Source organism: Kitasatospora xanthocidica (assembly GCF_014656195.1).
In the GTDB taxonomy this organism is placed as follows: domain Bacteria; phylum Actinomycetota; class Actinomycetes; order Streptomycetales; family Streptomycetaceae; genus Kitasatospora; species Kitasatospora xanthocidica.
In genome coordinates this window covers 1-106,122 of the sequence record NZ_BNBY01000026.1, presented here as the reverse complement: position 1 = coordinate 106,122, position 106,122 = coordinate 1, and the positions used below count along the sequence as shown (strand labels likewise).

General features: G+C 74.0%; 103 protein-coding genes, 4 tRNA genes and 2 pseudogenes. 39 read left to right on the top strand and 70 right to left on the bottom strand.

Translation table 11 applies throughout. From position 1 onward, the window contains the following. A partial coding sequence (locus tag IE332_RS32320; protein WP_189914641.1) for a dihydrofolate reductase family protein occupies positions 1-282 on the top strand: 282 nt, incomplete at its 5' end. 19 nt (positions 283-301) lie between these two features. Here IE332_RS32320 and IE332_RS32315 read toward each other — a convergent pair. Together IE332_RS32315 and IE332_RS32310 are read right to left on the bottom strand one after the other, a co-directional pair. Continuing rightward, the gene (locus IE332_RS32315; protein ID WP_189923426.1) at positions 302-946 is read right to left on the bottom strand and encodes an NADPH-dependent F420 reductase; all 645 of its coding nucleotides are present in this window, start codon (positions 944-946) and stop codon (positions 302-304) included. Between the two features lie 48 nt (positions 947-994). Beyond that, the gene (locus IE332_RS32310) at positions 995-1,807 is read right to left on the bottom strand and encodes an inositol monophosphatase family protein (RefSeq protein WP_189923423.1); all 813 of its coding nucleotides are present in this window, start codon (positions 1,805-1,807) and stop codon (positions 995-997) included. A gap of 115 nt (positions 1,808-1,922) precedes the next feature. Here IE332_RS32310 and IE332_RS32305 point away from each other — a divergent pair, with 115 nt between their 5' ends. Next, positions 1,923-2,867: a LysR family transcriptional regulator gene (locus IE332_RS32305; RefSeq protein ID WP_189923422.1), complete on the top strand. Its 945-nt coding sequence runs from the start codon at positions 1,923-1,925 to the stop codon at positions 2,865-2,867. A gap of 228 nt (positions 2,868-3,095) precedes the next feature. On the opposite strand, the gene IE332_RS32300 is transcribed toward IE332_RS32305, so the two are convergent. Continuing rightward, positions 3,096-3,878, bottom strand: a complete 783-nt coding sequence (locus IE332_RS32300; protein ID WP_189923421.1) for a hypothetical protein — start codon at positions 3,876-3,878, stop codon at positions 3,096-3,098. 117 nt (positions 3,879-3,995) lie between these two features. Then, on the bottom strand, positions 3,996-4,400 hold the full coding sequence (locus IE332_RS32295; protein WP_189923418.1) for a hypothetical protein: 405 nt from the start codon (positions 4,398-4,400) through the stop codon (positions 3,996-3,998). 211 nt (positions 4,401-4,611) lie between these two features. On the opposite strand from IE332_RS32295, the gene IE332_RS32290 reads away from it, so the two are divergent. Next, on the top strand, positions 4,612-4,857 hold the full coding sequence (locus IE332_RS32290) for a hypothetical protein (RefSeq protein WP_189923416.1): 246 nt from the start codon (positions 4,612-4,614) through the stop codon (positions 4,855-4,857). Positions 4,858-4,981: 124 nt separating this feature from the next. Here the strand turns inward: IE332_RS32290 and IE332_RS32285 are convergent, their stop codons facing one another. The 3 genes from IE332_RS32285 to IE332_RS32275 all read right to left on the bottom strand — a co-directional run bounded on the left by IE332_RS32285 (position 4,982) and on the right by IE332_RS32275 (position 10,217). Next, positions 4,982-5,704, bottom strand: a complete 723-nt coding sequence (locus IE332_RS32285) for an LURP-one-related/scramblase family protein (protein WP_189923414.1) — start codon at positions 5,702-5,704, stop codon at positions 4,982-4,984. A gap of 227 nt (positions 5,705-5,931) precedes the next feature. After that, a complete protein-coding gene (locus IE332_RS32280; protein ID WP_189923412.1) occupies positions 5,932-9,408 on the bottom strand; it encodes a hypothetical protein in 3,477 nt (1,158 codons plus the stop codon). Between the two features lie 131 nt (positions 9,409-9,539). Continuing rightward, the gene (locus IE332_RS32275) at positions 9,540-10,217 is read right to left on the bottom strand and encodes an HD domain-containing protein (protein WP_229929088.1); all 678 of its coding nucleotides are present in this window, start codon (positions 10,215-10,217) and stop codon (positions 9,540-9,542) included. Positions 10,218-10,288: 71 nt separating this feature from the next. Here IE332_RS32275 and IE332_RS32270 point away from each other — a divergent pair, with 71 nt between their 5' ends. Then, on the top strand, positions 10,289-11,266 hold the full coding sequence (locus IE332_RS32270; RefSeq protein WP_189923410.1) for a GlxA family transcriptional regulator: 978 nt from the start codon (positions 10,289-10,291) through the stop codon (positions 11,264-11,266). A gap of 63 nt (positions 11,267-11,329) precedes the next feature. Here the strand turns inward: IE332_RS32270 and IE332_RS32265 are convergent, their stop codons facing one another. Further along, positions 11,330-11,578 (bottom strand): hypothetical protein, encoded by a 249-nt coding sequence (locus tag IE332_RS32265; protein ID WP_189923408.1) that lies wholly within the window; start codon positions 11,576-11,578, stop codon positions 11,330-11,332. After that, entirely contained in the window at positions 11,575-12,894 is a 1,320-nt protein-coding gene (locus IE332_RS32260) for an RNA-guided endonuclease InsQ/TnpB family protein (RefSeq protein ID WP_229929087.1), read from the bottom strand. Before IE332_RS32260 ends, IE332_RS32265 begins: the two co-directional genes overlap by 4 nt. A gap of 441 nt (positions 12,895-13,335) precedes the next feature. On the opposite strand from IE332_RS32260, the gene IE332_RS32255 reads away from it, so the two are divergent. After that, positions 13,336-14,253 carry a WD40 repeat domain-containing protein gene (locus IE332_RS32255; protein WP_189923406.1) on the top strand — a complete coding sequence of 306 codons (918 nt, stop codon included), beginning with the start codon at positions 13,336-13,338 and terminating at the stop codon, positions 14,251-14,253. A gap of 34 nt (positions 14,254-14,287) precedes the next feature. Here IE332_RS32255 and IE332_RS32250 read toward each other — a convergent pair whose 3' ends face one another. From IE332_RS32250 to IE332_RS32225, 6 genes are all read right to left on the bottom strand, one after another. Beyond that, on the bottom strand, positions 14,288-16,642 hold the full coding sequence (locus tag IE332_RS32250; protein ID WP_189923404.1) for a DEAD/DEAH box helicase: 2,355 nt from the start codon (positions 16,640-16,642) through the stop codon (positions 14,288-14,290). A gap of 99 nt (positions 16,643-16,741) precedes the next feature. Next, a complete protein-coding gene (locus IE332_RS32245; protein WP_229929086.1) occupies positions 16,742-17,296 on the bottom strand; it encodes a hypothetical protein in 555 nt (184 codons plus the stop codon). Between the two features lie 105 nt (positions 17,297-17,401). Continuing rightward, entirely contained in the window at positions 17,402-18,097 is a 696-nt protein-coding gene (locus IE332_RS32240) for a helix-turn-helix domain containing protein (protein WP_189923400.1), read from the bottom strand. Beyond that, on the bottom strand, positions 18,094-20,295 hold the full coding sequence (locus IE332_RS32235; protein WP_189923398.1) for a hypothetical protein: 2,202 nt from the start codon (positions 20,293-20,295) through the stop codon (positions 18,094-18,096). The genes IE332_RS32240 and IE332_RS32235 overlap by 4 nt, the downstream gene beginning before the upstream one ends. Beyond that, positions 20,295-20,936, bottom strand: a complete 642-nt coding sequence (locus IE332_RS32230) for a MerR family transcriptional regulator (RefSeq protein ID WP_189923397.1) — start codon at positions 20,934-20,936, stop codon at positions 20,295-20,297. The genes IE332_RS32235 and IE332_RS32230 overlap by 1 nt, the downstream gene beginning before the upstream one ends. A gap of 138 nt (positions 20,937-21,074) precedes the next feature. Beyond that, a complete protein-coding gene (locus IE332_RS32225) occupies positions 21,075-22,001 on the bottom strand; it encodes an NADP-dependent oxidoreductase (RefSeq protein ID WP_189923395.1) in 927 nt (308 codons plus the stop codon). 97 nt (positions 22,002-22,098) lie between these two features. On the opposite strand from IE332_RS32225, the gene IE332_RS32220 reads away from it, so the two are divergent. After that, a complete protein-coding gene (locus tag IE332_RS32220) occupies positions 22,099-22,482 on the top strand; it encodes a winged helix-turn-helix transcriptional regulator (RefSeq protein WP_189923393.1) in 384 nt (127 codons plus the stop codon). A gap of 223 nt (positions 22,483-22,705) precedes the next feature. Beyond that, positions 22,706-23,116 carry a hypothetical protein gene (locus IE332_RS32215; RefSeq protein WP_189923391.1) on the top strand — a complete coding sequence of 137 codons (411 nt, stop codon included), beginning with the start codon at positions 22,706-22,708 and terminating at the stop codon, positions 23,114-23,116. A gap of 93 nt (positions 23,117-23,209) precedes the next feature. On the opposite strand, the gene IE332_RS32210 is transcribed toward IE332_RS32215, so the two are convergent. The 3 genes from IE332_RS32210 to IE332_RS32200 form a co-directional block, all read right to left on the bottom strand. Then, complete coding sequence (locus IE332_RS32210) at positions 23,210-23,647, bottom strand: hypothetical protein (RefSeq protein ID WP_189923390.1); 438 nt, start codon at positions 23,645-23,647, stop codon at positions 23,210-23,212. Between the two features lie 81 nt (positions 23,648-23,728). Further along, complete coding sequence (locus IE332_RS32205; protein ID WP_189923388.1) at positions 23,729-23,953, bottom strand: hypothetical protein; 225 nt, start codon at positions 23,951-23,953, stop codon at positions 23,729-23,731. 252 nt (positions 23,954-24,205) lie between these two features. Beyond that, positions 24,206-25,195 carry a DUF2278 family protein gene (locus IE332_RS32200; RefSeq protein ID WP_189923386.1) on the bottom strand — a complete coding sequence of 330 codons (990 nt, stop codon included), beginning with the start codon at positions 25,193-25,195 and terminating at the stop codon, positions 24,206-24,208. A 490-nt stretch (positions 25,196-25,685) separates the two neighbouring features. Here IE332_RS32200 and IE332_RS32195 point away from each other — a divergent pair, with 490 nt between their 5' ends. Together IE332_RS32195 and IE332_RS42280 are read left to right on the top strand one after the other, a co-directional pair. Beyond that, positions 25,686-26,294: a hypothetical protein gene (locus IE332_RS32195; RefSeq protein WP_189923384.1), complete on the top strand. Its 609-nt coding sequence runs from the start codon at positions 25,686-25,688 to the stop codon at positions 26,292-26,294. Positions 26,295-26,430: 136 nt separating this feature from the next. Next, positions 26,431-26,892 carry an alpha/beta hydrolase family protein gene (locus IE332_RS42280; protein ID WP_308437637.1) on the top strand — a complete coding sequence of 154 codons (462 nt, stop codon included), beginning with the start codon at positions 26,431-26,433 and terminating at the stop codon, positions 26,890-26,892. A 40-nt stretch (positions 26,893-26,932) separates the two neighbouring features. Here the strand turns inward: IE332_RS42280 and IE332_RS32185 are convergent, their stop codons facing one another. The 4 genes from IE332_RS32185 to IE332_RS32170 all read right to left on the bottom strand — a co-directional run bounded on the left by IE332_RS32185 (position 26,933) and on the right by IE332_RS32170 (position 30,526). Further along, complete coding sequence (locus IE332_RS32185) at positions 26,933-27,526, bottom strand: DUF6461 domain-containing protein (protein ID WP_189923380.1); 594 nt, start codon at positions 27,524-27,526, stop codon at positions 26,933-26,935. 417 nt (positions 27,527-27,943) lie between these two features. After that, positions 27,944-28,294, bottom strand: a complete 351-nt coding sequence (locus IE332_RS32180; protein ID WP_189923378.1) for a hypothetical protein — start codon at positions 28,292-28,294, stop codon at positions 27,944-27,946. 50 nt (positions 28,295-28,344) lie between these two features. After that, positions 28,345-29,346: an alpha/beta hydrolase gene (locus IE332_RS32175; protein ID WP_189923376.1), complete on the bottom strand. Its 1,002-nt coding sequence runs from the start codon at positions 29,344-29,346 to the stop codon at positions 28,345-28,347. A gap of 112 nt (positions 29,347-29,458) precedes the next feature. Further along, positions 29,459-30,526, bottom strand: a complete 1,068-nt coding sequence (locus IE332_RS32170) for an alcohol dehydrogenase catalytic domain-containing protein (RefSeq protein WP_189923374.1) — start codon at positions 30,524-30,526, stop codon at positions 29,459-29,461. Positions 30,527-30,660: 134 nt separating this feature from the next. Between IE332_RS32170 and IE332_RS32165 the strand changes: the two genes are divergently transcribed. Together IE332_RS32165 and IE332_RS32160 are read left to right on the top strand one after the other, a co-directional pair. Further along, positions 30,661-31,293 carry a CGNR zinc finger domain-containing protein gene (locus tag IE332_RS32165; protein WP_189923372.1) on the top strand — a complete coding sequence of 211 codons (633 nt, stop codon included), beginning with the start codon at positions 30,661-30,663 and terminating at the stop codon, positions 31,291-31,293. 439 nt (positions 31,294-31,732) lie between these two features. Then, a complete protein-coding gene (locus IE332_RS32160; RefSeq protein ID WP_189923361.1) occupies positions 31,733-32,881 on the top strand; it encodes a nucleotide disphospho-sugar-binding domain-containing protein in 1,149 nt (382 codons plus the stop codon). A gap of 121 nt (positions 32,882-33,002) precedes the next feature. Here the strand turns inward: IE332_RS32160 and IE332_RS32155 are convergent, their stop codons facing one another. The 5 genes from IE332_RS32155 to IE332_RS32135 all read right to left on the bottom strand — a co-directional run bounded on the left by IE332_RS32155 (position 33,003) and on the right by IE332_RS32135 (position 41,305). Next, on the bottom strand, positions 33,003-34,670 hold the full coding sequence (locus IE332_RS32155) for an immunity 49 family protein (RefSeq protein ID WP_229929085.1): 1,668 nt from the start codon (positions 34,668-34,670) through the stop codon (positions 33,003-33,005). Between the two features lie 142 nt (positions 34,671-34,812). Then, positions 34,813-36,561, bottom strand: coding sequence for a serine/threonine-protein kinase (locus tag IE332_RS32150; RefSeq protein WP_189923359.1), 1,749 nt, complete (start codon positions 36,559-36,561; stop codon positions 34,813-34,815). Positions 36,562-36,725: 164 nt separating this feature from the next. Then, complete coding sequence (locus tag IE332_RS32145; RefSeq protein ID WP_189923357.1) at positions 36,726-37,004, bottom strand: hypothetical protein; 279 nt, start codon at positions 37,002-37,004, stop codon at positions 36,726-36,728. 216 nt (positions 37,005-37,220) lie between these two features. After that, entirely contained in the window at positions 37,221-40,562 is a 3,342-nt protein-coding gene (locus tag IE332_RS32140; protein WP_189923355.1) for a hypothetical protein, read from the bottom strand. 101 nt (positions 40,563-40,663) lie between these two features. After that, on the bottom strand, positions 40,664-41,305 hold the full coding sequence (locus IE332_RS32135) for a DedA family protein (RefSeq protein WP_189923353.1): 642 nt from the start codon (positions 41,303-41,305) through the stop codon (positions 40,664-40,666). 143 nt (positions 41,306-41,448) lie between these two features. Here IE332_RS32135 and IE332_RS32130 point away from each other — a divergent pair, with 143 nt between their 5' ends. The 3 genes from IE332_RS32130 (at position 41,449) to IE332_RS32120 (ending at position 43,412) form a co-directional block, all read left to right on the top strand. Continuing rightward, complete coding sequence (locus IE332_RS32130) at positions 41,449-41,772, top strand: hypothetical protein (RefSeq protein ID WP_189923351.1); 324 nt, start codon at positions 41,449-41,451, stop codon at positions 41,770-41,772. A 150-nt stretch (positions 41,773-41,922) separates the two neighbouring features. Then, positions 41,923-42,564 carry a dihydrofolate reductase family protein gene (locus IE332_RS32125; RefSeq protein WP_189923349.1) on the top strand — a complete coding sequence of 214 codons (642 nt, stop codon included), beginning with the start codon at positions 41,923-41,925 and terminating at the stop codon, positions 42,562-42,564. A gap of 5 nt (positions 42,565-42,569) precedes the next feature. Next, positions 42,570-43,412: an alpha/beta fold hydrolase gene (locus IE332_RS32120; protein ID WP_189923347.1), complete on the top strand. Its 843-nt coding sequence runs from the start codon at positions 42,570-42,572 to the stop codon at positions 43,410-43,412. A 75-nt stretch (positions 43,413-43,487) separates the two neighbouring features. Here the strand turns inward: IE332_RS32120 and IE332_RS32115 are convergent, their stop codons facing one another. Further along, positions 43,488-43,853 (bottom strand): hypothetical protein, encoded by a 366-nt coding sequence (locus IE332_RS32115; protein WP_189923345.1) that lies wholly within the window; start codon positions 43,851-43,853, stop codon positions 43,488-43,490. Positions 43,854-44,155: 302 nt separating this feature from the next. On the opposite strand from IE332_RS32115, the gene IE332_RS32110 reads away from it, so the two are divergent. Continuing rightward, complete coding sequence (locus IE332_RS32110) at positions 44,156-44,587, top strand: hypothetical protein (RefSeq protein WP_189923343.1); 432 nt, start codon at positions 44,156-44,158, stop codon at positions 44,585-44,587. A 76-nt stretch (positions 44,588-44,663) separates the two neighbouring features. Here IE332_RS32110 and IE332_RS32105 read toward each other — a convergent pair whose 3' ends face one another. From IE332_RS32105 to IE332_RS42060, 3 genes are all read right to left on the bottom strand, one after another. Further along, positions 44,664-45,494 carry a DUF4328 domain-containing protein gene (locus IE332_RS32105; RefSeq protein WP_189923341.1) on the bottom strand — a complete coding sequence of 277 codons (831 nt, stop codon included), beginning with the start codon at positions 45,492-45,494 and terminating at the stop codon, positions 44,664-44,666. Positions 45,495-46,069: 575 nt separating this feature from the next. After that, positions 46,070-46,762, bottom strand: coding sequence for a response regulator (locus IE332_RS32100; protein ID WP_189923339.1), 693 nt, complete (start codon positions 46,760-46,762; stop codon positions 46,070-46,072). Continuing rightward, a complete protein-coding gene (locus IE332_RS42060; RefSeq protein ID WP_189923337.1) occupies positions 46,759-48,000 on the bottom strand; it encodes a sensor histidine kinase in 1,242 nt (413 codons plus the stop codon). Before IE332_RS42060 ends, IE332_RS32100 begins: the two co-directional genes overlap by 4 nt. Before the next feature lie 200 nt (positions 48,001-48,200). On the opposite strand from IE332_RS42060, the gene IE332_RS32090 reads away from it, so the two are divergent. Both IE332_RS32090 and IE332_RS32085 read left to right on the top strand, forming a co-directional pair. Continuing rightward, positions 48,201-49,094: an ABC transporter ATP-binding protein gene (locus IE332_RS32090; protein WP_189923335.1), complete on the top strand. Its 894-nt coding sequence runs from the start codon at positions 48,201-48,203 to the stop codon at positions 49,092-49,094. Further along, positions 49,091-50,086, top strand: a complete 996-nt coding sequence (locus IE332_RS32085; protein WP_189923333.1) for an ABC-2 membrane transporter-related protein — start codon at positions 49,091-49,093, stop codon at positions 50,084-50,086. The genes IE332_RS32090 and IE332_RS32085 overlap by 4 nt, the downstream gene beginning before the upstream one ends. 194 nt (positions 50,087-50,280) lie before the next feature. Here IE332_RS32085 and IE332_RS32080 read toward each other — a convergent pair whose 3' ends face one another. From IE332_RS32080 to IE332_RS32070, 4 genes and pseudogenes are all read right to left on the bottom strand, one after another. Continuing rightward, positions 50,281-51,648, bottom strand: coding sequence for a hypothetical protein (locus IE332_RS32080; protein WP_229929084.1), 1,368 nt, complete (start codon positions 51,646-51,648; stop codon positions 50,281-50,283). Positions 51,649-51,684: 36 nt separating this feature from the next. Then, positions 51,685-51,765: pseudogene (locus tag IE332_RS42590) on the bottom strand (hypothetical protein); the annotation flags it as partial. A gap of 357 nt (positions 51,766-52,122) precedes the next feature. Next, on the bottom strand, positions 52,123-53,961 hold the full coding sequence (locus tag IE332_RS32075) for a flagellar biosynthesis protein FlhF (protein ID WP_189923331.1): 1,839 nt from the start codon (positions 53,959-53,961) through the stop codon (positions 52,123-52,125). Between the two features lie 29 nt (positions 53,962-53,990). Then, on the bottom strand, positions 53,991-54,863 hold the full coding sequence (locus IE332_RS32070) for a TnsA-like heteromeric transposase endonuclease subunit (protein WP_229929083.1): 873 nt from the start codon (positions 54,861-54,863) through the stop codon (positions 53,991-53,993). Positions 54,864-55,120: 257 nt separating this feature from the next. Here IE332_RS32070 and IE332_RS42275 point away from each other — a divergent pair, with 257 nt between their 5' ends. Further along, positions 55,121-56,647: a dihydrofolate reductase family protein gene (locus IE332_RS42275; protein WP_308437636.1), complete on the top strand. Its 1,527-nt coding sequence runs from the start codon at positions 55,121-55,123 to the stop codon at positions 56,645-56,647. Positions 56,648-56,700: 53 nt separating this feature from the next. On the opposite strand, the gene IE332_RS32055 is transcribed toward IE332_RS42275, so the two are convergent. Beyond that, positions 56,701-59,463 carry an AAA family ATPase gene (locus tag IE332_RS32055; RefSeq protein WP_229929082.1) on the bottom strand — a complete coding sequence of 921 codons (2,763 nt, stop codon included), beginning with the start codon at positions 59,461-59,463 and terminating at the stop codon, positions 56,701-56,703. 242 nt (positions 59,464-59,705) lie between these two features. On the opposite strand from IE332_RS32055, the gene IE332_RS32050 reads away from it, so the two are divergent. Further along, positions 59,706-60,068 (top strand): hypothetical protein, encoded by a 363-nt coding sequence (locus tag IE332_RS32050; RefSeq protein WP_189923325.1) that lies wholly within the window; start codon positions 59,706-59,708, stop codon positions 60,066-60,068. A gap of 115 nt (positions 60,069-60,183) precedes the next feature. Here IE332_RS32050 and IE332_RS32045 read toward each other — a convergent pair whose 3' ends face one another. Then, complete coding sequence (locus tag IE332_RS32045) at positions 60,184-60,348, bottom strand: hypothetical protein (RefSeq protein ID WP_189923323.1); 165 nt, start codon at positions 60,346-60,348, stop codon at positions 60,184-60,186. A gap of 470 nt (positions 60,349-60,818) precedes the next feature. On the opposite strand from IE332_RS32045, the gene IE332_RS32040 reads away from it, so the two are divergent. The 4 genes from IE332_RS32040 (at position 60,819) to IE332_RS32025 (ending at position 64,362) form a co-directional block, all read left to right on the top strand. After that, the gene (locus tag IE332_RS32040; RefSeq protein ID WP_308437635.1) at positions 60,819-61,925 is read left to right on the top strand and encodes an ice-binding family protein; all 1,107 of its coding nucleotides are present in this window, start codon (positions 60,819-60,821) and stop codon (positions 61,923-61,925) included. Between the two features lie 201 nt (positions 61,926-62,126). Next, positions 62,127-62,831: a DUF5819 family protein gene (locus tag IE332_RS32035; protein ID WP_308437634.1), complete on the top strand. Its 705-nt coding sequence runs from the start codon at positions 62,127-62,129 to the stop codon at positions 62,829-62,831. Then, positions 62,821-63,957 (top strand): HTTM domain-containing protein, encoded by a 1,137-nt coding sequence (locus tag IE332_RS32030; RefSeq protein ID WP_189923321.1) that lies wholly within the window; start codon positions 62,821-62,823, stop codon positions 63,955-63,957. The genes IE332_RS32035 and IE332_RS32030 overlap by 11 nt, the downstream gene beginning before the upstream one ends. Positions 63,958-63,990: 33 nt before the next feature. Then, positions 63,991-64,362 carry a thiol-disulfide oxidoreductase DCC family protein gene (locus IE332_RS32025; protein WP_189923318.1) on the top strand — a complete coding sequence of 124 codons (372 nt, stop codon included), beginning with the start codon at positions 63,991-63,993 and terminating at the stop codon, positions 64,360-64,362. Between the two features lie 84 nt (positions 64,363-64,446). Here IE332_RS32025 and IE332_RS32020 read toward each other — a convergent pair whose 3' ends face one another. The 3 genes from IE332_RS32020 to IE332_RS32010 form a co-directional block, all read right to left on the bottom strand. Then, positions 64,447-64,698, bottom strand: coding sequence for a hypothetical protein (locus IE332_RS32020; RefSeq protein WP_189923316.1), 252 nt, complete (start codon positions 64,696-64,698; stop codon positions 64,447-64,449). 180 nt (positions 64,699-64,878) lie between these two features. After that, positions 64,879-65,370: a DUF5994 family protein gene (locus IE332_RS32015; RefSeq protein WP_189923314.1), complete on the bottom strand. Its 492-nt coding sequence runs from the start codon at positions 65,368-65,370 to the stop codon at positions 64,879-64,881. A 396-nt stretch (positions 65,371-65,766) separates the two neighbouring features. Next, the gene (locus IE332_RS32010) at positions 65,767-66,924 is read right to left on the bottom strand and encodes a toll/interleukin-1 receptor domain-containing protein (RefSeq protein WP_189923312.1); all 1,158 of its coding nucleotides are present in this window, start codon (positions 66,922-66,924) and stop codon (positions 65,767-65,769) included. A 208-nt stretch (positions 66,925-67,132) separates the two neighbouring features. On the opposite strand from IE332_RS32010, the gene IE332_RS32005 reads away from it, so the two are divergent. Then, on the top strand, positions 67,133-67,594 hold the full coding sequence (locus IE332_RS32005) for an SRPBCC family protein (protein ID WP_189923309.1): 462 nt from the start codon (positions 67,133-67,135) through the stop codon (positions 67,592-67,594). After that, positions 67,591-67,968 (top strand): ArsR/SmtB family transcription factor, encoded by a 378-nt coding sequence (locus IE332_RS32000; RefSeq protein ID WP_268256652.1) that lies wholly within the window; start codon positions 67,591-67,593, stop codon positions 67,966-67,968. The genes IE332_RS32005 and IE332_RS32000 overlap by 4 nt, the downstream gene beginning before the upstream one ends. A 148-nt stretch (positions 67,969-68,116) precedes the next feature. On the opposite strand, the gene IE332_RS31995 is transcribed toward IE332_RS32000, so the two are convergent. Further along, positions 68,117-68,968 carry an SDR family oxidoreductase gene (locus tag IE332_RS31995; protein WP_189923307.1) on the bottom strand — a complete coding sequence of 284 codons (852 nt, stop codon included), beginning with the start codon at positions 68,966-68,968 and terminating at the stop codon, positions 68,117-68,119. Positions 68,969-69,075: 107 nt separating this feature from the next. Continuing rightward, the gene (locus IE332_RS31990) at positions 69,076-69,957 is read right to left on the bottom strand and encodes an SDR family oxidoreductase (protein WP_189923305.1); all 882 of its coding nucleotides are present in this window, start codon (positions 69,955-69,957) and stop codon (positions 69,076-69,078) included. Positions 69,958-70,042: 85 nt separating this feature from the next. Between IE332_RS31990 and IE332_RS31985 the strand changes: the two genes are divergently transcribed. After that, the gene (locus IE332_RS31985) at positions 70,043-70,621 is read left to right on the top strand and encodes a TetR/AcrR family transcriptional regulator (protein WP_189923303.1); all 579 of its coding nucleotides are present in this window, start codon (positions 70,043-70,045) and stop codon (positions 70,619-70,621) included. 75 nt (positions 70,622-70,696) lie between these two features. On the opposite strand, the gene IE332_RS31980 is transcribed toward IE332_RS31985, so the two are convergent. Further along, complete coding sequence (locus IE332_RS31980; RefSeq protein WP_189923444.1) at positions 70,697-71,293, bottom strand: helix-turn-helix domain-containing protein; 597 nt, start codon at positions 71,291-71,293, stop codon at positions 70,697-70,699. 185 nt (positions 71,294-71,478) lie between these two features. On the opposite strand from IE332_RS31980, the gene IE332_RS31975 reads away from it, so the two are divergent. Next, a complete protein-coding gene (locus IE332_RS31975; RefSeq protein ID WP_189923301.1) occupies positions 71,479-72,468 on the top strand; it encodes an alpha/beta fold hydrolase in 990 nt (329 codons plus the stop codon). A 111-nt stretch (positions 72,469-72,579) separates the two neighbouring features. Here the strand turns inward: IE332_RS31975 and IE332_RS31970 are convergent, their stop codons facing one another. From IE332_RS31970 to IE332_RS31945, 6 genes are all read right to left on the bottom strand, one after another. Beyond that, positions 72,580-73,752, bottom strand: a complete 1,173-nt coding sequence (locus IE332_RS31970; protein WP_189923299.1) for a DUF6183 family protein — start codon at positions 73,750-73,752, stop codon at positions 72,580-72,582. A 102-nt stretch (positions 73,753-73,854) separates the two neighbouring features. Beyond that, a complete protein-coding gene (locus IE332_RS31965) occupies positions 73,855-74,427 on the bottom strand; it encodes a MepB family protein (protein ID WP_189923297.1) in 573 nt (190 codons plus the stop codon). 65 nt (positions 74,428-74,492) lie between these two features. After that, entirely contained in the window at positions 74,493-75,251 is a 759-nt protein-coding gene (locus tag IE332_RS31960; protein WP_189923295.1) for a S1 family peptidase, read from the bottom strand. 338 nt (positions 75,252-75,589) lie between these two features. Beyond that, positions 75,590-75,793, bottom strand: a complete 204-nt coding sequence (locus IE332_RS31955) for a cold-shock protein (protein WP_189923292.1) — start codon at positions 75,791-75,793, stop codon at positions 75,590-75,592. Between the two features lie 284 nt (positions 75,794-76,077). Beyond that, complete coding sequence (locus IE332_RS31950) at positions 76,078-76,563, bottom strand: rhodanese-like domain-containing protein (RefSeq protein WP_189923290.1); 486 nt, start codon at positions 76,561-76,563, stop codon at positions 76,078-76,080. A 238-nt stretch (positions 76,564-76,801) separates the two neighbouring features. Next, complete coding sequence (locus IE332_RS31945; RefSeq protein WP_189923288.1) at positions 76,802-77,611, bottom strand: LysR family transcriptional regulator; 810 nt, start codon at positions 77,609-77,611, stop codon at positions 76,802-76,804. Between the two features lie 68 nt (positions 77,612-77,679). Between IE332_RS31945 and IE332_RS31940 the strand changes: the two genes are divergently transcribed. Beyond that, on the top strand, positions 77,680-78,582 hold the full coding sequence (locus IE332_RS31940) for an NAD(P)H-binding protein (RefSeq protein WP_189923286.1): 903 nt from the start codon (positions 77,680-77,682) through the stop codon (positions 78,580-78,582). Between the two features lie 586 nt (positions 78,583-79,168). On the opposite strand, the gene IE332_RS31935 is transcribed toward IE332_RS31940, so the two are convergent. The 3 genes from IE332_RS31935 to IE332_RS31925 all read right to left on the bottom strand — a co-directional run bounded on the left by IE332_RS31935 (position 79,169) and on the right by IE332_RS31925 (position 81,334). Continuing rightward, positions 79,169-80,137: an SDR family NAD(P)-dependent oxidoreductase gene (locus IE332_RS31935; protein WP_189923283.1), complete on the bottom strand. Its 969-nt coding sequence runs from the start codon at positions 80,135-80,137 to the stop codon at positions 79,169-79,171. 212 nt (positions 80,138-80,349) lie between these two features. Beyond that, a complete protein-coding gene (locus IE332_RS31930) occupies positions 80,350-80,649 on the bottom strand; it encodes a DUF4193 domain-containing protein (RefSeq protein ID WP_189923281.1) in 300 nt (99 codons plus the stop codon). A 229-nt stretch (positions 80,650-80,878) separates the two neighbouring features. Next, positions 80,879-81,334, bottom strand: coding sequence for a MarR family winged helix-turn-helix transcriptional regulator (locus IE332_RS31925; protein ID WP_189923279.1), 456 nt, complete (start codon positions 81,332-81,334; stop codon positions 80,879-80,881). A 137-nt stretch (positions 81,335-81,471) separates the two neighbouring features. Between IE332_RS31925 and IE332_RS31920 the strand changes: the two genes are divergently transcribed. After that, positions 81,472-81,864: a nuclear transport factor 2 family protein gene (locus IE332_RS31920; RefSeq protein ID WP_189923277.1), complete on the top strand. Its 393-nt coding sequence runs from the start codon at positions 81,472-81,474 to the stop codon at positions 81,862-81,864. Positions 81,865-82,120: 256 nt separating this feature from the next. Next, on the top strand, positions 82,121-84,307 hold the full coding sequence (locus IE332_RS31915; RefSeq protein WP_189923275.1) for a sensor histidine kinase: 2,187 nt from the start codon (positions 82,121-82,123) through the stop codon (positions 84,305-84,307). Between the two features lie 34 nt (positions 84,308-84,341). Here IE332_RS31915 and IE332_RS31910 read toward each other — a convergent pair whose 3' ends face one another. Then, positions 84,342-84,956 (bottom strand): response regulator transcription factor, encoded by a 615-nt coding sequence (locus IE332_RS31910; RefSeq protein WP_189923273.1) that lies wholly within the window; start codon positions 84,954-84,956, stop codon positions 84,342-84,344. 86 nt (positions 84,957-85,042) lie between these two features. Here IE332_RS31910 and IE332_RS31905 point away from each other — a divergent pair, with 86 nt between their 5' ends. The 3 genes from IE332_RS31905 to IE332_RS31895 all read left to right on the top strand — a co-directional run bounded on the left by IE332_RS31905 (position 85,043) and on the right by IE332_RS31895 (position 89,224). Continuing rightward, positions 85,043-85,777: an ABC transporter ATP-binding protein gene (locus tag IE332_RS31905; protein ID WP_189923271.1), complete on the top strand. Its 735-nt coding sequence runs from the start codon at positions 85,043-85,045 to the stop codon at positions 85,775-85,777. After that, positions 85,774-88,302, top strand: coding sequence for an FtsX-like permease family protein (locus IE332_RS31900; RefSeq protein ID WP_229929081.1), 2,529 nt, complete (start codon positions 85,774-85,776; stop codon positions 88,300-88,302). Before IE332_RS31905 ends, IE332_RS31900 begins: the two co-directional genes overlap by 4 nt. A gap of 220 nt (positions 88,303-88,522) precedes the next feature. After that, positions 88,523-89,224, top strand: coding sequence for a sensor domain-containing protein (locus IE332_RS31895; RefSeq protein ID WP_189923269.1), 702 nt, complete (start codon positions 88,523-88,525; stop codon positions 89,222-89,224). Between the two features lie 4 nt (positions 89,225-89,228). On the opposite strand, the pseudogene IE332_RS31890 reads toward IE332_RS31895, so the two are convergent. After that, positions 89,229-89,677, bottom strand: a pseudogene (locus tag IE332_RS31890) (glycosyltransferase family 2 protein); the annotation flags it as partial. Positions 89,678-89,903: 226 nt separating this feature from the next. On the opposite strand from IE332_RS31890, the gene IE332_RS31885 reads away from it, so the two are divergent. Continuing rightward, entirely contained in the window at positions 89,904-90,269 is a 366-nt protein-coding gene (locus tag IE332_RS31885; protein WP_189923267.1) for a hypothetical protein, read from the top strand. 68 nt (positions 90,270-90,337) lie between these two features. Here IE332_RS31885 and IE332_RS42055 read toward each other — a convergent pair whose 3' ends face one another. The 8 genes from IE332_RS42055 to IE332_RS31845 form a co-directional block, all read right to left on the bottom strand. Further along, positions 90,338-91,102: a class I SAM-dependent methyltransferase gene (locus tag IE332_RS42055; RefSeq protein ID WP_268256651.1), complete on the bottom strand. Its 765-nt coding sequence runs from the start codon at positions 91,100-91,102 to the stop codon at positions 90,338-90,340. After that, positions 91,099-91,878, bottom strand: a complete 780-nt coding sequence (locus IE332_RS31875) for a DUF2071 domain-containing protein (protein ID WP_229929080.1) — start codon at positions 91,876-91,878, stop codon at positions 91,099-91,101. The genes IE332_RS42055 and IE332_RS31875 overlap by 4 nt, the downstream gene beginning before the upstream one ends. 116 nt (positions 91,879-91,994) lie before the next feature. Then, complete coding sequence (locus IE332_RS31870) at positions 91,995-92,912, bottom strand: DUF3419 family protein (RefSeq protein WP_229929079.1); 918 nt, start codon at positions 92,910-92,912, stop codon at positions 91,995-91,997. Then, on the bottom strand, positions 92,909-93,310 hold the full coding sequence (locus IE332_RS31865; protein ID WP_229929078.1) for a DoxX-like family protein: 402 nt from the start codon (positions 93,308-93,310) through the stop codon (positions 92,909-92,911). The genes IE332_RS31870 and IE332_RS31865 overlap by 4 nt, the downstream gene beginning before the upstream one ends. 384 nt (positions 93,311-93,694) lie before the next feature. After that, positions 93,695-93,777: transfer RNA gene (locus tag IE332_RS31860), tRNA-Tyr, on the bottom strand. A gap of 1 nt (position 93,778) precedes the next feature. Beyond that, positions 93,779-93,873, bottom strand: a tRNA-Ser gene (locus tag IE332_RS31855). A 21-nt stretch (positions 93,874-93,894) separates the two neighbouring features. Next, positions 93,895-93,979: transfer RNA gene (locus IE332_RS31850), tRNA-Ser, on the bottom strand. A gap of 10 nt (positions 93,980-93,989) precedes the next feature. After that, positions 93,990-94,061, bottom strand: a tRNA-Gln gene (locus IE332_RS31845). A 384-nt stretch (positions 94,062-94,445) separates the two neighbouring features. Between IE332_RS31845 and IE332_RS31840 the strand changes: the two genes are divergently transcribed. The 3 genes from IE332_RS31840 (at position 94,446) to IE332_RS31830 (ending at position 97,030) form a co-directional block, all read left to right on the top strand. Further along, on the top strand, positions 94,446-95,153 hold the full coding sequence (locus IE332_RS31840; protein ID WP_189923432.1) for an SDR family oxidoreductase: 708 nt from the start codon (positions 94,446-94,448) through the stop codon (positions 95,151-95,153). 380 nt (positions 95,154-95,533) lie between these two features. Next, positions 95,534-96,712, top strand: a complete 1,179-nt coding sequence (locus tag IE332_RS31835; RefSeq protein WP_189923265.1) for an ATP-binding protein — start codon at positions 95,534-95,536, stop codon at positions 96,710-96,712. 108 nt (positions 96,713-96,820) lie between these two features. Then, the gene (locus tag IE332_RS31830) at positions 96,821-97,030 is read left to right on the top strand and encodes a hypothetical protein (RefSeq protein WP_189923263.1); all 210 of its coding nucleotides are present in this window, start codon (positions 96,821-96,823) and stop codon (positions 97,028-97,030) included. Between the two features lie 83 nt (positions 97,031-97,113). Here IE332_RS31830 and IE332_RS31825 read toward each other — a convergent pair whose 3' ends face one another. Continuing rightward, complete coding sequence (locus IE332_RS31825; protein WP_189923261.1) at positions 97,114-97,995, bottom strand: TIGR03620 family F420-dependent LLM class oxidoreductase; 882 nt, start codon at positions 97,993-97,995, stop codon at positions 97,114-97,116. Continuing rightward, entirely contained in the window at positions 97,992-98,954 is a 963-nt protein-coding gene (locus IE332_RS31820; protein ID WP_189923259.1) for an NmrA/HSCARG family protein, read from the bottom strand. The genes IE332_RS31825 and IE332_RS31820 overlap by 4 nt, the downstream gene beginning before the upstream one ends. Positions 98,955-99,073: 119 nt before the next feature. Here IE332_RS31820 and IE332_RS31815 point away from each other — a divergent pair, with 119 nt between their 5' ends. Beyond that, a complete protein-coding gene (locus tag IE332_RS31815; protein ID WP_308437632.1) occupies positions 99,074-99,661 on the top strand; it encodes a TetR/AcrR family transcriptional regulator in 588 nt (195 codons plus the stop codon). 103 nt (positions 99,662-99,764) lie between these two features. Here IE332_RS31815 and IE332_RS31810 read toward each other — a convergent pair whose 3' ends face one another. The 6 genes from IE332_RS31810 to IE332_RS31785 all read right to left on the bottom strand — a co-directional run bounded on the left by IE332_RS31810 (position 99,765) and on the right by IE332_RS31785 (position 105,043). Beyond that, positions 99,765-100,274 carry a transglycosylase SLT domain-containing protein gene (locus tag IE332_RS31810; protein ID WP_189923257.1) on the bottom strand — a complete coding sequence of 170 codons (510 nt, stop codon included), beginning with the start codon at positions 100,272-100,274 and terminating at the stop codon, positions 99,765-99,767. A gap of 199 nt (positions 100,275-100,473) precedes the next feature. Continuing rightward, the gene (locus tag IE332_RS31805; RefSeq protein ID WP_189923255.1) at positions 100,474-101,010 is read right to left on the bottom strand and encodes a hypothetical protein; all 537 of its coding nucleotides are present in this window, start codon (positions 101,008-101,010) and stop codon (positions 100,474-100,476) included. 188 nt (positions 101,011-101,198) lie between these two features. Then, the gene (locus tag IE332_RS31800) at positions 101,199-101,945 is read right to left on the bottom strand and encodes a DUF4232 domain-containing protein (RefSeq protein WP_189923253.1); all 747 of its coding nucleotides are present in this window, start codon (positions 101,943-101,945) and stop codon (positions 101,199-101,201) included. Positions 101,946-102,216: 271 nt separating this feature from the next. Then, complete coding sequence (locus tag IE332_RS31795) at positions 102,217-103,230, bottom strand: hypothetical protein (RefSeq protein WP_189923251.1); 1,014 nt, start codon at positions 103,228-103,230, stop codon at positions 102,217-102,219. A gap of 64 nt (positions 103,231-103,294) precedes the next feature. Further along, complete coding sequence (locus IE332_RS31790; protein WP_189923249.1) at positions 103,295-104,062, bottom strand: protein kinase domain-containing protein; 768 nt, start codon at positions 104,060-104,062, stop codon at positions 103,295-103,297. 108 nt (positions 104,063-104,170) lie between these two features. Next, complete coding sequence (locus IE332_RS31785; protein WP_189923247.1) at positions 104,171-105,043, bottom strand: NAD(P)H-binding protein; 873 nt, start codon at positions 105,041-105,043, stop codon at positions 104,171-104,173. Positions 105,044-105,140: 97 nt separating this feature from the next. On the opposite strand from IE332_RS31785, the gene IE332_RS31780 reads away from it, so the two are divergent. Next, on the top strand, positions 105,141-106,067 hold the full coding sequence (locus IE332_RS31780) for an AraC family transcriptional regulator (RefSeq protein WP_189923428.1): 927 nt from the start codon (positions 105,141-105,143) through the stop codon (positions 106,065-106,067). Positions 106,068-106,122: the final 55 nt, after the last annotated feature.

Sequence of the window (106,122 nt, the reverse complement as noted above, 5' to 3'; positions counted from 1 at the left end):
AACTGGGGCGAGACCACCATCCTGCGCTCGCTCGACGAGGTCGCCGCACTGAAGGAGACCGAGGGCGGCCCGATCATCGTCCACGGCAGCGCCGCCCTCAACCAGGCCCTCTCCGACGCCGGCCTGGTCGACCGCTACCACCTGCTCGTCTTCCCCCTGCTCCTCGGCGCCGGCAAGCGACTCTTCAGCACCACGGACAAGGACGCCCAGAAGCTGAAGCTGGTCGAGCACGAGGTCTACAGCAACGGCCTGCAGAAGCAGGTCCTCGACGTCCTCCGCTGACAAGGTCCCCGCTGACGGGTCAGGAGGCGAGGGAGACGGCGAAGGGCCTGAAGCCGTGTCGGCGCAGGACGTGGGGGACCACGAGGACCATGGCCTCGGTGGCGCGGGCCGTGGTGATGCCGCCGAGGTCCTCGATCCATCCGGGCTGCCAGCCCAGGTCGCCGAGCAGGCGGGTGACGGTCTCCTTCGCGTTCCGGTCGTCGCCCGAGAGGTAGGCGGTCGGTGGGACGGCCAGGGTTTCGGGAGCGGTCATGACCATGAACAGCATGGTGTTGAGGGTCTTGACCACCCGGGTGTCGGGGAGTGCGGCCTGGAGCTTCTCGGCGAGGCTGCTGCCGGGATAGCAGAGGTCGCCGGGCAGACCGTCATCGGTGTCGCGGGTGGCGTTGGAGACGTCGACGAGGAGTTTTCCGGAGAGCTCGGTGCGCAGGCCGACCAGGCGGTCCAGGGAGCTGTCGCCGGGCGTCGCGTTGATCACGATGTCCGCGGTGCGGGCGGTGGTGCGCTGGTCGGCGAAGGCGATCTGCGGGGCGATGCCGGCGGCGGGCGCTGCGGTGTCCTCCGGGTTCCGGACACCGAGGGTGACACGGTGTCCGGCCACGGAGAGCTTGCCGGCGAGGTTGGCGCCGACGCGGCCGGCGCCCAGGATGCCGATGCTGGTCATGAGGTGATGCTCCTTGCGGTATCGGGTGGGTGGCGCGGAGGGGCCCGGTCAGGCGATGGTCGACAGGACCTTGCGGGCTGCGGTGTGGATGCCGGGGGCGGCGGCCAGGAAGTCGCGGCTGCCGGTGTGCCAGGGCTCGCCCGCCAGGTCGGTGACGGTGCCTCCGGCCTCGGAGACCAGCAGGGCGCCGGCGACCAGGCCGGAGCGGACGTCGGAGAACTGCCAGAAGGCGTCCATGCGTCCGGCGGCGACGTGGATGAGCTGCATCGTGGCGGGAACGGACACGCGCACGACCAGGCCGTTGACGAGCATGGCGGTGACCGAGTCGCCGATCCGCCGGAAGGTGCGCTCGTCCTCACCGGGCCTGGCCTGGCCGGTGCCGATGAGCGCGGCACCCAGGTCGGTCTTGGCGGACACCTTCAGGGGCCGGTCGTTGAGGCGGGCACCGCCGCCGGCGACGGCGGTGTAGGTGTCGCCGGTCAGCGGCAGGTGGACGACGGTGAGCACCGGCAGGTTGTCGCGGACCAGGGTGGCGGTGACGGCCCAGTCCTCCATGCCGTGGACGTGGTTGATGTTGCCCTCGGCGGGGTCGACGACCCACCACTCCCCCGACGGGAGCGCACCGCCGGCCAACTCGTCCTCGGCCCACCGCGATCCGGGCCGCGCCCGCAGCAGCGGCCCCCGCAGCACGTCCAGCACCGCGTCGTCGTTGGCGTGGATCTCGGCGACGACCTCGTCCAGACTCACGCCCCGGGCGTGCGAGGTGTGGCGGTCGCGCAGCGTGAGGCCAGCGGTCCTCACCGCGGCGGTCACCTCGGACAGGAGCGTCGTGTCGGCGGCGAAAGGCATGGCTGTGCTCATGGCGGGCTCCCTGGGTTCGATGGGTGCGGGCGGCTTGTCTCTCGCCCGCACTTCGAAGGTAGGGGCCCCGATCATTAACAACAAGTGCATGCTATGCACTTGTAGAGTTACCGACATGCAACTGGATCTGAACCTGCTCACGGCCCTGGACGCACTGCTGGAAGAGGGCAGCGTCGCCGGCGCCGCGGCACGCCTCCACGTCACCGCACCGGCGATGAGCCGCTCCCTGGGCCGCATCCGCAAGGCCACCGGAGACCAGATCCTGGTCCGCACCGGCCGCAGCATGGTCCCCACCACCCGCGCACTCGCCATGCGCGCCCGGGTCCACGCCCTCGTACAGCAGGCCCACCAACTCCTGTCCGCGCAGCAGGAACTCGACCTCGCGGCTCTGGACCGGGTGTTCACCGTGCGCTGGCACGACGCCCTGACCGCCGCCTGCGGCACCACCCTGATCACCGCCGTCCACCAGCGGGCCCCCGGCGTCCGGCTGCGCCTGTCCGCCGAACCCGGGACGGACGACGCCGAGTTGCGCCGGGGCGAGGTCGACCTCGAATCGGCCTCCAGCGCTCCGGCGCTCCCCGACATCCGCCACCGCCTCGTCGGCAGGGACCGGCTGGTCGTCGCCGTCCGGCCGGGCCACCCCCTCACCGAGGGTCCGCCGAGCACCGAGCGCTACGCGGCCGCCGAACACCTCACCGTCTCGCGCCGCGGAAGCCTGCGCGACCCGATCGACGACGCCCTGACCACCCGCGGCCTCGAACGACGCGTCGTCGCCGCGGGGCCCACCGCCGCCTTCGCACTGCAACTCGCCCTCGACACCGACCTGGTCGTCACCCTCCCCGACGCGGTCACCCGCGCGGCCCGGGAACACCTCGGCCTGGCCACCCTGCCACCACCACTCCCGCTGCCCGACGTCCCCCTGTACCTGCTGTGGCACCAGCGCTACGACGACGACCGCGCCCACACCTGGCTGCGAGACCTGGCCACCGAAACCGTCCAGGCCCTGTTCGCCCCACCGACCGGACCTCAACAGCCCCCCAGCGACCGGACCGGGCAGTGACGGATGCACCCGGGGAAAGGCCTACGGCAGCCGACTCCCGTTCCCGTGAACATCACGTGTCCACTGATCGTCCTGCGGCGCCCGGTATTCGAGGAAGCCGCTGATGTCTGTACCCATGCCGGGCATTCTTCCGACCCCGTCAACCGGTTTCGTCTGCACCGGGTCGACGGTCCCGTGTCCGCCGTGGTTGACGGGAGGGGTCCCGGGTCGGCTCCTCTTGAGTCGGGGTCAGCACACCCGGAGGTCGGTCACCGGCTGGTTGGCCACCTCGTAGCGGCACAGGCGGCCGTTGGCCCACAGGGCGACGTCGATCTGTTCGCCGGGCCTGGCCAGTTCGGCGGCGAGCCGGTCGGAGAAGGCGTCGAGCTCCTCGGGCGTGACGTGGTGGCCGGTGAAACGGGCCGTGTGCCGGACGGGCAGTTCGCCGGCGCGGTGGGCGATGTCCCACAGGATGCCGGAGGCCTCGGCGAGTACGGGGATGAGGACGGTGGTCCGGGCGGGGTCGGCCGGGGCCGGGTGCAGGTTCGGGGTGAGGGCGGCCGGGAGGGTGGAGGTGGTGGGGGTCTCGGCGGCCCACCAGAGGTCCAGCTCGACGGCCGGGAGGGGCTCGGGGCCGAGGGCTGACCGGGTGTCGGTCCAGTAGCTGGTCAGACTGTCGGCGTCGACGTAGAAGGCGCTCTCCACCAGCCCGGTGCGGCGCAGCCGGGTGACGGTCTGCCGGCACTGGGCGCGGAGCACGGCGAACGTGTCCTCGGGGTACGGGGCGCTCTTGGAGGGGGAAAGGCTGAGCCAGTGGTCGTAGGCGTGCTCGAAGGTCCGGGAGGGGTCGACGAGGTCCCTCGGGTCGGTGGAGACGGTGATCCACATCCTGCTGTGACCGTCGGCCGAGACGATCTTGCCGACGATGCCCGACCCGTTCCGGGAGGTGATGCCGAACTGTTCGGCCAACTCCTCGGCGGACGGAGCTTGGCCGTGGGGCCAGCGCAGGTACAGGCCGGCGTCCACAGACATGGGCGTGCTCCCTTCGGGGTGACGGACGGGACCGGGGCTCGGATGCTACGGGCGGGAAAGGCCTTCCTGCCAGCGCGTTTCGCCGCTCCGAAGGGTGGCAGGCGGAGCCCGGCCGGGTCAGTAGCCCTCGCGTACCTCGAAGACGCCGCTGCTCCAGTACACGGACGGCTCGTCGGCCGAGCTCGGCCAGTCGCTCTGCAGATGGCGGCGGCCGTGCCCCAGGGCCCCGGCCCGGTGCGGGCTCAGCCGGCCCGCCGTCAGGTCGTCCGCCTCGGTGTCCGTGATCGGCAGCACGGTCCGGTACTGCGCGTCCCGCGAGCCGGCCCAGTCGACGTACTCGGTGAAGACGCTCACGAAGGCCTGCGAACAGAGGCCGCAGCGCTGGACGGAGACGATGAAGTGCGAGTCGTCCTGGATCATCGTCTCCAGCCGGACCCCGGTGTAGCTCTGATGGTGCGCCCGTGCCGCCGAGGCGTCCTCGGCACAGCACGCCTCACACCCGAAACGCTCTGACTCCGTCACGCCGCCCCCCATCCCCCGTGGCCGCACCCCTGCTCCGGCCGTGGCGCCACATGCTACCCGGGCCCGTGCCGGCCGCGGGGCGCACCGCGTCGGACGCGGGCACCCGCTCGGCAGCGGCCGGATCCGGGCCGGCCGGCCGGCCGATGCCCAATTGCCTTGGTGGCACTATGCTCCGGCTGCATTCGAGCCCAACTCACCTACGGAGAGACCGATGAGCGACGACACCACGTCTCAGAGCCCGCTTGCCGAGCCGGCCGGGTCCGCCGTCGAGGACGCCCGGCATGTCCCCGGGCGACGGCGGGGCATGAGCCTGCGCCGGACGTACCTGGCCCGGCTCGCCGCCCTGGCGCTCGCCGGCGCCGCCGTGACCGCGGGCTACGCCGCCTACGGGGCCGACTCGCGGCCCACCACCACGAACGCCGACGTGACGGCGGGCGCCGCGTACGCCTACTACTGATCGGGCGCCACGGGGACCGCGGCCGGCCCGCGGCGGTGGCCACCCCGTCGCCGGGAGCCCCACCCCCCGGAAGCCGCCTGAGCGGGGGCGGGGGGCGGGGCTCCCGGCGACGTACGGTTCGCGGCTAGCCGAGGCCGCGGGCGTCCTGCTTCAGCGCGGTGTCCACGGTCAGCGCGGTCGCGACGACGAGGCTGAGCAGCGGGTCGGCGAGCGGGCGGTGGATCTGGAGCACGTAGTTGTCGGCCGTGGTGAACATCGTCTTCGCCAGGCCTTCCCAGGTCTTGGTGATCCGGGCGACCTCGGTGTCCGTCTGGTCGACGATGGAGAAGTTCCAGGCCCGCCAGTTCTCCGCCTTGATGGCGCCGACCTTCTGGCCGCCGACCTCCAGCGCGAAATTGATCTTCCCGATGGCGTTCTGCTGGATGATCTGGCCGACCTCCTGGCCGTCCGGACGCTGCACGATCACCCGCGACTTGATGAGCTTCGCCGGACGGGTCAGCAGCAGCACCGGGGTGCCGTGCGCGTCACGGATCTCCAGCTTGTGGGTGAGGTACTGGTCGAGGGAGGTGAGCAGCCGCAGGACCTTGCGCAGCGCGCCCTGGCCGACCTGGACCACCGATCCCAGCGTGGCGCCCTGCTGGTCGAAGACCGCGTACTCGTTGGTCAGCTCGATCAGCTTGGCCTTCTGATTCACCACCAGGACGGGCTCGGAGAAGAGGGTGCCGCCGCCACCGGAGACCGGTCCGACGCCCGCCTGCTGCTGTACCTGGCGCTGCACCTTGGCGGAGTCGCCGGCCGGAGCGGCCGGCTGCCCGGGGAAACCGGGGGTGTTCGTGTTCTGGGACATGGCGGGCAGGCTAGGCCCAATCCGCTTGGGGAGCCAGGTCGTTTCGAGCGGCCCCCGGGTTCGTCCGGGACGTCGATTTGTGAATTTGACGTGCAGGTCCGGGGTTTGTGATCGACACCCGGCCGGTGCTCGGCGGAGCGGATGTGGCTGATGTCACATCCGCTCCGCCGTGCATCCGATGCGTCCTCAGGTCGTGGCGCGCGGCGGGGGCGGAGCCGGCGATCGGGTCACTCCCGGTGCACGACGGCCGCGAGGGCGCGCTCGCGGACGTCCGCCGAGGGGTGGCGGCGCAGTTCGCGCAGGAGGGCCCGCCACTCCTGGGGCCAGCCGAGGCGGTCGCCGAACACCTCGGTCAGCGCCGTGGCGAACAGTCCGGCGGCCGCGCCGGTGTCCCCGTCCCGGCGGGCGGTGCGCGCCAGCGCGTCGGGGGTCCCGGGCGGCGGCAGCGGGCCCGAGGTGTGCTCGCGCAGCAGCGCCGCCGCGGTGAGCGCGGCCGCCGCCGGCCGGCCCTGGTGGGCGTCGGCGAGCGTGCCGAGCGCGGCCGCCAGCGCCTGCGGCCCGGCCGCGGGGTCCACCAGCCGGCGCAGCGCGGCCGTCCTGATGCCCGTCAGGTCGGGTTCGGCCGCGAGCAGGTCGGCGGCGCCGGCGAGCAGCGGCCGGTGGCGGTCGTCCGCGGGGAGGTCGGCGAGGTGGGCCAGCCTCCGGCGGGCCGGCAGGTCCCGGTCGACCCCGGCGTCGTGGTCGTCCCCGGCGTCGGGGTCGCTCCCGGCGTCGTGGTCGTCCGTCCGTGTGGCGGCGGCGAGTTCGGCGAGGGTGCGGTGCAGCAGGCTGCCGGGGGCGGCGCCGCCGAGCGGGTGCGGCAGCCCGGAGGCGGCGAGTGCGCGGACGGCGCCCGCAGCCTCCAGCCAACTGCCCCGGTTCGCAAGGTCGGTGACGGTTCGTCGGGCAACGTCCGCGGTCTCCGGCGCCCAGGCGGCCCACCGCGGCAGCTCGGCGAGGGCGGGCGTGGCGACTTCCGAGTCCGGCGAGGCGGCGACGGAGGCCACCAGGCGGGCGTAGCGGGCCCGGTGGACCTCCGGGAGGTGCGCCGGGTGGGCCCGCAGTACGGCGCGGCGCACGGGTGGCGGGGCCTGCCCGGCGGCCTCGGCGAGCAGGTCCCAGACGGGTTCGGCGTCCAGCAGGCCGGTCGCGAAGGCGACCACCGCGGCGCGGACGTCGCGGTGCTGGCCTTCGACGCGGTACGCGGTGACCAGCAGGTCGGCGGCGGTCCGCGGCGGGAGGTGCTCGGCGGCCAGCCGTACGGCCTCCTTGCGGCTGGTCACCTTGCTGCCCTGCGTCCTGGACAGCAACTCGCCGAGCCGCTGGGCGAGTTCGCCGGGCGGGGCGAACCGGGCGGCCCGGGTGGCCGCGTACACCGCGACCCGGGCGCGGTCGCCGCCCGCGTGGGCGAGCAGGTCGCCCAGCGCGTCGGCGGGCCGGTCCGTCCGGGCCAGGGCGGCGAGCGCCGCCTCGACGAGCACGGTCTCGCTGGGCGCGGTCTCGGTGGGCGCGGTGTCGGTGAGCACCGCCTCGCTGAGCGCCGCCTCGCTGAGCGCCGCCTCGGTGGAGTGCAGGTGGGCGCGGACGACCGCCTCGCCGTACTCGGGGATCGCGGCGGCGGCGTGGACGGCCGCGGCACGCCCGTGCAGTGGCAGGGAGGGGTCGTTCGCCGCCGCGGCGGCGAGGCGGGCGGCGGCCCGCCACTGGCGCGGCGTCCAGCGCCTCGCCGACCCGGTCGGCGGCAGGGGCGCCCGCTGCGGCCGCTTGAGGAACCGCCCGTACGGCGGCACGGGGGCGAGCAGCGGGTCGAGCAGGTCGGTGCGCCGCTCGGCCAGCACGTCCCGCACCGGCCGCAGGAGGGCGGCGGAGGGCTCGAGTCCGAGGATCTCGGCGACCCGGGTGTCGCGGGTGCGCGGGTCGTCCAGCCACAGGGCGGCGGCCGTGACGAAGGCGCCGTCCGACCCGAACTGAAGGGCGTGCAGGAGGAGTTCCTGCAGTTCCGGGACGCCGCGGGCCCGTCGGCCGAGTGAACGGGCCAGGGTGAACAGCAGCCAGTACTCCGCGGTGTCGGCCATGGCGTCCAGCCACGGCCGCAGGGTCTCGAACACGGCGTGCTCCTGGCCGCGCCGCAACCGGTGCTCCAGCCGGCCGAGTTCGACCGTGCCGGTCTGCCCGGCGATGCGGCGCAGGCTCCGCAGTGCCCACTCGACCAGCTCGGCGCCGCCGGTGACGGCGTGCTCCCGCAGGACCTCGGCGACCAGTCGCTGCAGGGCGGTGCGGGTGGCGTACGAGCAGTCACGGGCGTCGACGGCGTCCTGGACGGCGGCGTCGAGGACGGGCACCGCCTCCCGGGTCAGCAGCCGGGCGGGCACCTGGGCGAGCGCGGTCAGCGCCGCGCAGCGGACCGGGTCCTGCTCGTTGCGCAGCCGCGGCAGCAGGCCGAGCGCGTCCTGGACGGCGGCCCGGTCGCCGGAGGCGGCCGCGCCCGCGAACAGGGCCGTCCAGGCGGCGCAGCGGTCGTCGGCGTCCGGGCGGGCGAGGGCGGCTCGCAGCTCCGGCCGGGCCTCCTCGGTGGGCAGGTGGGCCAGGGCGGGGGCGATCCGGGCCCAAGGGCGGCCCTTCGCGCGGCGTGCGGCGACCTGCCGCCGGGCCTCGGCGTGGCGGCGCGCGTGCGGGAACAGCGGTAGGAGGAGGGAGAGTTCGCCCTCTCGTGGGAGGGCGCCGGCGTACACGAGGTCGAGGAACGCGTCGCGCCGGCCCGGGGGAAGGGCGCGCAGCAGGGCGGCGAGGCAGCGGGGCGCGGCCAGCCAGTGCCGGCCCAGGGCGGGGAGCGAGGGCGGGTCGGCGCGCACCAGCCGGCGCAGCGTGCCGCCGGTGGGCGGCGTGGTGTACGGCCCGACCGCGCCGCGCCGCGGATCGGCGAGGAGCCGGACGGTGCGTTCGGCGTCGGTGGCGGCCAGCGGCGGCAGGTGCTCCCGGCGCAGCGGGAGGTCCGGGCCGAACCGCTCCAGCAGGTCGAGGACCCGTGCGGGGCGGGCCCGCACGACGGCGCCGAGGACGTCGGCGAGGGCGGGCCAGTGCCCGAGCCGCAGCGTCTCGGGGTGCTTGGCGAGGACCCGCTCCAGGTGGTCCAGGACCTCGTCCGGGAAGCGTGCGGCGAGGGGTGCGAGCGGTGCGGCGTGCGCGAGTTCGGGCAGGGTCCGGCCGACGAAGGCGGGGCCGCAGGCGGAGAGCAGCCGGGCGGCCTCGGCATCGCCCCACTCGGCGCGCAGGCGGCCCACCAGCCGCTCGGCGAGCCGGTGCCGGCGGCCGTGCCGGACGACCCGGGTCAGCTGTCGGCGCAGGGTGCAGGAGGCGCCGGTGAAGGCCGCCTCGATCGCCTCGTCCGGGATGCCCTGGGTGCGGGCGGCGCGCAGGGCGTACCCGCGGACCACCGGGTCGGGGTCGGTCAGCCGCTCAGCGAGGTAGCCGGTGGCCCGGCCGGCCGACGCGGCGAGCGCGGCCAGCCGTCGGCCGTACACACCGGAGCGCTCCAGGCCGAGCAGGAGCCCAGGGAGCCCGCCGTCGGCGGCGAACTCCCTGGCCCTGCGGGCGGCGAGCCGTTGACGCTCCGGGTGGGAGAGCGGGTCGAGGTCGGCGAGCAGCTGATCGGCTTCGTGCGGCATGCGGTCATTCTGGCCGGGCACGGCGGGCACCCCCACCGGTTTTTGTGCGAGGCCTCGGGGGCGGGTGCCGCTGGGGCGGGGTGCCTCTCGGACGGGTGCCGCTGGGGCGGGAGGCCTCCCGCCGGGGCGGCTCACTCCCCCCAGGGCGTGCCGGTGGTGGCGAGTTCCATACCGGTCACGCCGTCGGCCCGGCGTTCGCGGAGGAGTTCGCCGCCGAGCGAGTAGCGGGGAGCCGCGGCGTCCGACCGGGCGGCCCGCTCCACGATCGCGTCGACGAGCGAGCGGACCATGGCCAGGCGGGGGTGGGCGGCGTGGATCCGCTTCTCCCACGGGGCGACGATCTCCGCGCCGCGCCCGAAGTCGGCGCCCACGCCCTCGCGGGTGAGGTGGCACAGCAGGCCGCGGCGCTCGGCGATGCCGGGTGAGGTGTGCAGGGCGATGGCCTCCCACACGCGGTCGACGTCCGCCTCGGGGACGTCGTGCCGGCGCAGCAGATCCGCCGCCAGGTCCGCGCCCTCCACCTCGAACCGGGCCTCGCCCTTGGCCAGGCTGCCGGTGCCCAGGTCGTGCAGGACGGTGGCGGCGAACAGCAGGTCGCGGTCGTAGGCGGCGTCGTCCAGGCATCCGTCGTGGGCGGCCAGGAGCTGGGCGAAGAGGAAGCTGCGCACGCTGTGGTTGAGGATCGGCGCGGTCTCCGAGGCTCGCGCGGCGGCGAGGACGGCCTCGGCCAGGGGGCCGGTCGGCAGGTCGAGCGAGAGTTCCGTGGGCGAGCGTTCCATGGGCGAGCGTTCCATCGGTGAGAGTTCCATGGGCGCAGGCTACGAATCGCGGCCGGGCCGCCGACAGTGGCACGGGGGCCGTTCACCGCTAGGATCGTGCCATGTCGGCCGTCGATGGGCACCGGGTCGCGGTGCTGGCGCTTCCCGGGGTCCTTCCGCTCGACCTCGGCATCCCGGCGCAGGCCTTCGGGTCGGACCCGCACTACCGGATCACCGTCTGCACCGACCCGTCCGCCGGGCCGGTTCTCAGCGGCGGGTTCACGGTGGGCACCTCCGCCGGGCTGGAGGCGCTGCGCGACGCCGACACCGTGGTCGTCCCCGGCTACGAGGATCCGGACAGCCCGCTTCCCGCCACGGCGCTGTCGGCGATCCGCTCGGCGCACGAGCGCGGAGCGCGGCTGGTGTCGATCTGCACGGGGGCGTTCGCCCTGGCGGCCGCCGGGCTGCTGGACGGGCGCCCCGCCACGACCCACTGGCGGGACGCCGCCGAGCTGCAACGCCGGTACCCCCGGATCGACGTCCGGCCGAACCTGCTCTACGTCGACGACGGCGACGTCCTCACCTCCGCGGGGGTGACCGCGGGCGTCGACCTGTGCCTGCACATCATCCGCGGGGACTACGGCGCCGCGGCCGCCAACGCCCGCGCCCGGCTGCTCGTCGCCCCGCCCCGACGTTCGGGCGGCCAGGCGCAGTTCGTCGATCGCTTCCGGCCGGCCGCCCGCGGCGAGGACCTCGCCCCGGTCCGCGCCTGGATGCTCGACAACCTCGCCCACCGCCAGAGCGTGGACGAGCTGGCCCACCGCGCGCACATGTCCCGCCGGACGTTCATCCGCCGTTTCCAGCAGGAGACGGGCACCTCGCCGATGGCCTGGCTGACCGACGCCCGCATCGACTGGGCCCGCGAACTCCTGGAGACGACCGCCGGCCCCGTCGAACAGATCGCCCGCCTCAGCGGTTTGGGCAGCCCGGCCGCCTTCCGGGCCGCCTTCCACCGCCGCGTCGGCACGTCCCCCGCGGACTACCGGGCCACCTTCCGCGTCACCGCGCCAGGCGACGCCCTCCGGCCCCCCGCCGGGTAGGGCCTCGCGTGGGGCACCTCGTGGTGGCAGGGGTGGCAGGGGCAGCCGGCGCCGTCCCGCTCGTCAGAGGGTGTCGGTCGCCGCGAACTCCCCCGTCAGGCCCGCGCGGGCCAGTGCCCGGACGATGGCCGGCGGGTCCAGCGGGTCGTCGTCGCGGTTGGTCTCGCCCAGCCGTTCCAGCAGTTCGCGCGGCTGCAGCCGGTACGCTTCCGCGTCGGCCAGGAGGCTGTCCGCGCTCGGCCCGTCGGCCGTGTCGTCCAGGTGGTCCGTCAGTTCGCCCAGGACCTCGCCGCGGTCGATGAAGGAGCTCATGCCGCAGTCCAGGCCGTCGTCGGCGAGGCCGTCCGGGTACGGCGCCCGGGCCCAGACACCGTTCGCGTACCATTGACATCCTCTCCGCCCTGAAGGACGGAGATTCCCGCCTGCCCGCTGGTGGTGACCGGCTGGGGCTTCGGGTGGGTTCCTGTTTCTTCGCGCTGCGCCGGGACGATTCCCGGTCTTACCCGCGCTCCGCAGGCTGATGCCGCCAGTCCAGCGGCCTTGGCGACGTTGACCGCCGCGTTGATGTCCCGATCGAGCACTGCCCCGCACGCCCCGCAGGTCCACTCACGGACCGAAAGGGGCTTGGGTCCGTCCTTGACGCCGCACACCGAGCAGACCTGAGAGGTCGGCTCGAACCGTCCGATGCGATGGAAGACCCGGCCGAACTTGGCGGCCTTGTACTCCAGCATCGTCACGAACGCCGACCATCCGGCGTCGTGTACGGACTTGGCCATGCGCGTACGGGCGAGTCCCTTGACCGCCAGGTCTTCCACGGCAACCGCTTGATTCTCACGGATGATCTTGGTGGAGAGCTGGTGGTGGAAATCGCGTCGCGCATCGGCTGTCCGTGCGTGGCAACGCGCGACCTTGATGCGGGCCTTGGCCCGGTTGCTGCTGCCCTCGGCCTTGCGGGACAGGTCCCGCTGGGCCTTCTTCAGCTTCTTCTCGGCCCGGCGCAGGAAGCGGGGGCTGTCGATCTTCGTGCCGTCGGAGAGGATCGCGAAGTGGGTCAGCCCCAGATCGATGCCGACCGTGCTGCCCGTCTCCGGCAGCGCTTCGGTCTCCGTCTCCACGACGAAGGAGGCGAAGTACCTCCCGGCAGCGTCCTTGACGATCGTCACCGTCGACGGCACGGAAGGCAGGGAGCGGGACCACTTCACCCGCACGTCGCCGACCTTGGGAAGCCGTAGCCTACCACCGGGCGTGATCTTCCACCCGGCGTTCGCCGTGAACCGGATCGACTGCCGGCTGTCCTTGCGGGACTTGAACCGAGGCGCGCCCATGCGCGGGCGTTTGCCCTTGAGGCCGTCGAAGAAGTTCTTGTAGGCCGTGTCCAGATCTCGGAGGGACTGTTGCAACACGACCGATGACACCTCGGTGAGCCATGCCCGCTCGGGGGTCTTCTTCGCGGCGGTGAGTTGCTTGGACAGTTCGCCCGAGGAAACGAACGGCAGCCCGGCGGCTCGGGCGGTCTCACGGACGCGAAGCGCGTCGTTGAAGACCACCCGCACACACCCGAACGCCCTTGCCAGCGCCATGCACTGACCGGTGCCCGGATACACGCGGAAGCTGTACCGAAGCTGCATTTCGATCACTATACATTTTGGTTTATGTCACCACGCTGGAATCCGAATCCCGATATTCGTAGCGGCCGTCACGTCGTCCAGCAACGGCCATAAGGTCATGCCTCGGTATTCTCGCCCGACGACGCACAGCGGGACAGGTGGCACAGCTCACCCGACCGGTCGTCAAACCACCGCACGAGCGGCCGTGATCGCCCCGGGCACGACGACGCGGACGCGACCGCTGCCGGCCGGTCCCCGGCTGGTAGCATCGCCGGCTCGGGAGCGGCCCGCGAAGGGTGACGGCCTCTCCCTTGAGGACAGTGAGGTTCGGCGGGAATGCGTACGGCGGCCCCTTTCACGGCCTGGGACGGCCCGTCCGCCGGCCTGGGGAGCCGCCTGCTCGGTGTCGAGCTCGACGGGCGACCGGCGGTCATCCGGGCGGGCTCGACCCAGGGTCGGGGCTTGACGGCATTCGATGCCGAAGACGGTTCCCTGGTACGGGAGTTCGCGCTCGACGAACGCTTCATCAGCGGCCAGCTCCGCCAGGCTCACGTCCACGGCGACGGCGGCGACGGCGAACGGCCGGTGCTGGTGGTCCTGGATCAGTTCCGGGGACTGCGCGGGACGGTGTTCCAGTTCGACCTGACGACGGGCGAGCGGGTCTGTCCCGACACCTGGGGCAAGCGGCGCAAGCCGTGGGGCCGGACGTGGCCGCGGATGTCGGCGGCGTTTCCCCACCGCGGCGCCGACGGGCGGCGGAACCTGCTGCTCGGGTGGAACGACGGCCGTGTGGAGCGGGTCGACGCGGTGACCGGGGAGGCGGCGGGGCCGCGGATGCGCGGCACCGGTCGCAGGGAGGTGTGGTCGCTGACCGCGTTCACCACGGCGGACGGCACGGCCCTGCTGGCCGGCGGGGACGCCGACGGGCTGCTGCGGGCCTGGGACCCGGCGACCGGCCGGCCGGCGGGCGGTCCGGTCAAGGCGCACAACGGGCCGATCAACCACCTCGTCCCGTACGCGGCGGACGGCCGGATCCTGCTGGCCACCGGCGCCACGGACCACTCGGTGCGGATCTGGGACCCCGAGACCTGGACACCGCTCGGCGCGATGATGGTGCACCCCGAGAACACACTGGGCCTGTGCGCCTACCAGGCGGGCGGCCGGACGGTGCTGGCGGTGGCCTCGGACCGCCTCCACCGGTACGACGCGCTCACCGGACAGCCCGTGGGCGAGCCGGTCGACGGCTGGGAGGAGGACGCCTGTCTGGCGGTGGGCGCCGTCCGGGTGGGCGGCCGGGTCGCCCTGTTCGGTGCGGACGAGAACGGAGTACGCCGCCTCGACGGCGCCACCGGCGAGGAATGGCCCGCCGGGCCCGCGTGAGCACACCCCGGGCGGGGCCACCGCCTGACGTCGGTCAGTGGGTGACGGTCTCGGCGTGCCGGTGGAGCGTGTCCAGGAGTGCGGTCTGGTGGTCGGTCAGCTTGCCGTCGGTGCGGGCCTTGGCCTGTTTGCGCAGCCAGGTGCCGGGGCGGAAGGTGGGGTCGCCCGTGAGGCCGGTGCGGTTGGCGGGGCCGTCGAGGGTGCCGCCGGCGGCGAGGTAGGCGAGCAGGCGGCGGTAGGAGCGGTTCCAGTCCGGTTCCAGGCGCCAGAGTTCGTCCAGGGCGTCGAGCTCGGCCGCCTGGTCGGGGGTGAGGTGGTCGGCCTTGCGCTGGCGGCGCATCCAGGCACCCACCGCGTAGTCGTCGAGCTTCGCGGTGGCGGGGATCGCCAGGTGGCCGTGCCGGCGGTGGAACGCGGCGGCGTACGCGGCCCCGCGTTCCCAGGCGTTGGCGTTCTTCGACCAGATCATGCCGAGCGCCTCCAGCTCGCTGACCCGGGCGGGGTCGAGCAGGCCCTGGCCGTTGAGGTGGCGCTGGCGGGCGAGCCAGGAGATCAGCTCCCCGTGCTGCTCGCGCTCGGTGGGGTCGAGGTGGCCGTGCTCGAGGTGGAACCCGGCGGCGACGGCGTGCATCCGCTGCCACTCCACGGCCCGCGGGTTGAACGCCCGCAGCTTCACCGTCTGCAGGATCCGCGCCGCGTGGTGGCGGGCGTCGATCCGCAGCCACTCGGCCGGCGACTCGACCGGCGCCGACGGCCGCTCGGCCTCGGAGGCCTCGCCCTCGCCGGCCGCGGTCGTGGTGGTGTGCGCGGTGCCCTGGGACCGCGCACCGCGCAGCTCGGTGATCCGGCCGGCCACCCTGGCGTCGTGCGCCGCCAGCGCGCGCAGGACCCGCCAGATCGTACGGAAGGAGCTGGCCTCGATCTCGGCGTCGGCCTCCGCCTTCACGGCCTCGCCCGCGTCGTGGACCTCGGCCGGGTCGGCGGACGCCGTGTCGTCGCCGACCTCCGGCGTCGGCAGGTACACCGGGATGACGACCCAGGACACCTTGCCCTGCCGGTAGGACTGGCGCAGCGCGCGGCCGACGGCCTGGACGATGTCGATGACCGACGACTTCGGGTCGGCGAAGCAGACGGCGTCGACGGCGGCCACGTCGATGCCCTCCGACAGGAGGCGCGAGTTGCAGATGACGCAGCACTCCTCGCCGTCGTCACCGGTGGAGGCCTTGAACGTGGCGAACGCGGCGCGGCGGTCCTTGAGGCGGTCGGTACCGGCCACGGCGAGCGCCGTCAACCGCTCCGGCCTGTCCTTGTCCTCCAGCAGCTCCGACGCGTCCAGCAGGGTGTTCGCGAACTCGCGTGCCGCCGACACCCGGGAGTGGAAGGTGATGACGCGGCGCAGGCCGAGGTCGGCGATCGCGCGCAGCACCGCGATCTGCAGGGCCAGGCACAGCAGTTCCTCGTTGCCGCGCTGGGAGCGCAGGTCGGCGACGGCGGGGAGGCGCAGCAGTTCGCGCAGGTCCTCGTCGGTGACGACAGGGACCAGGACGCGGTAGTCGGCGAGGTAGCCGTGCTCGATGCCCTGGCCGAGGGTCCAGGTGAACACGGTGGGGCCGTAGACCGTCTCGTCGTCCATGGAGCACAGCGCCGGCAGCTTCTCGGCGCCATCGGCGTCGGCGAGGTCGGCCAGGCCGTCCTTCGCGCGCCGGTCGTCGGCGATCCGCGGGGTGGCGGTGACGTACAGGCGCCTGTGGGCGGGGACTTGGGCGTCGTCGTGGACGGCCGCCCACGCCTTCCCCTCCGAACCGGCGGTGCGGTGGGCCTCATCGACGACGACCAGGTCCCAGACCGGGAGGCCGCACAGCCGGTGGGCCTCGACGATGCGCTCCAGCGAGGCGTAGGTCGCGTACACGGTGACCGGCTCGCCCGGCTTCTCGGCGGCGACCAGGTCGGCGATCCGCGGGGCCTGCGTCGACACCTCGGCCCGTACCCGGCCCCCGGCCTCCGCGCTCTCCAACGCCTCCTCCCGCGAACATGCCGCCACCGCCAGCCCGCGGCGCCCGCCCCGCAGCGACCACGCCTCCGCCGTCTGCTCCAGCAGCTCGATCGTCGGCACCAGCACCAGCACCCGCCCCCGGGCGGCGAGACGACGGGCGCAGCCCGCGGCGATCAGGGTCTTGCCGGAGCCGGTGGCCGCGACGACCGTCGCCCGGCCGCCGTCCTTCACCTCGCGCACCGCGGCCGCCACCGCGTCCTTCTGGAACCAGTGCAGCGGCAGCGGGTTCACCGCGGCGGTGCCGGACGGCTGCACCGGGAGCGGCGGTACGGCCTGGGCGCGCGGCCCGGTCGGCACGTCCTGCTCGGCGGTGGCGGTGGCGGTGGTGCTCTCCACGGCGGTGCTTCTCCTTCGGATGCCGGGACGGCGGAGCGGGGCGGGCGGGGCTGCGGAAGGGGCGGCGCGAGCGGGTCGGTGTTCACATGCGCCGTGCCGTCAGGTTCGGCGCCCGCTGCCTCCGGTGCGGCTCAGCACCGCGCGGAATCGCTCCCGCCCGGCCGCGACGCTCGCCTCCCACAGGCCTGCGGCGGTACCGGACACCGAGAGGGACTGGAGTCGCAGTTCCTCGGCGGTGAAGGGGGCGCCGGTCGCGTTCTGGTCGAGCATGCCCATGGCGGTGAGTGTCGCGTGGCCGCAGGACACCGCGTGGTCGGCGTTCCCGGTGTCGTGGACCGACAAGGCGTGCCGCAGGGCCAGGGTCGCGAGGAACGTGTAGGTGTCGGCGACGCCGGTGTTCCCGTCCTCGACCGGCTGCAGCTCGGGGAACCGCTCCAGCAGGCGGGCACGGTCGGCGGCGTCGGGAAGCGGACGGTCGACGTTCCAGAGGTGGCCCACCGACTCCCGGTAGAACTCCACGTCGGCCTCCCGTCCCGTCTCGCCCGCCCGCAGACCGATGAACAGCGGGGCCATCCGCTCGGCGCAGGCTGCGACGTACAGGCGAACCGCCTCGTCTCCCCCGGTGCGGAGCTCGGCCACAACGGTCTCTTCCACCAGCGTCTTCATACGCCGCCCTCTCTCCACGTCACGTGTTGCTCGACTGGTCGACTCGACCGCTCACCGGCCGACTGAAGCGCCCGGTCGCAGGGCCCCCGGGCTCTACTGCCTCTCGGGGATCCAGCCGCGGACTTCCAGGTAGGCGATGTCGGCGTCCTCGACGGCGCGGCCGGTCTCCACCAGCCAGGCCCGCATCGCCTCGGTGACGTCGCCGTGGTGGTCGGCGACCCGCTGGGACCACTCGGCGGCGTCGAACCCGCCCGTGGACGCGGAGCCGTAGGTGCGCTCCTCGGTGCCGTCGGCGCGGACGATGTAGCCGCGCCGGATGCCGCCGGAGTCCTGCTCCGACCCGGGAGAGTAGGTGTACTGGTCCGCGCGCATCCGGACGGTGAAGGCGAGGCGGCCGCCGGCCTGGCCGGTCTCGTGCACGACCGGGGCGAGGTGGCTCGCACCGGACTTGATGGCCTGCTTCCCGGCGCGGCCGGCCATCGACCCACCCGCCTCGCCGACGGTGTCCTTGCCGCGGACCCGGGCCTTCTGCCCGGTCTTCGTACGGCGGCGGCTGGTGTTCGCCTCGGCGATCCCGGACAGCGCCTCCTCGTCCCGCTCACCGCCGCGCACCGCGCGGACCAGCTGGCGCAGCGCGTTGACCATGCTCGCGCCCTTGCCCTTGGTGAAGAACTGGCTCACCAGCGAGGCGTCGCGGCCGAGCATCCTGGCGACCTGGCGCTTGGTGAAGCCCTGGTCGATCAGCTGCTGGGTGAGGCGGGCGGCCTCGTTCGGGTCGGCCGGGCTCACTGCTTCTCAGCTCCGTTCGCGGCGAGTTCGGCGCGGCCCAGGGCGCGCAGCTTCAGGTACTGCTCCTGGCTGGCCGGGTGCTCCACCGGCCCGCTCAGGTGGCCCTTGAGCAGGTAGTCGCCCGGCTCGCCCCGGTACGGCCAGGGCTGGCGCTCGGTCAGGGCGATGCCGTCGGTGCCGAAGTAGACGACCGTGCCGGGCCTGGCGTGCAGGGCACCGGCGTGGCCGATGACCTCCTTGCCCTGGCGGTACTTCATGTCCAGCAGCGCCGCCCGGGCTCCCGACCACACGTACGCGGCCCACTCCGGGTGCGCGTACGGGTCGCGGGAGAAGCCGGCCTGCCGCTGCCAGGTGACCACCTCGCCGTCCTGGCCGAGGATCTCCACCCCGGCCGGGAGGGTCTCGCCGACCGGGGTGGTGCCGGAGACCAGGCGCGGGCGCTGCGCGAACCCGCCCAGGCCGAACAGCAGCACCGACCGGACCGCGCGGGAGGCGAGGTAGGCGGCGGTGCGCTGGCGCTCGTCGCCGTGGACGCGGGAGAGGTTGGTCAGGTCCGCCCAGGCGGCCTTGAGGCGCTTGCCCCACTCGTCGAGCGGCTTGCCGTCCTCCCACAGCAGGCCGCCCAGGATCTCGACCTTCCACGGCATCAGGTGGTTGGACAGCACGAGGTGGACCTCCGCGCCACCCGCCCACGTCACGAAGGTGGCGCCCGGTGTGGCCGGGTAGACCCAGGCCCGGTCCCCGGTCACCGGCGCCGGCAGCAGGCCGACGTGCTGCCACCCGGCCGGGACGGTGACGCGCACGTTCCAGTGCGAGCAGGACATCAGCGCCTTCGTCTGCTCCTGCTCGCTCATCGCCGCGAACGCCTGCGCGGTGATCCGCCGGGGCGTGCCGACCGGCGACTTCCACAGGTGCTTCGCGTACGCGAAGGTGCGGTCGTACTCCACCAGGGCGGGCAGCTGCTCCGGCACCCGGGGCGGCAGGACCAGCTCGGTCCGTCCCTGGCCGCCGGTCGCGTGCAGCAGCCCGCGCAGCTCCTCCGACAGGACCGGGTAGCCCCCGGCCCACTTGCCGCTGGTCGGGATGGTGCGCGACCACAGGTCCCGCCCCGTCTGCGACGGCGAACCCATCAGCACCGCGTCGTCCCAGTGCCGGCGCAGCGCCTGCCACAGCAGCGTGAACGCCTGACGGCAGGTCACGACGTCGGCGCCGTCCGGATCGAACCACTCCCCCATCGAGCGGATCTCGGTGCTGCCGCCGTCCGGGGAGGCGGCGGGGGCGTAGCGGCCGACGGGCTGGCGCTGGTGGACGAAGTGCCCGGCGAGCTTGTCCCGGCCCGAGCCGACGGCGGTGGTCCACCGCTCGGACGGGGTGTTCAGCCAGGCCGCGACGGCGTCCTTGAGCGTGGAGTAGCGCTCGGCGCCGTCGTGCCAGGGGGCACCGGCGGTGATGTAGATCCGCTCGGTGCCGGGCGCGGTCGCCAGGACGGCGTCCAGGATCTCCCCGGGGGTGCGGGCGCCGAGGTCGACCCGGACGACCTGGTCGCGGACCGCGAGCGTCCCGGCCGTCGCGTCCAGGAACACCGTCGAGCGGGCCTGCTGCGTGAAGTTGGGGCGCTTGGAGACCAGACCGGTCGTCACGGCCTCGAACCGCGCGCCCGCCGACCCCTCGGGGAGGGCGGGCAGCTCCCGCGGACCGACCTCGACCACCGGACGCACCGGGGCAGCGACCGCAGCGACTGGAGCGACCGGAGCGACCGAAGCCGAGGACTCCACGGACGGAGCAGCGGCGACGGGAGCGGCCGGGGCGGGCCGCTCGACGACAGCGACGGCGACGGCGGGGCGGGTCAGTGCCGGGGCCACCGCGGCGGCGGGCTCGGCGACCGGCTCGGCCACGGGCGCCGGGACGGACGCGCCGGCGGCCTGGTCGTCGGCCTTCGCGGCGCGGACGGCGGCCGGGGTCGGGTCCAGCAGCGGCGCGATCCGCACCACGTCACCCACCGACAGCCCGGAGGCCTTCGCGACCGCCGCCGCCTGCGCGCCCTCGTACCCCGCGAGCCCGGCCACCCGGCGCGCACGCTGGCCGGTGAGCTTGTCCAGCTCCTTCTGCGCGGCCGCGACCGCCTTCTCCGCGGCCGTGATCCCGGTGCGCAGCTCGCGCAGACCGGCGAGCTCGGCGGTGTACGTCTTGCGGTCCATCAGCGGGTCACTCCCCCGTCGGCGGCGGGCTGGTCGGCGGTGGTCGGACGGGTGGTGACGTAGGCGATCGGGCCGCCGGACACCGACGCCAGGCGGGTGCCGAGCAGCAGGCCCGCCAGGCGCGCGTCCTCCGGGTCGGCCGGGCCGGCGGCGTTCGCCGGGACGGTGAGGTCGGTCAGGTAGCCGGCCAGCCGGGCCCTCGGGAAGCGGTAGCGCCCCGCGGTGCCGACAGTGCCGTCGGCCTCCCACTCATCCAGGCCGGTCAGCACCGCGACGACGAACCCGGCCACCGTCACCGGCAGCACCCCGCCGGCCGCGACCCGCGCCGGGTCGCACCGCCACCAGCCGGACAGCGCGGCCAGAAGCTGCGCCCGGCCCAGCGCGGTGCCGAAGCCGATCCACTCCCGGTCCGGCTCGTCCACCTTCGCGGGGGCGTCCGAGCGCAGCACCGCCACCTCGGCCGTGCCGAGCACGGTCAGGTCGACGGCGGGACGGGCCTGCAACCGCTGGAGAGCGGCCAGCGGGAACACCTGACGCCCGGTCTCGCGCACGCCGGGGACCACGCCGGTGGCCATCAGCTTCTTCACCGTCGGGATCGAGCACCCCAGAGCCGTCCCGGCCTGCCCGGTCGTCACGAACACACCCAGACCTCCACGCCTATTCAGCTGACTGGAAACGCTAGGGCGACTCTACGCCTCCCGACGACACATCCGTCACATCCGTCGTCATGACGCGCGGGTCCCGCCGGGGCCCCGCTCGCGCGAGGCCCCACGACGGGATCAGACGGTGAGGACGAGCTTGCCCTGGAGGTGACCGCCGTCGAGCAGCCGGTGCGCGTCGGCGACGCGCTCGAACGGGAACGTCTCCTGCACGTGGACCCGGAGCCTGCCCTGTTCGACGAGTTCGACGAGACCTCGCAGGGCGACCGGATCGGGGTCGACCCCGATGCCGCTGAAGCGCATGCCGGCCGCCTCGTACCTGGCGATGAGCTCCGTGTCCTCCTCCGCGACCGCCGTCACCAGGTGACCGCCGGGGCGGAGCACGTCGAGCGACCGCTCGACGGTGTCGCCGCCGATCGTGTCGAGCACGACGTCGATGTCGCGGACCGCCTCGGTGAAGTCGACCGCCGTGTAGTCGATCACCTCGTCGGCGCCGAGCCCCTCGACGAACGTCCGCTTGCCCCCGCTGGCGGTCGCGATCACGTGCGCGCCGAGCGCCTTCGCGATCTGGATCGCGACGTGGCCGACCCCGCCGCCACCGCCGTGGACCAGGACGCGGTCGCCCTCGGTCACGCCGCCGAGGTCGACCAGGCCCTGCCACGCCGTCAGCCCGACGACCGGCAGCGCCGACGCCTCGACGTGCGACAGCGACGCCGGCTTGCGGACCAGGTGCAACGCGGGCGCCGACACGAGCTCGGCGTACGCGCTCGCCGCCCGCGGGAACAGCGGCATCCCGAACACCTCGTCACCGGGCCTGAACCGCCACGTCTGCGCCTGCTCGACCACTCCGCTGACGTCCCAGCCGAGGACGAACGGCGGCCGGCCGAGCAGCGGGAACTCGCCGGCGCGCAGACGCGCTTCCAGCGGGTTCAGCCCGATCGCCTTGACACGGACGAGGACCTCGCTCGGCAGGGGCCGGGGCTCGGGCGCGTCCACGACGGTGAGCACCTCGGGACCGCCGAGCGACTGCTGGGTGATGACTCGCATGACTCTCCTGACTCGGGAAGGGATCGGAAGGGATCGGAAGGGAAGGAGAGAATCCACGCTAGGTTCCCGACAGGAACCGGCAGGTACCGTAGGCGCCATGAGCGGATTCGGTCCCGGCGATCCCTTTCTCTCCGACTGCCCGGCGCGTCTGACGGTCGAGCTGATCTCCGACAAGTGGACGGCGGTCGTGCTCTACGGCCTCAGCAAGGGCCCGGTGCGCCACGGCGAGCTGGTCGAGCTGATCGGCGGCATCTCCCGCAAGGTGCTCACCCAGACCCTCCGACGGCTCGAGGCCCACGGACTCGTCCGCCGCCACGCCTACCCCGAGGTGCCGCCCCGCGTCGAGTACGAACTCACCCCGCTCGGGGCGACGCTGATCGATCCGATCCACATGCTGACCGAGTGGGCGCGGGCGAACGGCGACGCGGTCCTCGACGCGCTCGACGCGCTCGACGCCGCTCCCGAACCGGGTCGGCCGTAGCGGCCACAGCGGCTGGGGCCCTCAACGGCCGATGCGGGCGGAAGGTTCACCCGGGAACCGGACAACTCCCTTGTGGGCGAGGAGAGATGACTCTCACCGGACCAGATTGATCATGAGTCGGCAGCTGCGCGAGGATGGGGCCGAAGCCCTGGCGTGAACGACCGCCGGCCTTCCGCCACGGCCCGGCCGTCCCCTGCCCGCCCCGCCCCCCCCCGAGGTATCCATGAACAAGCCCGCAGCCGCACTCGCCACCCTCACCCTGCTCGCCACCGCTGTCCTGACCGCCACCCCCGCGCAGGCCGGCGACCTCCCCCGGGTCTGCACCAGCACGCACGGCTTCGACAACGGCAGCTTCTACTGCGGCGGCGCCTACGGCGACGGCGAGAGCCTCTGGCCGCTGAACAGCGGCGACTGGGTGGACTTCGTGATCGGCACCGACCACGCCGTCTGGTTCCGCACCACCAACAGCGGCTGGAACTCCCTGGGCGGCTACTTCACCGGCAAGGTGACGTTCACCAAGAAGCTCAACGACCTCAACTTCACCATCAACGCCCTCGGCTCCGACGGCGTGACGACCTGGTCCCGCGACCGCACCCACAAGGGGTTCGTCACCCCGTGGTACGTCAAGAGCTGAGGCCCTCCGGCGGACGATCCGCCCCCGGTCCCGGACCCGCCGGACCTGCCGGACCTGGAGGACCCGCCGGAGCAGGAGTGCCGCGCAGGATGGTCACTGCGCCGGCAGGTCCTCCAGGTCGCTGATCACGAGGGTGCCCAGGTCCACCGAGTGCCAGACGTCCTGCGACTGTCCGCCGCCCCAGCGCTCCGTGAGGACGATCGTGGTGTGGCCGGCGCCGCTGCCCTCGTAGCGGGTGGACCAGTCACGCGGCACGTTCTGGGCGCGGAACACCGGGTCGGCGTCGTTCGCCTGGGCCCAGGCGTCGAGCCGCTTGTTCAGGTCCGGTGTCAGGTAGTGGGCGCGGACCTCGGCGGGCGACCGGTCCTTCGTGTCGAGGACGGCCCGGCGGTACTCCCGGAAGAAGGTGTTCACCTGGGCCTCGGGCGTGGTCGCGGCCGCACGGGCGGGAACGGCGGGCACCACGACGGCGGGCACCACGACGGCGGCGCTGAGGAGCGCGGCGGCGAGGGCGGTGGGCAACTTCGGCACGGATCCTCCATCAGGACGGGAACGCCTTCCCCGGAGGAACGATCGGCCGCGCCTTCCGCTACTACGGGGCGGCGGCGGGCCCTACTTGCGGTACCTCTCCAGGTCGTCGACGGTCAGGCCGTGGGTGCTGTGCATGGCGATCGAGCTGTAGGAGGAGCGGGCGGCCTGCAGTCGGGCCCTCAGCTCCTGCTCGGCCCGCAACCCCTCGACGGTCTCGGTCCGGCTGCCGGACCGCCGGTGCAGGTGGACCGCGAGGCCGGTCACCAAGACGGCGAGGCCCGCGAGCAGAACGATCACAGTGGCCATGTCCGCCCCCTCGGGTAGCTGTCGAATCAATCGGTATGTACCCGCATGATTCGAGGGTCGAACCTCCGGGATCTCACTCCGTAGGCTTTCGACCACAGTCCGCATCGTGCTCGCGCAGCCCGAGCCTGGGGCCTCGGGCTGCGAACCGGCTGTCGTACGCGCGGAGGGCCCGACCGCGCCGCCGAACTGCCGCACGGCGGTCAGCGGCCCGGAACCGCTGCCCGCGCGCTCACCGGGCGCCTCCGCGCGCCCTCAGAACGTGAGGGTCTGGCCCGGGGCGGACGCCTGCCTCCCGGTGTAGGCGACGCCGTGCACCTTGAGGCCGGCCGGGTCGAGGAGGGTGATCACGCCGCCGTCCTCGCCCAGTCGGAAGCCGTTCGCGACCGGGAGGGTGGCGGAGGCGCCCGGCTGGAGCTCGGTGTCGGGCAGCGGGAGCAGGTTCTGCTGGTCGGTGAGGTGCCAGCCCTGGAGGTTGATCGGCGCGGCCGAGGTGTTGACCACGGTCACCGTCCCGGTCGCCGGGGCGAGCGGGTTGACCAGCGCGGCCGAGATCCGTACCGGCTCCTGGTGCGGGGTGGTGGGCCGGGTGGGGGCGAGGGCGTGGCCGGTGGTGTCGTCGGTGTGCCAGGCCTGGGACTGGAAGGCCAGGAAGATCGCGACCCAGCGGTTCTCCGGGGCCACGTGCAGCAGCAGGCCGCCGTCCTGCCAGACCCCGTCGTCGCCGGCGTGCCCCGCGTCGTTGCCCTGGTTCATGTGGATGTCGTGGACGCCGTTTCCGGGGTGGAAGCCGAACACCTTGTCACTGGCGTCGGTGGGCCAGCGCTGGCCGAAGACGTACAGGCCGATGCTCTGGTCGGCGATGGCCCGCTGGACGTAGTGGTCGAGGAGGTCCTCCAGGTCGTTGTCGAGGCCTGGAACGTCGGGCGGGAGGACACGCATGGTGGCCGGGTCGAAGAGGTTCCCGCGGATGAAGTCGAGGCTGACCGTGCCGGGCCGGGACGGCTCCGGGTGCCAGCCGCTGCCGGTCGGCGGGAGCAGCTGCGTCAGCGGATGGTGGAAGTCGTCGATGGCGGCGTACAGCAGGTTCGGCGGCGTGCCCTGGGACCTGACGTTCACGGCGATCCGGTAGTCGACGCCGCCGTCGTCGCGCACGTGGATCTGGTAGTGCGGCGTCGAGTTCCCTGCCTCGCGCTTGCTCTCGACGACTCTGGCGGCGAGCACACCGTAGTTGATCAGGGGCATCTGTCATCCTCTCGGCTGAACACGCGGGCGGCGGCCCGGGCTGCCTCCCGTTATCGCCGATCGGCCGCCGGGAGGGACGGAGAACCACGCGGGGTTCACCCGCCTGCCGCCCGACCGCACGCCGAACGCGCCCGGGCCGCGCCGCCGCCCCCGGACACCGGCCCGAAAGCGGAGCGCGGATGGGCCGGAGGCGAGCCCCGGCAGGTCCGGCAGGTCCGGCACGGTCGGCGGAGCCGATCCGGGGAGGGGAACCGCGTGATCCGCTCGTACCGGTGCCCGGGGTTGATCACGGGCGAAGCCGGAGCCGGAGAGCCGGAGCTGGAGCCGGATCGCGGCAACGGCGGGACGGGCCGTACGTCATGTCTCGCCGTCAAATGACTGATGTGTGCCCGGGTGCGGGTCGGCGAGAGTCGGGGTGCCGGGTGTTCCCCGGTGGCGGGCGCGAGGGTGCGCCCGTGTTTGTCGACATGCGGGATCGAGGAGTACCAGGATGGCATCCAGTCTGCGTTTCGCCGGAAAGTGGAAGACGGCCGTGGTCGCCGGGGCGGCGGCCCTCGCCGTCAGCGGCGCCGTCGCCGCGCCGGCCGGCGCGGCGCCCCAGCCGAGCTCGGCGGCCGACCGCCTGAGCAGCGGGAACCAGGACCTGTACGGCGACGTGCAGTCGGGCGAGCCGGTGCACCCCCGGGACCACCCGGGCGGGCGCCCGCTGATCAAGCACTACTGGGTCGCCAAGCTCGGGTACGCCGCCGTGTCCGCCCTGAACCAGAGGACCAACTACGCCTGGCAGCGCAACTACAAGGACTGGACGGTTGCCATCGTCGGCAACAACATCCAGGGCAAGGAGGTCACCGTCTACACCAAGATCACCAACCTGATCTACGGCGAGGGCGGCGTCATCGGCGCCCAGACGGCGCCGACGTCACAGGTGACGGTGGCCCACAACACCATCGTCGCCCAGGGGAACGTCAACATCATCACCGAGATCGTGAACGCCCACGTCATCAGCCCCAAGTGGGAGGACGTCTACAACGCCGACTGCCGCGCCCAGGAGGACCTCCGCAACGCGGTGAAGGCGCAGCTCGCCTGCACGATGGGCTGATCCCCAGCCGGGCTGAGCGAGGGCCGGGCGATGCCCGCCCGAGGCCGGAACGGCCGGTCGGTCACGGTACCGGCCGGCCGTTCCTTCGCGTGCGCACCCAGGCGGTGGCGATCCGGCGCGGCGGGCGGACGGGGCCATCCGGGTCCTGACGGTTCGTTCCCCGGCCGAGGAGCTCAGCCAGGGTCTGCACTCCGCCACCGTCTGCGCCGACTCCCGCTTCCCGTGGGGCACCACCGACACCCCGGTCGCGGGCCGGGCGGCGGCACTGGAGCGCACCCGGCAGCGGCTGACCACCGAGCAGACCTGGCCGTACGACGCCGCCACCGCGACCGGGCTCGGCAGCCTGCTGGTCTGCCTGGACTGGCCGCGCGAACCGGTGCCACCGGCCCCGCCGGCGCACCGCAAGCTGCCCAAGGTGCCGGTGCTGCTGCTCGGCGGCGACCGGGACCTGGCCACGCCGTACGAAGTGCTGTACGAGCAGGCCGAGTTGGCGCACGACCCGAAGATCGTGATCGTGCCCGGGGCGGCGCACTCGGTGCAGAACCGGGCGGCGAACCCGGCCGGGCGGCAGGCGGTGTACGACTTCCTGCTGAAGTAGCGGGAGCCGGTGGCGGCCCGACGGCCTCAGGAGCGGGTGGTCACCGGATCACGAAGGCCGGAAGAGGCCGTTCCTCCACGTCGCGGGGCAGGGCGAGGCCGAACCGGGACTCGAGCATCCCCAGGGTGGCGCGCTCCTCGTCCCCGAGGCCCTCCTCGTCCGAGCGGGCGGACTCGCCGTCCGGGAGGAGCACACCGGCCCGCACCAGATCGGCCAGCAGGAAGTCCGGCTGCTGGCCCCACCGCCAGACCTCCTCGCCGAGACCGAAGGAACATATCTCCACCCCGTCCCTGGCGTAGGCGAACTGCTTCGGCGGATGGTCGGGCTGAGGATCCAGCCGGACGACCTCCACCCCGCCCCGCGAGATGTCCGCCAACCGCTCCGCCCCGGTGGGAATCCCGTACTCCAGGGCGAAGGACCACTCCCCGTACGCACCGACGCGCACCAGATCCTCGTCGTCCGTCCCGTCGTCCATGACGACGCGCCAGGCCTCCGCACCCGTGATCGGCGACCCGACGGACCCCGGCACACCGCCCATCCGCAGGGCGAGCTCCTCCGGCGCGAGGCCACGGCCGAAGAAGACGCTGTGGCACCAGTCGTCGTGGTCCAACAGCCACTGAATACCGTCACCCATGGCACAGACCCCTTCCCCCACCCGCAGGTGATGATCACTACGCATCCGCGGCCACTCTAGGCACCAGCACCGACAAGCCGTCTCCCGCTCCGGCACGGAAAGCGAGCGCCCGGCTCCGGGCTTGGACGGGTGCGCTTACTCGAAACTGATCAACCACCACGCGACCAGGTGGAGCAGGAACACGCCCCCGGCCAGGCCGACGAGACCCAGCACGCCCCCCAGGCAGCCCTTCGCCAAGCCCTTGTCGAACACTCCGCCCCTCCGTCCTGACTCCCGTCCCATCACCGTAGGCGCGGGGCCCGGAGCAGCGCCTGAGTACCCGTACTCAAGCGCAGGCCACGGGCCCGCACCATCCCGGGTGAGGCGGAACCCCCGGCCCCCGCAGCCGACGCGCGCTGACGGCGTGGGCGCGGTGGATCAGGCGGGCGGGACCGGTTCGGCGGGGGGGAGGGCCCGGGCGCGCAGGCAGGCGTGGGCGTGGGCCAGGGACGTGGCGGCGTGGCGCAGGTGGTGGTTGACGACGGGGATCGGGGTGCCGCGCAGGCGGTCGGCGGCGTGGAGGGCGGTGGCGGCCTGGTCCAGCAGGTCGCCGGCGCGGTGTATCGCCTGGCCCCGGTCGCTGGCGCGGTACTCCCCGGCCAGGGCCTGGGCGGCGTGGGCGAGTTCGCCGACACCGGGGTCCTCCACCGGGTCGGCGCCGAAGAACTCCAGCGCGTATGCCAGTTCCGCCAGCCGGACGCTGCGGCGCGTCTCCCACCACGTACTCACGTCGCGATCATCCACCACAACGGGACCCGGCGGGTACGGAACGAACCAACTCACCCGTTCCGGGCGAGAAATCGGCCCTTGTGAAGGGCCCCGCCGGGGTGCGGTGCGGTGTGGAACTGGCGGGCGAGGTAGTCGGTCCAGGTCCGGTGGAAGGTGGCGGCCAGCCGTGAGCCGGGGGCGATGAGGTCGAAGGCGTGGTAGGCGCCGGGGTAGAGGTGGAGTTCGACCGGGACGCCCTGGGCGCGCAGGCGGGTGGCGTAGTCGAGGTCCTCGTCCCGGAAGCAGTCGAGGTCGCCGACGGTGATGAAGGTGGGCGGCAGGGAGCCGAGGTCGGCGGCGCGGGCGGGGGCCGCGTACGGGCAGACGTCGTCGGTGCCGGCGCGCTCGCCCAGGATCGCCTGCCAGGCCAGGAGGTTGGTCGAGCGGTCCCAGATGCCGATGTCGGTGATCTCGTGGCTCGACGCGGTCCGGTTGCGGTCGTCGAGCATGGGATACGTCAGTGACTGGAACAGGGGCTGCGCGCCGCCGCGGTCGCGGACCAGGAGGGCGGTGGCCGCCGCGATGCCTCCGCCGCCGCTCTGGCCGGCGATGCCGATGCGGGTGCCGTCCAGGCCCAGGGCGTCCGCCTCGCGGCCGAGCCACCGGTAGGCGGTGAAGCCGTCCTCGGCGGCGCCGGGGGCGGGTGTCTCCGGGGCGAGCCGGTAGTCGACCGCGGCGACGGCGCAGCCGAGGGTCGCGCTCAGCCGGGTGAGCCAGGGGTCGTCCTGGGCGGCGAAGCCGAGGACCTGCCCGCCGCCGTGGAACCAGAGCAGCACCGGCAGCGGCCCGGGCGCGGCCGTGGGCCGCAGCAGGCGGACCGGTACGTCGGGGCCGTCCGTCCGGCTCACGAGGTGTTCCTCGATGGCGACCGACGGGTCGGCAGGCTGGCTGTCGGCGGCGGATTCGGCCTGGGCGCGGAAGGCCGCGCGCGTCGCGGCGAGGTCGGTCAGGTCGAACGCGCCGTTGGGGGTCATGGGGACCGCGTCGAGGGCCAGGCTCAGTTCCTGGTCCATGGGTCGGCGGGAATCGGGCATGGGTGTGCCTGCTCTCAGGGGAGACGGTTCGGACGGTCCGACGGGTCGAACCGGTTCGGACGGTCCGACGGGTCGAACCGGTTCGGACGGTTCAGGGGCGGAAGGCGTCGATGACGACGACGCCGGTGGGCCCGTACGTCTCCAGGGACTCCAGGACCTCGCTCGCCTCGTGGAGGCCGACGGTGCGCGAGACGATGCGGCCGGGGCTGAGGCGGCCGGCGGCGATCATGTTCAGCATCGTGCCGAAGCGCTGGCCCTGCATGCCGAAGGCGCTCAGGAACTCCAGCTCCTTGACCATCATGACGTCGACCGGCAGCGGGACGTCCCCCTGCTCGGCGGCGGTGGTGTGCCCGAGTTGGAGGTGGCGGCCGCGGGTGCGCAGGGAGAGTACGGAGTTGCGGCAGGCGGCGGCGATGCCCACGGCGTCGACCGACACGTGCGCGCCGCCGCCGGTGAGGTCCTTCACGGCCTCGGCGGGGTCGGTCGCGGCCGCGTCGACGGTGTGGACGGCGCCGAGCGCGCGGGCGGCGTCCAGTTTGTCCTGGGTGATGTCGATCGCGATGACGTTGGCGCCGGTCGCCGCGGCGATCTCCACCGTCGACAGGCCCATGCCGCCGCCGGCGCCGTACACCGCGACCCATTCGCCGCCGCGGACCCGCGCCTGGTCGACGATCCCGTGGAAGGCCGTCATGTAGCGGCAGGCCAGCGCGGCGACGTCCACGAAGCCGACGCCCTCCGGCACTTCGACCAGGTTGACGTCGGCGAAGCGGACCATGACGTACTCGGCGAAGGCGCCCCAGTAGGAGACCCCGGGCACGAGCGCGTCCACGTGCTCGCAGACGTGCTGGTTGCCGCTGCGGCACATCTCGCACGAGCCCTCGCCGGGGTTCATCGGGAAGATGACGCGGTCGCCCTCCTTCCACCCCCGCACCTCGCGGCCGACCTCCACGACGGTGCCGGCGAACTCGTGGCCGAGGACGAACGGGGCCTCGACCCGCGGTCCGCCCGTCCAGAACTGCCCGGCCCACAGGGCCCAGTCGGTCCGGCAGATGCCGTTCGCCCCGACGCGCACGATCGCGCCGTCCGGCGGGCAGGCGGGTTCGGGCACGTCGCGGAGGACGAGCGGCTTGTGGAGTTCCTCGATGACTGCGGCGCGCATGGCGCGGCCTCCTCGTGCTGCGGAGAGACGTTGCGGGAAGCGGGGACTGCCCGCTCAAAGTCCACCGGTTCAAGCGGTGGACCTGGAAGCTAGCCGTTTGCCCGGAATCATGTCAACCGCATAAAGTGGTGGACATGGAAGACGGCGCAGCAGAAGACACGAACGGCAAGGACGGCGGCCGCGAGGGGCGTCAGCGCGCCAAGGCCGACTTCCGCTTCGACGACGCCCGGCTGTGCTTCGCCTTCGCCGGCACCCTGGCCGACCGCGGCACCGGCACGCCCTTCGAACGGCTGGCCCGGCCCGAGGACTTGAGCCGCTGGGCCGTGCAGAGCGCCTGCACGACGGCCGCGCCGCCCTGCGCCGAAGCCGACCTGGACCACGCCAGGCACCTGCGCGAGGCGATCCAGCGCACCGGCCGCGCCCTGGCGGACGCCGTCCCGCCCTCCCCCGCGGACATCGCACTCGTCAACCGCGCCGCCGCCGAGCCGCCCTCGATGCCCGAACTCGCCCCCGACGCGGCCACCGTGCGCTGGCACGGCGACTCGATCGCGGCGGTGCTCTCGATGGTCGCCCGGGACCTGATCGCCCTCTGCGCGTCGGAGCACCGCAGCCGCGTCCGCCTCTGCGGGAACCCCGACTGCGGCGTCCCCTTCGTCGACACCTCCCGCGCGGGCGCCCGCCGCTGGTGCTCGATGAAGACCTGCGGCGCCCTCGTCAAGAAGCGCGCCTACCGGGCGAGGCTGCAAGCCCCCGGCGACGGCGCCTGACCGGGCGCCCCGACCGCTCCACCCCTGTCCACCTGCCCGCTTGTCTGTCTCCCTGCCGGACCGGTCGCGGCGCCCTCAGGCCGGGTAACTTCCGCCCACCCCACGACCGTTGGAACACAGACACGACGGCATTTCAAGGGACGCGGCCCGGGTCGAGCAAAAGGAAAGCCGGCCGTCCCCGCGGTGAAGATCTGTCAGAAAGCACAAGTGCCTGGTCAGGGTGGGCGATGACAGGCTCTTGCGCACAGTGGCCGTCGGGGGGCGGTCACCGGCTCACCAGGGGCGACGTGGCCACAGCCGACATCGAGGTGGACCCGGCCCTCCCGCGCGCGGCACGGCTCCCGGCGCGCGGGACGTCCCGTACCCGGCGGAGACCGGTGGACGGAGGGCCGGGTCCCCCGACCAACCGAGCACACCCATCCGCATCAGGAGGACCACTGTGCGAGTCCTGTTCACCGCCCCCGGGGCGGTCGGCCACATCTTTCCCGTGATACCCACCGCCCTGGCCCTGCGGGCGGCCGGGCACGACGTCCTGTTCGCCGGCCAGGAGCCGGTCGCGGTCCTGCGCAACACCGGACTGCCCGTCGTCGAGGTCGGCGACGGCGGCACCCTCAGGGAGGCCTTCGCCCGGGCCCTGCCGGAGGACGTCCGTTTCGCCGACGCGGAGCGGACGGAGGAGGAGACCAACGAACTGGGCGCCCTCGGTTTCGCCGAGTTCGGCCGGTCGACCGTCGACGGGCTGCTGAAGGTCGCGCGGGACTGGCGGCCGGACGTCGTCGTGCACGAGTCCTTCCAGGGCGCCGCGCCGCTGGTGGCCGCCAAGCTCGGCATACCCGCCGTGGCGCACAACTTCGGGGTGACCTCGGGCGGGGTGGCCGCCCGCCTGCGCCGGCTGCTCGCCGCCGACTACCGCGCGCACGGGGTCGAGGCGACCGCGCCGGCCGCCGTCGTGGACGTCGTGCCGGCTTCGCTCGGCGGGGATGGCGGGGGCTGGCGGGTGCGGTACGTGCCGTACAACGGCGGCGGGACGATCCCCGCCGACCTGGTCGGGCGCGGCCCCAAGCCGCGGATCGCGGTGACGCTGGGCACGGTGTTCACCGAGTGGGAGGGCATCGCGCCCGTCTCCCGGCTGATCGAGCAGGCCGGGGCGCTCGACGCCGAGGTCCTGCTCGCCGTCGGCGACGAGGACCTCACGCCGCTCGGTACGCTGCCCGGCAACGTCCGGCCGCTGCCGTGGGTGCCGCTGAGCCAGCTGCTCCAGGCCAGCGACGGCGTCGTCCACCACGGCGGCTCGGGGAGCATGCTGACCGCGGCGGCGCTGGGCGTCCCCCAGCTGATCCTCCCCCAGGGCGCCGACAACTTCGCCAACGCCACCGCCGGCCGGGCCAACGGCTTCGCACTGACCTCCAGCCTGGACGCCGTCGACACCGCCCTGCTCGACCGGCTGGTCACGGACGACGGCCTGCGGAAGTCGGCCACGGCCGTGAAGGCCGAGATCGACGCCCTCCCGTCCCCCGCCGACCTGGTGGCGGACTTCGAATCGCTGGCCTCTCCCGGCGTGGGCACGGACCGGGTGACGCTCCGGTAGCCGGTACGAGGACGGGTGGACGCGGCCGGACCGTGCGGACGGCGCGTCAGGCGGGCCCGGCGGCATCACGCGGGCCCGGCGGCGTCACACGGCCCCGGCGGCGTCACGCGGACCCGGTGCGTCACGCGGGCCGGGCCGCCTCCAGCAGGCGCGGCGGGAGGTAGGGCGAGCGGACGTGGACGGTCCAGCCGCGGGTGCGGCGGGCGTGGCAGGCGAGGGCGAGGATGCCGAGGTTGAGCGGGGCCTCGGTGTCGGTGGCGCGGTCGGCGACGGAGTGGTGGTCGCGGTGGGCTTCCAGGGCGTCCAGCAGGGCGAGGTTGAAGCTGGTCTCGTCGCCCTCGACGAGCTGCGAGAAGAGGACGACCGGGGGCGGGAGGAAGATCCGGTCCCCGATGCGTTCCACCTCCTTCAGGGCCCGCTCGGTGGCCGGGCGCGGGTCGGCGCCGCGGAGGTGGTCGTGCAGGGCGGTGCGGTACGGGGCGGCGAACGGCGAGCGGTCCTCGGCGGCGATCGTGGGGCCGGCCAGGAGGAGCGGTTCGAGGTCCTCGGAGCTGCCGGTGATCAGCGCGTAGGAGAGGGCCGTCTCCCAGAAGGCCGGGCCGAAGTCCGTGTCCCGGCTGGCGGGGAAGCGCAGCGTCCGGCCGTCGATCGTCGCCTCGGCCTCGGTGCCCGGCTCGGCGAGGGCGGCCCGGTACACGGCGGCCCCCAGCCGGGAGCCGAGCCGCAGGTTGGCGAGCTGGGCGTCGGTGGCGTCGGAGGACTCCGAGGCGCGCGCCGCGAGGAGGTAGGTCTGGTAGCGCAGGGCGCAGGTGAGCTCCCAGGCGTCCAGCGGCTCGCCCTCCTTCGGTGTGAGGGCCTCCAGGGTGCGCCGCTCGAACCGGGCCTCGCTGTCCGGGCTGAGCGGCCGGGCCGGGCTCGTCCGGTCGAGGTCGACGGGCCCGGCGGCGAGCCGGGCCACGGCGTCGGGGCGCGGGTCGCGGCCGAGGCCGCGGACGCGCGGGCCGGGGGCCTCGAAGCCGGTGACCAGGGCGTGCGGGAGGTAGTCGGTGTCGACCGCCGGGGACCAGCCGTGGGTGCGGTACGCGAGGGCGGCGAGCGCGATCGGGACCAGCGGCAGGAGGCTGGCCGGTCCGGTGCCGTGCGGGCCGTCCTGGAGGAGCGCGAGCAGCGCGGCGTCGAAGGCCTCGCGGTCCCCGTCGGTGAGGGCGCGCAGCGCGCGCAGGCCGGGCTGCGGTTCGGCGGCGGAGGCCGTGGGGAATTCCTCCTCCTCGAAGAAGTGGGCCCCGAAGCCGTCGGCGAGTTCGAGGGTGGAGGTGACCGGCCCGTCGGGCATCAGCTGCCGGGCCCAGCAGAAGGCCTCACCGTGGGCGGGGACCTTGTCGGAGAGGATCGCGAGGCAGAAGGCGTCGAGCCAGTCCCCGGCGGTGACCCGGTTGCGGGGGTCGCGCTCCTGCCCGTACTCGGGGTCGTAGCTCATCCCGAAGTTCGGGTAGTCGAGGAAGACGTGGAAGCTGTCGTGCGGGTGGTAGGCGGCGAAGGAGACGGCGCCGGCGGCGGCCTCGGCGGCGTCCTTGAGGACGGCCTTGGCCTCGGCGCAGTCCAGGTCGGGCCGGGTGGTGGAGAGGGCCCCGAGGTAGTCGAGGAAGGAGTCGGTGATCAGCTGCCACTCGGTGGTGGTCATCAGACCGGCGCGGGAGTAGGAGTGGACCTGCCTCCCGATCCGGTTCACGAAGTCCTCGCGGGCCTTCGCCACCCGCGCCCCGTCCACCTGGTGACGTTCGATCCGCACAGTCCTGCCCCCTTGGTCATCGGCCTGGCCCCAGCCTAGGCAGTGGGTCGGACATCGGGGCCCGCGGGGTGGTCGGGGCAGGCGGGGGGCGGCCAGGACGGACGGGGCGTACGGGGCGTACGGGGCGTACGGGGCGTACGGGCTACTGCAGACCGGTGAGCAGCTCCTTCATCACGTCACTGGTCGTGGCGGCCACGGCGTCGTCCCGGAAACCCGTGTCGTGCGGGACGTACGCCCTGACGACCCGGTTGGCGGTGACCGTGGCCAGGCGGTAGTCCCGTTCGGACAGGGCGGTGTCGTCCTTCGTCGACTGGAAGGCCTTCTCGCCGAGCGCGACGGGCGGCCTGGACGCCGTCCCGGTGTCGCTCTTCTCCCAGTCCGCGTAGAACTGCCGGGCCTGCTCGGGAGTCCCGAAGGTCAGGGTCTCGAAGCCGACGTAGGTACTGGCCCTGGCACCGCCGGCGAACCAGAGGGTGCAGGACTGCGAGGAGAACGCGTTCGCGGTACCGGCACCGTAGGACTTGGTGCTCCCCTCGGGCGCGCGCGTCCCCTTGCCGAAGAGCTGCTCCAGCTTTCCGGTGTCGATGTTCCGGCACTCGGCGGGCACCGGCCGGCCGGGGGTCGCCGCGGTGCTCGGGGCGGTCGCCGCCGCGATCGGGGCAGTCGGCGTGACCGCGGGGACGGACGGGCTGTTCCCCGGGACGGCCCGCCCCGAAGCGGCCTTCCCCGCGCCGGGGTGCAGCAGCGCGGCCGCCGTGACCGCCGCCGCGGCCAGCACGACCGCGGCGGCGGCGACCAGCGCGTTGCCGCGCTTGCCCCGCGTCGGGGCGGGCGCGGGCTCCGGCACCAGCACCGTCGTCTTCGGATCCGGCACCGGCTCCGGCACCGGCTCCGCTGTCGCTTCCGTCCTCGTCAGCACCGTCCTCGTCGGCACCGGCTCCGGCTCAGGCACCGGCGGGGCCTGTGCCGGGTCCTCCGTCCGCTCCGGTGCCGCGTCCAGGTTGAGCAGTTCCACCGTCCTGCGGCTGATCTGCGCCATCAGCGGCGCGGCGAGCCAGCCGGCCGCGACCAGCTCGGCGGCCCCGCCGGGGGCGAGCCTGGCCGCGACCTCCCGCGGGCCGGGCCGGGCGGCCGGGTCCTTGGCCAGGCAGGCCTGCGCCACCGCTCGCGGCTCGCCCCGCAGGCCGCTCAGCTCCGGCTCGCCGTGCGCCACCTTGTAGAGCAGGGCGGCCGCGCTGTCCGCGCCGAACGGCGACCGTCCGGTGGCCGCGAACGCCAGCACCGCGCCGAGCTGGAACACGTCCGAGGCAGGACCGAGCGGCCGGTCCTGGACCTGCTCCGGCGACATGTACCCCGGCGATCCCACCACGACCCCGGTGCTGGTGAGCGAGGACGTGGCGAGGCTGTCCATCGCCCGCGCGATCCCGAAGTCGATCAGCACCGGGCCGTCCGGCGACAGCATCACGTTCGACGGTTTGAGGTCACGGTGGATCAGCCCCAGCCCGTGGATGGCCTCCAGCGCCTCCGCGAGCCCGGCCGCCAGCGCCCGCACCCCGTGCTCGGACAGCGGTCCGAACTGTGCCACCGCCTCGGCCAGCGAGGGCCCGGCGACGTAGCCGGTGGCCACCCAGGGCTCGGGCGATTCGGTGTCCGAATCGAGCACCGGCGCCGTCCACTCGCTCCCGACCCGCCGCGCCGCCGCCACCTCGCGCCGGAACCGGGCCCGGAACTCGGCGTCCGCCGCCAGCTCCGGCCGCACGACCTTCACCGCGACGGTCCGGCCCCCGGCCGTCCGCCCCAGGTAGACGCAGCCCATCCCGCCCGCGCCCAGCCGCCCCAGCAGCCGGTACGACCCGATGACCGACGGATCCTCGGCCAGCAACGGCTGCATCGCCGCACCACTCCCCCACTCGCCCTCCCGGGCACGGCGCCCCGAAGCCGCCCAGAGCCTAGCGGTATCCCCCGGGAGCTCCTACGGCCCGCCCGGCCTCGCCCCCGGCCGGGACGACGATCACCGGACAGCGACCGGAGCCGGCCCGGGCGGAAAGGCTCACGCTAAACCTGAGGGTGAGGGTCCGTTCGGTCGGGGGCGGTCCGCGCGTGGGCACGGAGGAGGTCGTCGGCGATGGTGGTCAGTGCGTCGGGCGCGAGTGCGGCGAGGAGGTCGGCCGTCCGGTGCCAGCTGCCCAGCCGTAGTGCCCGGACGGCCAGCGGGCGGGCCCGGTCCGGGTCGGCGTGGCGGGCCACGGCCGCGAGCGCCTCGGCCTGCCGGTCCGGGTCGGCGATGGACCGGGCGATCGATGCGGCGCGGTCGACAAGCCCCGCGCGGGCCACCACCTGAGCCGTGCCCAGCAGCGCGTGGGCCCGGGCCCGTGGCCCCGGGTGGACCGCGGCGCCTGACAGGGCCTCGGCTTCGCGGGCGAGTGCGGTGGCGTCGTCGACGCGCCCCTGCCGTGCCAGCGCCTCGGCGAGTCCGGCCAGCGCCCATGCCAGCCACCAGGAGCCTGCGAACGGAGACGACGCAGCGGAGGTGGCGGGCCTGGCGGAACGTCACTCCCGCGCGGTCCAGATGCTCAGGGCGCGGTCGCGGACATCGGGCCGCGGATGCCGGCGCAGGGCGAGCAGGGCCGCCCGCCACGGTGCCGACCACTGCCGGCCGGGGCCGTACAGGGCCACCAGCCTGGCCGCGAACAGCCCGGCGGCCAGGCCGCCGTCCTCCGTCAACCGGCGGACGGCCGCCAGTGTGTGCTCCCCCGGCGGCGTGCGGTCGTCGTCCGGGCGCAGCGCCTCGGCGGCCTTGCCGGCGAGGATCGGGCGGTCCGTCAGCACGGCCGCCAGCTGGACGAGGTCCTCGCCGAGGGTCGCGGAGTGCAGGTCGACGGCGTGGCACAACCGGGGGACGGCCTGCGGGACCAGGGACGGCTCGGTCATCAGCAGGGCGGCCAGGGCGCGGTCCCTCGCCCGGCTCTCGGCCGTCACTTCCGTGAGGTAGAAGTGCGTGCCGCTGAACTCCGCGATCCGCTGCCGGGCCGCCTCGTCCCGGCCCTCGTCCCGGCCCTCGTCGTCCGCCGGCCCGCCGGTGCGGACGGCCTCGATCAGGCGGCTCAGGGTCTGTTCCAGCAGGCTCCCCGGGGCGAGGCCGCCGAACGGGTGCGGCGCGTCCGACCAGGCGATCGCGCTCACCGCCCGGGCGGCCGGGCGCCACCGCTCCCGCTCGGCCAGGTCCGTGACCACGGGGACCAGCGCGGCCACCGCCTGCGGGGCGTACCGTCCCCACACCGCGAGCTTGCCCGCGCCCATGGCCGCGACCAGGGTGTCCTCGGCGAGGGCCAGCCGGCCGACCAGTTCCGCGTAGCGGCGGCGGTCGTCCACCGGCAGTCCGTCCGGGCGGAGCTCCCCGGCGAGCACCGTCCGCAGCTCGGAGGTGCCCTCGGCGACCTCCGTCAGCACGTCCCAGAGCGGGAGGTCGGCGGGCCGGGCACTCGCCTGCTCCACCACCACCCGCCGTACGTCCTGGTGCTGCTCGGGGGCCCGGTAGGCCGTCTCCAGCAGCGCGGTCGCCTCGGGCAGCGGCAGGTGGGCGGCGGCGATCCGGACGGCCTGCTTGCGGCTGGTCACCTTGGTCGTGGGGTCGGTCACGATCCGGGCCAGGGCCGGGCCGAGCTCGTCGGCCGGGGTGAACCGGGCGGCGCGGGCGGCCGCGTACACCGCGACCCGGGCGCGCTCGTCGGCGGCGTGGCCGAGCAGTACGGGCAGCGCCTCGGCGGGCCGGGCCGTCCACGGCAGGGCGGCGAGGGCGGCCTCGGAGAGCACCGTGTCGGTGTGGCCGGCGTAGCGCAGCAGCAGGTCCCGGCCGTGGCCGGGCAGGTGCGCGGCGGCCCGGAGGGCGGTGGTCCGCTGCGCGGGCGTCGCCGTGGTGTCGTCCGCCGTGCGGGCCAGCGCCGCGGCGGCGGCCCGCACCTGGCGGTCCGTCCAGCGGTCGGCGGCGGTGAGGTCGAGCGGCGCCGGGGCGGGGCCGCCGCCCGGTGTGCTGATCCCCGGAGCAAGCAGTGCGGTGAGCAGCGGGGTGAGCAGGTCGGTGCGGTCCCGGGTCAGGACCGCCCGCACGGCCGGGAGCGGGACGGCGGCGGGCTCGGCCTCGATCAGGCGGGCGACCCGCTGCCCGCGGGTGGCGGGGTCGGCGAGCAGGTGGGTCACCGCCCGTCCGTACTCCTGGCCGTCGGCCGGCACCCGCTCCAACAGGCTTGTGATCAGCGGGAGTCGACGTGCGGCGGGGTGCAGTCCGTCGACGAACGCGAGCAGCAGTGCGGCCGACCGTTCCAGTGCCGGCCGCAGCTCGGCCGCCACCGCCGCCTGCCGCTCCCGCGGGAAGACCGGAGCGGGCGGGGCGGTCAGGGCGGTCGGCGCGGCCCGGGCGAGTTTCTCGATCGTGCGGACGGCCCAGTCGACCAGGTCCCGGGCGGTGCCGCCGGCGTGCTCGGCCAGTACGGAGCAGGCCAGCAGGGCGAGTTGGGTCCGGGTGTACGGCGAGCAGTCGCGCGCGGTCAGCGCGTCCTCGGCGAGGCGCGCCAGGGGTCCGGCCGCGTCGGCCTCGAAGAGCTTCGGCGGTACGGCGGCGACCGCCGCCAGGGCCTCGGCCCGCACCATGTCCTGTTCGTTCCGCAGGCCTTGGAGCAGGACCAGGGCTTCGGTGACCGCGCTCGGCTCGCCGGACAGTCCGGCCCGCTCCACCACCTGGCCCCAGGCGTAGCCCCGGTCCCAGGACTCCGCCGTCCTGGTCGCCGCCAGCAGCCGGGGCAGCGCCTCGGCGGCCGGGAGCTGGACGAGCAGGTTCAGCGCCTCCGGGTCCTCGGCCAGCCGGGCCCGGGCCCGGGCGATCCGCTCCGGCGCGGGCAGGGTGGCCAGCACCTCGCCGGAGTACCCGCGGGGGTAGGTCTTCGACACGGCCACCACGGCGTCGTGCAGCGCCACCCGGGCGGCCGGCGGCAGTCCGCGCGACAGCGCCGCGTGGTCGGCGGGGCTGCGGTGGGCCAGTTCGGTGAGGAGCGGCAGCGGGGCCGCCGCCAGCCGGCGGGCGAGCGCGGGCCGCGGCGCCGGATCGTGCCGGTCCCGGCCGGCAGCCACCAGCAGCCGGGCGGTCCGCTCCGGGTCGTGGGCGGCCAGGGCCGCGAGCCGGTCGCGCAGCGGCGCGGGGAAGGTCGGCCGGTACTGGGTGGCGGGGTGGCGCTCCAGCAGATCCAGCGCCCTCCCGGGCAGCCGGCCGGCGGCGGCGCCCAGCCCGACGGCGTTCCGCCGCCAGAACCCCGCCCGCTCCACGCGGGGCAGTTCGCCGAGCCGGCGCTCCGCCTCGTCCAGCACCGCTGCCGGGTGACGTTCCCCGAGCGAGCGGGTGAAGGTGACGGCATGGGCCAGGCCGGGCAGTTCACGTGCCACGAACGCGGGTGAGCAGACCGGCAGCAGCAGCCCCGCCTCGGCGCACCCCCACCGCTGCCGGGCGACGGGCACCAGGCGCTCGGCCACCGCCGTCCGGCCGGCCTTCAGGACGGCGCGGATCAGCTCGTCCCGGACGGCGGTCGGGGCGGTGCGGACGGCCCGCTCCACCACCTCGTCCGGTACCGGGAGTTCACGCACCGCCCGGTGGGCGTAGCGGCGCACCACCGGATCGGGGTCGGTCAACCTTCGTGACAGATAAGGGAGTTGCTTCCCGGTCAGGGCCGCGAGCGCGGCGGTCCGCTGCTCGTACGGGCCGCCGGCGGCCAAGTCGTCGATCAGGGGGGAGAGTCGGCCCTTTTCCGCGAGGCGGTGGGCGGTGCGGGCGACCTCGCGCAGGCGCAGGGCATGGGGCAGGGACTCGACATCGGCCAGCAGCCGGTCGGCAGTGAACTGAAGCATCGCCGGCGATTCTGCCCGCCGGGGCAGCGGCCCCGCACCCGGTTTTCTCCGGCCGCCTCCCCCGCGTCGAGGAGCAGGCCGTTCGTTCGAGGAGCGGCTGTTCAGGGGTTGCGGCCGTCGCCGTCGTCCGACGGCTCACGGCGCCGCGAGCGGTGCCGCCGCAGGTACCAGACCAGCAGGGCGACGGCGACGAGCACGGCGATCGCGATGGCGGCGACCCGGCCGACCGTGCCCTCCACCCTGGTGTAGGCGGCCCCGGCGAAGTAGCCGAGCAGGGTGAAGCCGACGCCCCAGGCGAGCCCGCCGAGGGCGTTGTAGAACAGGAACCGGCGGTACGGCATCCGGGACATCCCGGCCAGCGAGGGCACCAGCGGGCGGAAGAAGGCGATGAAGCGGCCGACGAAGACGGCGGCCGGCCCGCGCCGGCGGATCAGGTCCTGCGCCGTGTCGACCTGCTTGGCGTGGCGCCGCAGCGGGCGGGTGCGCAGGATCGCCGGGCCGAGGTGCCGGCCGATCTCGTAGCCGGCGGAGTCGCCGAGGACGGCCGCGCAGACCACGACCAGGACCATCCAGCCGAGGGAGACCCTGCCCTGGTGGGCGAGGAAGCCGCCGAGGACGGCGGCGGTCTCGCCGGGGATGAAGAAGCTGAAGAACAGGGCGTCCTCGGTGAAGACCATGCCGCCGATGACCGCGTACACGACCGGGCCGGACAGGCCGCGCAGCCAGTCGGTGATCGAGTGCATCGGCCACACCCCGTCGGCGATCGTGCCCCTTTTCGCCCCAATGTAGTGCTTCTTCCCGTGCCGGCCCTGTCGGGCGGGGACCCGACCGTCGCACCCGTCTCCGCGGCCTGGTACCCGGCGGTGTCGTCCGACAGGATGCTCCGGTGGCGAACATGACCCGGATCTGGACGACGACCCGCACCAACTTCCGCTCGGCCGACCCGGCCGAGCGGTGGACCGCCCGCGCGGCCTGGGCCGTACTGACGGCGACGGCCTGGCTGGCGGTGATGTTCACGACCGTCTTCGGGGCCGAGGTCGCCGGGGTTCCCATGGGTACCGTGACGTGGCTGGCGATCGCCCTCTCGCTGGCGGTCCCCCTCGTCTCGTGGATCGCCGTCACCTCCGAACCCGGCGGGCGCCCCGGTGCCCCGGCGCTGACGGTCGTCCTCCTGCTCGCGGCCGTCCTGCTGGTCATCGCCCTCACCTGAGCCGAGGCGGGCGGCCCCCGGTCGCGGAAAACCGGGTGTCGGCGTGGCGATGAGTTTTCCGGCGCCGGGAGGTCTACATCTCGACCGGAACGACCAGAACGACCGGCGTGCCCGGAACGCCGGGACGACCGATTCATCGGGAGTACAGACATGGGACTCATCCAGATCGAGATGTTCGCGACCCTCGACCTCGTCGGGCAGGCACCCGGCGGGCCCGACGAGGACCCGGTGGGGTTCCCGTACGGCGGCTGGCAGGCGCCCCTGCTGAACGAGACCACCGGGGCGCAGATCCTCGCCGCGTACGAGGGCACGGACGCCCTCCTGCTCGGCCGGCGGACGTACGACATCTTCGCCTCCTACTGGCCGCACCAGAAGGAGGGCGAGATCGCCGAGCTCTTCAACCGCGTCCCGAAATACGTGGCCTCCCGCGGCACGCCCGAGCTCCCGTGGGCCGGGTCCACCCAGCTCGGCCCGGACCTGGCCGAGGCGGTGCGCGGGATCCGCGACCGGCACGAGAACGTGAAGGTCGTCGGGAGCCTGGACCTGGTGCAGAGCCTCTTGCGGGAGAAGCTCTTCGACCGCCTCGACCTCTGGGTGCACCCGATCGTGCTCGGCGTCGGGAAGAAGGTGTTCGAGGGCGGCGCGGTGCCCACGAACCTCACGCTCCTCGAACCGCCGGCAGCCGGTTCGCAGGGCACCGTGTACCTGCGCTACGCCCTCGCCGACGGCACACCGAGGACGGGCGACATGAGCGCGCCCGACCGCGGTCTCGGGCCCGACGACGGCCGGTGATCCCGATGACCACGGTCGACGTCGACGGGACCGCCCTGGGCATCGAGTCGTTCGGCGACGACGACGCGCCGCTGGTCCTGCTCGCGGGCGGGACGACGATGCTCTCCTGGCCCGACGCGCTCTGCGAACGCCTCGCCGCCGGCGGGCGCCGCGTGGTGCGCTACGACCTGCGCGACAGCGGGGAGTCGACGACGGCGGATCCGCAGGCGCCCGCCTACACCCTGCGCGGCCTCGCCGCCGACGCGGCGGCCCTGGCCGGCGCGCTCGGCCGCGGGCCCGCGCACCTCGCGGGGATCGGCGTCGGCGGGATGGTCGCCCAGGTGGCCGCGCTCGACCATCCGGGCGCGTTCTCCGCGCTCACCCTGGTCGGCACCCGCGCGATCGCCCCCGGCCCGCCCGACGACGACCTCCCCGACCACGACCCGGCGACGATGGGCCGGCTGTTCGCGCGTCCGCTGCCCGACTGGGCCGACCGCGCGGCGGTCGCGGAGTTCGCCGCAGCCGGCGCGGAGATCCTCGGCGACGACCCCGCCGCCGCGCGCGCCGTCGCCGGGCGCGTCTGGGACCGCACCCCCGGCACCGCGCCCCCGGTCCAGCTGGCCAACCAGCTGGGCCTGGTGTTCTCCCGGCTCGACTGCGCGCCCCGCTGGCGCGAGCGCCTGCCCGGGATCGGCGTCCCCGCCCTCGTCGTCCACGGCCGCCGCGACCGCTTCTTCCCCGTCGGCAACGGCGAGGCCATGGCCCGCGAGATCCCCGGGGCCCGGCTGCTCGTCCTCGAGGAGGGCGCCACCGCGATCCCCGCCACGGCGGTCGGCGAGGTCGCCGAGGCGATGCTCACCCTCGGGTAGCGGGCGCCGGGCGGCACCGGTCGTCCCGCCGTGGTCCAGCCCTGGGGCGGGACCACGGCGGACCGGCGGCGTCCGTCAGTACGAGGCGCTGGTGGCGCAGCGGCCGGTGTCCCCGTTGCACACGACGACGTGCGAGGTGATCCCGGCGTCCAGCAGGGTGTCGGTCCAGGCCGTGTCGTGGAGGATGTTGGTCCAGTTGCTCGAGCTGTTGCCGTTCGACTGCTGGAGGACCACGCTGCAGGAGTCACCCATGGTGGAGGTCGCGTAGCCCCGCACGTGGTCGTGCCCGCTGTAGAACGAGACCACCATGCCGCCGGCACAGCCGGGGACGTTGGCCGGGTAGGTGGTGTCGGCCACCGCCATCCCGGTGCTGAGGCCCAGGCCGGCGGTGGTGACGGCGATGACAGCGGCGAGGCGGACGGCGGTGTGCTTCCTGATCACGGGGGTCTCCTGGTGTCAGACGGATGATCGTGAGGACCGGGGGTGCCGTGAGCGGGCCCCGGAGCGGCGCTCGGACGCTCCGGCCCGCCCGGTGTCCATCGTCACGGCAGGACGCACCGGCCGACCACGACGTTGACCCGACGTTGACCCGACACTTCCGACACGGGCGGCAGAGGCAGGCCGACGGTCGGTGGCCCATCCGGGCAGGCTCCGCCCTGAGCGGTACCAGCTGACCCCCCGCGCCACCGACCTCCTGGCCGGGCAGGCCCTACCCTGATCCGCGACAAGGGGAGGCCGGGGACGTGGAACTGACGGCGCGGGACAAGCGCTGGATGGGCGTGGTGGGCTTGATCGGGGTCGGGGTGGCGACGTGCTACGCGGTGTGGGGCGGTGAATCCGACTATCCGCTCCCGTACAAGCGGCGGGACGCTTCGGTCCTGCGCCGCATCGCGCTCGCCGACCCGTCCACGCGGAACACCGCCGTGGCGGCGGACGACCGCACGATCACGATGGAGGTCTCCTGGAGCGGCTGCGACTACAAGCCCGACCTGGTCGTTCGCGAGAGCGACGAGCAGGTCGCACTGCTCCTCGAACGCCGCGACGCCTCGGGCCCGGACATCGGGTGCGAGGACGGCGGCGTCGCCGGGCTCAAGGCCGTCCTGCGCCGGCCGCTCGGTACCCGGGCCCTGACCGACGCCCTCACCGGCGAACCCGTCCCCCACGCCCACGCCTGACAACAGCCCGCGGGGACCGTCCGGGGTTTCCTCCGGGCCCGGCCGAGGAATTCGTTCCTCGGCCGGGCGCCCATCGTCAGGCGGGAGACTGGGCCCCCGGCGTAGCGTCGGCGGGCGCCGGCGTGGCGGCCGGAGGGGACGCCTGGGCCCGGGCCCGGGCTTCCTGGGCGGCTCTGGCGGCGAGCGGGTTGATGTCGGCCCGGCGTGCCTGCTGCATGGCGGTCAGCCGGTTGACCACCTGGATCGCCGCCACCGCCGCCACCAGGCGCAGCGCCGATCCGGCGGCCTCGACCCGGATGGTGTCGCGCAGGCTCTCCAGGTTGTCGATGACCGTCAGGTCGACGTGGCGCACCATGGTGCTCGCGATCCGGCCGACGACGATCGAGCCGATCCAGGTGGACCACCACAGGGCGAGCACCTTCTCCGACGGCGTGCGTCGCCGTCCCTCGGCGTCCAGCGGCGCGCTCGCCCGCCAGCAGTCCACCATCAGCTGCCAGGGGAACCAGAGCAGGACGACGGGGGTGAACCAGGCCCCGATGGTCCAGCCGCGTCCGTGGCGGTGCCCGTTCGGCGTCAGCAGGTCGGCGTTCTCGCGGATCCGGTAGAACCAGACGATGAACACCACGGCGGTGGCGAGCGCCAGCGGGAGGAATATCCCGTTCACCGTGTCCGCCACGGCTTTCACGGCGTCGAAGTCGTCGAGGCCGACGTCGTCCGACCCGTCCAGCACCCGGCCCAGGAGCACGTCCGACCAGACGTCGACCGCGACCACCACGGCCGCCAGGACGGCGTTCAACCCCAGCAGGACGTAGACCGCCGCGGCAAGGCCGTTCGCCGGGCGCAGCGCCGCCGCCCATCCGGGAGCCGCTTCCGCGCAGCCGAAGCAGCGGCCGCTGTCCGTCCCCACCGGGCGTGCCCCGCACGCCACACACACCATCAGACCGTCAACTCCTGGAATCGCCACGCGTGCTCGACCACGCACGCCGGTACGCCACCACCCCGACCGGGACGGGCGCGCCGACTCTAGGGGATCCGCGACCTCGGCTGCCAGCGAGAATTCCCAGCTCAGCGGCGGTATCGCCAGATAACCGACAGATCGCTCCGACAAGCCGGTCGACGGCTACCCGGGCGGTGAGCAGGTCGCGGGCGCCCATGACCGGCGGGCCGGTGGCCGGTGACCGGTGTGACTTCAACGGGTAGTTTGCGAGTGCGCGTTCTGCGACCTGGGGTTGCGACTTGTAGTTTGCGAGCCGTTGCAGGCGTTACTTTGCGAAGTGGCGTCCAGCCATAGTGACAGTCGGTGACGGATCAAGCTGTTGGCAGGTTGCACATACGGGGCAAGTAGTGGCGGGGCAGCCAATAGGGTCGAGATTGATCATGCCGCAGGCCGACCGCCAGCTGCGGACAATGCTGCACGGGCAGCGTGGCCGTACGCCGAGGGGTCGGTAGCGCTGTCCGACCACGCGAGAGTGGGCTACGGGCTCAGTCAGCTCTGGTGCGATGTGTTTCAGTGGCGGATGCCGGGCGGACCAGGCGGGCGTCGTAGGCGGCGATGACGAGTTGGGCCCGGTCGCGGGCGCCGAGTTTCATGAGCAGGCGTCCGACGTGGGTCTTGGCGGTGGACAGGCTGACGTGCAGGTGGGTGGCGATCTCGGTGTTCGACAGGCCGAGACCGACCAGGGTCAGAACCTCCCGCTCCCGATCGGTTATCTCCACCAGCGCGGGGGAGGGCCGGCTGGAGGCTTCGGGGAGGCGGGTGAATTCCTCGATGAGGCGGCGGGTGACGCCCGGGGCGAGCAGAGCGTCGCCCGCCGCGATGACACGGATTGCGGCCAGCAGGTCGGCCGGCCGGGTGTCCTTGAGCAGGAAGCCGCTCGCGCCTGCGTGGAGGGCTGCGAAGACGTACTCGTCGATGTCGAAGGTCGTCAGGATCAGCACTCTGACACCCGAGGTCGCCGGGTCTGCAGTGATCCGCCGGGTCGCCTCGATGCCGTCCAGGCCCGGCATCCTGATGTCCATCAGGATGACGTCGGGCCTCTCTCGCCTGGCGAGGTCGACAGTCTCCTCGCCCGACTCGGCCTCGCCGACGGCGGTCAGGTCGGGTGCGGTGTCCACGAGGAGACGGAAGCTGCCACGGACCAGTGCCTGGTCGTCGGCGACCAGTACGCGGATCACAGCGAGACCCCGGTCGTGGTGGCCGGGAATCGGGCGGTGACCTGGAAGCCGCCTCCTGGCCTTGGCCCGGCCCTGAATGCGCCGCCGTACATGCCGACCCGCTCACGCATGCCGACAATGCCGTGGCTGGCCACCGGCCAGCCGATGCCCTTCCCGGCGTCCCATCCGTCACCGACGCCGTCGTCCGTGATCTCCACCGTCACCGCATCAGGGTGGTACATGACGGCCACCCGGCACCGCTCCACTGCCGCGTGCTTGATCACATTGGTGACCGCCTCCTGAACGACCCGGAAGGCGGCCAGCTCCAGGCCGGCAGACAGCTCCGGCCGCTCGCCGCAGACCTCCAGATCCACCCGAACGCCCGCCTCCGCAGTCCGCTCCACCAGGGCACCCAGATCCGCCAGCCCCGGTGCGGGGGCCGTCCCGGCACCGCCTTGGCTCGGCTGCCCGCTGTTCTCCTCGCCCCTGAGAATCCCGAGCATCGCCCGCATCTCCCGCAGTGCCCCGCGACTGGTCTCCTCGATAGACGACAGCGCGCGCCGCGCTTCGTCCGGACGCTCGGCGGCGACATGGTTCGCGACCCCCGCCTGCACCGCGATCACACTCATCGTGTGCGCCACCACATCGTGTAACTCCCTCGCTATCCGCAGGCGTTCCTCACCGGCCGCGCGACGGGCCTCGGCCAGCTGCTCCTGCGCCCGTTGCTCCGCCTGCGCGTGCAGGCTGTCGGTGTAGAGCCTCTGCTGCTGCACCGCGTAGCCGATCGTCCACGCCACCGTGACGAGCAGCGCGCTCTCGACGAGCAGCGCGGCGCTGTGTCGAGTGGGCGGACCGTACGGCAATTGCAGGAACCCGGTGAGCCCGGCGGTCGGCACCATCACCAGCAAGGTGGCGGCGAGCACCCGGAGCGCCTCACGTCGTCGTGACCGTTGAGGGATCACGTACATCGCGAAGGCGACCGCCACCAGCGGCACCGGCCCCCCACGCACGAACGTAGCGACGGTTCCGACGGTCACAACCCCCGCGAGCGCGGCAAGCGGCCAGCGCCGGCGGAAGGCTACCGCCAGCAGCGAGAGCACGGCGATGAGAAGGTCAGCGAGCTTCGGCCCGTCCGCGTGGGCCGTCCCCTGCCAGAGCAGGGTGGAACCGGCCATCACCAGCACCGCGGCAGCACAGTCGATCACAGCCCAGTGCGTCGTGCTCAGGCGCTTGAGCAGGGGCGGTTGAAGCGATTCCATGATCGCAATGTAGCTGCCGGGTCAGGGGCCCCGCGTCGGTCTGTGGGCTGATGCGGCGAGGTGTACCTGAGGCCAGTCGGCCACGTCGAGGTCTGTCCTCGGGCCCGACGCCGCCCCCTCTATTCAACGGCACGGTGGAAGCCGTCGCCGCAGCACACCGTAGCGGATCGCTCGCGGCTACCCGCGATCAGAGGAGAACCATGACCGCCGTCATCGAGGCCCACGGGCTGGGCAAGAGGTATCGGGGCCGGTGGGCCCTGGAAGAGTGCACGCTGTCGATCCCGGCAGGACGGGTGGTGGGGCTGGTCGGCCCGAACGGGGCCGGAAAGTCCACACTGCTGAACCTGGCCTGCGGCCAGCTGACCCCCACCACCGGAAGCATCCGTGTTCTCGGCCACCAGCCGGGGACTGGCCCCGGACAACTGGCCAGGGTCGGATTCGTCGCCCAGGACACCCCGGTGTACGCCGGCTTGTCGGTCGCCGACCACCTGCGCTTCGGCGCTCGGATGAACCCTGCCTGGGACCACGAGGCCGCGCACCGTCGGATCGAACGGCTCGGCCTCGATCCTCAACAGAAGGCTGGCAGGCTGTCCGGCGGCCAGCGCGCGCAACTGGCACTGGCCCTCGCGGCCGCGAAGCAGCCCGAACTGCTGCTGCTGGACGAGCCGGTGGCCGCCCTCGACCCGCTGGCACGGCGCTCCTTCCTGCACGGCCTGACGGAGTTCGCCGCAGAGCGGGAGGGAAGGACCATCGTCCTGTCCTCCCACGTGATCGCCGACCTCGAACGGGTCTGCGACTACCTGCTCCTGATCTCCGGAGCCCGGGTGCGGTTGGCCGGGCCCTGCGAGGACCTGATCGCCGAGCACTACCGCATCGTCGGTCCACGCCGTGCAGCGTCCGCGCTCCCCCCACACCTGTCGGTCGTGCAGGAGGACCACACCGACCACCAGAGCGCATTCCTCGTCAGGACCACCGAGCCACTGCCGGAGGGGAACTGGCAGGCCGAGCGCCCCGACCTCGAAGACCTGGTCCTCGCCTACCTGGACCGCGACCGGCAGACGCACAACTCGCATGACCTGGAGGGCCTCCGATGATCTGGGTGACCTGGCGTCAGTTCCGTACGCAGGCGATCGCCGGCGCGATCGCTCTTGCCGCAGCCGCGATCTACCTGCTGGTACTCGGACTGAACATCCACAATGACTACGACCGCAGCCTGGCGGGGTGCATCGCCACAGGCTGCGCGCCCGGCCTCGTCTCGGGCTTCGCGGACAAGTACTCCACTGTCGTCATGCTCACGGATCTGGCCCTGATGACCGTCCCTGGCCTGCTCGGTGCCTTCTGGGGAGCACCATTGATCAGCGGGGAGCTGGCAGCCGGAACGCACCGGCTGGCCTGGCACCAGAGCGTCACCCGAAGCCGGTGGCTGACGGTGAAGCTGCTGACCATCGGCCTCGGCGCGGTGACCCTGACAGGACTGCTCGATCTGCCGATGTCCTGGGGCGCGAGCCAGTACGACACGGTCAAGGCCGCCAGGTTCTCCGCGCTGGTCTTCGGCGCACGCGGCATCGTTCCGCTCTCCTATGCGGCCTTCGCCTTCACCCTGGGAACCGCCACCGGTGTGCTGCTGCGCCGACCAGTCGCCGCCATGGGCCTGACCCTGGCCCTGTTCGCGGCCGTGCAGTTCACCGTGCCGACCGCCCTTCGGCCGAACTACCTCCCAGCGCGCACCGCGGATATCCGGCTCGATGCAACGACACTGAGCCACGCCGACGGCATCATCCAAAACGGCTCGTCGCTCGTGATCGACGGAATCTCCCTCCCGGATGCCTGGGTCATCTCCGCCGGCCACGCGCTCGGCTCGGCCGGACAACCGCCAAGCGCTGAGAAGATCAACACCTGCCTGATGCCAGGCCAGTTCGACGGTACGATCACCTGCCTGGCCAGACAGGACCTCCACGTGACCGCCACCTACCAGCCGAACACTCGCTACTGGCCCTTCCAGCTGATCGAGGCAGCGCTCTATACCGCCATGACTGCGGCGCTCGCGGGCTTCTGCTTCTTCTGGATCCGACGCCGTACGACCTGATCCGGCTCTGCTCGGCCTCGAGCCACACACGGGCCCGGGACCAAGCTCACGCTCCCCTCGACCGACCTGCGGAAGGCACGACTCACCCCCACCGAAAGGCGTACGGGCGTTCGAGGCCGTTGCGCTGCTACCACTCAAGACCGAAGTAGGTCGGCGGCGTGCTCGGCAAGCAGCGGCAGGAGGACGGAGTAGGGCTAGCGGGGTTTGTCTCGTCGGAGCCGGTTGGCGAGATGGATGGCCGGATCGCTTCTGGTCGTGCTGCGGCCCGGTGCGGCGAAGGGCAGGCGGAAGCAGGGGGCGAGGCAGGGCTCGCTGCCTGTGACCTGTGACCAGATGAGTGCGGAGAGGGCCTCGTGCAGTTGGTCTGCTGGGGCTGCCGGCTTTCGTTTGTTGACCGCGACAAAGCGCTCGACGAGCTCGGCGAACGCGTCGTCGCCGAGGTGCCAAGACTCGTATTGTCGGCGGCGACGCCGGTAGTCGACATGGTCGGCCGCGGGGATGGCGGCGAGGTGGTCGGCGAGCCGGTAAAGGCTTTCGTGAAGGTCGTCCGTGCGTTCGTCAGAGCTGGCGGGGGCCGGCTGCTGGGCCGGAGTGGCCAGCAAGTTGGTGCCGGGCGGGAAGCCGAGGTACTCGGCTGCCTGTTGGGCGTTCATGTCTTCGGCGATCTGGACGAGCAGGATCGCGGCCGTGCGCCGGAACCTACGCGAGTGCGGTGGCAACGGGCAGTCCGCGTCCGTCCAGAAGATCCGGAACCACTGGTCGGGTAGTTCCTGGGGGATGTTCTCGGGGGCGAAACCGTGGCGGTGTTCGATCTTGAGGGCGAGGAGCGAGGGGATGATCTGGCGACGCGACCAGGCTGTGGAGGGGGTGCGCGGGCGGGGGCGCTTGCGCAGGGGTTGCTGGACGACTGCGCGGCGCGCGAGTGTGGTGTCCTTGTCCAGGAGCTTCCAAATGGCTCCCCACCGCTTGTTGTCGCGTTCAGGGCATCGGGGGGCGAGCCGTCCGAGTTCCTGCCCGAGTTCCCCGTCGGGCAGGCTCAGCAGCCGGTCGGCGACGGACAGGACAGTGGCGGCGCCGATGGACGAGCGCGGCAGGTAGGTCCAGAAGACGCCGTCGTCGCGCGGCGCGCTCTGGGCGACGAAGCCGGGCAGTCGCTTCTCCTGGGCGGTCAGGTGCTCGTCGACGGCGGCTTTCTGGTCGGTGGTGACCATCTCCGCCATCGCGGGCCAGGTCGCGAGGACGAGTGCGGTGATCGTCTGGAGGTCGGCAAAGGTCGCGAAGGCGTCTTCCGGTGCGGTTTCCTCGTCGAAGAGGTGGTCGAGGCGGGACTGCAGATCCGCGAGGTTCTGTGGTAGGGGCCGCAGGGGCGCGTTGGCGGGCTGGTCGAGTCGGTGGCCGCAGATCACGCCGGGCCGTCCGCGCTCGGCGTCGCTGCGGCAGGCGGCCGGATGGAGACCTTCCAGCCCGGGGTTGCCGATCAGCAGGAGGGAGCCGGGCCAACCCCCGTTGAGCGTGAGGCCGGACGGCCGGTGGCAACCGGGGCACTCGTGTTCCAGAAACACGCGGTGCTTGACGCAGGCGAAGCTGGTTGCCAGTCGCCAGCGACGGCGCCAGGACCCGCCGTGCCGTTGTTGGACGGCCGAGCCGTCCCCGGCCAGGCAATGGGGCGGTCTTGCCATAGTGGCCGAAGCCGCTGACCATCACCCCGGCCAGTGTCGGATCGTCCATCTTGAGCGCGTTGCCGTGCAGCCGCCGCTTGATCAGCCGGGTCACCTTCGTCGCCATCGGGGTCTGCTGCAGCGGCAGGTTCACGTTCGTCAGCCGGCGGAACATGTCGTAGTCGAACCGGCGGTCGACGGGCAGCACCGCCCACTGCTTCGGAGTCAGCTGCGGCGGGGGCAGCAACTGACCGCGGGTGAGCCGGTAGTGCTGCCAGCCCTCGAAGGTGTCGCGGTGCAGCGTGGGCCGCAGCACGAGCTCGGCGAGCCGTTCCCGCGACGGCCACTGGTCCTGCGGATCGCCTGATCCGGATGCCGTCACGTGTTCTCCAGGGGTTCGTCGTCGGCCTGGCCGACCGGGGCGTGGGCGGGAAGGAGGAACAGGTTGCCGCGCAAGGACTCCTCCAGCAGCGGCGGTGCCGTCAGCGCGGCCGGCTTCGCGCTCTCGCGCCGGCGGCGGCGGTCGGCGTCGACCGCCGCCCGGACGGTCCTGGCGTGCCGCTCCCACGGCTGCGGCATCGCCGCAGGCGCCGGGACGGCGTCGGGCTTGGGCCGGTCGGCGGCCGCCGCCTGGGCCCGCGTGTGCTCGCGCGAGCGGGCTGCCCGGTCCTTCTTCCCGGCCTGGCTCGGCCAGGCCGCGACCGGGGTGACCGAGCCCAGCAGCCCCAGCAGGACCGGCAGCAGCTCGGCGTCCGAGCGCGGGGCCAGCCCGGCCCGCCGGACCTCTGCGAGCAGGTCGGCCGCGGTCTTGTCGGAGAACGCCGGGACCTCGCCCTCGGACGGCAGCCCGTTCCAACGCAGCGTGTGCCAGACCTGGTGGTCGTCGGGGTCCTGGAAGAACACGGTGCGTCGGTCGCGCCGGTCGCTGGAGACCACCCACTTGCCCGCGTGCCGGCCGCCGCGCTCCGACGGCAGAAGGTAACGCGGCTGGTCGACGTGATACCAAAGGCCGAGGATCTTCACCCCGCGACGCGGGTGGATCTTGACGTAGTGCCGGCGAAGCAGCCGGTAGTAGAGCTCCGGCTCGGGGATCCGCAGCGAGAAGCCGCCCTGCTGCATCGCCGCCGCGAACAGCGAGTTCGGGCTGTGCCGCTCGCCCGGCCCCCAGGCCGGGGCGTACTCGCCCAATTCCCTGGCCTGCCAGACCCGGACGATCCAGGTGGCAATCAGGTGTTCCATCTGGGAGAACGTCAGCACCGCGTCCGCCTCCAGATCGCTTCCGCGGTCGGCGACATCCGTCCCGGTGAACCCGAGCAGGTGCTCGAACAGCAGCGTCTTGAACGCGGAGAACGCACGCTCGACGGCGAACTTGTCGGTCGGACGCAGAGCCCGGGCAGGCAGGACGTTGCAGCCCAGCTCCCGCTCCGCCGCCACCAGTTCATGGCTCTTGTAGGGGCCACCGTGGTCGGTGGTGACCGTCTCCGGGGTGAAGAACGGCAGGGCGGCGACCTCGTGCCCGGCGAACTCGGCCACGATCTCGGCGGGGACGCCGGGGTAGGGCCAGGCCATCTCCTCGCCCCAGCCCGGACGCATCGGCAGCGGCAGCATCACGTCCCGCAGGAGCATGGCGACGTCGACCGACTGATCCGCCTGCGGGGTCAGCCGGAACGCAGGCACCGAGTGCGTGAACAGGTCCAGGCCGAGCGTCAGCGTCGCGCTCACCGGCTCCCCGAACACCGACTCGCGCAGCATGACCGGCAGCGGAGTGGAGTCCAGCGCCAGCACCTGACCCGGCCGGTGGACCACCACCCGGCCCTGGACGCCCGCCTCCTTGGCCGCCGCGGCCGACCGCAGGTAGCGCTGCCGGCCGTCCTGCGGACCGAACCACTCCTCCCAGACCGCTGCCAGCGTGTCCCGGCAGGGGACCTTCTCGGTCGGGAAGTCGGAAAACCGCTCCGCGACGTACTGGTGCAGCAGACGGTGCTTTGCGCTCATGCTGATCCGCGAACGGCCCTCGCACTCCTTGCGGACCGCGAAGACCGCCTCGCGGATCTCCGGGGTGATGCTGCGGCGCGGACCGCGCCGCCGGGTCCACCGGCCGTCCGCGCAGGCCGCCGGCAGATCCTGCGGCGCGACCGTGGACAGGCCCTGGAGCGTGCGCAGTCCCAGCCCGATAAGTCCCAGCACCGCCGCCTCGCCGGCGGGCAGGGCCTTCAACTCGGCAACCTTGGCCCGCCGGCGCTCGGTCAGCGTCGTGGTCGCGGGATCATAGTCAGGCCGCGGCTCGCCGGGCCTGGCCAGGGACGCGGTCCCCTCGCGCCACCGCCAAGTCGAACGACCGCATCACAAGCCGCCGACGCGGGTGGGCCAGACCAACGAAGTATGCCCAGCGGCCGGCCCAGATCGACGCCCAGCCGCCGGTGCCAGAGCAAATGCGTCGCGTGCGCGCGGGCGACGGCCGGCAACCTGGTCGCCGCCACCAGCTCACCGAACCGCAGCGGCGCCGCCCTCAGCAACTCTCCCTCCAGACCGAGCCGGTCCGGCAACGGACGACGCTGGGACGACAGGTGGTCCAAGCCGGTCAACACGTGCTCCCGCCAGCCGGCCACCACCGAATAGCCCCAGCCACAGGCCGCCGCCGCCTCTCGGGCAGCGGCGAACTTCAGCCGGTCCTCCGGCTTGATCAGCCGCTCCGGGCGGACGTCGAAGAGCCAGATCCTGCCGCCCGGCATCACCACCAGGAAGTCCGGGACATGGCGCGACCGTCCCCCCAGGTGCTCGAAGTCCAGCTCGAACGGCTGCGGCAGGACCTCCAGGACGCCGACGAAGTCCAGCGCGAGCAGCAGGCGCTGTTCCTCCAGCGACTCGAAACCGTGGTGCCGCCCCGTGGAGACCATGAACTGCAGCCCCGGCCGGTGCCCTTGCCGAGACCGCCACGTGAACCTCCGCACCGGCCGTGCCGCCGACACCGGAGCCGACGCCATGTCCCCCAACGGCCACGAGACCTCCGTCTCGCCGACCAGCCACGTACCGACCCAGCGACGCAGCCAGCCATCCGCCAGCCGAAGACGATCCCGGTCCGCGGCATCACCCGCGTACGCCACCAACAGGTCGCCCACGCCGCACACATCGGACCCGATCAAGGCCCCAGCCGAAGAACCCACCCGTCCACAGCACCACGGTCACATACCTCAGCGCTGCCAGAGACCGCACATGACCACTACTCACCGTGACTCGACCGAGCCCCGGACCGCCGCTCGCAAACTATCGGTCGCAGTCACAACCGGCCGCATTACGTCGGGGTGACCGATGCCCGGTGTACGGCCGTCGCCGTAGCGTCGGTGACGTCACCCCGCAGCAGAACGAAAGCAGGACTTTGCGCCAGCTCACCTACTACGTCGGCACCACCCTCGACGGCTTCATCGCGGGCCCCGACGGCCAGTTCGACTTCTTCCCCTTCGAGGGCGATCTCGCCGCCGCGCTGGTGACCGAGTACCCCGAGACCTTTCCGGCCCACGGCCGCGGGCCGCTGGGCCTGGACGGCGTCGCCAACAAGCGGTTCGACACGGTGCTGATGGGCCGCGGCACCTACGGGCACGGCCTCGCGGCCGGCGTCACCAGCCCCTACCCTCACCTCGCCCAGTACGTCTTCTCCCGCACCCTGGCCCCGCTGGACCCGGCGGTGGAGATCGTCTCCGGCGACCCGGTGGCGTTCGTCCGCGGCCTCAAGCGGCAGGACGGCGCGGGCATCTGGCTGTGCGGCGGGGCGGACCTCGCCGGTCAGCTGCTCGGCGAGATCGACGAACTGGTCGTCAAGCGCTACCCGGTGGTGGCCGGCTCCGGCATCCCGCTGTTCCGGGCGCCCTTCCTCCCCACCGGGTTCACGCTGACCGACTCCCGGGTCTTCACCTCCGGCGCCACCGTCACCACGTACACCAAGGAGTCCCGGATGCTGTTCCGCCCCACCACCGAAGCCGACCTCGACCGGGTCACCGCCGTGACGGTGGACGAGCCGGTCGGCTGGATCGACGCCGACCGCTACCTGGAGGAGCTCGGGGAGGGCATGTACCGCCCGGAGTGGACCTGGATCGCCGAGCAGGACGGCCGGGTGGTGGCCCGCGCCCTGTGGTGGGGGCAGGCGGGCAGCGAACACCCCGTCGCCCTGGACTGCCTGTACGTCGACCCGTCGGTCGCCGACCGGGCTGCGGTCGGGGCCGAGCTGATCGGCGCCGGCCTGCGGGCCTTCGCCGAGCAGGGCGCGGCCAAGCCCCCGCTCTACAACCTGACGCTGCCGACGGGCTGGCGCGAGGACCCGGCCGTGGTCGCGGCCGCCGACTGGCGCCGCGCCGCCGCGCTGGCCGCCGGGCTCACCGACGTGGTGGAACGGCTGCGCCTGGAGTGGACCCCGGAGGCCGGGCTGCCCGCCGGCAGCGGACGGCTGGTCTTCACCGAGGGCACGGACGAGGAGTTCCTCGACGTGTTCCGCCGGATCGCGGTCGGCAGCCTGGACGCCGAGACCCGCCGCAACGTCGCGCTGATGGGGGCCGAGGCAGCCGCCCAGGAGGAGGTCGACTTCTACCTCGGCTGCCCCGGGGAGCGCTCGTGGTGGCGGCTGGCCCGCACCCCCGACGGCGCGGTCGCCGGGCTGGCGCTGCCGTCGGCGACGCCGTACAACCGCAACGTCGGCTACCTCGGCGTGGTCCCCGAGCTGCGCGGCCAGGGGTACGTGGACGACGTGCTGGCCGAGATCACCCGGGTGCAGGTGGAGGCGGGGGCCGAGCTGATCACGGCCACCACGGACACCGACAACGCGCCGATGGCGGCCGCCTTCGCCCGGGCCGGCTACCGGGTCGCCCAGACCCGGCTGGTCTGGTCGGTGCCGGAGTCGGCGCCTGCGCAGTGAGGCCGGAGGCGCCTCGTGAGACCGGAAGCGGCGGCACGGAGTCGGCTCCCGCCTCAGGACGCCAGCAGAGCGGCCAGTTCGGTGCGGGAGCCGACGCCCAGCTTGGGGAAGGCCCGGTACAGGTGGTGCCCGACCGTACGGGGGCTGAGGAACAGCTGCGCGGCGATCTCCCGGTTGCTCGCCCCGGCCGCGGCCAGCCGGACCACCTCGCGCTCCTGCGGGCTGAGCAGGCTGATCGGCCCGTCCTGGCGGGTGGTCAGCACGGTCTCTCCCCCGGCGGCGCCCAGCTCCGCCCTGGCCCGGTCGGCCCAGGGCCGGGCGCCGAGCCGTTCGAAGTCCTCCCGGGCGGCGCGCAGCCGCTCCCGGGCGTCGATCTGGCGGCGCAGGCGGCGCAGCCACTCCCCGTGCAGCAGTGCGGTGCGGGCCCGGTCGAACGCGCTGCCGCCCTCGTGCAGGGCCCGGGCCTCGGTGAAGTGCTCCTCGGCCGCGCTGTCGGGGCCGGTCAGCGCCCGGCAGCGGGCGGCCAGGGCGCCGAGCGCGGGCCGTCCCAGTGCGGTGGCCCACTCGTCGAGCTGCCGGGCGGCGTCCGCCGCCCGCTCCGGGCGGCCGGCCCGGACGGCCGCCTCGACCAGGTCCGGCAGCAGGGGCAGCGAGAGCAGCGGATGGGCCACCTCGCGCCGGGCCGCCTCCAGCTGTTCCAGGGCCGCTTCCGCCCGGCCCAGGCCGAGTTCGAGCAGGCCCAGCGCCCACAGGGCGTCCGCCGTGGCCCGGCCGACGCCGCGCGGCCGGGCGTAGGCCAGGGCCTCGTCGGTCAGCGCCCGGACCTGCTCCTCCTCGCCCCGGACGGCCGCCGCCGTGGCCAGGGCGGCGCGCAGGTGGGCGGCCCGGTGGGCGAGGTCGTAGTACTCGGCCAGCCCGAGCGCCTCGGTGCCCCGGGCCGTCGCCTCGTCGTGGTGGCCGAGCGCCAGCTCCGTACGGACCAGCAGGTCCAGCGTGGTGGGCAGCCAGCCGCTGACGCCCTGCTCCCGGCAGTGGGCGACCGCTGCGGCGGCGGCCTGTCGCGCGGCCTGGTGGTCCCCCGTCAGCCGGCAGTAGATCCCGGTCATCAGCCGGTCCATCACGCCGGTGCCGTCGTCCCGGCTGCTCGCCACGAGCCGCCGCAGCGCGTCGAGCGCGCCGGGCACGTCCCCGCCGAACAGCCGGGCGGGCACGGCCAGGACGGGCAGGTCGGGGGCGCGGGAGGCGATCTCCTCGATCAGCGCGGCGTTCCCGCCGGACCAGGCCGCGTGGACGGCGTCGGTCAGCAGGGAGGCCGTGGTGTCCGGCGGCGCGGCAGCGGCCGGGGCGGCGTCCGTCGGGTCGGCGCCGGCCGGGCTCGCACCCGCCGCGGCTACGCCGGTCGAACCGGCGGCACCCGTCCGGTCGGCGCTGTCGAGCAGGATCCGGGCGGCCCGTTCCGGGCTGCGGTAGCCGAGTTCGACCACCGCCCGGGCGCGCGCGAAGTTCGCCGCCACCCCGGGGTCCGCCAGCGGCAGCGGCACCTGGTCGGCCAGGGCGCCGCACCGTTCGTCCTGGCCGGCGTCGGCGGCCTTCTGCGCGGCCTGGACCAGGCGGCGGGCCCGCCGGTCCGGGTCCGCGGTGAGCTGGGCCGCGCGTTCGTACGCGGCGGACGCGGACGCCATCGCCTGCCGGTTGCCGGCCCACTCGGCGACCCGCTCCAGCTCCTCGGCGACCCGCTCGTCCGGTCCGGTCGACGCGGCGGCCAGGTGCCAGGCCCGCCGGTGGGCCTGGCCCACCGCGCCCAGGGCCTCGGCGAGCGCCCGGTGCGCGGCGATCCGCCGGGCCAGCGGGGCGCTCCGGTAGGCGGCGTAGCGCACCAGCGGGTGCCGGAAGCGCACCAGTTCCCCGGTCAGGACCACGAACCCGGCCCGTTCGGCGGGTTCGAGGTGTTCCACGGCCGTGCCCAGCTCCCGGGCGGCCCGCAGCACCACGGCGAGGCTGCCGGTGTCGTCGGCGGCGGCCACCAGCAGCACCAGCTGGGCGGCGTCCGGCAGCCGCCGGATCTGCTCCAGGAATCCGTCCTGGATGCGGCTCGGCCGCCCGGCGGCCGTCTCGGGCAGCGCCAGCGGGCCCATCCGCCCGGCGCGCTGGGCGGGGGTGAGCGAGGCCGACAGCTCGATCAGGGCCAGCGGGTTGCCGCCGGCCTCCTCGATCACCCGGTCCGCGACGTACGGGGGCAGGCCCGGGAGCAGTTCGGCGGCGGCGGTGCGTTCCAGCCCCTCGACGAGCAGCCCGGGGATCCCCTTCACGGTGGCGCCCGGCGCCCCGTCGCGGACCGCGAAGAGCATCACGACGCCCTCCGCGCGGAGCCGGCGGGCGGCGAAGGTCAGCATGTCCACCGAGGGCTGGTCGACCCACTGGGCGTCGTCGACCAGGCAGAGCAGCGGGCCGTCGGCGGCGGCCTCCGACAGCAGCGTGAGGACGGCGAGGCCGACGGTGAAGCCGTCGCGGACGCTGTCGGCGGTCAGCCCGAAGACCGCCCGCAGGGCGGCGGCCTGCGGGCCCGGCAGGGCGTCGACGAGGTCCAGGACGGGCAGGAACAACTGGTGCAGGCCGCCGTAGGCGAGCTCCGTCTCCGACTCGATGCCCTCGACGCTCAGCACCCGCGCGCCGTCGGCCTGCCCGGCGGCCCAGTCGAGCAGGGCGGTCTTGCCGATGCCGGCCTCGCCGTGCAGCAGCAGCGCGCCGCCGGTCCCCTGCCGGGCGTCCGCCAGCAGCCGCCCGATCCGGTCCCGCTCCGTGTCGCGCCCCCGCACCTGTGCCCCTGCCCCCGTGTGCTGATCGTCTCTGTCGATCGCCTGTTCTGATCGTCTGTGCCGATCGTCGTCCGTACGGGCCGCGCGGCGCCGTACGGGGGCGGCCGGACGCCGCCCCGGTGATCCTCTCATCAGGCGCGGCCGGGCATACGCCCAGGTCAGGCACGTCCTTCGCGGCCCCCGGCGGAGCGGGGCGGCGGCCCTCGTAGAGTGGCTCACCGATCTTGAAGGGGAAACGCGTCATGCCCAGCAGTTCTCAGCCGGCAGCCGTGTCGCCGGCCGGGCCCGGCAACACGCCCGCCCGGGTCAGCGCCTGGTCGGCCGCCGTCGGTGTCGGCCTGATCGTCGCCGTCTTCGCGACGCCGGTGTTCTGGCTGCTGTACGGCGGCTACTACACGTTCGCCATGTTCGTGTCCGGGGTCGTGGCCATCCCGGCCGGGCACCTGGGCCGCCGCCGCGGCAAGCTCCTGGGCGGCCGCGACCGCGGTCTGGCCCTCCTCGGCATCGCCACCGGCTGGCTGCTGGTCTTCTGCAGCCTGCTGCTGGTGCTGGCCTACGCCGGGGCGGTGGCCGGGCTCGGCTTCCTGCTCGGCTCCGCCGGCTGAGCCGCCACCCGTAGCCGGCGTCGGCGTCGAACAGCTCCCGGCGCAGCAGCCGCTCGTGGGCGACGATGCGGATCGGGATGAGCTTGCGGGTCGGCATCCGCGGTGGGGCGCGATGTCACCGCACGGCGCGCCGGCTGCGTGCGGAGCGCACGGCGAGGAAGACCACGTCGGCGACGAGGAGAAGGACGCCGATGGCGAGCAGGTACAGCATCCCGTGCACCACGACGCCGACGATGCCCAGCACCATCGCCACGATGACGACCAAGAGGAACAGGGCCATCACATGCCTCCCTGCGGCGCGGGCACGCCCGGGCGGATTGCCGGTGCACTTCCAGTCTGCGCCCCGCCCGCCGGCCTTCACCAATACCACCGGGTGGCGGGATGCGGCCCGAGGGCGGCACCGGCGGGTTCGACGGTGCCGCATCAAGATCGGGTGAATGACAACCGCGCCGTGAGACCGGAAGACCCCTGCCGAGGAAAGGCTCATCCGTGCGGGCACAGCCCGCTACCGCCGTCGGCACCCGGGTCCTCACCGGCTCGGACAGCCGAGGATATTCGGCTACGCCAATATGTTTTTATGACATTTCCCTGTGCATCTGCCGTTCTACTGAAGTCAACCGAGTCGGTCGTGTCCTGACGTTGAGCGCCGGAATCCTGCGTTCCACTCTCTTGCTAAGCGATCGCCGAAAAGAGCCTCCAGGACCTGCGAGATCCTGCTGACGCCTCCGAGTCAGAAGCCTCTCGACGCGATTGTGCAGGGCGCCAAATGCCCGTCACGTGTTTCACACCAGAGATTGGTATCAGATGACATTGAAATTCTCCAGTTCGCCTTACTGGCGAACGCTGTCCGGTTGGATCGCGGCGGTGGCATTGATCACCAGTGCCGCCGTGGCGTTGACGCCCGCACGGGCACAAGCTGTCGCTTCACCCATTTCCCTGGGCACCGCGAGCAGCTTCGCGGTCCTGGGCGGTCAGTCGGTCAGCAACACCGGTCCTTCCGTGATCACCGGAGACCTCGGGGTGAGCCCCGGGACAGCCGTCAGCGGATTTCCGCCCGGCACGGTGAACGGCACCATCCACTCGGCGGACGCGGTCGCCCTGCAGGCCCAGAGCGACCTGACCGTGGCCTACAACAACGCCGCGAGCCAGGCCATGGACGCCAGCCTCACCTCGCCGGGAGACCTCGGCGGCCTGACGCTGGTCCCGGGCGTCTACAACGCCTCCTCCTCCATCGGGCTCACCGGAACGCTCACCCTGGACGCGGGTGGCGACCCGAACGCCGTCTGGGTGTTCCAGGTCGGATCGACCCTGACGACCGCTTCCGCCAGCCGGGTGAACCTGATCAACGGCGCCGCACCCTGCAATGTCTTCTGGCAGATCGGAAGCTCCGCCACGCTCGGCACCAACTCCACCTTCGTGGGCAACATCCTGGCCCTCACGTCGATCACCGTGACCACGGGGACGACCATCGACGGTCGGGCCCTGGCCCGGAACGGGTCGGTGACGCTGGACACCAACACGATCACCCGTGAGACGTGCGCCGGCGGCACGACGGGTGGCACGACCGGCGGGACCACCGGCGGCACGACGGGTGGCACCACCGGCGGCACGACCGGCGGGACCACCGGCGGCACGACGGGTGGCACCACCGGCGGCACGACGGGTGGCACCACCGGCGGGACCACGGGTGGCACCACCGGCGGGACCACCGGCGGGACCACGGGTGGCACCACCGGCGGCACGACGGGTGGCACCACCGGCGGGACCACCGGCGGCACGACGGGTGGCACCACCGGCGGCACGACCGGCGGGGACGACTGCCCGCCGATCCCGTGTCCGCCGATCCCGTGCCCGTGACGGTGACTGCGAGGCGGTCGCCGGCTCGGTGAAGGTGACCTCCAGCGGCACACGACGAATCCCCCACGGATCGTCGTGTGCCGTTCGGGGCCGGCGCCGGGCAGGCATCCCGAGGATCACAGCAGCCTGTCTGCGAGGGGAGCAACGAAGATGGAAACGACTGGGCGCGGCACCGCGCCTGGCACCGTTGGGCCACAGGATGTGGACGAGGACCCGTGCCGCGGGCCGGCCCACGACACGGCCGCCGCCGGCAAGGGGCCGCACGTGCGACCTACGGCCGGGGCAGCCGGCGTGCCCCCGGGATTCTCGGACCTGCCGCTCCCGCTGCGGGCGGCCGTGAGGATCGCTGCGGCCCTGTGTCTGGCGGTCGCTCTCGTCCACGTGGTCATGGTGTTTCTGTACGTCGCCCCTGCGAACGAAGTGTCGCAGCGCTACCGCAAACAGATCAATGCCTGGATCCACCCGCTGTTCGAGCAGAACTGGCGACTCTTCGCCCCGGATCCGCAATCGGTCACCCAACAGGTTTCCGCGAGGACCCTCCACGTCTCCGCCGACGGCACCCAGCAGGTCAGCGACTGGTTCGACCTGACCGCCGTCGACGATTCCGCCGTCAACCACAACGCCTTCCCGAGCCGCACCTCCCAGAACATGCTGCGCCGCGCCTGGGACGCCTATGCCGCATCGCACGGAGCCGATGACCGATCGAACTCGGAACGGGCCCTGATGCTGCAGAAGTACCTGCGCAACATCGCCGTGGACCGCGTGTCCGCCTACCGGCACGACGCGTTCGAGGACATCGAGCTGCGGGTGATCACACGGCCGATCGCCGCCGACGGCCCCCGTCCGAACACACCGGCCCAGACCAGGTACCTGCCCTGGTGGAAGGTGGCATCCGATGGAAACTGAGCAAGCACCCCGGGTAGCGCCCACACCGCACCACCCGGCCCCACAGGCCTCGGGCACGCACGCCCAGCGGCTGCTCGGTCGCCTCGCAGCGCCGCGCACCGTCCTGACCAGGCCGCCGGTCTCCCTCCACGCGGCGGCGGTGCTGCGTATCGGGTACGGGCTGCTCTACCTCGCCATCCTGCTGAGGGAGTTCCCGCACCGCGACGAGATCTGGGGTCCCGGTTCGCCATGGACGCCCGCACTGGCCACCGAGCTGTTCCACCAGACGGAATGGTCCAGCATCCTGACCCTGTCCGACAGCCAGGTGTACTTCGAGGCCTGCTACGCGCTGGCTCTGGCCACCTCCGCGGTGTTCATGCTCGGCTGGCACACCCGGGCAGTGTCCGTCCTGTTCGCGATCGTGGTCACCTCCTTCCATGCCAGGGCCGTCTTCATGACGGACGGAGGCGACAACCTCATCCTGCTGATGGCCCTGTACCTGCCCTTCACCGCGTGCGGCCGACGCTGGTCCCTCGATGCGCGCAGAGCCCGGATCCGAGCATCCGCGGGCACGGCCGCGCGATCGGCGGGAAGCCGCGGAGCGGACCACCTGGTGGGACAACTCGGGTACGCGCGCCGGCTCTTGACCACGGTGCTGCACAACTGCGGCATGTTCGTCATCGCGGCTCAGGTCTGCTTCCTCTACGGATCCGCGGGGCTGTACAAGGTGCAGGGCGGCTCCTGGGGAAGCGGAACCGCCCTCCACTACGTCCTGAACCTCGACCTGTTCCGGCCGTGGCCCGCGCTGTCGCTCCTGGTGGACAGCCGTCCGATGCTGGTCGCCGTCGCGAGCTACGCGACCGTACTCCTGCAAGTGGCCTTTCCGTTCGTCCTGTTCGGCAGGTACAAGTACCTCGTGCTCACCATGCTGCTCGGCATGCACGTGGGCATCGCGGTCCTCCTGGGACTCCCGGTCTTCTCCGGAGCAATGATCATCGCGGATGCCGTGTTCCTGCCGGACCGCTTCTGGACGGCCCTGGGACACACGTGCCGGAGCACCCTGCGACGAACAACCGAAGACAGGGTGGGGACGTTGTCCACGGCGGAAGCCACGCCCGTACCGCCGCAGACCGGATCGGCCGGCTGAAAGGCCGGCCCCGCAAGACAGGGACGGCGGAGCATGTCCGACACCATGTCGCCAGTGATCATCTACGACGGCAGCTGCGGCTTCTGCCGCGCAGCCGTCCGCTTCCTCATGCCGCGCCTGGCCCTGGCCGGCGTGGTCCAACCCTGGCAGGGCGCCGATCTGACGGCCTACGGACTGACCGAGGACCAGGCCAGGGCCCGGATGTGGTTCGTCCAGGGCGACCGATGCCACGGCGGTGCCGCCGCCTTCGCGGCCTGGGCCCGGACCGGCAACGCCGGCGCCCGTGCCGCCGGACGCCTGCTGTCGCTGCCCGGAATCACCCGGATGGCGGCCGGGGCCTACTGGATCGTCGCCAGGAACCGGCATCGGATCCCTGGGCCTTGGGAGCACACCTGCACGCTCTGAGCACCTCTTATGCAGGACACGACAAAGCTGCCCCGGCTTCTTCGACGTCCGCGGCACGGTCCCCCGCCCCCACGGCCGGGTGTGTCACTCGCGTGACCATTCGGCCTCGGCCTGGGGCCGGTCGGCGATGTCGGCCCCGTCCCAGAGTCGGATCCTGATCGCCCGAGGGCCGGGCGCGGGCCGGGAGAGCGTGCGCACGAACACGTCCCGCAGGTGGTTGGCCGCCTGCTGGGGCGGCCCGTCGTACTCCAGCGGATCCCGCAGGGGAGCGCCGTCCTGCCGGGACCAGCGGCCGTCGTCGTCCTGTGTCTCCAGAACCCATCGGTAGCGCCGCATCCTGGTCTCCCGTGCCGACGATCACGCCCCCGGGACGACTCTATGGGCGGGACGGATCGACAGCGACCGGTGGATCCGCCCGGCCACGGCCGAGCAGCCGGGCAACCGCCGCCGAGGGCCTGCAGTCCGCCCGGAACGGATCGTCGTCAGTACTCGCAGCCGCTTCGCAGGCAGGTTCCCTCAGGACGCTTCGCCCGGTGGCTCGGGACCGATGCCGGTGGCGACGAGGATCTGCCGCGCCGAGTCGGTCCCGTCGGCCTCGACCGCGCGTGCCATCGCGGCCAGGGCCGCCTCCTGACTCGCCTGCGGAGGGACGACCAGCAGGCTGAAGTGATCGCGGTCGCCCCGCGTGACGATCACCGTGTCATCACCGACCGGGTACCGGTCGATGTGCACCGACCGGCCGTCCACGACCAGCCGCGCCGGCACGTCGTCCCAGGCTTCAGCGTCCAGCCCGACGCCCACCACGGGCCCGAGGTGTTCGGTCAACGCCCTGACCAGACCCGGCAGTTCGGCTCCGACATCCCGTGAACGCGGCCACCACGCACCGTCGAGCACTCCCTCCCGGGACCGGGTGGTCTCCAGACGCAACAGGAGCGTCCCCGGCTTCGCGGCCTGCCGGAACCGGTCCGGCAGGAATCCCGGGAACGCAGCACCGGTTTCGTCCGACATGGCTCGCCACCTGTCCGTGGACGCCCGCCCGGCCCCACCGAGCCAGGCCCGACCCTCGGGGAGCGGCAGCCCGGGCCGCCCCGATATCCCCACGGTACTCCGCCCGCACCGCGCCGATCCGGCCGATCCGGCCGGCCGGGAGAAGGCGGAGCACAGCCTCCACCGTGGTGGCGGTTTCGGTTGCGTCCACCTCCGGCCACAGCCGTTCAGAGCCTTGGCGACAGGACGCTCCGTCGCAGCTCAGGACACATGCGGACCTCTCCGGACAGTCGGACGGACATGTGGCGGGGAAGGCACTGGGCGCCCCCTGCGAGTGCCGGAGGGACCGCTGCACCGGAACGCTGGACACCTCGGAGAGGAACGCCGGTTCCTCGGCCCTACCGCGGACTCTCGGCCCTACCGCAGGTCGCGGACGAGCCGGCTGACGGCCTGGGACAGGGCGAGGCCGTCGTCGCGGAAGTCCGGGATGTAGTACTCGCGGATGGCGCGGGCCACGTCGTAGCCGGCGTCGGCGTCGAACAGCTCCCAGCGCAGCAGCCGCTCGTGGGCGACGATGCGGATCGGGAAGAGCTTGCGGGTCCCGCTCTCCCGTTCCGCCCGTACGGCCCGGCCGATCTCGGTGGCCACCCAGTTGCTGGCCATGCTGGCCTCGGAGAGCACGAGGATCATCCGTCCGCGCCGCTGGATCTCCTCGGTGACCTGCTCCAGGATCGTGCGTCCGCCGCGGATGTCGTGCGGCGCGAACCAGGTGTCCACGCCGTTGGCCTCCAGCTGGTCGCGCAGCGTGGCGGCGAAGGGCTCGTCGGCGGCGCTGTAGCTGATGAAGACGCTGGGCCGGGCCGGTTCGCGGGCACCGCGGGCGGTGTCGCGGTAGGCGCGTACGGTGGCCGGGTCGGCCCCGGCCTGTACGAGGAACCGTTCCAGGCCGGCGAGGTCGCGGGTCAGCTCCCGGACGGCCTGGTCGTCCCGCAGTCGGTCGCGGGCGTGGTCCAGGGCCCGGCTGGTGAGGATGAAGGAGGCGGCGATGGTGCGCTCGTCGATCCGGCAGAGCCCGTTGACGGCCACCGGGTCCAGCGTGCTGGAGAGCAGCTTGGCGTCGGCGAAGACGTTGAATCCGAAGTGGGCGCCGTCGAAGCGGGCACCGCGGAAGGTGACCTCGTCGAAGACGGCCTGGACGAAGAACGCCTCGCGGTAGTTGCCGCCGAACGTTCCGCCGCGGAAGGTGGCCTTGAAGAAGTCGGCGGTGCCGAAGGCCGCCTGTTCGAGGTCGCAGTGCAGGAACCGGGCCTCGGTGAAGCTCGCCTGGATGGCGTTGATGCGGCGCAGGCGGCAGCCGCGGAACTCGCAGCGGTCGAAGGCGCCGAGGGCGAGGACGCAGTCGTCGAACTCGCAGTTGACGAAGACGGCGTCGCTGAGGTTCTCGCGGCCGAGCCGCAGCCCGGTGAACGTCCTGCCGTCGAACTCGCGGGTGCCGGCGGCGTACTCGGCGAGCAGGGCGCGGGTGGCCTGCTCGCCGCCGCGGTCGGCGTCGGCGTCACCGCCGGTGTCGGTCATGGACGGCCCCCGGGGTTCCTGCGGACGCGGGACGGACACATCGAACATAGCACCGGGGTAAGGAAGTTGGGCGCTATTCAGGGCCCCCCGAGACCCCCAGATCCCCCGAGACCCCAGGGCACCCTCCTAGAGTAACCAAAGGTTGCGCATCGCGGCGGGGCGACCTACCGTTGTACGCAACCAAAGGTTGCGCAAGGAGGAGAGCGGCATGGAGTACGGCAGCATCGCGCGGGAGATCCGCGTCGAGGCCACGCCCGAGGTGGTCTACGAGGTCATCAGCACGCCCGAACACCTGCGGGAGTGGTGGCCGGACGAGGCGGACCTCAAGCCGGTCCCGGGGGCCACCGGGGTCATCTCGTTCGGCGTGGGGACGCCGGACGTGAAGGTCGAACCGCTCACGGTGGTGGAGGCCGACCCGCCCCGGCGGTTCAGCTTCCGCTGGGTCTACGACGAGGGCCGGGCCGCGGCGCCGGGCAACTCGCTCCTGGTCACCTTCGACCTGGTCCCCTCGGACGGCGGCACCCTGCTGCGGTTCACCGAGACGGGGTTCCGGGAGAGGGGCTGGGAGGCGGCCGTCCTGGAGGAGGCCTACCGCGACCACGCCAGCGGCTGGGACCACTTCCTGCCCCGCCTCGTCACCCACGTCGCCCGAGTGGTGTCGCGCGCGTGAACGCGGCCCGCAACGCGCCCGGGAGCGTCGCCGTCGACGACGAGCTCTGGTCGGCGGTGGGAGACCCCATCCGGCGCCGGATGCTCGACCTGCTCCTGACCGGCGACGGCGGGACGGCGACCACCCTGAGCGAGCAGCTGCCGGTCACCCGGCAGGCGGTCGCCAAGCACCTCGGCGTGCTGGGCCGCGTCGGGCTCGTCCACGACACGCCGTCCGGACGCGAACGCCGCTACGAGGTCGACGAGGCCCAACTCGCCCGCGCGGTCGCCCAGTTGTCGTCGGTCGGCGCCGCCTGGGACGCCCGGCTGCACCGCATCAAGCGGATCGCCGAGGCCATCCAGCACGACCGGGACGAGCACGACCCGGACGACTGAGCCCACGGGCACGGACGGACGAACGCGCCCGGAAGCGGGCGCCCGCACGAGAGAGAGGTACCGCCATGGCGGACATCCTGAGGGCCGAGGGGTTCGCCCCTCGGCCCCCGGGGCCCCCGGCCCCGTACGGCTGGTCGGCAGGACGGGCTCAGCGGAAGTCGTCGGCGTGGTCGGCGGCCCACTGGGCGTAGGTGTGGGCCGGAGCGCCGGTGATCTTCTCGGCGATGACGGAGGTCGCGGCCGCGACGCCGTCGGCGGCGGCCCACTGGCTCACGATCGCCTCGGCCACGACCGGGTGCATGGTTCTGGCGACGTCCGCGCGGGCCTGCTCCTCGGAGACGCGTTCCACCCGGATGTGCCGGCCGACGGCCTCGCCGATGTGCTCGACCTGGCGTCGCAGGGTCAGGGACTCGGCCCCGTGGACGGTGTAGGCCTGGTGCGAGTGGCCCGGTTCGGTCAGGGCGGTCACCGCCAGCGCCGCGATGTCCTTCTCGTGCACCGGTGCCGACTGCGCGAGCGGATAGGGGAGGCGGACGACGCCGTCGGTGCGGATCGATTCGGCCCACCAGGTGCGGGTGTTGGCCGCGAACGTCCCCGGCCTGAGGAACGTCCAGTCCATGCCGGACCGTTGGACGGCCTGCTCGATCGTGCGGTTCAGGCGGGCGACCGGGTGGCCGGCGTCGGGGTCCAGGACGACCGCCACCGACGAGAGCAGCACCACCCGGCGGATCCCCGCGGCCGCGGCCGCCGCGGTGACCTTCTCGATGTCGTAGGGCTTCTGGGGGTCGAGCATGCCGTACAGGAACAGCTTGTCGCCGCCGTCGAACGCCGCGGGCAGCGTCTCGGGACGCGCCAGGTCGGCGACGACCGCTTCGCACCCGGGCGCCGTGCCCGCGGCCGGGGTCCGGTTGACCGCTCGGACCTGCTCACCGGCGGCCAGCAGGCCGTCGGCCACGTGACGGCCGACGTTTCCGCGGGCGCCTAGGACGACTGCCACCATGAGGGAACCTCCTGCTTGCTGTGGACGTGAACTGCCGTATCTGCGCGGTCGGTCGCGGGTGACGCGGGTGAGGGCTTCCGACGTGAGCGCCGGTCGCCGATGGCCGGTCAGGGCCGGATGTTCTCCAGGTCCGCCAGGAGGCCGGGGTGCTGCGGCTCCCAGCCGAGCACCTGCCGGGTGCGGGTGCTGGACGAGGGCTGGTCGGCCGTGAAGATCGGGCCGAGCGGGCCGTAGGTCTCCTGCGGCACCGGCTCGACCGGCAGGCCCAGCCGTCGGCCGATGACGGCCGCGATGTCCCGTACCGCGTCCCCCTCGTCGGCCACGGCGTGCCAGGCGGTACCGGCCTCCGCCCGTTCCAGGGCGAGCCGGAAGAGGACGGCCGCGTCGAGCGCGTGGACGGCAGGCCAGCGCTGGGTGCCGTCACCGGGGTAGCCGGAGACCCCGCTCCGGCGTGCGATGTCGGTCAGCAGACCGGCGAACCCGCCCGTGCCCTCGTTGTGCACCGTGCGCGGCAGGCGTACGGACGTGCTCCGGACCCCGCGCGAGGCCAGGCCCAGGACCGCCGTGACCGTGCGACCGCGGCCGCCGACCGGCCCGTCGGTCGGCACCGGGTCGGCCTCGGTGGAGGCACGGCCCGCCACCCGGGGCGTACCCGAGACGGTGACCAGGGGACGGCCGCTGCCGACGAGTTCCTCGCCGAGGGCGGTGAGAGCGGCGGTCTCCTCGGCGATGTTCCGGGCGAGGGCCTCGGGGCTGCTGAAGTCGTTGCCGAAGGCGAGGTGGATCACCCCGTCGGCCCGGGCGGCGCCGGAGCGCAGGACGTCCGGATCGGCGAGGCCTCCCCGCAGCGGCTCGGCGCCGGCCGCCTCTGCGGCCTGCGCGGAGGCCTCGGAGCGGGCGAGCGCGAGGACGGCGTGGCCCGCGCCGAGGAGTTCGGCGACGACGGCGGTACCGATCAGACCGGTGCCGCCGGTGACGAAGACGCGCATGGAACCCTCCCAGAAGTCATGGGACTCTTGTCCCATCACTGTAGCAGAGTGATGGGACAAGAGTCCCATCACATATGCTGAGCCCATGAGTCGATGGGAACCAGGTGCGCGTGAACGCCTCGTCGTGGCCGCGGTCGACCTGTTCACGGAGCAGGGGTACGACGCCACGACGGTCGCGCAGATCGCCGAGCGTGCCGGGGTCACCAAGAGCACCTTCTTCCGGCACTTCCCCGACAAGCGCGAGCTGCTGGTCGCCGGGCAGGAGACGCTGAGCCGGCTGCTGGCCGAGGGGATCGCCGACGCGCCCGGTGACGCCAGCCCGCTCGAGGCGGTCGCCGCAGGTCTTGAGCGCGCCTCGGCCGCGATGGGCCCCGGGAGCCGCGAGCTCGCCCCCCGCCTGAAGGCGGCCGTCGCCGCCAGCACCGAGCTCCAGGAGCGCGACACCCTCAAGACCGTCAGCCTCGCGGCCGCGATGACGACCGCTCTGGTCGCCCGCGGCGTGCCCGACCCGACCGCGGCCCTCGCCGGCGAGCTGGGCGTCCTCGCCTTCAAACGCGGCTACGCCGCATGGGCCGGGGACGACCGCGGCGCCGAGAACGAGCTCGCCGGGTACGCCCTGGCGGCCCTGGACGAACTGCGCGCGGCGAGCGCGTCACTGGGCTGACCGGACGCCGCCGAGGCGTGAAGCCGCGGGCACCGTGGCCGGCACCGTCGCGGGGCCCGGACGCCGTGCTCCGCCCTACCGGGCCCCGCCGCCGGGGGCCGGGGTGCGCGGTCGCAGGCGCTCCCCCTGCGGCCCGAACATGATCAGGTATTCGACCGGTCCGCCGGGTCCGGCGTTCGCGACCCCGTGGGCGGTGCGGGTGTCGAACTCGGCCACCTCCCCGGCGCTCAGCACGAGGTCCTGCTCGCCGAGCGCCAGCCACAGCCGCCCGTACAGGACGCACAGCCACTCGTACCCGTCGTGGGAGACCTGCCGCGGCCGCGCCGGCGGCGCGTCGACGGCAGGCAGGACGTGCTTGTGCGCGTGCAGGCCCCCGACGTACCGGGTCAGCGGCAGCACCTCCTTGCCGTCGCCGGAACGCCGCGGCACCGGGGCGCGCGGTCCGGCCGCCGTGGCGGGTCCGCTGCCGGCCGCCGCGGCGGGTGCGGTGCCGGCCAGCTCGTCCAGGGAGACGCCGTACGCCTTCGCGAGCCGCAGCAGCACCTCCAGGGTCGGCTTGCGCCGGCCGGTCTCGATCCGCGACAGCGTGCTCAGCGAGACGCCGGTCGCCAGGCTGACGCCGGTGAGGGTGGCGCCGTGCCGCTCGCGCGCGGCCCGCAGCCGGGGGCCCATGGCCGCCAGCGCGTCGGCAGTGCCGTCGTCCGTCACCGTCACCGTCGCCCCGCTCCCTCCGGCCGTGCCGCCTCCACCGCCCTGTCCTGCCAGTTTGCCAGAATGACAAGGGTGTTCGCGTCGCGCGGCCGCCGCGCCGCATGATCGGCGGGTAACCGCGGCCGCCCGTGAACCGAGGAGAAGCGATGCACCACCCCGCACCGTCCGCCGACCCGCGCCACCGCACCGTCGAGGCACCCGCCGGGCGCCTGCACCTGGTCGAGCAGGGCACCGGACCGCTGATCCTGCTCGTCCACGGCTTCCCCGAGTCCTGGTACTCCTGGCGCCGCCAGCTCCCGGCCCTCGCCGCAGCCGGGTACCGGGCCGTCGCCCTCGACGTGCGCGGCTACGGCCGCTCCTCCAAGCCGGCCGCGACGCACGCCTACCGGATGCTCGACCTGGTGGCGGACAACGTCGCCCTGGTCCGCGCCCTGGGCGAGGAGACGGCCGTGGTCGTCGGACACGACTGGGGCTCCCCCATCGCGGCGGCCTCCGCCCTGCTCCACCCCGAAGTCTTCCGCGCCGTCGCACTGCTGAGCGTCCCCTACACGCCGCCCGGCGGCCCCCGCCCCACCGACGTCTTCGCGCGGATGGGCGGCGACCAGGAGTTCTACGTCTCCTACTTCCAGGAACCCGGCCGGGCCGAAGCGGAGATGGAACCCGACCTCCGGGGCTGGCTCGCCGGCTTCTACGCCGCCATGTCCGCCGACACCATGCCCGCCCAGGACGAGCCCGACCCGCATTTCGTGACCCGCGCCGGCGGCCGGCTGCGCGACCGCTTCCCCGCCGGCAGACTGCCCGCCTGGCTGACCGAGGACGACCTCGACGTGTACGCCGGGGAGTTCGAGCGCACCGGCATGACCGGGGCCCTCAACCGCTACCGCACCATGGACCGCGACTGGCAGGACCTCGCCCCGTACAACGGAGCCCCGATCACACAGCCGTCCCTGTTCATCGGCGGCGCCCTCGACGCCTCCACGACCTGGATGGCCGACGCGATCGCCGCCCACCCGGCCACCCTCCCCGCCCTGACCTCCACCCACATCCTGGACGGCTGCGGCCACTGGATCCAGCAGGAACGCCCCGACGAGGTCAACCACCTGCTGACCACCTGGCTCGCCACCCTCCAGGACTGAACCGGCGGGCGCGGCTCACCGACTGGCTCCGCGGAAACCAGCCCGTGCCGACGATCCACCCCGTTCCCGGCTGCCCTGACTGCTGACGGACCCTCGGTCGGTCACGACCGGTCAGTCGGTGTCGGTGGCGGCCAGGACCGCGATCTCCCGGCCCCCGGGCCTGAGGGCCGCGACGGCGAGGTCCCAGGCGACGTCGTGGAACCACGGGGACGAGGTGCCGATGCGGAACCAGCTTGTCCGCCGGACGAGTTCGGCGACCTCGGCGACGGGGGCGTCCGCGGGGCTTCCGGTCAGGCCGCCGAGGGAGCGCCAGGCGGCCAGCCTTCCGTACGCGCCGTGGCGGGCCCGGCCGTAGGCCGGTGCGCGGACCGCGGCGGTGAGCAGGATCCGCAGCGAGAGGTCGGCGTCCGACGGGTGGAGCGTCGCCCGGGCCCCGTCCGCGGGCCAGGGGGTGAGCGGCAGGAGCTCGAAGACCGCCGGGAAATCCTCTCGCGCCACCGGGTCCATCAGCCAGAACTCCTGGGCGGCGACCGTGCCGTTGGAGTGGGCGAGCCAGTGTTCGACGGCCGCGCCCATGGCATCGGCCGTGGCCGGGACGCCGGTCTCGGTGGGATCGAGGGCGGCCGCCCGCCGACGCATCGACGGCGTGATCAGCGGCTCGTGCGGGTCGGCCGTCTCCCGCCAGACGGGGGGAACCATCCAGGTCCAGTCGTCCGCGGCTTCCGGTGGGCGCCGGAGCCCGTGCTCCTCGGGCAGGAGGCTCAGCGGCAGGACGGCGAGGGGGTGGTCCTCGGCCAGGAGGGTGTCGGCGAAGGCGCGCAGGGCCGGGTGGCCGTCCACCTCGCCCTGGACGAGCACCGACTCCTGGAGGAGGCACGCCGCGAACTCGCGCGCGAAGGCGGCCTCGGACACCCGGCCGAACACCGCGTCGGCGATGGTCTCGACGCGGTGGCCGCCGGCCACGACCGCGGCCAGGAAGCTCGGGGAGGCGGCCTGGTCGACGCCGCCGTGGTGCGGTGATTCCATGACGCGCACGAGGGCGCGCAGGCTTTCCGGCTCCGGGTGGGCCGCCAGGGCGTGGAGGGCCCAGTGGGCGACCGTGCCGCAGTGCCCCTTGCCGTCCTCCCCCGCGCCGACCCGGGCGGCCAGCTCCACCGCGAGGCCGCCGACCCAGTCGAACTCCCCGGCGGCGACCCGTGACTCGACCTCGGCGCGGAGGACGAAGACCTCCGCGTCGTCGTCCTCGCACAGGGCGTCAACGGTTCGGGTGATGTCCTTGCCCATGGCGTGATTGTCTCCCGACGTGCGGGGCGGGGCGTGCCCCGGCCGGGCGGCGGCGGGCAGGGGCACCCACCGCCGTCCGGCCGTCCGGCCGGCCGTCCCCGGCTAGACGCTGTCCTGCGGGTGGTAGAGCTCCCGGGCGCGGGCCAGGTCGACGGGCCCGTCCGGGTGCAGGCGCAGGAAGAAGTCCAGCTGCCACGCCTGCGTACGGCCGGCCTGGCGGTTGGGAGGGGTCACCCAGGGCGGGTAGACGCGAAGGGCCCGCTTCCCACCCGAACCGTCCGCCGATACGACGCCGTGCCGGCGGAGCGCGTCCACGGGAAAGACAAACTGGCCGAAGCCGTGACCGTCGCGGGTGCTGATGACGAAGAGGTCGACGGGGTCCGTGACATCGAAGGGCTGGATGGGCCCGGCCGGGGACCTCTTCCAGACAGTGACGAACTGGCCGGCCTTGGTGGGGGTCGTCCTGGCCGCGCGAAACCGGACGGCGAGGCCGTCGAGGGTGAACTCGTGGGCGGCGTAATCGGCACTCTCGGATTCGGGCACCGGCTGCGAGCAGGAGAATCCGCAGCGGTCGTAGACGAGTGCCTTCGCCGCGACGAGATCTCCGTGGACCGGGGCGTTCCCCGGCCCGGGTTCCGGGCGGAGATCGGCTGAGTTCTCGCGGTCCGTGGTCATGCGCCCACTCTGTCACGGGTGGTGATCGGAGCGATCGGAGTGATCGGAACGACTCGGCCCCAGGACTAGGACAGCAGCTCCTCGGGGACGTCGGTGGCCCGGGTGAACACCGAGACCGGGTACTGGGTGTCGCAGTACTTGTTGCCGGTGGAGACCACGCCGATCACGACGCCGCCGACCATCAGCGGCCCGCCCGAGTCGCCCTTGCAGACGCTGTCCGTCGTGCCGGCCCGCGGCAGGCCGCAGACCTTGAGCAGCGGCGAGTCGTCGGGAAAGGTGTACGGGTCGCAGGAGGCCGGCGGGGCCTGCGTCAGCACCGCCTGCTTGAGGTGCGTACCGGGGCGGCCGTCCGGGCCGGTGCGGCCGAACCCCAGCAGCGTGGCCGTGCGGCCGTCCCGGTACAGCGCCTCGTCCCCCTGCCGCGCCACCCGGACCGGCTTCTGCGGCAGCGGACGGTCCAGGGTGAGGACGGCGGAGTCGTGCTGCAGGCCGGAGGTGTAGCGCGGGTCCACCCGGTACCCCTTCACCCGGCGGACCTGGCCGCCGGAGCCGGTCAGGTCGGTCCGCCCGGCGATCACCCGCAGCGAGGCCGGGTCGTCGGCCTCGGCGACGCAGTGACCCGCGGTCAGCACCTTGGTCGGCGCGATCAGCGCGCCGGTGCACCACTGCTCGCCCGCGGCGGTCTCCAGGGCCACGACGAACGGGTGGGCCTTGGTCGTGGTGTCCGATCCGCCGTGGACGGCGGCGGCCGGGGCGGCGGCGACGGCCACCAGTCCGGCGGCGGCCAGCAGGACGGTGGTCGGGCGTCGGTTCGAGGTGCGCATGAAGGGTCTTCCCCCTGGGGTCGGGTGCCGGTGGCGGGGCCGGGCTCGGTGCCGACCCGCCGTCGGTCCACAGACTGTCCCGGGCCCCGTCCCGCCCGCCAGCTCCGCCCGGCGATCCGGGACGCTGGAACAGCGTCATACCCCTTGACCTGCGGATTCGCCCCTTCCTGGAACGTCACGACGGAACGCGGTGCGTGCCGGAACAGGTGTGCCCGGAACGGGTGCGCGAGGGCTGGAGACCGACCCACGACAGGGGGCGGCCGCCGATCCCGGAAAGCACGAAACCGGGGCCCGCACCCTCAGGTGCGGACCCCGGTTCGCGCATGCGCGCCGGCGAATCAGGCGGGCGTGATGTTCTCCGCCTGCGGGCCCTTCTGGCCCTGCGTGACGTCGAAGGAGACCCGCTGGCCCTCCTGGAGCTCACGGAAGCCCTGGGCCGCGATGTTCGAGTAGTGGGCGAAGACGTCGGGGCCGCCGCCGTCCTGCTCGATGAAGCCGAAGCCCTTTTCGGCGTTGAACCACTTCACGGTTCCCTGTGCCATGACGTTCTCCTTCTGTAGGCAGAGGCCCCATCCGGAGACGCCGGAAAACAAATAATGTGCCTGGAGGAAAGCATTCCCGTCAGGCACACATAGTTCATGGGTACCACAACTGCGACTCCAAAAACCGTAGCACGATGCACTGGCTCATGGTCGATCATCGAGGCGTCGGAGTTCCTCGGAGTCATTCATTAATGTGATATTCATTCCGATTAGTTCGGACGGTTACCGCGGTGGCCGAACGGATCGCGCCGGACGGATCACACCGCCCGGCCGCGCGGTGTCCGTCAGCACGCGCAGGAGATGCCCGAGCGCGGGGCGGTCAGGTCGTCGATCGGGCGCTGCTCGGTGCCGGCCGCGGAGTCGTAGGCGAAGCCCTCGCGCACCCAGTACTCGAAGCCGCCGAGCATCTCCTTGACCCGGTAGCCGAGGCGGGCGAAGGCCAGCGCCGCGCGGGTCGCGCCGTTGCAGCCGGGGCCCCAGCAGTAGGTGACCACGGTCAGGGCCGGGTCGATGAGCTTCGGTGCCAGCTCGGCGATCCGCGCGGTGGGGATGTGGAGGGCGCCGGGGATGCGGCCCTGGTCCCAGGCGGCATCGCCGCGGGTGTCGACCACCACGACGCCGGGTGCGCCGGACGCCAGGTCGGTGTGGACGTCCGAGACGTCCGCCTCGAAGGCGAGACGGGCGGCGAAGTGGGCGGCGGCCTCGGCCGGGGCCGCGGCGGGCACGCTCAGGACGGCGCCGACGGTCTCGGTGGCAGCGGTGGCAGACATGGGGGCCTCGCGTTCGTGCTGGTCGGGACGGGTTCCGGTGGGCCGGGCCGGGTTCCCCCGGCCGGCGACGACTCCATCCTCCGGCCCCCGGGGCCGCCCCACGAGTGGCGTAAACGCCTGAGGCCGCCAAGATCCCGCCAGCCGCCCGGAGTGCCGGAGTGCCCCTCGCCGGAGCGCCCCTCGCCGGAGCGCCCCTGGCCGGGCACTCCCCCGCGCCCTTCCCGGACCCCCTACCCGTTCAGGTGCGCCGCAGCGTGGCCGTGGCGATCTCCAGGAAGTCACGCACCAGCCTCTCCCGCCGGTCCGCGAGGACGGCCAGGCAGGTCTCGATCGCGGGGGCGTCGGTGACGGGACGGTGGGCCAGGTCGGGGCGGGAGTAGGAGCGCGCGACGCTCCGCGGGACCAGCGCGATGCCCTGCCCGGAGGCGATGAGCTCGAACTTCTCCTCGAGCGAGGAGGTCCGCCGCCTCGGCACGTCGAGCATCCGCTCGCCGTCGAGGTCCGCGGAGGTGAGCTCGTCCCGGCGCGCCAGCGGGTGCGCCGCGGGCATGCAGGCGACCCTGGGGTCCTGGCCGATCGGGATGGTGTGCAGCCCCGATTCGTCGAACGGCCGCCGCAGGTAGCCGACCTGGGACCGGCCGTCGCGCAGCGACGCGTCCGGCTCCCACCAGCGCGCCGGGACGACGTCGGTCTCGACGTCGGGGTGGCGCTGCGCGAACGCCCGGATCGCGTCGGCCACGTGGAGTCCGGGCGAGAAGGCGACGACGAGCCGCCGGGTGCCCCGGTCGGCGTCGTGCACGCGCTGCACCGCCGCGGCGACGGCCGCGAGGATCCCCTGCGCCTCCTGGTAGAGCTGCTTGCCCGCGGGGGTCAACTCCACCCGGCGCGTGGTCCGTTCGAGCAAGGTGCAGTCCAACTCCTGCTCGATGGCCCTGATTTGGCGGCTGAGTACCGGCTGGGTGATGTAGAGCTGTTCCGCCGCCCGGCCGAAGTGCCGGTGTTCGACCACCGCGACGAAGTAGCGGAGCTTGCGCAGGTCGAGATCCATGCCGAGAAGGTATCAACGGCCGGAAAGGGCATTGGACGCCGCGGGCGGGCCGCCCGGAGACTCGAAACATGATCGTCATCACCACTCCCACCGGCCAGATCGGCGGCCGGCTCCTCGACATCCTGCTCGACCTGGCCCCCGCCCGCGGCGAAGAGCTGCGCGTCGTCGTGCGCGACCCGGAGAAGCTTCCGGACGCGGTCCGCGCCCGGGGCGACGTCGACGTCGTCACCGGCTCGCACGGCGACGCGGAGGTCGTCGACCGGGCCTTCGCCGGCGCGGACGCCGTCTTCTGGGTGGTCCCGCCGACGCCGCGGCCGCCGAGCCTGGACGCCCTGTACCTCGACTTCACCCGCGCCGCCGCGAAGGCCGTCACGGCCCACGGCGTCGGACACGTCGTCGGCGTCTCGGCGCTCGGCCGCGGCACCCCCGTCGCCGGCCGCGCCGGGCTCGTGACGGCGTCGCTGGCCATGGACGACCTCATCGCGGGTACGGGCACGGCCTACCGGGCCCTCGCCTGCCCGAGCTTCATGGACAACCTGCTGCGGCAGGCGGCGACGATCCGTGACGACGGCGTGTTCACCGACATCGTCTCCGCCGACCGCAGGGCGCCCCTGGCCGCCACCGGGGACATCGCCGCGGCCGCCGCCGGCCTGCTGCTCGACCGGTCCTGGACGGGAGCGGGCGAGGTCCCAGTGCTGGGCCCCGAGGACCTTTCGGCGGACGACATGGCGCGCGTCCTGTCCGAGGTGCTCGGCCGCCCGGTCCGCTACGAGCGCCGGCCGCTCGACGACTTCCGCGCCGCGCTCACCGGACGGGGTGCCACGGAGGCGCTCGTGGAGGGCTACGTCGACATGATGCGCGCCAAGGAGGACGGCCTCGACGCCGGGGTGGAGCGGACCCCGCGGACCGCGAGCCCGACCACCTTCCGCCAGTGGTGCGAGGAGGTGCTCACTCCGGCGCTCCGGGCCTGAACGCCGAGCCGTACCGGCGGGCGCCGGCGCCGTACCGGGCAGGGGGCGCAGCCGGCCGGGGTCCCGGGGAGCAGGGGGTTGGTCCGCGGGGCCCCGGCCGTGTGGGAGGCCAGCCGCGCCATTGGGGGGGGAGGACGCGGCTGCTCTGCTCGGCGGCCCGACTGCGGTGGGGTCGCCGTGTCGGGAATGCTAGACCCCGGGTGGTGTGGTGAACAGTGCTGTGACCTGGGATTTTTCGGCCGCGAGCATGCCATCCGGAAGCCGCGGCTCCGGCTGTCGCCCCGCCCCCTGACCCCTGGGCCGCGCCCGAAGACCGGCCCCCGTCCACGCGGTCGCCCCCGTACCGCGGGCCTCGTGATCGTTTTCGACGGCAGGCCGCTGACCTGCTAGTCTTCTTCTCGTCGCGAGGGAGATGATTCCTCGTCAGGCGTCAGCGGTGCTACCAGAGCACGCCCTACTTTCAGTAGGGAGAGTCCGTGCGACCCGGGCCTGGCGCTCCACAGTCGGACGAGGTCCGGTACCCACTCGGGTACCGGACCTCGTCCGCGTTCACGGACGGCCCGCGGGCCGGGCCCGTGACACGGCATCACCTGCTCCTGACCGGCTGTCCGGGGAGGGGCGCGGGGTCGACGCCGGTCAGGTCTCGGCTGGCGTCCCAGAGGCGGGCCGCGACGGAGGTGTCGGCGAGGTGGGGCCAGAGCGGTTCGCGCCGGGGGGTGCCGCGTAGGCCGAAGGCGCGTGGTCCCCAGAGCTGGCCCCCGCGTACGGCCGGGTCGAGCACGGCCCGGACGGCGGGCCAGGCGCCGGCGTGCTTGCCCTGGACGAGGAGGGCCGCGGGGGCCGCGCCCAGCCGGGCGCCGGTGGTCCGGACGTGGACCGGCGGCCGTGCGGGGGTGAGGGAGTCCAGCGCGCCGCCGGGGTGGACCACCACGCTCGTCACCGTGCTGCCGGCGGCGCGCAGGCGGCGGTCGAGTTCGAGGCCGAAGTACATCTGGGCCAGCTTGGAGCGCCCGTAGGCGCGCTTGGGCCGGTAGTCGTCGCGGGACTGCAGGTCGTCCGGGTCGAGCCGCTCGGACTTGGCCGCGAAGCTGCCCGTGGTGACGATCCGGGCCGCCGGAGCGGCCGTCAGCAGCGGCATCAGCCACCGGGTCAGGGCGAAGTGCCCGAGGTGGTTCGTGCCGAACATCAGCTCGTGGCCGTCGCGGGTCTCCGTGCGCGGCGGGTCGTCGAGCGCGACGCCGGCGTTGTGGACCACCGCGTCGAGGCGTTCCACCCGCAGTGATTCCGCGACGGTCCGCAGCGACGGGAGGTCGGCGAGGTCCAGCCGGACGGCCCGCACCCGCGCTCCGGGCACGCGCGCGCGGATCGAGGCCGTGGCGTCCTCGGCCTTCGCGGGGTTGCGGCTGCCGAGGACGACGGTCGCCCCGGTCGCCGAGAGCTGCTCGGCGACGAAGTACCCGATGCCGGCGTTGCCGCCGGTGACCAGGAAGACGCTGCCGTCGGCACGCGGCAGCCGGTGGACGTTCCAGGGCGGGGTGGAGGATGCGGATGGCACGGTGACGGGGCTCCCTTGCTGGTGGCGAAAGCCGCGGCTGCTCGCCGGGCGACTCGCGGCCCACGGTTCCAGCGGCCACCGGCATCCCGCCCACAGACGGCCCACAGGCGGCCCACAGACCGCTGGCAGCCCGCCTGCAGCCCTGTCGGACGGCCGGCGGCCCGAACGGGTTCGGGCCGCCGGTCCGGCGGGACGTCAGACCCGCACGACGGTCAGGACGCGCACTCGCGGCAGATGGGCTGACCGTTCTTGTCCTCACCGGCGAGTTGCGCGCGGTGGTGGACCAGGAAGCAGGTCATGCAGGTGAACTCGTCCGCCTGCAGGGGCACGACCCGGACGGTGAGCTCCTCCCCGGACAGGTCGGCACCCGGGAGCTCCAGCCCTTCGACGGCCTCGGGCTCCACGTCGACGGTGGAACTCTGCTTGTCGTCGCGCCGGCCCTTCAGTGCCTCGATGCTTTCGTCGTTGCTCTCGTCGCCGGTGTCGCGGGGGGCGTCGTAGTCGGTTGCCACTGTGCTGTCTTCTCCTCAAGGGTCGCTTCCGGCGGACGGGTCGTACCGCCCGCCGGTCCGCACGGTGCCGGCCGACGCGTGGTCGTCCCGCCCGTGGCGCACCACCATCCCATCTGTCGGGCCCGGCCGCCGCGCGACGGACGGGTGGCGATCGTCTCGTCCGGGCCGGGGCCGGCCGAAACCCGGGGGCGAGGCGGTCCTGACCCAGGCCCGGCCGGGCCGGTGACGGTCAGTCCTGGCCGGCGGCGAAGGGCCCCTCGTCGACGAAGCGGCGCAGCAGGCGGGCGAAGGCCTGGGCGTCGGCCTGCGGCCAGGTGGCGAGCGACTCCTCGATGCCGGTGGCGAGCCGCTGCCGGGTGGCCTCGACGGCGGTGCGGCCGTCGTCGGTGAGGGCGAGCAGGGTGGCGCGGCCGTCGGCCGGGTCGGGCTGGCGCCGCAGGAGGCCGGCCTGTTCGAGGCGGTCGGCGCGGCGGGTGACGGTGGTGCGGTCGAGTCCGATCTCGCGGCCCAGGTCGGCGGCGCTGTACGGGCCGGTGCGGGCCAGGCCGCTGAGGACCGGGTAGGTGAGTTCGTCGACCGCCTCCCCCAGTCCTTCGGTCAGGCGGGTGTAGACGCGGGCTCGGGTGCTGCGGCGCAGGAGCAGCCCGAGGGCGTCGGCGATGTCGTGTCCGGTCGGGTTCTTCACCCCTGCAGATTAGCGTGCTCGGCGCACGCTTTTCCTGGTACAGTCATAAGCGTGCTTCAGGCACGCATCTTCATCATCCACCGCGGGCCGCTCCCGAGCGTTTCCGAGCGCTCCCGCACGCCTCCGAAGGAATCCCCGTGAACCACACCGACGTCCGCGCCGCCCTCACCGACCTGCTGCTCACCCCGGGCCTCGACCTGGACGAGGCCGCCGACCGGCACTTCGCGCCCGACTACCGCCAGCGCACCGACGGAGAGTGGGCCGACCGCGCCGAGTTCCTGGCCCACATCGCCCACCTGCGCACCGTCGTCGCCGACGGCTCCGTCGAGGTCCACGACGAACTCGCCTCCGGCGACCGCTACGCCGACCGCCACACCATGACCATCGTCAAGACCGACGGGTCCACCGCCCGCATCGAGGTCTACGTCTTCGCCGAGTTCGCCCCCGACGGCCGCTTCCGCCGCATCGAGGAGACCACCCTCATGCTCGAAGGCACCGAGCACGACCGGAACCTCGGCAGCGCCCGCTGATCCCCCGGCACGAAGCGCACCCTGCGCGGGAAGTCGGCCCCGCCGACTTCCCGCGCGCCCCGGTGCCGCACGGTGGCCCGCGTGCGGGAGCGCACGACGGGCGCGCGGGCGCCCGCGCGCGACGGCACGGCCGGCGGCGAGGGTGCCGGTGACGCCCCTGACCAGGAGGTCCGGACGGGACGGGCGGTGCGTACGATGCCTCGCTGTGGGGGAAACGGGAAGGGACGTCCGGCCGTGGCCGGCGCGGGCGTTGGCGGTGGCGGTCGGAGCCGCCCTGGTGGCGGTGCACCTCTTGAAGGGGCTGGCGCGCGTACCGGCGCAGCCGGGTGCGGGGGCCGCGGTCGTGGCGGCCTGCCTCGCCCTGGTGGTGCTGCAGTCGCGGCACACCCGGCCCGGCGCGGACGGCGGGCCCGTACGGGCGGGCTGGACGGTCGCGGAGCTGGCGGTGGCCTTCCTCGCGGTCGGTCCGCTCGGGGTCTCGGTCGGCCTGCTCTGCCTGCCCGCCGCCTCCCTGCTGCTGGAACGCCGCCGGCCGCTGCGCCGGCTGCTGCTGCCGCCGTTCGTGGGGGCCGCCGTCCTGGCCGCGGCGGTGCGGTCCGCGTCCGTCCGGGACACCGTCGACCTGCTGCTGACGGTCGCGCTCGGCGGCGTCATGCTGTACACCGTCACCCGGCTCGCGCTGCTGGCGGCCGGCGTCCACGCCGCGCGGCTCACGCTGGCGGCCTCCGCGGTCACCGACGAGCGGCTGCGCATCGCGTCGAGCCTGCGCAGCGAGCTGTCCGAAGGGCTCGCCCGGATCCGGGGCCTGGCCGTGCGGGCGGACCCGTCGGTCCTGGACCCGCTGATCGCCGTGGCCCGCGGGACGCTCGCGGCCGCCCGGGCCACCACCGCCGAGCTGCGCAGCCTCTCGCTGGCCCCGGAGGCGGCCAGCGCCCGGGCGCTGCTGGCCTCCGCCGGCGTCGCGGCCGACATCCGGATCGGGCACCGCGAGCCGCTGGGACCGGCCGGGACCGTGCTCGCGACGGTGCTGCGCGAGTCGGTCACGGCGGTCGTCCGGGTCGGGGACGCCCGCCGCTGCGAGGTCAGCACCGGTGAGCGGGCCGGGCGGGTGGTGCTGCGCGTGGTCAGCGACGGCATGCCGACGGCCGCGCTCGGCGCGGACCTCCTGGACGACCTCGCGGACCGGGTCCGGGCCGTGGGCGGCCGGCTGACGGCGGGTCTGGAGCCGGACGGGCGCTTCGCCGTGGAGGCGTCCGTCGCCGCCACGGCCGCCCCGCGGGCCGCCGCCGACCCGTCCGAGCTGCGGACCGCGCTCGGCCTCTACTACTTCCTCCTCGCCGCCTTCGGCGCCAGGGTGCTGCTGTTCGTTCCGGCGACGGTGTCCGGCCTGGGTCTCGGCGTGGCGTGTGTGCTGGCGTTCTGCGCCGTCCAGGTCCGCGTCTCGGTCCACGGCGTGACCCGGCACCTTCGCTCCGCCCTGCTCGCCTCGGCGGTCCTCGCCCTGGTGCCGCTGCCCTGGCTGGGCCGGAACTGGATCGGGGCGGCCGGCATCCTGGCCGGCTCGCTGCTGGTCGCCCTGCCGCTGCGCGCCGGTGCGGCCGCGGCCGCCGTGCTGGTGGTGGCCGCCGGGGTGATCGGCGGGGGCGCTCCGGTGTCCGGACTGTCGGCGCTGTCGGCGCTGTCGACCACGGTCAGCGTGATGATCACCTGTGTGGTGGTGTACGCGGTGCTGCGGCTGGTCAGGCTGGTGCGGGAGTTCCAGCGGGCGGGTGCCGGGCTGGCCCGCGCCGCCGTGGTCACCGAGCGCCTGCGCGCCGCCCGGGACCTGCACGACCTGCTCGGGCACGGTCTGGCCGCGATCGTGCTCAAGGCCGAGCTCGCGCGACGGCTCGCGGACGTCGCCGGGGGTGGCATCGGGGACGCCGCCGGGGGTGGCAGCGGGGGTGACAGCGGGGGTGACAGCGGGGACGCCGCCGAGGCGGCCGGTGAGCGTTGCCGTGCCGAGCTCGCGGACATCGTGCGGCTGGCCGAGCGGGGGCAGAGCGAGCTGGGGGCGGTGGCCGAGGAGAGCCCCCGGCTGTCCTTCGCCGCCGAACTCACGTCGGCGGCGGCGGTCCTGGAGGCGGCCGCCATCACCGTGGAGCTGGAGGACGTCCCGGTGCCGGGCGAGGCGGGGGCCGTGCTGGGCGTGGCCCTGCGCGAGGCCGTGACCAACATCCTGCGGCACAGCCACGCCCGCCATGCGCGGATCGCCACCTCCGTCACCGGCGACGTGGCGCGCCTGGAGGTGGAGAACGACGGCGTCCGCGAGGGCGTCACCGCACCCGGCTCCGGGATCGGCGGGCTGACGGTCCGCCTCGCCGAGGCGGGCGGCACCCTGACCGCCGGCCCGGACGACGGCTGGTACCTGCTCCGGGCCGAGCTGCCGCTGCACTGCCCCTGAACCGACCGTACGGTCAGCCCCGGCCCCGGCCGGCCTACGCCGTCAGCCAGCCCGCCTCCCGCGCGATGCGCACCGCGTCCGTCCGGTTGCGGGCGTTCAGTTTGCCGACGACGGCGGTGAGCACGTTGCGCACCGTCCCCGTCGACAGGTGCAGCCGCGCGGCGATCTCGGGCGGTTCGGCGCCCTCGGCCAGCTCCCGCAGCACGTCGTTCTCGCGCGGCGTGAGCGGATTGTCCGCCAGGTCCCAGGCCGCCACGGCCAGCGACGGGTCCAGCACCCGCCCGCCGGCGGCGACCTGGCGGATGGCCGCGACCAGGTCCGCCGGCGGGGCGGTCTTCAGCAGGAAGCCGTCGACCTTCGCGTCCAGGGCCCGGCGCAGCAGCCCGGGACGGCCGAGGGAGGTCAGCATCAGCGTCCGGCAGTGCGGCAGCTTCTCCTTGAGCGCGGCGGCGGCCTGCAGGCCGTCCGTCCGGCCCGGCATCTCGATGTCGAGGACCGCGACGTCGGGGGTGAAGACCAGTGCGCGGGGCACCACGTCGTCGGCCGAGTCCGCCTGTGCGACGACCCGGAGGTCGGGTTCCAGTTCCAGGAGTGCCACCAGGGCGCCGCGCACCACGTGCTGGTCCTCGGCCAACAGGAGTTTGATCATGCTCCGACCCTACCCGTGACGATGTCACGGGTGGCCCGTGATCCCCTCCCTGGGACGGGAGTTCGCAGGTCGGCAGGCTTGGGGGCATGAACGAAGCGATCACTCTGGACGCCGTGAGCAAGGTCTACGGCAAGGGGCGGGGCGCGGTGGCCGCGCTGCGCGAGGTGACGGTGCACCTGCCCAAGGGCGGCTTCACCGCCGTGATGGGGCCGTCCGGTTCGGGCAAGAGCACCTTCCTGCACTGCGCGGCCGGCCTGGACCGCCCGTCGTCCGGGACGGTCCGTCTCGGCGGCACCGACCTGTCGCGGCTGAGTGAGCACAAGCTGACCGAACTGCGCCGGGAGCGCGCGGGGTTCGTGTTCCAGGCGTTCAACCTGATCTCCTCGCTGACCGTCGAGCAGAACGTCGCCCTGCCGCTGCGGCTGGCCGGTCGGCGCGCCGACGCCGGCCGGCTGGCCGAACTCGTGCGCCGGGTGGGGCTGCGGGAGCGTGCCGGGCACCGGCCCGGGCAGCTGTCCGGCGGCCAGCAGCAGCGGGTGGCGATCGCCCGGGCGCTGATCTCGGACCCCGAGGTGGTGTTCGCGGACGAGCCCACCGGCGCGCTGGACACCATGACCGCCCGTGAGGTGCTGACGCTGCTGCGCCAGACCGTCGACGAGCTCGGCCAGACCATCGTCATGGTCACCCACGACCCCGTCGCCGCGTCCTACGCCGACGAGGTCCTCTTCCTGGCCGACGGCCGGGTCGCCGACACCATGTCCGGGCCGACCGCCGCCAAGGTCGCCGACCGCATGATCCGCCTGGGAGCGTGGAACCGATGATGCTGAGCCTCGCCCTCGCCACCCTCCGGCACCGCGCGGCCGGCTTCGCGGGCGCCTTCGTCGCCCTGTTCTGCGCGGCCGCCCTGGTCTGCGGGTGCGGGACCCTCCTGGTCACCGGCCTCACCGGCACCGTCCGGCCCGAACGCTACGCGGCCGCGCCGATCGTCGTGTCCGGGGACCAGGACGTGCACGCCGTCGAGGACAAGGGCAAGGGGAAGGTCAAGGAGAAGAGCAAGCCGGTCGCCGACCACGCCTGGGTGCCGGCCGCCCTCGCCGACCGCATCGCCGCCCTGCCCTCGGTCCGGGCCGTCGCCACCGAGGTGACCTTCCCGGTGCTGCTGCCCGGCGGGCCCACCGGCGGCTCCTGGGGCCACGGTTGGGAGTCCGCGCCGCTGAGCGGGCTCACCCTCGCCGCCGGCCGCGCACCCTCCGGCCCGGACGAGGTCGTGGTCGACGCGGCCACCGCCGCCGGGCTCCGCCTGTCGCCGGGCTCCACCACCACCGCCCGTACGGCCTCGGGCACGCTGACCGTCCACGTGGTCGGCGTCACCGCCCAGGGCTTCGACAGCCAGGCCGCCGTCTACTTCGCCCCCGACCGGGCCCGCCGGCTCGCCGGCCACGACGGCCTGGTCGGCGCGATCGGCGTCTTCCCGGCCGCGCCGTCGGCCGCCGACGACGTCCGGGCGCTGCTCGCCGGAACCCGGACCGTCCCGGCGCCCGGCGGGACCGCCCCGGCGCCCGGCCAGAGCGTCCCTGCCCCCGTGGTCCGCACCGGCGACGACCGCGGCCGGGTCGAGTTCCCCGACGCCGCCAACGCTCAGGTCCGCCTGGTCAGCATGGGCGCCGTCCTGGCCGGCACCTCGCTGCTGGTCGCCCTGCTGGTCGTCGTCGGCACCTTCGGCCTGTCGATCCAGCAGCGGCAGCGGGAGATCGCCGTCCTGCGGGCCGTGGCCGCGACCGGCCGGCAGGTCCGCAAAATGATCGGCGGCGAGGCGCTCGCCATCGGCCTGGCGGCCGGAACCCTCGGCGCCGCCGCCGGCCTGCCGCTGGGCGACTGGCTGCACGGCCGCTTCGTGGCCCTGGACGTCATCCCGGCCAACCTGCCCGTCGTCCTCTCCCCCTTCCCCGTCGTCGCCGCCGCGGCCGCCACCCTGCTGGCCGGCTGGGCAGCCGCCCGCCTCTCCGCCCGGCGCGCCACCGCCGTCAAGCCGGTCGAGGCCCTCGGCGAAGCCGAACTCAAGCCCCCGCGGCTGGCCCGGACCCGGATCGCCCTCGGCGTCCTCGCCACCGCCGGCGCCGTCACGCTCACCGCCCTGCTCACCGTCCTGCACTCCGACCAGGCCTCGACCCCGGCCTGCTTCGTCGCCGTCCTGCTGTGGTGCACGGCGCTCGCCCTGCTCGGCCCGCTGGTGGCCCGTGCCGGTGTCGCCGTCCTCGGCCTGCCGCTGCGGGCGTCCCGGGTCGGCGGCTACCTCGCCGCCCACAACCTGCGCGCCGGGGCGCACCGGCTGGCCTCGGTCGTCACCCCGCTGACCCTGCTGGTCGCGATGGCCTGCACCATCCTGTTCACCCAGACCACCGTCGACCACGCGGCGGACGCGCAGCGCGAGCGCGGGAACACCGCCGACTTCGTCGTCGGGCCGCGCGTGCCGGGCACCGCCGCCCAGGCGCTCGCCGCCGTCCCGGGCGTACGGACCGTGACCCGGGTGCTCCACACCCAGGTCCGCGACGGGCTGACCAAGCGCAGCGTCCAGGCGGTCACGCCCGAGCGCCTGTCCGACACCCTCGACCTCGGCGTCACCGCCGGCGACCTCGGCCGTCTGACGGACGGTACGGCGGCGGCCGCCGACGGGCTGGGCTACCGGCTCGGCCAGCGGGTGCGCCTGGTCCTCGCCGACGGCACCCCGGCCGAGGTGACGGTCGTCGCCCTCTACGGCCGCGGCCTCGGCTTCGGCGACCTCACCCTCGCGCACTCCCTGGTCACCGCCCACGTCGACGTGCCGCTCGACGACGAACTGCTCGTCCGGGGCGACGGCAGCGGGGCCGCGCCCACCCGGCAGGCCCTCACCGCCGCCCTGCACGGCGACCCCGGCCTGGGGGTGCTGGAGCGCGCCGCCGCCGTCCAGGCCTCGCAGACCCGGGTCAGCGCCCAGATCGGCTACGTCACCCTCGGGCTGATCATCGCCTTCGTCGCCATCGCCGTCCTCAACACCCTGGCCATGAGCATCAGCGACCGCCGCCCCGAGTTCGCGGCCCTGCGGCTCACCGGCGCCACCCGCCGCCAGATCCGGCGAATGCTCGGCTGGGAGACCGCGGCCTCCGTCGCCGTCGCCACCGCGCTCGGCCTCGCCATCGCCGTCGCGGTGCTCACCACCTACGCCCAGGGCATCACCCGCGGCACCGCCGGACCCGCCGTACCGGCCACCACCCTCGCCCTGGTCCTCGCCGGCACCGCCGCCCTCGCCGCCCTCGGCACCTGGCTCCCCGCCCGCACCACCCTCCGCGGCCTCCGCGGCCGGGCGTGAACAACCCCGCACCCCGGCGGCCCGGCCCCGGCTACGGGGCCGGGCCCGCGTGGGCCCGGCCCCGTAGCCGACACGCGCGGAAACCGGGATGCCCCGGCCCGCTCGGGCGGAGGCGCCGTCGTTCGTGAGGGTCCGTGAGCGCCCGTGTGGGCCCGTGTGGGAGAGTACGGCGCGATCATGAATCCTGGGGGGTGGATCAGTGCGCACACGTCATCGCGTGGTGACCGGGCTCGTTCTCGCGGTTCTCGGCGTGTCGGCCTGCGCAGCCGACCCGCGGGCCCGTCCGGACAGCCCCGCGGCCTCCCGCCACGTGCCTTCGGACCGGCTGCGGGACGGCCTGCTGACCCAGGACCGGCTCCCCCGCGGTTTCCGGCTGAACACGGCGGAGGCCGACTCGACGACCACCGGCGCTCCGCACACCCCCTCGGCGGTCCCCATCGCGGCGATGCCGTGCTCCGAACTCGGTGTCGACTCCTTCATGACGGCTCACGCCCCACCGGCGGAGGACGTCGCGGTGGGGGTGGAACGGACTCCGGTCGGCGACGGCGACGACGACTCCGGGTGGTTCGGCCAGGAAGCGCTCGACCGGTACCAGCCCGGACAGGCGGCCGCGGTCATGGCCGCCATCCGCGAGGCCGCCCGGCGCTGCGCCTCCTTCACCACCACCGTCGTGGACGGGACGCCGCTCCGCCAGACCGTGTCCGTCACACCGGCCGGGGTACCGGCCGACGACGGCCTGCTGCTCCACCTCACGTCGACCTTCCCCGACGACCCGCAGCCGTTCATCGACGAGACCGCCTTCGTCCGGATCGGCGATGTGATCGTCCTGGTGCAGCGGATCGCCGACCGGAAGCCGTCGTCGGATTCGGAAGCCGTGCTCGCGGCCGCGGTGACGACGTACCGTTCCGCCACCGGCCGCTGACGGCTCAGCCGCCCGCCGGCACCCGGAGCGTGCCGCACCGCTGCATCCGCTGCCGGCGCGGCCGGGAGCCGGCGAGGGCGGTGAAGACGGACTGGACCACCACCAGGTACATCAGTTGCCGGTGGACGAACTGCCGCAGCGGCAGGCTCCACAGCCGTCCGAGCCGTTCCCCGTCCAGCCGGAACGCGTAGGCGCCCATCAGCGTCTGGACGGGGCCTCGGTCCACGCCTCGGTCCACGCCTCGGTCCACGCCTCGGCCTTCTCCTCGTAGACGACCCGCCGGCCGGCCCGGCAGAGCGCCATGGTGCGGCCGGTGTCCTCGGCGAGCGTCTCCTCGCCCACGCCGCCGGCCGCCGGCAGCGCCGAGCGGCGGAAGGCGCCGACCGCGCCCGGCACGGTGGGCATGCACTCGGCGAGGTCGAAGAGCCGGCGGTCCGGGTTGAAGCCGACCAGCGATCGCGGCGGATCGCGGGGTGGGTGGCCGCACCCTGTTCAGCGCCTGTGCCCGGCCCGCTGTCACACCCCTTCTCCCCCTCCCGGGCGGCCGTGGGGCGGCGTCGGGCCCGGCTGCCGGGCCGTGGGCCGTGGGGGCCTGATCGCGCCGAACGCCGTTTCCTGCCACGGCGTCTCGGCTACGCTCGCGCTGGGGACGGCCGGAATCGAACAAGGGGGCGCATCCATGCCGTACGCGATCGGCGCGAAGGTGAAGCTGACCAGGGACGCGCAGGTCACCTCGGACGCCGCGGCGGCCGGGCTCGGCCTCCCCGGCCCGCTGTTCCTGGCCGAGGGCCTGGAGGGCGTCGTCACGGGCTCGGCGCAGGAGAGCGGCGGCATGGCCCAGGAGTACCTCGCCGCCTTCGACCAGCAGGTCGGCCCGGGCCAGTTCACGGGTCACACGGCCCTCCTGATCGACGGGCTGCGTCAGCAGGTCATCCGGCACGGGGCGGCCGTCCCCGGGGGCAGCGCCCGGGTCAGGTACCGGGTGCGCTTCGAGAACGGGTTCGTCCTCGGCGGTGTCGAAGAGGACTGGCTGACCGGAGCCTGAGTGCCCGCCACCGTGCTCCCGCCGGCCGGCGGGAGCCGGGCATGACGTCCGGCAGGCGCGGGCCCCGCTCATCCCCCGGCGCCGCGGAAGGCGACGGCGGTGACCAGTCCGGCGATCCGGTGTTCGGCGGCCGGGCGCAGTCCGGCCTCGGCCGCGTGGCGCAGCCACACCGACCGGGGCAGGAAGTGCCAGGCCCCGGGGCCGTAGGCGGCGATGTTGGCGGCGTCACGCAGGTGCTCGACCAGCAGCAGGGTGCCGCCCGGGCGCAGCGTGCGGGCCACCTCGGTGAACAGCGCGCGGCGGTCCTCGGGGCGGCGCAGCTCGTGGGCGGCGAAGACGGCGAACACGGTGTCCAGCGAGGACGTCCGGGCGGGCAGCGCGCCCGGACGGGCCGGCACGGTGCCGGGGGCGGGCGGGACGCGGCGCCGGGCCCGCCGGATCGAGCCCTCCGTGGTGAGCGCCGGGTCGTACAGGTCGGCGATGTGCTGGCGGGCCGCCGGGTGGCGGGCGGAGATCCGGGGGCTGGCCTCGTCCAGCCCGGCGGAGATCACCAGGTGCGTGCCGGGGCCGTCGGGCAGCAGCGCGGGCAGCCAGTCGTAGGTGTAGAGCGCGGAGCGGTCGTAGACGCACCAGGTGGCGAGGGTGCTGACGGCGAGGTGGGCGGCCGCGGTGGCGGCCCCGGCCCGGGCGAGCACGGCGGCCGGCCGGGGCAGGTGGCGGGCCGCCGCCCAGCCGCCGGCCGCGGTGAGGACGCCGGCCGCGTACAGGGGCCAGTTGTAACGGACCACCTCGCGGACGCCGGAGGCGCGCCGGGGCGGTGGGACGGTGCTCACCGGGCGGCCCCGTCCAGGGTGCGGCGGCTGCCGCGCTGCCAGCCGTAGTCGACGTCGGCGACGTGGAAGGCGTTGGCGAGCACGGGCCGGCTGCCGGCCAGCGGGCCGTGGTCGAAGAAGGTCAGCCGGGGGACCTCGACCGCCACCGGGACGGGCTGCCAGTCGGTTCGGGTGGCCTTGACCACGACGACCGAGCGGGTCTGCGGCTCGTACTCGAAGGTGTAGGGCAGCGGGCCGGCGAACCGCCGGGCCGCCCGGGCGTCCGCGAAGGGGCTGCCCGGCGGCAGGGCGGCCGGGGCGCTCCCCAGGTCGGCGCGCACATGCAGGTCGGCGCGGCCGTCGCCGCTGAGGACCTTGAACTCCAGGGTGTCGCCGACCGTCCGGGTGCCGATCCGGGCGTGGCGGTAGTGGTAGCGGGTCAGGAGGTTGCCGCCGGCGGTCATCAGCCGGCTGTCGGTGTCCGAGCGCAGGATCCGCAGCCCGCGCATGGTCCGCCCAGCGGGGGTAGGGAACCGGGTGAAGACCCGGTAGCCGGTGAGGATGAAGTCGCGGCCGAACCGGGCCGGCAGCGCGGCCGGGCGCAGCGCCCGGGTGTCGACCACGGCGGCCGCGACGAAGCCGTGCTCGGTTCCGGTCGGGTCGGTGTAGGTGTCCAGGGCGAGCCCGGGCGGTACCAGCGGGGCGAGCAGCCGGGGCGGCAGCGCGTAGGTGAGGACGAGGGAGTGCGCGAAGTGGGTGCGGATCGGGACGGGGTGGCGCTGGAGGAGGTGTCGCACGGTCGACTCCGTTGGTCTGCGCGGGGGTTGGGGTGGGGGTGGGCGTTCGCGGCGTGGGTTCGCGGGGCGCGGTTCAGGGGCGCGGGGCGCTGGGCGCGGGTTCGCGGGGCGCGGGCTCAGAGGTGGACAAGCCGGATGACGCCCCACAGCGGGCAGCGGTCCTCGGCGGCGGCTCCCGGGCCGGCGGGCCCCGGTTCGCGGACGCTGCGCAGCACCGCGACCCCTCCGGGCCGGACGGCGTGGCGCACGGCGGCGAGCAGCCGGCGGGCGAAGGCCGGGTCGGGGCCGTCCAGGACGTTGGAGAGCGTCACCGCGTCGTAGGCCGCGGCCGGGGAGCGTTCGAGGTGTTCGAGGACGTCGCCGTGGAGCAGCCGGACGGGTGGCCCGGGCGGGGCCGTTCTGCCGGGCGGTACGTCGCCGCCGGGCAGTTCGCGCCCGAGCAGGAGCCGCCAGGCCCAGGGGTTGTCGGCGTTGGGGTGGCGGGCGAAGCCGCGGGCCAGCCGGGCCCGCAGCACGGTGTCGAAGCGGTGCGGCAGCACGGCCCGGAACGCCGGGCGCAGGCCGCCCGCGAGCGTGCCGGCCGGACGGAGGGCGGCGCCGAGCAGCAGCCGCAGGCCCGGGCCGTCGAGGTGGCGGTGCCAGTGGCGGGCCTGCGCCGCCGGGTCGTCGAGGCGCAGGAACCGTTCCAGCGCCGCCGGGCGCCAGGCCGGCAGGACGGTCGCGGCGGCGGACCGGCCGAGGGCGAGCAGCCGTTCCGCCGTACCGGTCGCGGCGGGCGCACCGGCGGCCAGGCGGGCGTGGGCGTAGGCGAGTTGGGCCGGGTTGAGGTCGACCGCGGTGACCTGGTGGCCGGCGGCGGCCAGCGCGGCGGCGGTGTCCCCGGCGGAGGCGACGCACAGGACGCGGGCGCCGGGCGGCGGGAAGGCGGCGAGCTCGACACCGGGGTCCTCGTACATCCGGCCGAACAGCACGGCGGGGCGTCGGGGGCGCAGGCTCAGCAGCCGGTGGTCGGCCCAGGGGGTCGTGGTGCTCACGCGGTCCTCACCGTACGGGTGGCGGGGGTGTGCCGGCTGGCGGCGACGGTCCAGATCAGCGCCAGGAAGGCGAGGTCCTGGACGACCAGCCGTCCGGGTTCGGGGATCTCGTCGGCGCCGAACAGCAGGCCGCCGGTGTTGAACCCGGCCACCAGGACGGTCTGCACGACCGCGGCGAGGCGGGCGCGGCGGCCGGTCAGCACCCAGAGGCCGAGGGCCACCTCGGCCGCCCCGATGGCGAGCAGCAGTGGTGTCACCGCCCACCCGGGCAGCAGCGGCACCGACTCCACGATGGCCCGCTGGTCCGCCCGGCCCGGCCAGATCTTGCACCAGAGCCCTTCGTAGCCCCACATCAGCGCCACCGCTGCGGCGGCCGCCCTGTTCTGCCACGGCGTCATGTCTCCCCCTTCCTCCTGCTGCCTCACCGGGGTCACGCGACCGCGTCGGGGCAGCCCGGGACCGCCCCGCACCGCTGTTCACGGCCGGGAGGTGCCTGCTCGGCATCATCATGGCGCACGACTTTGAACACGTTCAACTCGGCTCCTCCCCTACCCGCCGGGGCCGCCACCGAGCGGGCCGCGCCACCCCGGCGACGGACGTGGGGGGGACGTCGCGACGGCCCCGTGCCAGGGCGTCCGGTCCGCGGGCGCAGGGCCTCCTGGACGCACGAGAGCCCACCGGCGCAACGCTGCGGCGTACGCGCGGGCGCGAGGCGCCGGCGGCGTGCGGCGGCGGCGTGCGGCGGCCGCGAGTACGGGTACGGGTACGGGTACGGGGGCATTTGGTGGGCGAGGGCGGATTCGAACCGCCACAGCCGAAGCGGGGGTGTTACAGACCCTTGGGCTCTCCTGTGCCCGGCTCGCCCTTGGCGGAGGAGGTGGGGGTCGAACCCACACGGATGCTCGCGCACCCCAACGGTTTTCAAGACCGAGGCCGGCGCCGCCTGTCGGCTGGCTCCTCCAACGAACTGCTCAGTACTGCGCGGAGAGTGCGCGGATCGAACGCGCGCGGGCTTTCACCCGACGACGGCTTAGCAAGCCGCTGCCTTACCACTCGGCCAACTCTCCATGTGCTGCGCTGCCGGACGAGGATTCGAACCCCGATCGCCTGATCCAGAGTCAGGTGTGCTGCCTGTTGCACCATCCGGCACGGGGGGCGGCACACACGAAAAAGGGCCGCCCGCGCGGGGAACGCTCCCCGGGGCGGCCCGGCAGGAACGCCGGTCAGCGCGCTACGAGGACGTCCCGCTACTCTGGGAACGCGAGGAGCACTGATACGACTGAACGCGGGTGACGCTGCTGTTCACGGTCGTTGCTCCTTCCTTCTCCAGGGCCTGTGCGGCGCGATGTGCCCACTGTGCCGGAGCAACGACGGCGGGGACAACCGGTTTTAGCGGCCGGGCGGTTCGAGCGCCTCGTCCTCCAACCCGCGGCGCATCGTCCCGATCTCCGGCCTACGGCCCACGCCGTAGGATGACGCCGATCATCACGCTGAACAGGGGGAGGTGTTCCCGTGGATCTCACCGGGCGCACGATGGTGGTGACCGGGGCCGGGCGCGGTTTCGGGCGGGCGTTGGCGCTTCAGGCGGGTCGGCTGGGTGCGCGTGTGTTCGTGTCCGCGCGTTCTCTGGCGACGGCTCGGAAGGTGGCCGACGAGGTGGCGGCCGACAGCGGCGCGCCGGCTGACGCGTTCGCCTGCGATCTGGCCGATCCGGCTTCCGTCCGGGCCTTCGGCGCCGGAGTGGCCTCCCGCACCGACCGGGTGGACGTGCTGGTCAACAACGGTGCCCGTTACCTGGCGGGTCCCGATCTCGGGGACGCGGACGACGACGCGATCACCGACACCGTCGCCTCCGGAGCCACCGGCACACTGCTGACGGTCAAGCACCTCCTGCCACTGCTGCGCGCTTCCGCCGGAGCGGACGTGGTCAACCTGGTCTCCTCGGCCGCGGAACCCCGGGACCACCGCTCCCAGGCACACCCCGCGTTCTACGCCGCCAAAGCCGCCCAGGCCGGCTTCGCCGACGTCCTCTCCCACCGGCTGCGCCCCGAGGGCATCCGCGTCATCTCGCTCTACCCCCCGGACTTCACGGACGGCGACCCGCTCGCCCCCGCCTGGGATCACGCTTCCCGGACCGCAAGCGACCCGCTGACCGCGCAGTCCGTTCTCGACTGCGTCCTGTTCGCGATCAACCAGCCGCGGGACTGCTTCGTCCGCTCCTTCCACTTCGAGCAGTTGTAGGAACTGCCCCGGCCGAGCGCGCCTTCACCCACTCACCGGGACGACCCGCCGAGTCCATGCGAGCCGCCTGACCGAACACCCTGAATCCGGCGTCCGGTAGGCGGCGCCGGACGGTTCACCCGCCGTCCGCGGCCCGCACCGGGCGGCGCGGAAATTCCTGGAATCCGTGACCCCGCGGCCGCCCGGAACAGTGCCGTGGGCGGCCCTCGGCGGGCCTTGGCGGCGGTGCGGCGGCCGGGCGGCACGGTGGGCGGCCGGGCGCTTCCGATCGCGCCTCAGAGGGCCCGTCGACGGCTTCGGCAAACCGGCTCTGACCTGGTGTTTTCTCGGAAATCCCCTAGGCTGGGCGAGCTCTGTCGGACACCCTCGGAGGGGGCATCATGAGCGAGGAATCCACGGCGTACGACGCCGGCATGATCGTGGCTCTGGAGGGCCTGGACGCCGTTCGGAAACGGCCCGGGATGTACGTCGGATCGGTCGGTCGACGCGGCCTGCACCACCTGGTGTTCGAGGCCGCAGAGCGGGCGCTGGAGGAGGTCCTCGCGGGCACCGCCGCCCGGGTCGAGATCACCCTCACCGCCGACGGCGGCGTCCGCGTCGCCGACGACGGCGCGGGCCTGCCGGTCGGGCGCGCGGGCCACACCGGCCCCGGTGGACCCGGCGACGGCCCCGGCGACGGCCCTTCGCTGGAGCAGTGGTTGACCGTGCTCGGCTGCGGGATCCAGCCGGTCAACCGGCGCTCGCTGTCCGGTGGTTACTCCGGCGTGGGACTGGCCGTCGTCAACGCGCTGTCGGACCGGCTGACGGCCGAGGTGCGGCGTGGCGGCGCCCGCTGGGTGCTGGAGTACGAGCAGGGCGTGGCCATCGCGGCGCCCGTCCGCACCGGACCGGCCGAGGGCAGCGGGACCACGATCACCTTCCGGCCCGATGCCGGGATCTTCGAGACGCTGGAGTTCTCGTTCGACGCGCTGGCCGAGCACTTCAGGGAACTGGCCTTCCTGAACCGGGACTTGGACATCACCCTGACCGACGACCGCGACCCCGCGGCGCCCCGGGCCGTCCGCTTCCGCTTCCCGGGCGGGCTGCGGGACCACCTCGCCGAGCAGGGCGGCCCGCTCCACCCGGACGTGATCGCCTTCGAGCGCGAGTGCCCCGGCATGGAGGGCACCGTCGAGGTCGCCCTGCGCTGGTGCGACTCCCCCGGGGAACGGGTCACGAGCTACGCCAACAGCCGGCCGACCGCCGGCGGCACCCACGAACTCGGCCTCCGCGACGGCCTGGCGGCCGCACTCACCGCCCACGCCCGCGAGCAGCGGCTGCTCGCCCCGTCCGACCCCGACCTCACCCCCGGCCGACTCGGCGCGGGCCTGACGGCGGTCGTCTCGGTGAAGCTCGACCGCCCCGAGTTCGAGGGCTGCATGCGCGAGCGGCTGGGCAACACGCCCGTGCGCGCCTGCGTCGCCGAGGCCGTCCGGGAGCACCTGGCCGCCTGGCTCCGCGCCGAACCGGCGCAGGCGACGGCCGTCCTCACCCGGATCCGGGCGGCCAACCGCCGCTGACGGCGGCACACCGCCGGCCCGGAGGGTTGTCCCCCGCCTCCGGCCGGTGCTTTGCTGACGGCATCAACTCCCGGCGGTGGGGCGGGTGATGAACGGGGGAGGTATCACATGCCGGAATGGACCGGCGGGGTCGCGAAGATGACCGTCATGAGCGCCGTCGTGGCATCCGCCGCGCTCGGCCTCGCGGCACCGTCGCACGCCGCCGCACCGCAGGCGCCGGTGTCCGCCGCCGCCCACGAGACCCACGCGGCCCACGCGGCCGCCGACACCGCCGCTCCCGTACACCCGGTGACGGACAGGCAGAACCAGGGGCACTGACGGGAAGTGGCGACGGCTCCCCCGGTACGGCCGGGGGAGCCGTCGCCCGTGTCTCCCAGCGCATGTCGTTCCCGGGGGCCCGGTCAGACGGGGAGGCGCCGGGCGAGCCGCTCCCACTGCCGTACGGGCGGGGAGTCGGGCGTGGTGGTGACGAGGTGGAGGCTGACGTGGTCGGCTCCGGCGTCGAGGTGCTCCAGGACGCGGTGGGCGATGTCCTCGGCGCGGCCGTGGGCCACCAGTGCGTCGACCAGCCGGCCGTCGAGCGCGTCCGGGTCCTCGTGCCCGATCCCTCGCAGCAGTTCGCGACGGTTCGGCAGGGCGGCCGCGGCCGCGGTGCGGGCCAGGTCGGCGCTGTCCGCGCGGTCGTGGCCGAGCACGCACAGCTGGGTGACGGCCAGCAGGGCCTCGTTCCCGAGGACGGTCCTGGCGGTGCGGGTGTACTCGACCGGCATACCCAACATCGTTGCGCCCCGCGCGCGTTCGGCGGCGAGGGCGAGCATGTCGGGTGTCAGCGCGGCGAGTACGCGGCTGGGCGAGGAGGCCGTGCCGGGTGGCCCGAACGGGGCGGTGTCCAGTGCGTCGAGGTAGGAGCGCATGGTGGCCACGGGCGGCCCGAAGCGGTGGCCGCGGACGTCCTCGGCGAGGCTCGGGTGGCTGTCCCACAGGCCGAGCAGGAACCGTCCGGGGAACGCCTCGTCCAGGGTGCGCTGCGCGGCGGCGGCCGTGACGGGGTCGCGGGCGTAGATGTCGGTCATGCCGGCGGCCACGGTGAGGTGCCGCGTCGCCGTCAGGAGGATCGCGGCCTGCGCCACGGCCTCCCGTCCGGTGGTCTCGGCGAACCACAGGGTGCCGTAGCCGAGGTCCTCGACCGCGGCGGCGGCGTCGCGGACCCCGGCGGCGGGGAGGTGGTCGAGGTCCCCCGCCCAGATCCCGATCCGCCCGAGGCCGTGGGGGCGGGCGCTCACGCTTCCTGCCCCGCGGCGCGCGCGGAGTCCGGGGCGGAGCCCGGGGCAGAGTCTCTGGCGGAGTCCAGGAACGCCGCGATCCGGGACGCGCCGGTGCGCTCCAGCCAGGTGCCGAAGTCCATCACCGCGGGGTGGATCCTCCGGGTGGCGGGGAGGTCGGCGCGGTAGCCGAGCGTGTTGAGCCACTCGTTGGCGTAGGCGAAGTCCTCGCTCAGGGCCCGGATCGCGTCGATCGGGATCCGGACGTAGGGCAGCGGTATGCCGAGCGCCTCCCCGATGGCCGCGGCGATCCGGACCGGCGTGAGTTCGTCCCCGGCCAGGGCGACCGCCCGGCCGATCCACTCCTGCGGCCGGGAGAACGCCAGCGCGGTGACGGCGCCGACGTCGTCGACGGCCATGACCTGCTGGGGGACGTCCGGTGCGAGCCCGGTGGACAACGTCCCGTCCCGCAGCGCGTATCCGCCGGTGAAGTTCTCCATGAAGGAGACCGGCCTCAGGATCGTCGCGGGCAGGCCGAGCGCGGCGATGTGCCGCTCGATCCGCCACTTGCTGACCAGGTTCGCCGGGACCTTCTCCTCGGGGTGGCGGTCCGCTCCGGCGACCGAGGTGAAGACGAGGTGCCCGACGCCGGCGGCGTGCGCGGCCTCGGCGACGTTCATGCCCCAGCGCACCTCGTCCTCGGCGGTGAAGTCCGGTGCGGTGCCGGGCGAGCCGACGGTGGGCTGGACGCTGAACAGGCCCCAGGCGCCCTCGGCCGCGGCGGTCAGGGAGTCGACGTCCTCCATCCGCGCCCGCACCACCCGCGCTCCGGCCCGTGCCAGCGCCACGGCACCGGGCCCGTTCGGGTCGCGCGTCAGTGCGCGCACCTGCCAGCCGTCGCGGAGCAGGTGACGCGTCACGGCCGTGCCCTGCGGGCCGGTCGCTCCCGTCACCACGACGGTCTTCTGCGGCGGTTCCACGTCTCTTCTCCATCGCTTCCGTGCGGAAGGGGAGCCGCCCCATAAGTGGGGTGTCCCTCCGTTTCTCGTTCGCTACGATATGGAGGACCACCCCGTTTTTCAAGCCGTCAGGAACGCCCGTGCCCAAGGACGCCGCCACCCCGCCGAACCGGCCGATGCGGCCGATGCGCGCCGACGCCCGCCGCAACGCCGAGAAGATCGTGGCCGCCGCCGGGGCCCTCATCGCCGAGCACGGCGCCGACGCCTCCCTGGAGGAAGTCGCCCGCCGCGCCGGGGTCGGCTCGGCCACCCTGCACCGCCACTTCCCCTCCCGGCAGGCGCTCCTGGAGGCGGTCTTCAAGGACCGGGTGGAAGCCCTGTGCGCGAGGGCCCGCGATCTGCTCACCGACCCCGACCCCGGCCACGCCCTGTCCACCTGGCTGCGCGCCGTCGGCGCACACGCCGTCGCCAACCGGGGCCTGGGGGCGTCCCTGATGCGCGACGCGGACCCGGCACTGGGCGAGACCTGCCACGACATGATCACCGACGCCGGAGACGCCCTCCTCGCGCGCGCCCGGGCGGCGGACGCCGTCCGCCCCGGGATCACCACCACCCGGCTGCTGAGACTCGTCGGAGCCATCGCCCTGGCCACCGAACAGGACAGCGACGGCCCGGCCGAGGCCGACCTCCTGCTCACGATCGCCATCGACGGCGTACGCGCGCGCTGACGGTCCGCCGGGCCCGCGTCACCTCTCCCCGGCTGCCCGGCTGGGGAGAGGTGACGCGGGTGCCGGCGGTGCGGGTGTCCGAGGTGGTCACCCGCCGCGGGGGTCAGCTCCAGACGCGGTAGACGGCCTCGCGCGCCGGGCCGAGGTACTTCTGGTAGGTGCCCAGGTTCCAGGCCGCCCAGGAGGCCCAGCCGCGGCCGGTGCCGTCGTTGTCGATCCTGTAGGCCTTGCGGGCCGACCAGCCCATGTCCTGCCAGTTCTCGGCGGTGACGACCTCGGCGTCGTGGTAGTGGACCTCGGGGTACCAGCGCTCGTTGATCTGCCAGGCGCCGAGGTCCTTGGTGCCCGGGTCGGGGTCGGTGGGCAGGTTGGTGTGGACGGCCAGGCGGTCGCAGCCGGACTCGGCCATGGCGATCGCCACGGCGTAGATCGCGTCGTCGTTGCGGCCCTCGCCGGACTTGTCCTTCGCGAAGCCCGCCAACTGGGCTTCGCGGGCGCAGGCGTCGATGCCGCTCTGGTCGCCTGCGGCCTCGGCGGTGAAGGTGGTCGAGGTGAGGCAGAGGGCCAGGACGGCGACCGAACCGGTCAGCAGGGCACGGGTCTTGCTCAGCACGGGAGTTCTCCCTTCGACGACGGCCCGGGGTCGGGCCGTTACGAGGAAGGACGCTAGGCAGCGTTGGTAGACAAACGGTCAACGCGCGAGCGCGGACCGTCACCGCCCATGGGCCGGTGCTACCGGTCGAGGTGACGGATCGTCACAGTAAAACCCGTCGCCGAGGCCGACGCATGCCGTCGGGGTCCCGGTGGTGTGGTCAGTCCGAGGTGGTCGGGGCACCGGGGCGGTCGCCTTGGCGGGCGACGGCCTCCGTCCACTGGGGGAACTGTGCCAGGGGTATCGCGGGCGAGGTGGCGGGGAGGAAGGCGACGCGGCAGCGGCGGCACAACCAGCTTTCCCGCCACACCTGTTGGAGCTGCTGCCACTGCTCGTAGGTCCGGGGCCACTGGTCCGCCGTGTCGCCGCGGCGGCTCCGGTGGCCGGACTGGACGGCGAGCCCGATCCCCAGCAGGATCGCGGCGACGAGGAACACGCCGTAGCGGTAGCCGACCCGGTAGGCGGGGTCGGAGCTGCCGCCGCCGTCGCCGGAGAGGAGCGTGTGCAGGCCCAGCAGGGCGAGGAGGCCGGCGAGGACGAAGAGGGTGATCGCGGCTCCGGTCGTGCCCCCGGGCTCGGGTGGCAGCGACAGCAGTTCCCGCGTCGGCGGGTCGAGGGGGCGGTCGGAGTCCAGCAGGGCTTTCCGTACGGCGACGGTTTCGTCCGCCGCGGCGCACGTCGGGCAGGTGGGGCTCATCGGGTGGTGGCTCCGGAGGTGATGCACGGCGTGCACGAAGGGACGACGGGACGAGCACGTAGTACAGCACAGGGGGCTGACCGCCCGTCCGACCGGCCCGGGGGCCGGGACCCGGAGCCGGGACCCCCGGAGCCGGAACCCCGGAACCGGGACCCCGGGGCCGGAACGCGACGGCCGTGCGGCGGGGCCTACTTGCCGGCGCCGGCCATGGAGGTGACGGCCTCGGCGACGGTGGGGCGGTAAAGCCCCATCTGCGGGTTGAGGACGTGTGCGCCGCCGGGCAGCGGGAAGTTGCGGGTGTTCGCGAGGGGCATGTTGGTGCCCTCGTCGTCGACCAGCACGTTGATTTCGTTGATGCCGGGGGCGGTGCCGGTGGTGGCGCCGCTCGGGTCGAGGTCGATCACCGCGTAGGCCTTCTGGCCCGCCGCGACCGGAACGCGCAGCGTGCCGCTGGCGAGGATCGGCTTGATGTTCTTGCTCTGGTCGCGGGCGGTGGAGTTGCCCAGGTCGACCCCCGGGGAGGAGCTCAGGCTGCAGGCGGCCGTACCGGTGTTGTGCACCTCTATCACCCACTGGTTGGGTGCCCCGGTGCGGGCCGCCGCGTTGATCGCGAGGTTCTGGATGTCGCACGGGCGGGCGGTGGAGCCGGCGCCCCCGCCGTCGGGGTGGGTGCCGCCGGACGGGCTCGCGCCGGACGGCGTGTGCGGGGCGGGCGCGGCGGTGTGCGAAGTCCCCGCGGTGGCCGGGGTGTTCGCGGTGGGGGCGGCGGGGGCCGGGGCACCCGCCGAGGGCGTGGCGGCCGCCGTCGCGGGCGCGGGGGCCGCCGAGCCGCCGGCCGGGTCGGCGTTGTCGGGCCCGCACGCGGTCAGCGCGAGCCCCGCCCCGACGACGAGGGCGGCGGAGGCGAGCAGCGAACGACGGTGGCGGACGGACATGGTGGCTCCCCGGTGGCGGTTGCGTGCTGACTGTTCGGACACAGCACAGGACGGCCGGAGGGCGGGATCCGGTGGCAGACGGGGCGTCACAATCGTCAGGACATGACAGGGATGGGACTGTGACATTCGGTCGGATGCGGTGGACTCGACGCAGGGCTCCCCCTGTCCGCGGACAACGGCGCGCGGGCACCCGGCCGTGGTGGCGCCGTGGGACGCTGTGGCGGGCGCGGGCACCCAGGCCGTCGCGGCGCGGGCACCCGGCGCCCGCCGGTCAGAGGGAGAGCGCCCCGGGGAAGACCCCGTGCCCGACGCCGGGCTCCGTCAGCGCGAACCAGCCGTGACCGGTCATCGGGGTGTCGGCGTCGATGTCGTCGGGGTCGACGGCGAGCGTGGCCGCCACCGCCTGGGCATCCGATTCCAGCGACGCGTTGGGCTCGTACAGGCCGGGCTCCCACCGCGGGTCGGCCGTCTGCGGCTCCTCCCAGGGGAGCGGCTCGCCCGTCCAGGCGGGTTCGCGGTACGTCGAGTAGGAGCGGACGATGCCGCGGCCGCGCTCGGCGATCGCCCAGGTGTGCTCGTCCTCGTAGCCGTCCCGGCCGAAGTAGAGCGCCCGGCCGCAGCGTTCGGCGAGTTGCTCCAGCGCTCCCGTGTCCGGGCAGCTCACGAGGACCGTGCCGAACAGCAGCCGCCAGCCGGCGATCTCGGGCGTGACGAACACCCGGTGCACCGTCAGCGCGGTACCGCCCGGGCCCGGCACGACCGCCTCGTCGTGGATCCGGCCGGACTGGCCCATCGCCAGGGTGGCGGGGATCCAGTCGTGCAGCCCCAGCACCTCGAAGGCGCCCTCGTACGTGTCGCCCGGCAGCGCGATCCAGTGGAAGTCCCAGTCCGGCTCCGGGCGCCGGTCGGTGATCAGCTTGATCCGCACCAGGCGTTCCAGCGCCGACCGGTCACCCTCCGCCAGCCGGTCGCAGGCGCCGAGCACGGCGAGGGCGTGCAGGGCGTGGCGGCGCAGCCGGCCCGGGCCCGCCGCCCGGACGGCCAGCAGCTCCGGGACGGCCTCCTCCCCCATCGCCCGCACGGCCCGCTCGGCCGAGGTGGACGCTCCCCGGTCGCCGAGCAGCGGCAGGACGGCCCGTACGGCGGGCGCGGCGGCCGGCCCCAGTCCGGCCAGGGCGTGGAGCGCGGCACCGCGCACCGGGGGTTGCGGGTGGCGCAGCAGGCCGGTCAGCTCGTCCAGTTCGTCCTGCTCGTTCACCGCGTCCGCCTGCTGTTCCGTGCTCATGCCGGAGAGGGTAGGCGACCCCACCGACGCCCGGCGGGGGCGCGGCGGCGGGGCGGGCGGTCCGTCAGACGGTCACCGCGATCGCGTACGCCGTCACCGCGAGCAGCCCGGCACAGATCACCACGGCCGGCACCCACTCCAGCAGCAGCCGCTGCTGCCAGGGCCGCTCAGCCTGCTCGGCCGCCTCAGCCGCCTCGGTCGGCTCCGGCTCGGCCGGTTCCTGCGCCAGCCGGCGCAAGCGGGCGGCGAACTCCTCGGTCAGCCGCGGGTCCGACTCGGGCGGTGCGTCCCGCAGTTCCGAGAGCAGCGCGCCGAGCCCGTCCGGTGGGCCGGGCGGCGCCGGGTGTGCGAGCAGCTGGTGCAGTGTGGCGCCGAGCGCGGACAGGTCGGGCGTCCGGGCCGGGGCGAGGGTGCCGAAGCCGAGGATCTTCACGACTCCGGCCGGGGTGAGCAGCAGGCGGGCGGGGTCGATCCCGCCGTGCGTCATCCCGGCCCGGTGCGCGACCGCCAGGGCCTCCGCGACCTGGGCCCCGAACTCGGCGACCTGGGCCGCCCGGTAGCCGCCGTCCAGCAGGTGGTCGTCCAGCGTGTACCCGTCGAGCCGCTCCATGACGAGGAAGGGCCGGCCCTCGTGCTCGCCCGCGTCGAGCACCGTGACGATCCCCGGGTGGCGCAGCCGGACGGCCGGTCCCGGCGCCCGGGCGGGCGTCTTCACCGCCACCGGCCGTCCCGACGCGGTGTCCCGCGCGTACCGGACCTCCCCCGCCCCGCCGGCCTCGATCCGGTACCGCCCGCCGACCACGCTGCCGATCTCCACGCCGCCCCCAGCCACTCCCGGCCCCTCGCCGACTCGGCCCCTTGGCCCCCTCCTCCGGGAGTCCGTACGGAACCGTGGCGACCAGTGTGCGGCACCCGGACGTACCCGCGACGTGCCCGCCTCTCAGCGGAACCGCGCCGCGTGCTCGGCCGCCCAGTCCCGGAAGCCACGGGGCCGGCGCCCGGTGACCCGGCGGACGGTGTCGGTGACCGGCTCCGGATCGCCGATCCGGGCGTGCAGGAAGTCGAGCGCCCCGTCGGCGATCGAGGCCGGCCACCCGTCGGCCAGCATCCGTTCCCGGGCGGCCCCGCGCGGGATCTCCTCCCAGCGGGTCGGCCGTCCCGCCGCCTCGCCGATGATCCGGACCTGTTCGGCCCGGGTGAGCGCCTCCGGCCCGGTGAGGACGTAGCGGGCGCCGTCGTGGCCGTCCCCGGTGAGGACCCGGGCGGCGACCTCGGCGATGTCCCGCTCGTCGACGGGATTGAGCCCGGCCGCCCCGCCGTAGTCCCGCACCACTCCCTCGGCGCGGATCTCCGCGGCCCAGCGCAGCGCGTTGGCGGCGAAGCCGTACGGCCGCAGCACGGTGTGCCGCACACGGCTGCGGACGAGCATCGCCTCGATCTCGCCGTCCGGCCGCCCCGGCGACTGCGGCCCGGCCCCTGGGACGTCCCGGACGGCCGCCGAGGACAGGTACACCACCCGGCCGACCTGTCCGGCCAGTGCCGCCACCGTCTCCTCCGCGCCGTCGACGGTCGGGAACGGCCAGACGAGGAACGCCGCCGTCGCGCCCCGCGCGGCCGCCGCCACCGACTCCGGGTCGCGCAGGTCCCCCCGGACGAGCTCCCCCGCCTGCTCCTTTGCCCGCTCCGGGTCCCTGGTCAGGGCCCGTACCCGCACCGCGGCGGCCGTGAGCCGGGGCACCAGGTGGCGGCCGACCGTCCCCGAGGCGCCGGTCACGAGGACCTCGGGCGATGCGTCAGTTCGTGTGTCCGTCATGCCTACGACCGTAGGTTCGCAGGCCCGGGCGGCCCATGCGTACGGGTCTTCCGTTCCTGCGTGATCGTCTACCTTCGTGCGGGTGGACGTATTGAGCGTGGACGTATTGAGCGACGTGGTCGCGACGCTGCGGACGGGGGAACCGCGCTCGGCCCGGGTGGCCTGGCGGGCGCCGTGGGGCCAGCGCTTCCCGGGGGCGCCGGGGGCGGGCTTCCAGGTGATCCTGCGCGGCTCCTGCTGGCTGGTCCCGGACAGCGGCGAGCCGCTCCGACTGGCCGCGGGGGACGTGCTGTTCCTGCCGCGCGGCCACGGGCACGCCCTCGCCGACCACCCCGGCACACCGCTCGCCGAGCCGCGCTGCGAGCCGCTGGCGGGTCCGTACACGGGTCCGTACACGGGAGCGGAGACGGGAGCGCGGGCGGAGCCGGACACCGTCACCCTCTGCGGTGCGTACCAGCTCGACCCGGTACACGCCCACCCGCTGCTCCGGGACGTCCCGGACGTCCTGCACCTGGCCGCCCGGCCCGGCCGGCACCCGGAGCTCCGCGCGGCCGTCGGACTCCTCGCCGGCGAGCTGGAGTCCCCGCGCCCGGGCGCGGCCGCCGTCGTCCCTGCACTGCTCGACACGCTGCTGATGTTCATCCTGCGGGCCTGGTCCGAGCGGTCGGCGGACGGGCCGGAGCACGGCTGGGCGGCGGCCCTGGCCGATCCCGCGCTGGGACGCGCCCTGCAGGCCGTCCACGCCGAACCGGGCCGGAGCTGGACGGTCGGGACGCTGGCGGCCGAGGCCGGCCTCTCCCGCGCGGCCTTCGCCCGCCGCTTCACCGCCGCGGTCGGTCGGCCGCCCCTCGGGTACGTCACCTGGTGGCGGATGGCGCTGGCCACCCGCCTGCTGCGCGACTCCGACCTGCCGCTCGGCGTGCTCGCCGCCCGGGTCGGCTACACCTCGGAGTTCGCCTTCTCACACGCCTTCAAGCGCCACCACGGCCTCGCCCCGGGACGCTACCGCAGCGCCTCCGCCTAATGGGACTTGCTGAGTCGTAGAGACTCGGTGCCGTAGCCGCCAGCAGGTGAGCACT

Bases quoted from the DNA above. Each gene is read 5' to 3' on its own strand.
- IE332_RS31830 (WP_189923263.1), top strand. From the start codon at position 96,821: ATGCCGGAATGGACCGGCGGGGTCGCGAAGATGACCGTCATGAGCGCC.
- IE332_RS32005 (WP_189923309.1), top strand. From the start codon at position 67,133: ATGGAGTACGGCAGCATCGCGCGGGAGATCCGCGTCGAGGCCACGCCC.
- IE332_RS32315 (WP_189923426.1), bottom strand. From the start codon at position 946: ATGACCAGCATCGGCATCCTGGGCGCCGGCCGCGTCGGCGCCAACCTC.
- IE332_RS32225 (WP_189923395.1), bottom strand. From the start codon at position 22,001: ATGCGAGTCATCACCCAGCAGTCGCTCGGCGGTCCCGAGGTGCTCACC.
- IE332_RS31945 (WP_189923288.1), bottom strand. From the start codon at position 77,611: ATGGATCTCGACCTGCGCAAGCTCCGCTACTTCGTCGCGGTGGTCGAA.
- IE332_RS32185 (WP_189923380.1), bottom strand. From the start codon at position 27,526: ATGGGTGACGGTATTCAGTGGCTGTTGGACCACGACGACTGGTGCCAC.
- IE332_RS31965 (WP_189923297.1), bottom strand. From the start codon at position 74,427: ATGACCACGGACCGCGAGAACTCAGCCGATCTCCGCCCGGAACCCGGG.
- IE332_RS32270 (WP_189923410.1), top strand. From the start codon at position 10,289: ATGTCGGCCGTCGATGGGCACCGGGTCGCGGTGCTGGCGCTTCCCGGG.
- IE332_RS31900 (WP_229929081.1), top strand. From the start codon at position 85,774: ATGATGCTGAGCCTCGCCCTCGCCACCCTCCGGCACCGCGCGGCCGGC.
- IE332_RS31835 (WP_189923265.1), top strand. From the start codon at position 95,534: ATGAGCGAGGAATCCACGGCGTACGACGCCGGCATGATCGTGGCTCTG.
- IE332_RS32120 (WP_189923347.1), top strand. From the start codon at position 42,570: ATGACCACGGTCGACGTCGACGGGACCGCCCTGGGCATCGAGTCGTTC.
- IE332_RS31970 (WP_189923299.1), bottom strand. From the start codon at position 73,752: ATGGGCAAGGACATCACCCGAACCGTTGACGCCCTGTGCGAGGACGAC.
- IE332_RS31805 (WP_189923255.1), bottom strand. From the start codon at position 101,010: ATGAGCCCCACCTGCCCGACGTGCGCCGCGGCGGACGAAACCGTCGCC.
- IE332_RS32285 (WP_189923414.1), bottom strand. From the start codon at position 5,704: ATGTCCCAGAACACGAACACCCCCGGTTTCCCCGGGCAGCCGGCCGCT.
- IE332_RS31865 (WP_229929078.1), bottom strand. From the start codon at position 93,310: ATGACGCCGTGGCAGAACAGGGCGGCCGCCGCAGCGGTGGCGCTGATG.
- IE332_RS31885 (WP_189923267.1), top strand. From the start codon at position 89,904: ATGCCGTACGCGATCGGCGCGAAGGTGAAGCTGACCAGGGACGCGCAG.
- IE332_RS32235 (WP_189923398.1), bottom strand. From the start codon at position 20,295: ATGGACCGCAAGACGTACACCGCCGAGCTCGCCGGTCTGCGCGAGCTG.
- IE332_RS31955 (WP_189923292.1), bottom strand. From the start codon at position 75,793: ATGGCACAGGGAACCGTGAAGTGGTTCAACGCCGAAAAGGGCTTCGGC.
- IE332_RS32310 (WP_189923423.1), bottom strand. From the start codon at position 1,807: ATGAGCACAGCCATGCCTTTCGCCGCCGACACGACGCTCCTGTCCGAG.
- IE332_RS31910 (WP_189923273.1), bottom strand. From the start codon at position 84,956: ATGATCAAACTCCTGTTGGCCGAGGACCAGCACGTGGTGCGCGGCGCC.
- IE332_RS32220 (WP_189923393.1), top strand. From the start codon at position 22,099: ATGAGCGGATTCGGTCCCGGCGATCCCTTTCTCTCCGACTGCCCGGCG.
- IE332_RS32085 (WP_189923333.1), top strand. From the start codon at position 49,091: ATGATCTGGGTGACCTGGCGTCAGTTCCGTACGCAGGCGATCGCCGGC.
- IE332_RS32020 (WP_189923316.1), bottom strand. From the start codon at position 64,698: ATGCGGCGCTACCGATGGGTTCTGGAGACACAGGACGACGACGGCCGC.
- IE332_RS32280 (WP_189923412.1), bottom strand. From the start codon at position 9,408: ATGCCGCACGAAGCCGATCAGCTGCTCGCCGACCTCGACCCGCTCTCC.
- IE332_RS31940 (WP_189923286.1), top strand. From the start codon at position 77,680: ATGATCGTCATCACCACTCCCACCGGCCAGATCGGCGGCCGGCTCCTC.
- IE332_RS32140 (WP_189923355.1), bottom strand. From the start codon at position 40,562: ATGCTTCAGTTCACTGCCGACCGGCTGCTGGCCGATGTCGAGTCCCTG.
- IE332_RS31905 (WP_189923271.1), top strand. From the start codon at position 85,043: ATGAACGAAGCGATCACTCTGGACGCCGTGAGCAAGGTCTACGGCAAG.
- IE332_RS31985 (WP_189923303.1), top strand. From the start codon at position 70,043: ATGAGTCGATGGGAACCAGGTGCGCGTGAACGCCTCGTCGTGGCCGCG.
- IE332_RS32025 (WP_189923318.1), top strand. From the start codon at position 63,991: ATGTCCGACACCATGTCGCCAGTGATCATCTACGACGGCAGCTGCGGC.
- IE332_RS32260 (WP_229929087.1), bottom strand. From the start codon at position 12,894: ATGCAGCTTCGGTACAGCTTCCGCGTGTATCCGGGCACCGGTCAGTGC.
- IE332_RS42060 (WP_189923337.1), bottom strand. From the start codon at position 48,000: ATGGAATCGCTTCAACCGCCCCTGCTCAAGCGCCTGAGCACGACGCAC.
- IE332_RS32135 (WP_189923353.1), bottom strand. From the start codon at position 41,305: ATGCACTCGATCACCGACTGGCTGCGCGGCCTGTCCGGCCCGGTCGTG.
- IE332_RS32090 (WP_189923335.1), top strand. From the start codon at position 48,201: ATGACCGCCGTCATCGAGGCCCACGGGCTGGGCAAGAGGTATCGGGGC.
- IE332_RS32290 (WP_189923416.1), top strand. From the start codon at position 4,612: ATGAGCGACGACACCACGTCTCAGAGCCCGCTTGCCGAGCCGGCCGGG.
- IE332_RS31980 (WP_189923444.1), bottom strand. From the start codon at position 71,293: ATGGGCCCCCGGCTGCGGGCCGCGCGCGAGCGGCACGGCGCCACCCTC.
- IE332_RS32305 (WP_189923422.1), top strand. From the start codon at position 1,923: ATGCAACTGGATCTGAACCTGCTCACGGCCCTGGACGCACTGCTGGAA.
- IE332_RS32015 (WP_189923314.1), bottom strand. From the start codon at position 65,370: ATGTCGGACGAAACCGGTGCTGCGTTCCCGGGATTCCTGCCGGACCGG.
- IE332_RS31995 (WP_189923307.1), bottom strand. From the start codon at position 68,968: ATGGTGGCAGTCGTCCTAGGCGCCCGCGGAAACGTCGGCCGTCACGTG.
- IE332_RS32275 (WP_229929088.1), bottom strand. From the start codon at position 10,217: ATGGAACTCTCACCGATGGAACGCTCGCCCATGGAACGCTCGCCCACG.
- IE332_RS31840 (WP_189923432.1), top strand. From the start codon at position 94,446: ATGGTGGTGACCGGGGCCGGGCGCGGTTTCGGGCGGGCGTTGGCGCTT.
- IE332_RS32200 (WP_189923386.1), bottom strand. From the start codon at position 25,195: ATGCCCCTGATCAACTACGGTGTGCTCGCCGCCAGAGTCGTCGAGAGC.
- IE332_RS32205 (WP_189923388.1), bottom strand. From the start codon at position 23,953: ATGGCCACTGTGATCGTTCTGCTCGCGGGCCTCGCCGTCTTGGTGACC.
- IE332_RS32150 (WP_189923359.1), bottom strand. From the start codon at position 36,561: ATGCAGCCGTTGCTGGCCGAGGATCCGTCGGTCATCGGGTCGTACCGG.
- IE332_RS32165 (WP_189923372.1), top strand. From the start codon at position 30,661: ATGGAAGACGGCGCAGCAGAAGACACGAACGGCAAGGACGGCGGCCGC.
- IE332_RS32175 (WP_189923376.1), bottom strand. From the start codon at position 29,346: ATGGACCAGGAACTGAGCCTGGCCCTCGACGCGGTCCCCATGACCCCC.
- IE332_RS32125 (WP_189923349.1), top strand. From the start codon at position 41,923: ATGGGACTCATCCAGATCGAGATGTTCGCGACCCTCGACCTCGTCGGG.
- IE332_RS32030 (WP_189923321.1), top strand. From the start codon at position 62,821: ATGGAAACTGAGCAAGCACCCCGGGTAGCGCCCACACCGCACCACCCG.
- IE332_RS31990 (WP_189923305.1), bottom strand. From the start codon at position 69,957: ATGCGCGTCTTCGTCACCGGCGGCACCGGTCTGATCGGTACCGCCGTC.
- IE332_RS32300 (WP_189923421.1), bottom strand. From the start codon at position 3,878: ATGTCTGTGGACGCCGGCCTGTACCTGCGCTGGCCCCACGGCCAAGCT.
- IE332_RS31960 (WP_189923295.1), bottom strand. From the start codon at position 75,251: ATGCGCACCTCGAACCGACGCCCGACCACCGTCCTGCTGGCCGCCGCC.
- IE332_RS32045 (WP_189923323.1), bottom strand. From the start codon at position 60,348: ATGGCCCTGTTCCTCTTGGTCGTCATCGTGGCGATGGTGCTGGGCATC.
- IE332_RS31785 (WP_189923247.1), bottom strand. From the start codon at position 105,043: ATGACGGACACACGAACTGACGCATCGCCCGAGGTCCTCGTGACCGGC.
- IE332_RS32010 (WP_189923312.1), bottom strand. From the start codon at position 66,924: ATGACCGACACCGGCGGTGACGCCGACGCCGACCGCGGCGGCGAGCAG.
- IE332_RS32170 (WP_189923374.1), bottom strand. From the start codon at position 30,526: ATGCGCGCCGCAGTCATCGAGGAACTCCACAAGCCGCTCGTCCTCCGC.
- IE332_RS31800 (WP_189923253.1), bottom strand. From the start codon at position 101,945: ATGTCCGTCCGCCACCGTCGTTCGCTGCTCGCCTCCGCCGCCCTCGTC.
- IE332_RS32265 (WP_189923408.1), bottom strand. From the start codon at position 11,578: ATGAGCTCCTTCATCGACCGCGGCGAGGTCCTGGGCGAACTGACGGAC.
- IE332_RS32195 (WP_189923384.1), top strand. From the start codon at position 25,686: ATGGCATCCAGTCTGCGTTTCGCCGGAAAGTGGAAGACGGCCGTGGTC.
- IE332_RS32215 (WP_189923391.1), top strand. From the start codon at position 22,706: ATGAACAAGCCCGCAGCCGCACTCGCCACCCTCACCCTGCTCGCCACC.
- IE332_RS32050 (WP_189923325.1), top strand. From the start codon at position 59,706: ATGCCCAGCAGTTCTCAGCCGGCAGCCGTGTCGCCGGCCGGGCCCGGC.
- IE332_RS31795 (WP_189923251.1), bottom strand. From the start codon at position 103,230: ATGAGCACGGAACAGCAGGCGGACGCGGTGAACGAGCAGGACGAACTG.
- IE332_RS31975 (WP_189923301.1), top strand. From the start codon at position 71,479: ATGCACCACCCCGCACCGTCCGCCGACCCGCGCCACCGCACCGTCGAG.
- IE332_RS31950 (WP_189923290.1), bottom strand. From the start codon at position 76,563: ATGTCTGCCACCGCTGCCACCGAGACCGTCGGCGCCGTCCTGAGCGTG.